Origin of the sequence: Luteibacter sp. RCC_6_2 (assembly GCF_041360655.1) — a bacterium.
Lineage (GTDB): Bacteria > Pseudomonadota > Gammaproteobacteria > Xanthomonadales > Rhodanobacteraceae > Luteibacter.
This window is the reverse complement of the sequence record NZ_JBFUPQ010000002.1, coordinates 1-115,343: the sequence shown is the minus strand read 5'-3', so window position 1 is coordinate 115,343 and position 115,343 is coordinate 1. Positions and strand designations below refer to the sequence as shown.

General features: G+C 65.4%; 97 protein-coding genes, 3 tRNA genes and 1 pseudogene (1 of these 101 running past the window's edge). 38 read left to right on the top strand and 63 right to left on the bottom strand.

Going from position 1 to position 115,343, the window contains the following annotated elements:
- The 3 genes from lspA to AB6730_RS02345 all read left to right on the top strand — a co-directional run.
- On the top strand, positions 1-163 hold the 3' end of the coding sequence (gene lspA, locus AB6730_RS02355; RefSeq protein ID WP_371022059.1) for a signal peptidase II. The gene continues 344 nt to the left of window position 1, outside the view; only the last 163 of its 507 coding nucleotides appear in the window; its start codon lies off the left edge, out of view; its stop codon occupies positions 161-163.
- 230 nt (positions 164-393) lie between these two features.
- Positions 394-1,335, top strand: coding sequence for a 4-hydroxy-3-methylbut-2-enyl diphosphate reductase (gene ispH, locus AB6730_RS02350; RefSeq protein WP_371022058.1), 942 nt, complete (start codon positions 394-396; stop codon positions 1,333-1,335).
- 42 nt (positions 1,336-1,377) lie between these two features.
- Positions 1,378-1,453 (top strand) — tRNA-Thr (locus AB6730_RS02345).
- A gap of 150 nt (positions 1,454-1,603) precedes the next feature.
- On the opposite strand, the gene AB6730_RS02340 is transcribed toward AB6730_RS02345, so the two are convergent.
- The gene (locus AB6730_RS02340; RefSeq protein ID WP_371022057.1) at positions 1,604-2,368 is read right to left on the bottom strand and encodes an SDR family oxidoreductase; all 765 of its coding nucleotides are present in this window, start codon (positions 2,366-2,368) and stop codon (positions 1,604-1,606) included.
- Positions 2,369-2,479: 111 nt separating this feature from the next.
- Between AB6730_RS02340 and AB6730_RS02335 the strand changes: the two genes are divergently transcribed.
- From AB6730_RS02335 to AB6730_RS02325, 3 genes are read left to right on the top strand one after another with little or no spacing between them, the layout of a single operon-like run.
- On the top strand, positions 2,480-2,902 hold the full coding sequence (locus AB6730_RS02335) for a winged helix-turn-helix transcriptional regulator (protein WP_371022056.1): 423 nt from the start codon (positions 2,480-2,482) through the stop codon (positions 2,900-2,902).
- 34 nt (positions 2,903-2,936) lie between these two features.
- Positions 2,937-3,497: a GNAT family N-acetyltransferase gene (locus tag AB6730_RS02330; RefSeq protein WP_371022055.1), complete on the top strand. Its 561-nt coding sequence runs from the start codon at positions 2,937-2,939 to the stop codon at positions 3,495-3,497.
- A gap of 16 nt (positions 3,498-3,513) precedes the next feature.
- The gene (locus AB6730_RS02325; protein WP_371022054.1) at positions 3,514-3,726 is read left to right on the top strand and encodes a hypothetical protein; all 213 of its coding nucleotides are present in this window, start codon (positions 3,514-3,516) and stop codon (positions 3,724-3,726) included.
- A 3-nt stretch (positions 3,727-3,729) separates the two neighbouring features.
- Here AB6730_RS02325 and AB6730_RS02320 read toward each other — a convergent pair whose 3' ends face one another.
- Both AB6730_RS02320 and AB6730_RS02315 read right to left on the bottom strand, forming a co-directional pair.
- Positions 3,730-3,990, bottom strand: a complete 261-nt coding sequence (locus AB6730_RS02320) for a hypothetical protein (protein WP_371022053.1) — start codon at positions 3,988-3,990, stop codon at positions 3,730-3,732.
- 111 nt (positions 3,991-4,101) lie between these two features.
- On the bottom strand, positions 4,102-4,284 hold the full coding sequence (locus AB6730_RS02315; protein ID WP_371022052.1) for a hypothetical protein: 183 nt from the start codon (positions 4,282-4,284) through the stop codon (positions 4,102-4,104).
- Between the two features lie 177 nt (positions 4,285-4,461).
- Here AB6730_RS02315 and pilV point away from each other — a divergent pair, with 177 nt between their 5' ends.
- The 8 genes from pilV (at position 4,462) to AB6730_RS02275 (ending at position 12,290) form a co-directional block, all read left to right on the top strand.
- Positions 4,462-5,001 (top strand): type IV pilus modification protein PilV, encoded by a 540-nt coding sequence (gene pilV, locus AB6730_RS02310; protein WP_371022051.1) that lies wholly within the window; start codon positions 4,462-4,464, stop codon positions 4,999-5,001.
- Positions 4,998-6,326, top strand: a complete 1,329-nt coding sequence (locus tag AB6730_RS02305) for a PilW family protein (protein WP_371022050.1) — start codon at positions 4,998-5,000, stop codon at positions 6,324-6,326. The genes pilV and AB6730_RS02305 overlap by 4 nt, the downstream gene beginning before the upstream one ends.
- 17 nt (positions 6,327-6,343) lie before the next feature.
- Positions 6,344-6,973 carry a PilX N-terminal domain-containing pilus assembly protein gene (locus tag AB6730_RS02300; protein ID WP_371022049.1) on the top strand — a complete coding sequence of 210 codons (630 nt, stop codon included), beginning with the start codon at positions 6,344-6,346 and terminating at the stop codon, positions 6,971-6,973.
- Between the two features lie 4 nt (positions 6,974-6,977).
- Positions 6,978-10,685, top strand: a complete 3,708-nt coding sequence (locus AB6730_RS02295; protein WP_371022048.1) for a pilus assembly protein — start codon at positions 6,978-6,980, stop codon at positions 10,683-10,685.
- A 16-nt stretch (positions 10,686-10,701) separates the two neighbouring features.
- Entirely contained in the window at positions 10,702-11,130 is a 429-nt protein-coding gene (locus tag AB6730_RS02290) for a type IV pilin protein (RefSeq protein ID WP_371022047.1), read from the top strand.
- 4 nt (positions 11,131-11,134) lie between these two features.
- Positions 11,135-11,731: a GspH/FimT family pseudopilin gene (locus AB6730_RS02285; protein WP_371022046.1), complete on the top strand. Its 597-nt coding sequence runs from the start codon at positions 11,135-11,137 to the stop codon at positions 11,729-11,731.
- A gap of 54 nt (positions 11,732-11,785) precedes the next feature.
- Positions 11,786-11,860: transfer RNA gene (locus AB6730_RS02280), tRNA-Val, on the top strand.
- A gap of 97 nt (positions 11,861-11,957) precedes the next feature.
- A complete protein-coding gene (locus AB6730_RS02275) occupies positions 11,958-12,290 on the top strand; it encodes a lipid-A-disaccharide synthase N-terminal domain-containing protein (protein ID WP_371022045.1) in 333 nt (110 codons plus the stop codon).
- 182 nt (positions 12,291-12,472) lie between these two features.
- Here the strand turns inward: AB6730_RS02275 and metH are convergent, their stop codons facing one another.
- Genes metH through AB6730_RS02260 form a run of 3 tightly spaced genes read right to left on the bottom strand, consistent with a single transcriptional unit; the run spans position 12,473 to position 17,192 of the window.
- Positions 12,473-15,172 carry a methionine synthase gene (gene metH / locus AB6730_RS02270; protein ID WP_371022044.1) on the bottom strand — a complete coding sequence of 900 codons (2,700 nt, stop codon included), beginning with the start codon at positions 15,170-15,172 and terminating at the stop codon, positions 12,473-12,475.
- Positions 15,169-16,251 carry a homocysteine S-methyltransferase family protein gene (locus AB6730_RS02265; RefSeq protein WP_371022043.1) on the bottom strand — a complete coding sequence of 361 codons (1,083 nt, stop codon included), beginning with the start codon at positions 16,249-16,251 and terminating at the stop codon, positions 15,169-15,171. The genes metH and AB6730_RS02265 overlap by 4 nt, the downstream gene beginning before the upstream one ends.
- A gap of 14 nt (positions 16,252-16,265) precedes the next feature.
- On the bottom strand, positions 16,266-17,192 hold the full coding sequence (locus tag AB6730_RS02260; protein WP_371022042.1) for an ArsR/SmtB family transcription factor: 927 nt from the start codon (positions 17,190-17,192) through the stop codon (positions 16,266-16,268).
- 168 nt (positions 17,193-17,360) lie between these two features.
- Between AB6730_RS02260 and AB6730_RS02255 the strand changes: the two genes are divergently transcribed.
- Complete coding sequence (locus AB6730_RS02255; protein ID WP_371022041.1) at positions 17,361-18,521, top strand: acyl-CoA dehydrogenase family protein; 1,161 nt, start codon at positions 17,361-17,363, stop codon at positions 18,519-18,521.
- 33 nt (positions 18,522-18,554) lie between these two features.
- Here AB6730_RS02255 and AB6730_RS02250 read toward each other — a convergent pair whose 3' ends face one another.
- The 6 genes from AB6730_RS02250 to AB6730_RS02225 form a co-directional block, all read right to left on the bottom strand.
- Positions 18,555-18,938 carry a VOC family protein gene (locus AB6730_RS02250; protein WP_371022040.1) on the bottom strand — a complete coding sequence of 128 codons (384 nt, stop codon included), beginning with the start codon at positions 18,936-18,938 and terminating at the stop codon, positions 18,555-18,557.
- A gap of 55 nt (positions 18,939-18,993) precedes the next feature.
- Positions 18,994-19,302, bottom strand: a complete 309-nt coding sequence (locus AB6730_RS02245; RefSeq protein ID WP_371022039.1) for a BrnA antitoxin family protein — start codon at positions 19,300-19,302, stop codon at positions 18,994-18,996.
- Positions 19,259-19,546: a BrnT family toxin gene (locus tag AB6730_RS02240; protein ID WP_371022038.1), complete on the bottom strand. Its 288-nt coding sequence runs from the start codon at positions 19,544-19,546 to the stop codon at positions 19,259-19,261. The genes AB6730_RS02245 and AB6730_RS02240 overlap by 44 nt, the downstream gene beginning before the upstream one ends.
- Positions 19,547-19,894: 348 nt before the next feature.
- On the bottom strand, positions 19,895-23,200 hold the full coding sequence (locus AB6730_RS02235; protein WP_371022037.1) for a multidrug efflux RND transporter permease subunit: 3,306 nt from the start codon (positions 23,198-23,200) through the stop codon (positions 19,895-19,897).
- A 12-nt stretch (positions 23,201-23,212) separates the two neighbouring features.
- Complete coding sequence (locus AB6730_RS02230; RefSeq protein ID WP_371022036.1) at positions 23,213-24,439, bottom strand: efflux RND transporter periplasmic adaptor subunit; 1,227 nt, start codon at positions 24,437-24,439, stop codon at positions 23,213-23,215.
- Positions 24,436-25,092 (bottom strand): TetR/AcrR family transcriptional regulator, encoded by a 657-nt coding sequence (locus AB6730_RS02225; RefSeq protein ID WP_371022035.1) that lies wholly within the window; start codon positions 25,090-25,092, stop codon positions 24,436-24,438. The genes AB6730_RS02230 and AB6730_RS02225 overlap by 4 nt, the downstream gene beginning before the upstream one ends.
- A 267-nt stretch (positions 25,093-25,359) precedes the next feature.
- On the opposite strand from AB6730_RS02225, the gene AB6730_RS02220 reads away from it, so the two are divergent.
- The 3 genes from AB6730_RS02220 (at position 25,360) to AB6730_RS02210 (ending at position 32,311) form a co-directional block, all read left to right on the top strand.
- A complete protein-coding gene (locus tag AB6730_RS02220; protein WP_371022034.1) occupies positions 25,360-30,279 on the top strand; it encodes an NAD-glutamate dehydrogenase in 4,920 nt (1,639 codons plus the stop codon).
- 282 nt (positions 30,280-30,561) lie between these two features.
- Positions 30,562-31,320 (top strand): NAD kinase, encoded by a 759-nt coding sequence (locus tag AB6730_RS02215; protein ID WP_371022033.1) that lies wholly within the window; start codon positions 30,562-30,564, stop codon positions 31,318-31,320.
- A 55-nt stretch (positions 31,321-31,375) separates the two neighbouring features.
- The gene (locus AB6730_RS02210; protein WP_371022261.1) at positions 31,376-32,311 is read left to right on the top strand and encodes a 5'-nucleotidase; all 936 of its coding nucleotides are present in this window, start codon (positions 31,376-31,378) and stop codon (positions 32,309-32,311) included.
- A 97-nt stretch (positions 32,312-32,408) separates the two neighbouring features.
- On the opposite strand, the gene AB6730_RS02205 is transcribed toward AB6730_RS02210, so the two are convergent.
- A complete protein-coding gene (locus tag AB6730_RS02205; RefSeq protein ID WP_371022032.1) occupies positions 32,409-33,284 on the bottom strand; it encodes a DMT family transporter in 876 nt (291 codons plus the stop codon).
- A 157-nt stretch (positions 33,285-33,441) separates the two neighbouring features.
- Here AB6730_RS02205 and AB6730_RS02200 point away from each other — a divergent pair, with 157 nt between their 5' ends.
- From AB6730_RS02200 to AB6730_RS02185, 4 genes are read left to right on the top strand one after another with little or no spacing between them, the layout of a single operon-like run.
- Positions 33,442-34,611, top strand: a complete 1,170-nt coding sequence (locus tag AB6730_RS02200) for an acyl-CoA dehydrogenase family protein (protein WP_371022031.1) — start codon at positions 33,442-33,444, stop codon at positions 34,609-34,611.
- A 7-nt stretch (positions 34,612-34,618) separates the two neighbouring features.
- The gene (locus AB6730_RS02195; protein ID WP_371022030.1) at positions 34,619-35,155 is read left to right on the top strand and encodes a GNAT family N-acetyltransferase; all 537 of its coding nucleotides are present in this window, start codon (positions 34,619-34,621) and stop codon (positions 35,153-35,155) included.
- A 46-nt stretch (positions 35,156-35,201) separates the two neighbouring features.
- Complete coding sequence (locus AB6730_RS02190; RefSeq protein WP_371022260.1) at positions 35,202-35,804, top strand: glutathione S-transferase family protein; 603 nt, start codon at positions 35,202-35,204, stop codon at positions 35,802-35,804.
- Between the two features lie 24 nt (positions 35,805-35,828).
- Positions 35,829-38,093: a thiamine pyrophosphate-dependent enzyme gene (locus AB6730_RS02185; protein ID WP_371022029.1), complete on the top strand. Its 2,265-nt coding sequence runs from the start codon at positions 35,829-35,831 to the stop codon at positions 38,091-38,093.
- Positions 38,094-38,138: 45 nt separating this feature from the next.
- Here AB6730_RS02185 and AB6730_RS02180 read toward each other — a convergent pair whose 3' ends face one another.
- The 6 genes from AB6730_RS02180 to AB6730_RS02155 all read right to left on the bottom strand — a co-directional run bounded on the left by AB6730_RS02180 (position 38,139) and on the right by AB6730_RS02155 (position 46,757).
- Positions 38,139-39,866 carry a diguanylate cyclase gene (locus AB6730_RS02180; protein WP_371022028.1) on the bottom strand — a complete coding sequence of 576 codons (1,728 nt, stop codon included), beginning with the start codon at positions 39,864-39,866 and terminating at the stop codon, positions 38,139-38,141.
- A gap of 239 nt (positions 39,867-40,105) precedes the next feature.
- Positions 40,106-42,265 carry a polyphosphate kinase 1 gene (gene ppk1, locus AB6730_RS02175; protein ID WP_371022027.1) on the bottom strand — a complete coding sequence of 720 codons (2,160 nt, stop codon included), beginning with the start codon at positions 42,263-42,265 and terminating at the stop codon, positions 40,106-40,108.
- Positions 42,266-42,372: 107 nt separating this feature from the next.
- Positions 42,373-43,392 carry a UDP-N-acetylmuramate dehydrogenase gene (gene murB, locus AB6730_RS02170; protein ID WP_371022259.1) on the bottom strand — a complete coding sequence of 340 codons (1,020 nt, stop codon included), beginning with the start codon at positions 43,390-43,392 and terminating at the stop codon, positions 42,373-42,375.
- A 17-nt stretch (positions 43,393-43,409) separates the two neighbouring features.
- A complete protein-coding gene (locus AB6730_RS02165) occupies positions 43,410-44,438 on the bottom strand; it encodes a quinone-dependent dihydroorotate dehydrogenase (protein WP_371022026.1) in 1,029 nt (342 codons plus the stop codon).
- On the bottom strand, positions 44,438-45,205 hold the full coding sequence (locus AB6730_RS02160; protein ID WP_371022025.1) for a class I SAM-dependent methyltransferase: 768 nt from the start codon (positions 45,203-45,205) through the stop codon (positions 44,438-44,440). The genes AB6730_RS02165 and AB6730_RS02160 overlap by 1 nt, the downstream gene beginning before the upstream one ends.
- Before the next feature lie 16 nt (positions 45,206-45,221).
- Positions 45,222-46,757: an aldehyde dehydrogenase family protein gene (locus AB6730_RS02155; RefSeq protein ID WP_371022024.1), complete on the bottom strand. Its 1,536-nt coding sequence runs from the start codon at positions 46,755-46,757 to the stop codon at positions 45,222-45,224.
- Positions 46,758-46,938: 181 nt separating this feature from the next.
- Between AB6730_RS02155 and AB6730_RS02150 the strand changes: the two genes are divergently transcribed.
- Complete coding sequence (locus AB6730_RS02150) at positions 46,939-47,199, top strand: hypothetical protein (protein WP_371022023.1); 261 nt, start codon at positions 46,939-46,941, stop codon at positions 47,197-47,199.
- On the opposite strand, the gene AB6730_RS02145 is transcribed toward AB6730_RS02150, so the two are convergent.
- Positions 47,200-48,339 carry an RHS repeat-associated core domain-containing protein gene (locus AB6730_RS02145; protein ID WP_371022022.1) on the bottom strand — a complete coding sequence of 380 codons (1,140 nt, stop codon included), beginning with the start codon at positions 48,337-48,339 and terminating at the stop codon, positions 47,200-47,202.
- A 7-nt stretch (positions 48,340-48,346) separates the two neighbouring features.
- Positions 48,347-49,495 (bottom strand): RHS repeat-associated core domain-containing protein, encoded by a 1,149-nt coding sequence (locus AB6730_RS02140; protein WP_371022021.1) that lies wholly within the window; start codon positions 49,493-49,495, stop codon positions 48,347-48,349.
- Between the two features lie 183 nt (positions 49,496-49,678).
- Here AB6730_RS02140 and AB6730_RS02135 point away from each other — a divergent pair.
- Positions 49,679-49,755 (top strand) — tRNA-Arg (locus AB6730_RS02135).
- A 16-nt stretch (positions 49,756-49,771) separates the two neighbouring features.
- A complete protein-coding gene (locus tag AB6730_RS02130; RefSeq protein ID WP_371022020.1) occupies positions 49,772-51,148 on the top strand; it encodes an FAD-containing oxidoreductase in 1,377 nt (458 codons plus the stop codon).
- Between the two features lie 11 nt (positions 51,149-51,159).
- Here AB6730_RS02130 and AB6730_RS02125 read toward each other — a convergent pair whose 3' ends face one another.
- From AB6730_RS02125 to AB6730_RS02115, 3 genes are read right to left on the bottom strand one after another with little or no spacing between them, the layout of a single operon-like run.
- Positions 51,160-52,287 carry an RHS repeat-associated core domain-containing protein gene (locus AB6730_RS02125; RefSeq protein ID WP_371022019.1) on the bottom strand — a complete coding sequence of 376 codons (1,128 nt, stop codon included), beginning with the start codon at positions 52,285-52,287 and terminating at the stop codon, positions 51,160-51,162.
- A gap of 45 nt (positions 52,288-52,332) precedes the next feature.
- The gene (locus tag AB6730_RS02120) at positions 52,333-53,463 is read right to left on the bottom strand and encodes an RHS repeat-associated core domain-containing protein (RefSeq protein ID WP_371022018.1); all 1,131 of its coding nucleotides are present in this window, start codon (positions 53,461-53,463) and stop codon (positions 52,333-52,335) included.
- The gene (locus AB6730_RS02115) at positions 53,463-53,783 is read right to left on the bottom strand and encodes a hypothetical protein (RefSeq protein ID WP_371022269.1); all 321 of its coding nucleotides are present in this window, start codon (positions 53,781-53,783) and stop codon (positions 53,463-53,465) included. Before AB6730_RS02115 ends, AB6730_RS02120 begins: the two co-directional genes overlap by 1 nt.
- Between AB6730_RS02115 and AB6730_RS02110 the strand changes: the two genes are divergently transcribed.
- Positions 53,782-54,435, top strand: a complete 654-nt coding sequence (locus AB6730_RS02110; protein ID WP_371022268.1) for a hypothetical protein — start codon at positions 53,782-53,784, stop codon at positions 54,433-54,435. The two genes, AB6730_RS02115 and AB6730_RS02110, sit on opposite strands and share 2 nt — an antisense overlap.
- Positions 54,436-54,452: 17 nt before the next feature.
- On the opposite strand, the pseudogene AB6730_RS02105 reads toward AB6730_RS02110, so the two are convergent.
- The 10 genes and pseudogenes from AB6730_RS02105 to AB6730_RS02060 form a co-directional block, all read right to left on the bottom strand.
- Positions 54,453-54,641, bottom strand: a pseudogene (locus AB6730_RS02105) (RHS repeat-associated core domain-containing protein); the annotation flags it as partial.
- On the bottom strand, positions 54,638-58,696 hold the full coding sequence (locus tag AB6730_RS02100; RefSeq protein WP_371022017.1) for an RHS repeat domain-containing protein: 4,059 nt from the start codon (positions 58,694-58,696) through the stop codon (positions 54,638-54,640). The gene AB6730_RS02100 and the pseudogene AB6730_RS02105, both read right to left, overlap by 4 nt.
- A gap of 28 nt (positions 58,697-58,724) precedes the next feature.
- On the bottom strand, positions 58,725-59,723 hold the full coding sequence (locus AB6730_RS02095; protein ID WP_371022016.1) for a hypothetical protein: 999 nt from the start codon (positions 59,721-59,723) through the stop codon (positions 58,725-58,727).
- Between the two features lie 27 nt (positions 59,724-59,750).
- A complete protein-coding gene (locus tag AB6730_RS02090; protein WP_371022015.1) occupies positions 59,751-60,908 on the bottom strand; it encodes a hypothetical protein in 1,158 nt (385 codons plus the stop codon).
- A gap of 199 nt (positions 60,909-61,107) precedes the next feature.
- A complete protein-coding gene (locus tag AB6730_RS02085) occupies positions 61,108-62,538 on the bottom strand; it encodes an aldehyde dehydrogenase family protein (RefSeq protein ID WP_371022258.1) in 1,431 nt (476 codons plus the stop codon).
- An 83-nt stretch (positions 62,539-62,621) separates the two neighbouring features.
- Positions 62,622-63,143 (bottom strand): hypothetical protein, encoded by a 522-nt coding sequence (locus tag AB6730_RS02080; RefSeq protein ID WP_371022014.1) that lies wholly within the window; start codon positions 63,141-63,143, stop codon positions 62,622-62,624.
- Between the two features lie 152 nt (positions 63,144-63,295).
- Positions 63,296-64,639, bottom strand: coding sequence for an exodeoxyribonuclease VII large subunit (gene xseA, locus AB6730_RS02075; RefSeq protein WP_371022013.1), 1,344 nt, complete (start codon positions 64,637-64,639; stop codon positions 63,296-63,298).
- A 164-nt stretch (positions 64,640-64,803) separates the two neighbouring features.
- On the bottom strand, positions 64,804-66,411 hold the full coding sequence (locus AB6730_RS02070; RefSeq protein WP_371022012.1) for a carboxyl transferase domain-containing protein: 1,608 nt from the start codon (positions 66,409-66,411) through the stop codon (positions 64,804-64,806).
- A 614-nt stretch (positions 66,412-67,025) separates the two neighbouring features.
- Positions 67,026-67,409: a hypothetical protein gene (locus tag AB6730_RS02065; RefSeq protein ID WP_371022011.1), complete on the bottom strand. Its 384-nt coding sequence runs from the start codon at positions 67,407-67,409 to the stop codon at positions 67,026-67,028.
- A gap of 161 nt (positions 67,410-67,570) precedes the next feature.
- Positions 67,571-68,746 carry an acetyl-CoA C-acyltransferase gene (locus AB6730_RS02060; RefSeq protein ID WP_371022010.1) on the bottom strand — a complete coding sequence of 392 codons (1,176 nt, stop codon included), beginning with the start codon at positions 68,744-68,746 and terminating at the stop codon, positions 67,571-67,573.
- Between the two features lie 280 nt (positions 68,747-69,026).
- Between AB6730_RS02060 and AB6730_RS02055 the strand changes: the two genes are divergently transcribed.
- Entirely contained in the window at positions 69,027-71,870 is a 2,844-nt protein-coding gene (locus AB6730_RS02055) for a S8 family serine peptidase (protein ID WP_371022009.1), read from the top strand.
- Between the two features lie 252 nt (positions 71,871-72,122).
- Here the strand turns inward: AB6730_RS02055 and AB6730_RS02050 are convergent, their stop codons facing one another.
- The 18 genes from AB6730_RS02050 to AB6730_RS01965 all read right to left on the bottom strand — a co-directional run bounded on the left by AB6730_RS02050 (position 72,123) and on the right by AB6730_RS01965 (position 89,624).
- Entirely contained in the window at positions 72,123-73,280 is a 1,158-nt protein-coding gene (locus tag AB6730_RS02050; RefSeq protein ID WP_371022008.1) for an isovaleryl-CoA dehydrogenase, read from the bottom strand.
- Positions 73,281-73,359: 79 nt separating this feature from the next.
- Entirely contained in the window at positions 73,360-75,474 is a 2,115-nt protein-coding gene (gene yccS / locus AB6730_RS02045; RefSeq protein ID WP_371022007.1) for a YccS family putative transporter, read from the bottom strand.
- 205 nt (positions 75,475-75,679) lie between these two features.
- A complete protein-coding gene (gene fabG / locus AB6730_RS02040; RefSeq protein WP_371022006.1) occupies positions 75,680-76,408 on the bottom strand; it encodes a 3-oxoacyl-ACP reductase FabG in 729 nt (242 codons plus the stop codon).
- Positions 76,405-76,878 carry a 3-hydroxylacyl-ACP dehydratase gene (locus AB6730_RS02035; protein WP_371022005.1) on the bottom strand — a complete coding sequence of 158 codons (474 nt, stop codon included), beginning with the start codon at positions 76,876-76,878 and terminating at the stop codon, positions 76,405-76,407. The genes fabG and AB6730_RS02035 overlap by 4 nt, the downstream gene beginning before the upstream one ends.
- On the bottom strand, positions 76,875-78,056 hold the full coding sequence (locus AB6730_RS02030; protein WP_371022004.1) for a beta-ketoacyl-[acyl-carrier-protein] synthase family protein: 1,182 nt from the start codon (positions 78,054-78,056) through the stop codon (positions 76,875-76,877). The genes AB6730_RS02035 and AB6730_RS02030 overlap by 4 nt, the downstream gene beginning before the upstream one ends.
- Positions 78,053-78,775 (bottom strand): class I SAM-dependent methyltransferase, encoded by a 723-nt coding sequence (locus AB6730_RS02025; protein ID WP_371022003.1) that lies wholly within the window; start codon positions 78,773-78,775, stop codon positions 78,053-78,055. Before AB6730_RS02025 ends, AB6730_RS02030 begins: the two co-directional genes overlap by 4 nt.
- Complete coding sequence (locus AB6730_RS02020) at positions 78,772-79,233, bottom strand: acyl-CoA thioesterase (RefSeq protein ID WP_371022002.1); 462 nt, start codon at positions 79,231-79,233, stop codon at positions 78,772-78,774. Before AB6730_RS02020 ends, AB6730_RS02025 begins: the two co-directional genes overlap by 4 nt.
- Complete coding sequence (locus tag AB6730_RS02015; protein WP_371022001.1) at positions 79,223-80,179, bottom strand: glycosyl transferase; 957 nt, start codon at positions 80,177-80,179, stop codon at positions 79,223-79,225. Before AB6730_RS02015 ends, AB6730_RS02020 begins: the two co-directional genes overlap by 11 nt.
- Positions 80,172-81,344 (bottom strand): hypothetical protein, encoded by a 1,173-nt coding sequence (locus AB6730_RS02010; protein WP_371022000.1) that lies wholly within the window; start codon positions 81,342-81,344, stop codon positions 80,172-80,174. The genes AB6730_RS02015 and AB6730_RS02010 overlap by 8 nt, the downstream gene beginning before the upstream one ends.
- Positions 81,332-81,601: a phosphopantetheine-binding protein gene (locus tag AB6730_RS02005; protein ID WP_371021999.1), complete on the bottom strand. Its 270-nt coding sequence runs from the start codon at positions 81,599-81,601 to the stop codon at positions 81,332-81,334. Before AB6730_RS02005 ends, AB6730_RS02010 begins: the two co-directional genes overlap by 13 nt.
- A complete protein-coding gene (locus AB6730_RS02000; protein ID WP_371021998.1) occupies positions 81,598-82,386 on the bottom strand; it encodes a lysophospholipid acyltransferase family protein in 789 nt (262 codons plus the stop codon). Before AB6730_RS02000 ends, AB6730_RS02005 begins: the two co-directional genes overlap by 4 nt.
- Complete coding sequence (locus tag AB6730_RS01995; protein WP_371021997.1) at positions 82,362-83,087, bottom strand: beta-ketoacyl synthase chain length factor; 726 nt, start codon at positions 83,085-83,087, stop codon at positions 82,362-82,364. Before AB6730_RS01995 ends, AB6730_RS02000 begins: the two co-directional genes overlap by 25 nt.
- A complete protein-coding gene (locus AB6730_RS01990; RefSeq protein ID WP_371021996.1) occupies positions 83,084-84,310 on the bottom strand; it encodes a beta-ketoacyl synthase in 1,227 nt (408 codons plus the stop codon). Before AB6730_RS01990 ends, AB6730_RS01995 begins: the two co-directional genes overlap by 4 nt.
- Complete coding sequence (locus AB6730_RS01985; protein WP_371022257.1) at positions 84,310-85,536, bottom strand: beta-ketoacyl-ACP synthase; 1,227 nt, start codon at positions 85,534-85,536, stop codon at positions 84,310-84,312. The genes AB6730_RS01990 and AB6730_RS01985 overlap by 1 nt, the downstream gene beginning before the upstream one ends.
- A 32-nt stretch (positions 85,537-85,568) precedes the next feature.
- Complete coding sequence (locus AB6730_RS01980) at positions 85,569-87,956, bottom strand: MMPL family transporter (protein ID WP_371021995.1); 2,388 nt, start codon at positions 87,954-87,956, stop codon at positions 85,569-85,571.
- The gene (locus tag AB6730_RS01975; RefSeq protein ID WP_371021994.1) at positions 87,953-88,561 is read right to left on the bottom strand and encodes an outer membrane lipoprotein carrier protein LolA; all 609 of its coding nucleotides are present in this window, start codon (positions 88,559-88,561) and stop codon (positions 87,953-87,955) included. Before AB6730_RS01975 ends, AB6730_RS01980 begins: the two co-directional genes overlap by 4 nt.
- Entirely contained in the window at positions 88,549-89,346 is a 798-nt protein-coding gene (locus AB6730_RS01970) for a glycosyltransferase family 2 protein (RefSeq protein ID WP_371021993.1), read from the bottom strand. The genes AB6730_RS01975 and AB6730_RS01970 overlap by 13 nt, the downstream gene beginning before the upstream one ends.
- An 8-nt stretch (positions 89,347-89,354) precedes the next feature.
- The gene (locus AB6730_RS01965) at positions 89,355-89,624 is read right to left on the bottom strand and encodes an acyl carrier protein (RefSeq protein ID WP_306851401.1); all 270 of its coding nucleotides are present in this window, start codon (positions 89,622-89,624) and stop codon (positions 89,355-89,357) included.
- Between the two features lie 527 nt (positions 89,625-90,151).
- On the opposite strand from AB6730_RS01965, the gene AB6730_RS01960 reads away from it, so the two are divergent.
- The gene (locus AB6730_RS01960; protein WP_371021992.1) at positions 90,152-90,286 is read left to right on the top strand and encodes a hypothetical protein; all 135 of its coding nucleotides are present in this window, start codon (positions 90,152-90,154) and stop codon (positions 90,284-90,286) included.
- Positions 90,287-90,304: 18 nt separating this feature from the next.
- Here the strand turns inward: AB6730_RS01960 and AB6730_RS01955 are convergent, their stop codons facing one another.
- From AB6730_RS01955 to AB6730_RS01940, 4 genes are all read right to left on the bottom strand, one after another.
- Positions 90,305-91,645: a hypothetical protein gene (locus AB6730_RS01955; protein WP_371021991.1), complete on the bottom strand. Its 1,341-nt coding sequence runs from the start codon at positions 91,643-91,645 to the stop codon at positions 90,305-90,307.
- Positions 91,645-91,863 (bottom strand): cold-shock protein, encoded by a 219-nt coding sequence (locus AB6730_RS01950; RefSeq protein ID WP_371021990.1) that lies wholly within the window; start codon positions 91,861-91,863, stop codon positions 91,645-91,647. Before AB6730_RS01950 ends, AB6730_RS01955 begins: the two co-directional genes overlap by 1 nt.
- A 176-nt stretch (positions 91,864-92,039) precedes the next feature.
- A complete protein-coding gene (locus AB6730_RS01945) occupies positions 92,040-93,143 on the bottom strand; it encodes a Glu/Leu/Phe/Val dehydrogenase dimerization domain-containing protein (RefSeq protein ID WP_306851397.1) in 1,104 nt (367 codons plus the stop codon).
- A gap of 191 nt (positions 93,144-93,334) precedes the next feature.
- On the bottom strand, positions 93,335-93,676 hold the full coding sequence (locus tag AB6730_RS01940; RefSeq protein WP_371021989.1) for a hypothetical protein: 342 nt from the start codon (positions 93,674-93,676) through the stop codon (positions 93,335-93,337).
- A gap of 155 nt (positions 93,677-93,831) precedes the next feature.
- On the opposite strand from AB6730_RS01940, the gene AB6730_RS01935 reads away from it, so the two are divergent.
- From AB6730_RS01935 to AB6730_RS01925, 3 genes are all read left to right on the top strand, one after another.
- Positions 93,832-94,698 carry an alpha/beta hydrolase gene (locus AB6730_RS01935; RefSeq protein WP_371021988.1) on the top strand — a complete coding sequence of 289 codons (867 nt, stop codon included), beginning with the start codon at positions 93,832-93,834 and terminating at the stop codon, positions 94,696-94,698.
- 101 nt (positions 94,699-94,799) lie between these two features.
- Positions 94,800-98,252 carry a methylmalonyl-CoA mutase family protein gene (locus tag AB6730_RS01930; RefSeq protein ID WP_371021987.1) on the top strand — a complete coding sequence of 1,151 codons (3,453 nt, stop codon included), beginning with the start codon at positions 94,800-94,802 and terminating at the stop codon, positions 98,250-98,252.
- A 246-nt stretch (positions 98,253-98,498) separates the two neighbouring features.
- Entirely contained in the window at positions 98,499-99,353 is an 855-nt protein-coding gene (locus tag AB6730_RS01925) for a DUF3014 domain-containing protein (protein ID WP_371021986.1), read from the top strand.
- A gap of 131 nt (positions 99,354-99,484) precedes the next feature.
- Here the strand turns inward: AB6730_RS01925 and AB6730_RS01920 are convergent, their stop codons facing one another.
- On the bottom strand, positions 99,485-100,399 hold the full coding sequence (locus AB6730_RS01920; RefSeq protein ID WP_371021985.1) for a peptidylprolyl isomerase: 915 nt from the start codon (positions 100,397-100,399) through the stop codon (positions 99,485-99,487).
- 62 nt (positions 100,400-100,461) lie between these two features.
- Positions 100,462-101,880, bottom strand: a complete 1,419-nt coding sequence (locus AB6730_RS01915) for an aldehyde dehydrogenase family protein (RefSeq protein WP_371021984.1) — start codon at positions 101,878-101,880, stop codon at positions 100,462-100,464.
- Positions 101,881-101,992: 112 nt separating this feature from the next.
- On the opposite strand from AB6730_RS01915, the gene AB6730_RS01910 reads away from it, so the two are divergent.
- The 3 genes from AB6730_RS01910 (at position 101,993) to AB6730_RS01900 (ending at position 107,075) form a co-directional block, all read left to right on the top strand.
- Positions 101,993-102,880 (top strand): LysR family transcriptional regulator, encoded by an 888-nt coding sequence (locus AB6730_RS01910; RefSeq protein WP_371021983.1) that lies wholly within the window; start codon positions 101,993-101,995, stop codon positions 102,878-102,880.
- A gap of 80 nt (positions 102,881-102,960) precedes the next feature.
- Entirely contained in the window at positions 102,961-105,186 is a 2,226-nt protein-coding gene (locus tag AB6730_RS01905; RefSeq protein ID WP_371021982.1) for a DUF5916 domain-containing protein, read from the top strand.
- A 59-nt stretch (positions 105,187-105,245) separates the two neighbouring features.
- Positions 105,246-107,075, top strand: a complete 1,830-nt coding sequence (locus AB6730_RS01900; RefSeq protein ID WP_371021981.1) for a glycoside hydrolase family 15 protein — start codon at positions 105,246-105,248, stop codon at positions 107,073-107,075.
- Here AB6730_RS01900 and AB6730_RS01895 read toward each other — a convergent pair.
- The 3 genes from AB6730_RS01895 to AB6730_RS01885 all read right to left on the bottom strand — a co-directional run bounded on the left by AB6730_RS01895 (position 107,072) and on the right by AB6730_RS01885 (position 110,168).
- Positions 107,072-108,262, bottom strand: a complete 1,191-nt coding sequence (locus tag AB6730_RS01895) for a DUF1501 domain-containing protein (RefSeq protein WP_371021980.1) — start codon at positions 108,260-108,262, stop codon at positions 107,072-107,074. The two genes, AB6730_RS01900 and AB6730_RS01895, sit on opposite strands and share 4 nt — an antisense overlap.
- An 8-nt stretch (positions 108,263-108,270) precedes the next feature.
- The gene (locus AB6730_RS01890) at positions 108,271-109,779 is read right to left on the bottom strand and encodes a DUF1800 domain-containing protein (RefSeq protein ID WP_371021979.1); all 1,509 of its coding nucleotides are present in this window, start codon (positions 109,777-109,779) and stop codon (positions 108,271-108,273) included.
- 89 nt (positions 109,780-109,868) lie between these two features.
- Entirely contained in the window at positions 109,869-110,168 is a 300-nt protein-coding gene (locus AB6730_RS01885; RefSeq protein ID WP_371021978.1) for a hypothetical protein, read from the bottom strand.
- 96 nt (positions 110,169-110,264) lie between these two features.
- On the opposite strand from AB6730_RS01885, the gene AB6730_RS01880 reads away from it, so the two are divergent.
- The gene (locus AB6730_RS01880; RefSeq protein ID WP_371021977.1) at positions 110,265-110,861 is read left to right on the top strand and encodes a class I SAM-dependent methyltransferase; all 597 of its coding nucleotides are present in this window, start codon (positions 110,265-110,267) and stop codon (positions 110,859-110,861) included.
- On the opposite strand, the gene AB6730_RS01875 is transcribed toward AB6730_RS01880, so the two are convergent.
- Positions 110,858-111,625, bottom strand: a complete 768-nt coding sequence (locus AB6730_RS01875; protein ID WP_371021976.1) for a lysostaphin resistance A-like protein — start codon at positions 111,623-111,625, stop codon at positions 110,858-110,860. The two genes, AB6730_RS01880 and AB6730_RS01875, sit on opposite strands and share 4 nt — an antisense overlap.
- A 121-nt stretch (positions 111,626-111,746) precedes the next feature.
- On the opposite strand from AB6730_RS01875, the gene AB6730_RS01870 reads away from it, so the two are divergent.
- Positions 111,747-113,333: a TerC family protein gene (locus AB6730_RS01870; RefSeq protein WP_371021975.1), complete on the top strand. Its 1,587-nt coding sequence runs from the start codon at positions 111,747-111,749 to the stop codon at positions 113,331-113,333.
- A gap of 18 nt (positions 113,334-113,351) precedes the next feature.
- Here the strand turns inward: AB6730_RS01870 and AB6730_RS01865 are convergent, their stop codons facing one another.
- Positions 113,352-113,780, bottom strand: coding sequence for an MAPEG family protein (locus tag AB6730_RS01865; protein WP_371021974.1), 429 nt, complete (start codon positions 113,778-113,780; stop codon positions 113,352-113,354).
- A 105-nt stretch (positions 113,781-113,885) separates the two neighbouring features.
- Here AB6730_RS01865 and AB6730_RS01860 point away from each other — a divergent pair, with 105 nt between their 5' ends.
- Both AB6730_RS01860 and AB6730_RS01855 read left to right on the top strand, forming a co-directional pair.
- The gene (locus AB6730_RS01860; protein WP_371021973.1) at positions 113,886-114,758 is read left to right on the top strand and encodes a neutral zinc metallopeptidase; all 873 of its coding nucleotides are present in this window, start codon (positions 113,886-113,888) and stop codon (positions 114,756-114,758) included.
- Positions 114,759-114,761: 3 nt separating this feature from the next.
- Positions 114,762-115,106 (top strand): YkgJ family cysteine cluster protein, encoded by a 345-nt coding sequence (locus tag AB6730_RS01855; protein WP_371021972.1) that lies wholly within the window; start codon positions 114,762-114,764, stop codon positions 115,104-115,106.
- The last annotated feature ends 237 nt before the right edge of the window (positions 115,107-115,343 follow it).

The following is a 115,343-nucleotide window of genomic DNA, read 5'->3' as shown; positions in this document are numbered from 1 at the left end:
CGACCGGGTGCATGCGGCCAAGGTCACCGACTTCATCCAGGTCTACCTGGGCAGCTACCCGTTTCCGGTCTTCAACGTGGCCGATTCCGCCATCAGCGTGGGGGCCGCGGCCCTGATCGTGTTCAGCCTGTTCAGCGGCTCGCCCAAGCCCACCCCCCGTTAAGGGCGGGAAGCGCGCTGGCGCGCGAATGGGTCCGCCGCAAGTTCGTTCGCGCGCCAGCGCGCTTCCCACCCCCTTGCCCACCCGGCTTCCCACCCGGCTTCCGCCGGGAGATGGTTGGATTTCAGCACGACTTAAGGGACGCGGAGGGCGCCCGTGCGATAATGCGGGGGTTCCGGCGCCCCAGGGCGCCCAAAAGCCCATAACCACGGCCCCACGGCCACGAGGTCCCCTTGGATATCCTCCTCGCCAATCCCCGCGGTTTCTGTGCCGGCGTCGATCGCGCCATCGCCATCGTCGAGCGGGCGCTCGAGTCCTACGGCGCGCCCATCTACGTGCGTCACGAGGTGGTGCACAACCGTTACGTCGTGGAGCGCCTGCGTGCCGATGGCGCGGTCTTCGTCGACGAACTCGACGAGGTGCCCGATGGCGCCACCGTGATCTTCAGCGCCCATGGCGTGCCGAAGGCCGTGCGCGAAGAGGCCGACCGCCGTCACCTCAACGTATTCGACGCCACCTGCCCGCTGGTGACCAAGGTGCACATGGAAGTCGCGCGCCTGGGCCGCGCGGGCCATGACGTCGTCCTCATCGGCCACGCCGGCCATCCGGAGGTCCAGGGCACGATGGGCCAGTGGAACCGCGCCAACGCCGGGCATATCTATCTCGTCGAATCGGTGGAGGACGTCGCCGAACTGGTGCCCTCGCAGCCGGACAAGCTCGCCTTCGTCACCCAGACGACCCTGTCGGTGGACGACACCATCGCCATCATCGGCGCCTTGCGCGCGAAATTCCCGAGCATCGAGGGCCCGCGCAAGGACGATATCTGCTACGCCACGCAGAACCGCCAGGACGCCGTGCGCCGCCTCGCCGACGCCGTGGACCTCGTCCTCGTGGTGGGCTCGGTCAACAGCTCGAATTCGAACCGCCTGAAGGAACTGGCCGAGAAACAGGGCGTCACCTCATACCTGATCGACGGCGCCGAACACATCCAGCGTGGCTGGCTGGAAGGCAAGACCCGCGTCGGCGTCACCGCGGGCGCCTCCGCACCGGAAAAGCTCGTCCAGGAAGTGATCGCCCGCCTGCAATCCTGGGGCTCGGGCAGCGTGCGTGAACTGGATGGCGAGGCGGAAAACATCACCTTCGCCCTGCCCAAGGAGCTGCGCATGGCCGGCTGAGGCTTGCGCCAAGTGCCAAGCTTCCCTAGAATTCCGCTTCTCGCCGGAATAGCTCAGTTGGTAGAGCGCGTCATTCGTAATGATGAGGTCGTAGGTTCGATTCCTATTTCCGGCACCAGCGCCTTTCTCCCGGACTGCCGACGAGCGGTCCCGGAGGACACAAAAAAACCCGCGCCAGCGGGTTTTTTTGTGTCTGTTGGAAAAGCATCGCCGACCTTGTCGGCGATAGCGGCCCCGGTGGGAGCCGACTTCGTCGGCGATTCGGCGGCTACGGAGCGTGATCCGCCGCATTGTCGTTGAACTGCTTGAAGAAGCCCGCGTAGCTCCCGTTCGCCTCGGCGAAACGCAGCGGCTTCACACGCTCCACGAGGATCTCCGTCGCATCCGGCGTGCTCTCGATAAGCCGCATCGTTTCCTCGATGAACGCATCCAGCGGCATCGCGTTCGGATCGTTCTTCTGCCGCTCCCCCATCAGTTCCGTCTGCACATACGGCGGTACCAGTTCCAGCACCTGCACCGACGTGTCCTTCAGCTGGTAGCGCAGTGTTTCCGAATACGAATGGATCGCCGCCTTGGTTGCGCAGTAGGTCGGTGCGACGGCGAAAGGAAGGAAGGCAAGGCCGGAAGACACCGTGACGATGCTCGCCTTCGGTTGCGCCAGCAGATGATCGATCAGTGCCGCGTTGAGCCGGATCGGGCCGAGCAGGTTGGTGGTGATGGTGGCTTCGGCGGTGTCCGTGCTGCCATCGGTCAGCCGCTCCGGACGCATGATGCCGGCGTTGTGGATCACAACGTTGAGGGCCGGAAAGTCCTTGCGCAGTTGGGCGGCGAAACGCTGGATAGCCGCAGGGTCCTCGATGTCCAGCACCGCTGACTTCATACCGGGGTTCGCGGCGGTGGCCGCGTCGAGCACGCCTTGCCGGCGGCCTGCGATGACGACCTGGTTGCCGCGCGCGTGGAAGGCTTCCGCCAGGGCCCGGCCGATGCCCGAGCCGCCGCCGGTGATGAGGATCGTGTTGCCTGTGATGTTCATGGGGAACCTCGTCGGATAAGGGGTGGGTGTAGGCTAGGCTGGACACGATCCAATGGAAAGTAGGCGCCAGAAAGTTCCATACTTACCCTTCGGAAACCATGGAGCACCGATATGCCAGCCAAGGCCAGGAAAATCTATGACGAGCCTTGCCGCGTGCTGGGCGAGACCCATACCGACCCCGAACTCGACACGCTGGTGCGGGGAGTCATCGAGCGCGTCGCCGACCGCTGGACGATGCTCACGCTGGAAGTGCTGGCGGAACACGGCCGCCTGCGTTTTGGCCGTCTCGCCGACCTTATCGGCGGGGTCAGCCAGAAAATGCTTACCAAGACCTTGCGCCAGATGGAGGCCGACGGCTTGGTCACGCGCACGGTTTATCCGGTGGTGCCGCCGCGCGTGGAATACGAACTCACCGAGATCGGCCTGAGCCTCGGTGCCGCCTTCTGCAGCGTGTGGTTGTGGGCGGAAAAGCATCGCGCGGAGATCGAGGCGGCGCGTGCCGCCTATGAAAAACGCGAGACCGGCGAGGACTAGTTGCGGCGGCGGCCGGATCGGCCGAGGATGCCGCATGGACCATCCCGTTCACCCCGTCTTCCTCACCGCGCGGCTGCGCCTGGACCGCCTCGTTCCGGCGGACGCAGCGCTTCTGCATGCTTACCGTGGCGACGATGCCGTGGCCCGCTACCAGGGCTGGAAACCGGTGGACGTCGGCGATGCGGAAGCGTTCATCGCGAGGCAGACCGTGCAGTCGTTCGCCGCGCCCGATAGCTGGTTCCAACTCGCGATCCGGGAAAAGGACTCCGCCGAACTCGCCGGCGATCTCGGCATCCATTTCCCCTCCGCCCCGGGCGAGGCGATCGAGTTCGGCGTGTCGCTCCGGCCCGAGCGGCAAGGCCGTGGCTACGCCCGTGAAGCCATGGCCATGGCCCTCGGCCTCGCCTTTGGCGATTGGGGCTACCGGCGTGCCGTGGCCTCCGTGGACCCACGCAACGTCGCCAGCATCGCGCTGTTGCGTTCGCTCGGCTTTCGCCAGGAGGCCCATCACGTCGAGAGCTATTTCTTCCGCGGTGAATGGGTCGATGACGTCGTCTTCGCCCTGCTGGCGCGTGAATGGCCTCGTCAGGGCTGAGGAAAGGCTACGAGCGATGCGCTATGTCCGGGTCTACGTCATGCAGCCACCGCAGCCCGGCACCGAATGGGCGGTGCGGGTGGATGCGGAAAAACCGGTGCGTTTCGAACAGGAGCGCGACGCGTTGTCTTATGCGCTGCGCCAGGCGCGCGCGCATCACGCGAGCGGCGCATCCGTGGAGCTGCGGATCGAGGACGACCATGGCCACTGGCGCAGCATGGCCCTTTGACGTTTAACCCGCGGCGAGACGTGCCATGGCGGCCGCGCTGGGCGGTGCCAGGTGGAGCAGGGGAGCATCCGGCAGGTAGCGCCAGTCGCTCAGGCGCCGGGGCAGGCGGGCATCGGGATGACCGGCACGAAGGGCATGGATCGCCTCTTCGGCGCTGTCGTAGCGACCGACTTCGCGGTCACCATGGAGCGCACGCCAGCGGTGGCCGTGGCGAACGACGCGGAACGGAATATCCGCCGAGGTGAAGACATACTGCGCGAGCACGGAAGAACTCCTTTCGTAGCCCGCCTATTCTCACCGCGATTTCGTGACCGCTGCGTTATACCGATGCGACGCCGGCGTGTCGGCGACACGCGCGGCGTCGTGTGGCGGGTTTTACTTGGGCGCTTTCGCCGGCACGAAGGGCGAGACCGGATCGCTGGCCGGGAAGGTTTCTTCCAGGGCGTGGTCCTGGTTTTCGTCGGCGTGTTCCTTTCGGGCCTTCTTTTCGTGTTCGGATTCCGGATGCTTCGGCTGGCTGTGGTCGGGGTGTTTGACGTCCTGGCGGTCGTGGTTCATGGCTGGGCCTCCCGTTGTGGGTGAGGTCGCCATGGAGCACCGTACGGTGTGAACGTCCAGTGGTGGGTGAGTGGACGCCGCTCGTCGGAATAATCTGACCGAATGTCGGCTGGCGCTGGCGTTCTGTTCAGCATTGGTTACTGTCACGCCGTCGGAATGGTTTTTGGGGGAGCCAGCGTGATTCACGTCCCGTCGCCGCGCGTCCAGCGCGGTGTATCGATGATCGAAGTCCTGGTCGCGGTGCTGATCTTCACGATCGGCCTGATCGGCCTCGGTGGCTTGTTGATCACGGCCACGAAGTCGAACGTTTCAGCATATGTGCGCACCCAGGTCACCTTCCTTGCCGGCAACATGGCCGATCGCATGCGGGCGAATCCGGTGGGGATATGGCAGGCGAATTACGACGCCACGACCTATCCCATCGATGACGATCCGCCCGTTTGTGACGCAACCGCGGGCTGCACGCCCGCACAGGTCGCCCTGCGTGACAAGGTCGTCTGGAGCCAGCAGTTGAAGGAAACGCTACCGGCGGTCGGCGCCACGAGCATCCAGTGCACCAAGGGCTCCGTCGATCCGACCAGCCAATACCCGATGCGACCGCCGTACGGGGGCACGTGCACCATGACGATCACCTGGGCCGAACGCGGCCTGACCGGTGGTGACGACAAGGTCGCCGCAGGCAACCTGCAATCCTTCACCTGGGTGTTCCAGCCATGAGTGTGTTCCGTCCCTTCCAGCGCAGCCGCGGCGTCACCCTGGTCGAACTGATGGTGGCCATGGTGCTCGGCCTGATCGTCGCTGGTGGCATCGTCACCGTGTTCATGTCCACCTCATCGAGTAACCGCGCCCAGACCCAGTTGGCTCGATTGCAGGAAGCAGGCCGCTTCGCGGTCAACCGCATCGCCGATGACCTGAAGATGGCCGGTGCGCAGTACTGCAGCAGCACCGGAGGAATAGCGAATGTCGCCAGTGGCAGCAATATCGCGCTGGATGCCTTGCGCGCCCCCCGTGTCCTGGCCAAGAACCTGACGTTCCCGCAGAACACCACACCGTGGGGAGCTCCCTATCCTGACCAACCGACGGCGCCTTACAGCCTCCCTTCGTTTTTCTACATGCGTGGTTTCGAGTGCACCAAGACCGACTGCACGCCTGCCAGTCCTCCCACGGTGGACGATGGCGTACCGGCAATGGGCGACCAGGTCGGCGATCGCGTCAAAGGTGCCGCCGTGCTGCAGCTTCGCTACGTGGACTCAGGGCGAGGCTGGAGCATTGGGGGAGCGAGCACGATCGTCGCCAACAACGGGCTGATCAGTTCTGTTCACATCGAGCCGAAAACGGCGGCCGGTGAACCGTCGCTTACGGGTGTCGCCGACGGAGAACTGATGATGCTGGCCGATTGCTCGACGGCGCAGATCTTCCAGACGAACGGCAATCCCGACTTCGTGCCCGTCGATACCGCCGGAAACTTCACTGCACCGCGCGCACTCGTGCCGCAGTCGGCGCCGCGCTTCTTCCGGCTGAAAACCGACTTCCGCACGATTACCTATTTCCTCCAGGTGGTCAGCGACGACGGTACCGCTAGTGGTGCAAAGACAGGTGCGCTGATGCGCTGCGACAGCGGCGGACAGACTCCCGCCTGTCAGGAGCTCGTCCGTGGAGCGGAACGGCTCGATTTCACTTATGGCATCGAAGACGCGAACGGACTGCTCCACTACCTGACGGCAGCCGAGGTGGATTCTCGGGCCGCGAAAACGATCGCGTGCCCCTCCGGTCCACCGGATTCCACGTCAGCCGACCAGGGGTGTTTGTGGCGCGCGCTGAAGACGGTCGAAGTCAACGTGCTCATGGATGGCCAGCAGCCGCTTTATACCTTGCAGGCTCCCGACATCGCTTACGCCTATTCGCCCGAAGGCATCACGACACCGAAGGCGCCTGATGATCGCGGCGATGACGGTATCGCGCCATCAGACCAGGGATTCGCCAACCAGATGCTACGCCGCCAGTTCAACACGGTGGTCATGCTGCGCAATTACAACCCTTGACCGTCGGAGACGACGCCATGAACCGACCTTTTTTCATCATTCGTTTCAATCCACCTCATCGGCAGCGGGGCGTCGTGCTCGTCGTCGCGCTGATCTTCCTGCTGCTGGTCACCATGCTTGCGATCAGCGCGTCGGGCACGTCGATGTTGCAGCAAAAACTCGCTGGCGGTCAGCGCAACGCGCAGTTGGCCGAATGGAGCGCGGAAAGCGCGATCCGTGCGGCGGAATGGCGGTTGTGGCGCGCAAGCTCCGATTCCTCGACGCGCATGCAGTGCGGCAGCGGCGTATTGTCCAATTGCTACGACTACGATCCCAATCCCCCGACCACGTCGAAAGCCTTCATCTTCCGGACCTCGTCCGGTTGGGTGACTGAAGGCGCCACGGAATATGCGACCGCCACGTTGACCAACGCCAGCGCGGACGGCACGTTCGACCTCGGAAGTAACCCGTACTACATCATCGAAGACCTTGGTCTGGAACTGCCGCCTAACTCCGGCTTGCAGCATGAGTCCGGTTCGACCGGGTCGACCGGCACCGGCTATACCAGTACCAACCGGCATCTTTATCGCATCACCGCGCGTGGCATGGGCAACAACCAGAACGCCATACGCGTCATCGAAACTACCTTTGCCGCGAAGGCCGACTGACGCCATGAACGTTTCCAAGCGAGTTCATCATTTCGGATCATGCCTGGCATTGCTTTCGCTTTGCGCATTGGCTGCACCGATGGCCACGTCTGAAGCGCAAACAACCGCGACGTACTACACCACCGACCTAAGTACGGCACCACCCGACCTGACGGTAGCGGTATCGCCGAATATCGCGGTGACATTCGATGACTCTGGGTCCATGGGGTCGTCCAATTTGCCGGACACGCTGGATAATTCAACAGATAAAAAATACTACTATTCATCGACCTCGAATTCGCAATACTACAACCCGAGCATCAAATACATCCCGCCGCTACAGTCCGATGGAAAGACACGTTTTCCCGACTCTGCGGATTTCACCAAGGTGCCCCGCGATGGAATATGCGCCACCTTGAAAACCTGCACCCCAACGATCGTGAATTTGGAAGGAGGGCTTGGGTATGATAAAAAAGGCAACCTTCTTCCCGGCCAGTTCGTGTATGGCTTTTATACGAAGACATCGGCCAGTGCATCGGCAAATGCTTACGGTTCGAGCATCGTAAACGCGGTCGCACAAAATCAGACCGGAGCGTTTTATTACACTTGTCCCACGCTCAACAGTGAAACTGGCTGCACAATTCAATTGCTCTCGGGTAAGAATGCGACGGCGGCGGAAAAGCTGAATTTTGCCAATTGGTATTCCTACTATCGCACTCGAAACTTGATGACCCGTTCTGCGATTTCCAACGTCTTCTCGGGTTTGGGTAGCAGTATCCGCGTGGTCTATCAAAACATGAATTCCCAGACTTATCGGCTCGCTGCGGGCACGACGACCTTCGATAAGTTTGCTGGTACACCCCGCGACAATTTCTTTAAATGGCTATATCAAGTCAGCTCGAGTGGAGGAACTCCCACACGAGTTGCGATTGAGCGTGTCGGCCAGATATTCATGTCGGGAGCCGGTGTTAAGGGGAACATGAACCCTTATTGGGAGCCGAACGTGGGGCCGGACTCTTCAGGCATGGAGCTGACCTGTCGTCTCAATTACAGTCTCCTGGTCACGGATGGCTATTGGAACGGCGAAGACCCCGGTGTCAAATCGCCTACGACGCGCAAGTCCATTACGTTGCCAGATGGCATCGAGTACGACAACAGCGCGGCCGAATCGAAGATCTTCTGGAATGTCCCATCGACAACGTATTCCACGTTGTCGGACCTTGCCTTTTACTATTGGGCTACCAACCTTCGCCCAGACTTCACTAGCGGAAGCAAATTCAAGCTTGATGTGCCGCCGTCGTTTGTCGACTACACGGATCAGAATGGAAAACCCGTGGATTGGGATGGCACAGGGGTTCCGCCAGCGTCCCTGTACTTCAATCCTAAGAATGATCCTGCGACATGGCCCCACGTCGTTCAGTACATGATCGCACTTGGTATCAATGGTTCGCTGCAGTTCGATGGTGACTACGCAGCGCTTCGTGCGGGAAAAAAAGCGTGGCCGACGCCAACCGGGTCAGGTTCCGGCGACCTTACCGACATCGACGATACCTGGCATGCCGCTATCAATAGCCGTGGCCAGTACTTCAGTGCGCGTGATCCGGATAGCCTCGCCAACTCGCTGTCTCAACTATTGACGCGCATTATCTCGCGCAGTAGCTCGGCTGTCGCGGGCGCGCTAAGCAGTTCTGTGCTTACTGGCAATGGCGTTACCTATTTGACTGGCTTCGATAGTTCAAATTGGAGCGGTTCTCTGATTGCCGCGCTTATCGATTCCAATGGTGCAATTGGCAAGACGTACTGGAGTGCGGGGGATATTCTGACGGCACGATCGAAGGCAGGCGATTCCCGTGTCATCTTGACCAGTACAGCTGCTGGTAAGGGTGCGGGTGCCGCATTTACGTGGACGTCAGCGTCGGCTGCCCTGAAGGCGGCTGATCCAGTCAACTTCACGGATACCAATGGCGCGGATAAGGTTGCCTATCTACGTGGCGATACGAGCAAAGAAGGTACAACTTATCGCCGTCGTACATCCATTCTCGGGGCAATCATCAATTCCCAGTCGGTGTATGTCGCTTACCCTGCCAGCGGATACACAGATACTTTCTCGACGGGGGCGCCCGAAGCGGAGCGCGACGCGCAGGGTAATTTGCTTTATAGCTACGAAAAATTTGTTTCCGATCACGCCAAGCGGGCGCCAACCGTGTACGTCGGCGCTAACGATGGAATGTTGCACGCGTTCGACGCGACTACGGATGCCACGCCGGCGGATTCTGTCGACGTAACGCCGTCGCCAGGCAAAGAACGCTGGGCGTACGTACCTTTCTCCATTTATAACAAACTGAATTACCTGACTCCCAATACAGACTTCACCATGATACCTACGGTAGATGCCACGCCAGTGACGCGTGATGTCTTCTTCAGTGCCGGTACGAAGGGATGGCATACGATTCTTGTAGGGGGATTGCGCCTCGGTGGTCGTGGTGTTTATGCACTGGACATCACCGACGCGTCTGCCAGCGAAAGCAATGCCAATAGCAAGGTGCTTTGGGAGTTCAACAATACGACCGTAAGCGGTGGTACGAACGTCGGCGCCAACCTCGGGTACACCTACGGGAAGCCCAATATCGGCCGTTTGGCGAACGGAAAGTGGGTGGTTCTGGTTCCATCAGGATATTTTCCGTCGAGCACGCTCGCCGCCACCCAGCCGTACAAGACGGAGTCGGCAAACGATCCCGCCTCATCGCGAACGCAGAGTTCGCTGTTCGTCCTCGACGCGCAGACGGGAGCAGTTATTCGCGAGTTGGTGACGCCGACCAGTGCGTCCGGCGTCACGGGTAACATCACCAGTTATGGATTAACGTCGCCAGTCCTTGGCGATTACAACAATGATCAAATCGATGATGTGGCATTTGCGGGCGACCTCAATGGCAATCTCTGGCGTTTCGACCTATCAGATGCCGACCCGGCCAAATGGGCGGTCTCTCTTGCCTTCTATTCGGCAGACCAGGGTTCGCGTCCTATCACGGTCATGCCTCGCTTGTTCTCCGACCCAACCTCATCCTATTTCATGGTCGTGTTCGGTACAGGCAAGTACCTGGGAGGCGGCGACAACACGGTCGATGGTTCGGTAGCCACTCAATATGTCTACGGTATCCGCGACGGAGGAACGGCGAGCGCGGCACCCGTGATCGAGGGCAAGACGAAGATGGTCGAACAGGTGATGACCGAGGTAGGTGACATTCGCGGGCTGACCCAGAAGCCGTTGCCGGCGACAGATGCCGATGGTAATTCGTATGGCGGATGGTTCATCAAGCTGTATACGGGATCCAGCAGTGCGCAAACCGATAAGGGCGAGCGGGTTGTCGTCGACGCGACTGCGCTTTTCGATAGCGGTCGCGCCATTATCACTACTCTTTTGCCGGGCAATACCGACCCCTGTGCCCCGGTTCGAAAAGGCGCCATTCTCGTGATCGACGCTGCGACCGGTGGTGCCGCAAGCGGTGTCAACGTCGGTACAGCTGCGCTCGGTGCCGGCTTCGCCCAGGCAGGAGTTCGGGTTAGCAACGTGCCGATCTCAGGTTCATTGCCCGCGGCGACTGGTGTTGGTGGAGGTAAGATCGCGCTACCTGGGCTCACGATCCAGAATGCAGACGGCACGACAGGGACATTCAACATTGGTGACGCCGTATGGCGCCGCCGCTCGTGGCGGGAACTGAACAGTGGCCAGTAACGGGAGGGAGGCACTCATGCGTCGATTCGGAAGAACCGGGCGGGGGTTCACGCTGATCGAGTTGATGATCGTGGTGGCAGTGATCGCGGTGCTGATGCTGATCGCCCTGCCGTCCTATACGCGCTACACGTTTCGCGCGCGGCGTGGCGAGGGGCAGGAACTACTCCTGCGTCTCGCCAATGCTCAGGAGCGTTACTACGCCACGTACAACAAATACGCGCAGGACCCGGTGAATGATCTGAAGTTCGCGACCAACTTGAGTGCGGGCGGTTACTACAAGATCACCATCACTCAACTCACCGGTACGACCTTCGACACGGGCTACGTCGCCAAGGCCGCTCCCCAGCAAACGCAGGCAAGCGATTCCTGCGGCACGCTGTCGATCGACTCGCGCGGCACCAAGTCGCAGAGCGGATCGACGACGGCCAACGGCCGGTGCTGGTGACGCCATGACGATCCGGTCGAGCAGGGGGTTCTCGATCCTCGAACTGATGGCCACCGTGGCCGTGCTGGCGATTCTCATGGCCATCGCGGTGCCGGCATTCCGCGGGACGATGCGTCGCGCCCATCTCAGCAATATCGTGAATACGATGGTAGGCGACCTGCAGTTCGCTCGCTCCGAGGCTGCGACCCGCCATCAGTTCGTCTCGATGTGCCGAAGCAGCGATGGAAGTACCTGCGCCGATGACGATTCCAACTACGATGTGGGCTATCTCATTTATGCGTATGACGCATCGTCTGCCGGACCGAACCAGGCCTACGATGCGACGAAGCATTCCTTGTTGAGGACCACGCCCATCACACCCGATGTCTCGATCCAGGCCACCGATGGCAACGTCTTCACCTTCGGCCAGACCGGCCTACCGGTCGCCAACGATACGCGGACGGCGATCGAATTCGTGTTCTGCGCCCGTCAGGCGGGGAAAACGTCCGGTGCGGGAGAAAACAACAACGAATCGCCCGGATCCCGGGTGACGGTCGGGGTGTCCGGTTCCCTGATCAATACCAAGCTGGCCAACTCGGCTAATTGCCTGCCGACGGAGTGATCCGGGGGGTGATTGACCCACCCCCCGGCCAGACCTTAGAATGCCCCGCTCGATGGGCGGTTAGCTCAGCGGTAGAGCACTGCCTTCACACGGCAGGTGTCACAAGTTCGATCCTTGTACCGCCCACCATCGAATCCTGAAGACCCGGCCACGCGCCGGGTTTTCTTTTGGGTCATACCATGGTTCCCGGGGCTAAAATGCGCCGGCTCACCCAGCGGACACCGCCATGCACGAAGCCCTTGCCGACCTCCACCTGTTGACCCTCACGCCCTGGAAGATCATCGGTCTCCTGGGCACGCTGCTCTTCACCGCGCGCTGGTTCGTCCAGTTCTATGCCACGCGGAAGAACAAGAAGGTCACCGTGCCGATGTCCTTCTGGTACCTGTCGGTCAGCGGCAGCGTGCTGACCCTGGCTTACTTCATCTGGGGCAAGAACGATTCCGTCGGCATCATTCAGACGGCTTTTCCGATGATTGTGTCGTTTTACAACGTGTTCGCGCATTTGAAGCATCGTGAGCGCGGGGAGACGGTGAAGCCGGGTGGGCCTGAGGAGACTTGAGTCCCCGGGGTTCGGGTGATGGTTTGGCGAGCACCCGATCGCCGCTTAAGCGGCTTCCCACCCGAGGCCAAGCGGCTTCCCGGGGATTAGCGGCTTCCCACCCGAGGGTAAGCGGCTTACTAGCCGAGGGTAGGTTAAGCGGCTTCCCGGCAGTGGCTTCCCACCCGAAGGTGGGGCCGTCTTCAGTCGGGGTCGTAGTCGAGGTAGGGGGCTAGCCAGCGTTCGGCTTCGCGGCGTTCCCAGCCCTTGCGACGGGCGTAGTCCTCGACCTGTTCGCGACTGACCCGGCCGACGACGAAATACTGGCTGTCGGGGTGGGAGAAATACCAGCCGGACACGGCGGCCGTGGGGTACATGGCGAAGCTGTCGGTGAGCTGGATCGTCGTGTGTTCGGTGGCCTGCAGCAGGTCGAACAACGTCCGCTTCTCCGAATGCTCCGGACAGGCGGGATAGCCCGGGGCCGGGCGGATGCCGCGGTACCGCTCCGCGACGAGTGCATCGTTATCCAATGCCTCGTCGGGCTGGTAACCCCAGAACTCCTTGCGCACGCGCTCATGCATGCGTTCGGCGAAGGCTTCCGCGAGACGGTCGGCCAGGGCCTTGAGCAGGATCGACGAGTAGTCGTCGTGCACCGCCTCGAAGCGCGCCACATGCTCGTCGATGCCGATGCCCGCGGTCACGGCGAAGCCACCGATCCAGTCCTGTACGCCGCTGTCCTTCGGCGCGACGAAGTCCGACAGACAGAAGTCTGGACGATCCGCGGGCTTGTCCACCTGCTGGCGCAAGTGGTGCAGGGTGGTCATCGCCTTGCGCTTGCCGGTGCCCGCGTCGGCGTAGACCTCGATGTCGTCGCCCGACTGCGCGGCGGGCCAGAAGCCGATCACGCCCTTGGCCGTGAGCCACTTCCCGGCGATGAGCTTGTCGAGCATCGCTTGCGCATCGTTGTAGAGCTCGGTGGCCTGCGGCCCGACGATCTCGTCGTCGAGGATGGCCGGGAACTTGCCGGCAAGCTCCCACGCGTTGAAGAACGGCGACCAGTCGATATAGCCGCGCAATTCGGCGAGGTCGTAGTCGTCGAACACGGTGACGCCCGGCACGCGTGGCGTGGGCGGCGTGTATGCCTGCCAGTCGCCCGTGTAGCGCTGGGCGCGGGCCTTCGACAGGGGCACCAGTTGCTTGCCCGCGCCGCGGCTCTTGTGGCGGTCGCGCACTTCCGCGTACTCGGCGCGCACCTTGGTCATGAACTCGTCGACGAGGTCCTTGCTGACCAGCGACTGCGCGACGCCGACGGCTCGCGAGGCGTCCTTCACCCATACGGTGGGCGACTTGTAATGTGGCTCGATGCGCAGCGCGGTATGCGCGCGCGAGGTCGTCGCGCCGCCGATCATCAGCGGCACGCGGAAGTCCTGGCGCTCCATCTCGCGGGCGACCTGACTCATTTCTTCCAGCGAAGGCGTGATCAGGCCGGAGAGCCCGATGATGTCGGCGTTCTCGGCACGCGCGATGTCCAGGATCTTCTGGGTCGGCACCATCACGCCGAGATCGATCACCTCGAAGTTGTTGCACTGGAGCACCACGCCGACGATGTTCTTGCCGATGTCGTGGACGTCGCCCTTGACCGTGGCGAGCACGATCTTGCCGTTGTTCTTGCCGGCGTCGCCGGAACGCAGCTTCTCTTCCTCGATGTACGGAATCAGGTGCGCCACGGCCTTCTTCATCACGCGCGCCGACTTGACCACCTGGGGCAGGAACATCTTGCCGGCGCCGAACAGGTCGCCGACCACGTTCATGCCGGTCATCAGCGGGCCTTCGATCACGTCGAGCGGGCGCCGGGCGACGAGGCGCGCTTCTTCCGTGTCTTCCACCACGAACTGGTCGATGCCGTGCACGAGCGCATGGGTCAACCGCTCGACGACGGGCTTGTCGCGCCAGGCGGCGGTTTCCACCGCCACCTCGCCCTTGCCACCCTTGTAGCGGTCGGCGATCTCGAGCAGGCGTTCCGTGCCGTCCGGACGACGATTCAGTACCACGTCTTCGACGCGCTCGCGCAGTTCCTCCGGCAGGTCGTCGTAGATCGCCAGCGCACCGGCGTTGACGATGCCCATGTCCATGCCCGCGGCGATCGCGTGGTAGAGGAACACCGAGTGGATGGCCTCGCGCACCGGGTTGTTGCCGCGGAACGAGAACGACACGTTGGAGACGCCGCCGGATACATGCGACGAGGGGAAGCGCTTCTTCAGCTCGCGCGTCGCCTCGATGAAATCCACCGCGTAGTTGTTGTGTTCCTCGATGCCGGTGGCGATGGCGAAGATGTTGGGATCGAAGATGATGTCTTCCGGCGGGAAGTCCAGCTCGTTCACCAGCAGTTCGTGGGCCCGCGAGCAGATCTCGATCTTGCGTTGCTTCGTGTCGGCCTGGCCGGCCTCGTCGAAGGCCATCACGACCACGGCGGCGCCGTACTGGCGGACCTTGCGCGCGTGGTCGAGGAAGGCGGCTTCACCTTCCTTCATCGAGATGGAATTGACGATGCCCTTGCCCTGCATGCAACGCAGGCCAGCCTCGATCACGCTCCACTTCGAGGAGTCCACCATGATCGGCACGCGGGCGATGTCGGGCTCGGACGAGATCAGGTTGATGAAGCGGGTCATCGCCGCCTCGGAATCGATCAAGCCCTCGTCCATGTTCACGTCGAGGATCTGGGCACCGTTCTCCACCTGCTGGCGGGCCACGTCCACGGCTTCCTCGTAGCGGCCCTCCTTGATCAGCTTGCGAAACTGGGCCGAGCCGGTGACGTTGGTACGTTCGCCGACGTTGATGAAGTTCAGGTCCGGCGTGAGGACCAGCGGCTCGAGGCCGGAAAGGCGCGTGTATCGAATGCTCATGCGGCTTGTGCGGTGTCCTTGGGAACGCGCGGCGGGTAGGGCGCCACGGCGGCGGCGATCGCCGCGATGTGCGCGGGCGTGGTGCCACAACAGCCGCCCACGATGTTGATGAGTCCGTCGGCGGCGAAGCCACGGATGGTCGCGGCCATGCTTTCCGGTGTCTCGTCGTACTCACCGAAGGCGTTCGGCAGTCCCGCGTTCGGGTGCGTGCTGACGGCGCTGCCGGCGATGCGCGCGAGCATCTGCACGTGCGGGCGCAGGTCGTCGGCGCCGAGCGCGCAGTTCAGACCTACCGAGAGCGGCTGGATGTGTTCCACGGAATAGAAGAACGCCTCCGCGGTCTGGCCGGAAAGCGTGCGCCCGGAGCGGTCGGTGATCGTGCCCGAGATCATCACGGGCACGCGCGCACCGAGTTCGTTGAACAGCTCGCTCAGCGCGAACAGCGCGGCCTTGGCGTTGAGCGTGTCGAAGATCGTCTCGACCATGATCGTGTCCGCGCCGCCTTCGATCAGGGCACGCGCGGCTTCGACGTAGTTCGCGGTCAGTTCCTCGAAGGACACGTTGCGGAAACCCGGATCGTTCACGTCGGGTGAGATCGAGGCGGTGCGGCTCGTGGGCCCGAGGACGCCGATGACGAAGCGCGGCTTGTCCGGCGTGCGCCGGGTCATCTCGTCGCAGGCTTCGCGGGCGATGCGCGCGCCTTCGCGATTCAACTCGGGTACGAGGTGTTCGAGGTGGTAGTCGGCCTGGCTGACGCGCGTGGCGTTGAACGTATTCGTCTCGACGAAATCCGCACCGGCTTCGAGATACGCCATGTGCACGCCGCGAATGATGTCGGGCTGGGTCAGCAGGAGCAGGTCGTTGTTGCCCTTCAGGTCGCACTCGCCGGGATGATCGTGGCCGTGTTCGTGCGTGCTGTCGTTGCCGCCCGCGAAACGCTCACCGCGATAGCCGGACTCGTCCAGCTGGTGCCCCTGGAGCATGGTGCCCATGCCGCCGTCGAGGATCATGATGCGTTCGGCGAGGCCCTTCTGGATCAGGGCGACGCGATCGGGATGGAGCCAGGGAAGGTTTTTCATGGGTGTGTCTCCGCTCAGGGCTTGCGCGCGAGAAGACTGATGACTTCGAAATGCGGGGCGCGACGCTCGCGGCTCAGGCGCTCGCAGCTGACCACGTCCAGTCCGGCTTTCCGCGCCATGGCCGTGAGGCCGTCGCAGGTGAAACCGAGGTTGCGATGATCGAAGGGCTCGACGACGGCGCGGTGGTCGTGTTCGCCGAGCGTGGAAACGAGCAGGCGTCCGCCCGGCTTCAACACCCGGGTCACCTCGGCGAAGACCTTTTGTGGCTGCTCGGAGTAGGTGAGGGCGTGCAGTAGCAGGACAAGATCGAACTGCCGGCCGCCCAGATCCAGCGCATGCATGTCGCCGGTGCGCACGTCCACGTTGGTGAAGCTCGACAGGCGTTGGCGTGCCGCTTCGACGACGCGCTCCGAGCTGTCGATGCAGACGATGGAATGGGCATGCGGGGCCAGCAACTCGGCGGTGACGCCATCGCCCGAGGCGATGTCGAGCACGTCGCCCGTGGCGAGCAACTGCAACAGCGACCGGGCCAGTGTCTCCCACGTGCGTCCGGGTGAGTAATGCCGTTCCATGTCGCCGGCGACCGTGTCCGCCCAGCCTTCGGCGCGGGCGCGCTGGGCCAGTACCGCGGGCAGGCGTTCCGCGTCTTCACGCAGGAGGGCGTCGCTCAAGGTGTCGCGCAGGGAAGCCACCAGGGCGGCAAGGGTGGGGTCCGCCTCGGCGTTGGCGCGATAATAGGCGGACACGCCTGCCCGCCGGTCGCGTACCAGTTCCGCCTCTTTCAGCTTCGCCAGGTGCGTCGACACACGAGGCTGGGCCAGGTGCAGCACGGCCGCCAGTTCGGCGACCGTCAGCTCCTCGCGATCCAGCAGGGCGAGCAGGCGGACGCGGGTGGGATCGGCCAGGAGCCGAAGCACCGTGGAGGCCGTCGACAGGTCCATCCAACATCCTTATATCGCGATACAGAGATACCTAGGATGCGGCCAGTGTGCCCGGGCGTCAAGGCCATGTTGCAGTGCACGGAGGCACCGACTCGAACGACCGTTACAATGGTGGGCTTGTCTCCACCCCAAGACTTTGCCGCCCGCCAGGCCGGCGCGAGGAACACCATGGATTTCCGTTTTACCGACGACCAGCTGTCGATCCAGTCCATCGCCCGCGATTTCGCACAGAAGCGGATCGCTCCCGTGGCCGCCGAATTCGACGCCAAGGGCGAGTTTCCGCTCGAGAACATCCAGGAAATGGGCCAGCTGGGCCTGATGGGCATCGAGGTGCCGGAAGCCTATGGTGGCGCGGGCATGGACCCGGTCTCCTACGTGCTGGCCATGGTCGAGATCGCCGCGGCCGACGCGGCCACCTCCACGATCATGTCGGTGAACAATTCCCTGTTCTGCAACGGCATCCTGAAGAACGGTACCGAAGAGCAGAAGCAGAAGTACGTGCGCGCCATCGCCTCGGGCGAAGCCATCGGTGCCTATGCGCTCACCGAGCCGCAGTCCGGTTCGGACGCCTCGAACATGCATACCCGCGCGGTGAAGAACGCCGACGGCGACTGGGTCATCAACGGCAAGAAGAGCTGGATCACCTCCGGCCCCGTCGCGCGCTACATTGTCTTGTTCGCCGTGACCACGCCCGGGATCGGTGCGCGCGGCGTCTCCGCCTTCATCATCGACACCGCGCGGGAAGGCTTCCTCGCCGGCAAGACCGAGCCGAAGCTCGGCATCCGCGCGTCGGCCACCTGCGAGATCGAGTTCCACGACTACGTGTGCCCGAAGGAAGACATGTTGGGCGAAGAAGGCAAGGGCTTCGCGATCGCCATGGGCGTGCTCGACGCCGGCCGCATCGGTATCGCCTCGCAGGCCGTGGGCATCGCGCGTGCCGCTTATGAGGCCACCTTGCAGTGGTCGCGCGATCGCAAGGCCTTCGGCCACCCGATCGGCACGTTCCAGATGACCCAGGCCAAGATCGCCGACATGAAGTGCAAGCTCGACGCGGCCCTGCTGCTGACGCTGCGCGCTGCGTGGACCAAGGCGCAGACCGACAAGAACGGCGGTCGCTTCGGCACCGAGGCGTCGATGGCCAAGCTGGTCGCCTCCGAGGCCGCGATGTGGATCACCCACCAGGCCGTGCAGATCCACGGTGGGATGGGTTATTCAAAGGAAATGCCGCTGGAGCGCTACTTCCGCGATGCGAAGATCACCGAGATCTACGAAGGCACCAGCGAGATCCAGCGCCTGGTGATCGCGCGCGCCGAAACCGGGTTGCGCTGACGCCCGGTCTTCCGTCGTCCAGGGATGGACGGCTCAGGCGGAGTGAAAGACCGCCTCGATGTTATGGCTGTCCGGGTCGAGCACGAAACCGCCGTAATACCCCGCGTGGTAGTGCGAGCGCGGCCCCGGCGGACCATTGTCCCGGCCACCGGCGGCGAGCGCGGCCTCGTGGAAAGCACGCACCAGCTGCGTCGATGCGACGCGGAAAGCGACATGCACGGGCGGCTGGTTCGGCTCACCCTTGTAGATCCAGAAGTCGGGCTTGCCGCCCTCGCCGAAGCCGGCCACGTCGGTGCGGCCGGTGACGGACGCCGGGAAGATCGCCAGCAACTCGTAGCCGATCGCACCCAATGCCTCCTGGTAAAACGCCTTGCTGCGCTCGAAGTCGCTGACGGTGACGCCGGTGTGATCGATCATCGGTAACTCCTGATAGGGCGGGGCCTGCCGTTCGCGCAGCTTATCCGCATTCCCGCTATGACTTCACGTGCGCCTTCATGTATTCGCGGAGCACGCTGTTGATCCTCGTCTGGTAACGCTGGCCGGAGTTCTTGAAGAACTCGAGCACGTCGCTATCGATGCGGAGCGTGATCTGTTGCTTATTGCGCAGGGTGGCGAGGGGGCTCGCCGTGATCCAGCTCTCGTCAGGGTGCTGTGGCGGGATGTCGCTGAAGTCGATGGGACGATCGGTCAGTGCCTCCAGTTCGGCGGCAAGTTCCGGCGACAGCGGCTCATCCGGATCAAGTACATGCCTGACGGTTTTGCCAGTAGCGGAAGATTTCATAACGTGAAGCCTCGCGAGCCGAGATGATCCGAACCGACTCGCCGCGCAGTGCATACACCACGACGAGTTCCTTTCCTGAAACCATGCCGAGGCCGATATATCGGTCTTCGCTGTCCACGCGGTCGTCGAGGCGGGTCATGAAGAACAGATCGAGGAATATCCGTCCGGCGTTCTCGAACGAGATGCCGTGCTTCGTGCGGTTCCGAAGAGCTTTCGCCTCGTCCCACTCGAATGTCACGACCATGGTTGGTCTCGGAGAGAGATGTAACTACAAATGGAGTTACATAGCAAGGAATGAATGCACGCTGGTCGCTCCATGGCGGCCCTCTTGGGGAACGGCCGTCAAGCTTCGGTCGGCGTACTCCTGGGTTCTGTCGGGCACGGGCGTCACCCTCTGCGCGACAAGCCCTGTTGTGGGAGCCGGCTTTGTCGGCGATCCCGCGGCAGCGGGTCAGTTCGAGGCGAGCACCCAATCGCCGACAAGGTCGGCTCCCACAGGGCGGTCGGTTCTCACCAGGGCGGTTGGCTCCACCTGCTTGCCGGCGGTGCGATTCCACAAAGAAAAAGCCCGGCTTTCGCCGGGCTTCTCTTGTTACGGTCGGTCGGTTCCGCGTCGCGGGTCCGAATCGAAGGCGGTGACGTCGCCTACGTTCGGGGCGTGTGGCCCGACGTTGGGCGAGGGGCTTCCGCCGTGGGGACCATGTCCGCCCGGATCTCCGCCGTGGTGGGGCATCTTGCCGGACACCTCGTCCAGCTTGTCGCCCAGCATGCGGCGGACGCTGACGTAGAACACCGGGATCAGCAGCAGGCCGAGGAAGGTGGCGAACAGCATGCCGCCGATGACGCCCGTGCCGATCGCGTGGCGGGAGTTGGCACCCGCGCCGGTGGAGATCGCGAGCGGGAACACGCCGAGGATGAAGGCCAGCGAGGTCATCAGGATGGGGCGCAGTCGCAGTCGTGCGGCTTCGATCACGCCTTCGCGCAACGTCTTGCCCTCCTGTTGCTGCTCCACCGCGAATTCCACGATCAGGATCGCGTTCTTCGCCGCCAGGCCGATGACGGTGATCATGCCGATCTTGAAGTAGATGTCGTTCGGCAGGCCACGCAGCATCGAGAAGACCACGGTGCCGAGGATGCCCAACGGCACCACCAGCAGCACGGAGACCGGGATCGACCAGCTCTCGTACAGCGCGGCGAGGCAGAGGAACACGATCACGACCGACAGCGCCAGCAGCATCGTGGACGAGTTGCCCGAGAGGATTTCCTGGTACGACTGGCCCGTCCAGTCGTAGCCGAAGCCCTTGGGCAGCTTGTCGTTGACGATGCCTTCGACGATGGCCATGGCCTGGCCGGTCGAGTACCCCGGCGCCTGGTTACCGACGATTTCCACCGCGGAATAGCCGTTGTAGCGATTGAGCGTCGGCGCGGCCATCGTCCACTTCGAACTGACCACGCTGGACAGCGGGATCATGGCGTTGTCCAGCGCCGTCGAGGCACTGGCGACCGTCGACGAGGTGCTCGTGCCGGTCGAGGACGTGGCCAGGGTGCTCGGCGTGAAGATGTGCTGGAAGGCGTCGGTGCCCATGCGGTAGGGCGCATCCGCCTGCAGCATCACGCGCTTCACGCGTCCACCGTAGGAGAAGTCGTTGACGTATACCGGGGCCAGCGTGAGCTGGATCGCCGTATAGATGTCGCTGACCGAGAGGCCCATCGTCTGCGCCTGCGTGCGGTCCACCTGCAACTGCAGCAGCGGCGCGTCCTCGAGCGTATTCGGGCGCACGCCCACCAGGGCGGTGTTCTGCGCGGCCGCGCCGAGCAGCATGTTACGGGCCTGGGTCAGTTCATCGCGGGACTGGCCGGCACGCGCCTGCAGGTACATGTCGATACCGCCGAACTGCGAGAGACCGCGGATCGTCGGCAGGTTGACGACGAAGATCGTGGCGTCGCGCACGGCCTGCATCTTGCCGTTGGTCTGCTGGATGAACTCGGTGGCCGTGAGGTCACGCTTGTCCCAGTCCTTCAGGCGGATGAAGACCATGCCGACGTTTTCGCCCTGGCCCACGAAGCTGAAGCCCGAGATCTGGAAGATACCGTCGACGGAGACATCCTTGAGCAGGATGCCGCGCATGTCGGTCATCACCTTTTCGGTGCGCGCCAGGCTGGAGCCCGGCGGCAGCTGCACGATGGCCAGCGCGTAGCCCTGGTCCTCGTCCGGCACGAAGCTGGTCGGCAGGCGGGTGAACAGGAAACCGCACAGGACGGCGATCAGCACGAACACCATCATCCAGCGGGGAGCATGGCGAACCGCACCGCCGATATGGCCGGAGTAGGTGTGCTGCACCCAGTCGAACACCTGGTTGAACTTGCGATAGACGACGTTCTTCTTCGTCTCGCCGTGTTCGTGCCGGAGGATGGTGGCGCACAGCGCCGGCGTGAACGACAGGGCGAGGAAGGCCGAGAAGCCCATCGACACCGCGATGGTCAGCGCGAACTGCTTGTAGATGATGCCCGATGCACCCGGCTGCAGGGCCGAAGGCACGAACACGGCCGCCAGCACCACGGTGATCGCGACGACGGCGCCGGTGATCTGGCCCATCGCCTTGCGAGTGGCTTCCTTCGGTGGCAAGCCTTCCTCGGACATGATGCGTTCGACGTTCTCGATCACGACGATCGCGTCGTCCACCACGATACCGATCGCCAGCACCATGCCGAACAGGGTCAGCTGGTTCACCGTGAAGCCGAGCGGCGACAGGCCCAGGAAGGTGCCGAGCAGGGCCACCGGGATGACCAGGGTCGGGATGATCGTGGCGCGGAAGTTCTGCAGGAACAGCAGCATCACGAGGAAGACCAGGATCACCGCCTCGACGAGGGTGTGCACCACTTCCTCGATCGAGATCGTCACGAATTTGGTCGTGTCGTACGGAGCGAACCAGGTCACGCCTTCGGGGAAGCTGCGGGACAATTCGTCCATCTTGGCGCGCACGGCGTTGGCCACGTCCAGCGCGTTGGCGCCGGGCAGCAGCTGCACGCCGAACGAACCGGTGGACGTGCCGTTCCACTGCGCGTTGAAGCCGTAGGTCTGCGGCCCCAGCTCCACGCGGGCCACGTCCTTCAGGCGCACGACGGTACCGTCGTTGTTGGCGCGCAGGATGATGTCGGCGAACTGTTCGGGCGTGGTGAAGCGCCCCTCCGCCGAGACCGTGGCACTGAAGCCCTGGCCGTTCACGGCCGGGTCGGTGCCGATCGAGCCGGCGGCGAACTGCACGTTCTGCGTGCTGAGCGCGTTACGCAGGTCGCTGGCCGAAAGGCCGTAGCCACGCAGCTTGTCCGGATTCAGCCAGACGCGCATGCCGTACTCGGCGCCCAACTGGCGCGTGTTGCCCACGCCGGGGATACGGGCGATCTGGTCGAGCACCTGCGAGGAGACGATGTCGGTCAGGCGGTTGCCGTCGATGGCCGGGTTGGTCGAGGTCAGCGCGATGAACATCAGGAAGTCGGGGTTGGACTTCGCCACCACGACGCCCTGCTGGGTCACTTCCGAAGGCAGGCGAGGCGTCGCGAGCGACACCTTGTTCTGCACCTGCACCTGGGCGATATCGGGATCGGTGCCGGTCTCGAAGGTCAGCGTCACGGTGGCCGTGCCGCTGGAGCTCGAGGCGGAACTGAAGTAGAGCAGGTGGTCGATACCCGTCAGCTGCTGCTCGATCACCTGGGTCACGGTCTTTTCGGTCGTGTCCGCGCTCGCACCCGGATAGGTCGCCGTGACGACGACCTGCGGCGGGGCGATGTTCGGATACGACTCGATACCCATGTTCAGCAGGGAGATCGTGCCGCAAAGGCTGATCAGGATCGCCACGACCCACGCGAAGATGGGGCGGTCGATGAAGAAACTCGGCATGAGAGAACTCCCTTACTGCTTGCCGGCGGGGGCGGCCGCGGCGGGACCGCCCTCGGCCGGAGCCGGGGTTGCCTGCGCGGGCGATGCCTTCACCGGAGCGTTGTCCCGCGCCTTCGGCAGGCCCTGGACAATGATCTGGTCGCCGGGCTTGAGACCGCCGGTGACCACCCAGTTGGTGCCGCTGAGACGGTCGGTTTTGACCGGACGGCGCACGGCGGCCGAGGGCACGGTGATGTCCTTGCCGGACTGCGGGTCCTTCGCATGGCCTTCGCCGACGACCATGACATAGGCGTCGTTGGCGTCGCGCAGCACGGCGGCCTGCGGCACCAGGAACACGTTGTGCAGGTCACCGAGGGTGGCTTTCACCGTCACGAACTGGCCCGGTAGCAGGCGCAGGTCGGTATTGGCGAGTTGCGCGCGCAGGTTCACCGTCCCGGTCTGCGGATTCACCGTGGCCGACGAGAAGTCGAGCACGCCCTGCTCACCGAAGTCGGAGCCGTCGGGCAGCTGGATGCGCACGGTGGCCTTGTCGGTGGGCGAGAGCGTGGCGGCGCCGTTGGCGGCGGCGCGGCGCATGGCGTCGAGGTCGGCCACCGACACGCTGAAGTTCACGTACACCTTGTCGATCTCGTCCACCTGGGTGAGCAGGGTGGTATCGCTCTGGCCGACGAGGGCGCCTTCGGTCACCTGCTGCTGGCCGGCGCGGCCGTCGATCGGCGAGACCACGTCGGTGAAGCCGAGGTTGATCCGGGCGGTCTGGACGTTGGCCTCGGCCTGCTTCACCGAGGCGAGCGCCGTGCGCTCGTTGGCTTCCGCGGTATCGAGGTCCTGGCGGGACACGTAGTTCTTGCCGATCAGGCCGCGGGCGCGATCGGCCTGGGCCTTGGCGTTGACCGCCGTGGCGCGGGCGGAGGCGAGCACGGCGAGCTGCGAGTCCAGTTCGGCCTTGAGCGGCTGCGGATCGATCTGGAACAGCTTCTGTCCCGCCTTCACGTCCGTACCTTCCTCGTAGAGGCGGTGCAGGAGGATGCCGGGCACGCGTGCGCGCACATCGGCGGTGCGGAACGCCGAGACGCGGCCGACCTGGTCCTGGACCAGCGGAGTGTCCTGGGGCTGGGCCGTGATGACGCCGACTTCCGGCGGAGGCGGCTGCTGGGGAGCTTCCTGCTTGTGGCAGGCGGCAAGCGCCGCGGCGAGGCCGAGGGCCAGCAGGGACGAGCGCAGGGGCAGGGGATTCATGAGAACTCCGTTCCTTTTCCAGGTTTCTTGTTCGTTCGCGCCGGCTCATCCGGCAGGATGTCGTACGCGTGCATAAATACTGTTACCGCGTGCCTGGCCCAGTCGTCCTGTGCCTTTCGGCCTCTTGCGCGGACCCCGAAGAGGCGGCGATCCCCTTCGAGCCCGTGCAACATGGACAGGAACAGCTCCGCGGCGACGTCCGGGTCCTCGCGGCGCATGTGGCCGTGGTCCATCGCCTCGGCCATGCAGCGCGCGAGCCGTACCGCGACCGTGTCGATCGCGGTACGGAAGAACGTCCTCGCCGCTGCCGGAAAGCGCGGCGCCTCCGCGATCAACATGCGGCCCAGGGCCACGTGCGCATGGTCCATCACGTAGGTCTGGTGCGCCTCGGCCAGCGCATGGAGCATGTAGGCCAGGCCGCGGCTTTCAGGGGCAAGGCTCGCGTGGAGGGGCAAGACGAGTTGTTCGACGGCGGCGTGGAACAGGTTGTCCTTATTATCGAAGTGCGCATACACGGTTTGCTTGGACACGCCCGCCTCGCGTGCCACGGCTCCCATGCTGACGCGGTAACCATCGCGCAGGAACAACGAACACGCCGCCTGGAGCACCCGCTGCTGATGGTCCGACGGCGGGCGGGTCTCCAGGTGCGACATTAGCTATACCTGCTGGACTATACCGTCCAGTTTAGAATTACCTTTCCCCAGCGTCAACGGGCATCCCGCACATTCGCGCCCGAATTGTTGCAATGCACGGAACAGCCGGGGGTGCCCGGCAAGCCCGCTTTCTCGAAATGGGGCGACGAGGATGCCGCAACGCGGTGAAAAAACGGCAACGGTCGATGTCATCCGGTGTGGCTACATGACATCGGTGGGAGCTATGCTTTCACGGATTTTCCGACTCCCCACATCGACAATCCGCCCATGAATGCGATTCGCGCTGCCGAAAACGGCCCGTTCCATGCCGTTGTCTTCGATGAACTGAAAAAGCTCGACCACCCCGCGGAGCGCCTCGATGAGGCGCGCTTTTTTATCGAGGCCTTCTTCGACCGGATCGCCCCCGCCGACCATGGCCTGCACGCGCCGGCCCGCTGGGCCGCGCTGATCGCCGATCTGCTGGCCTTCGCCCGCGAGCGGACGCCCGGCAAGGCGAAGGTCAGGGTGTACAACCCCGGCGTCTCCGGCAGCCGCGCCGTGGTCGAGGTGGTCACCGACGACATGCCTTTCCTGGTCGACACCGTGTCCATGGTGGCTGCCGCTCACGCCGACATCCACGCGATCATCCACCCGGTGGTGCCCGTGGTGCGCTCGGCGGCCGGCGTGCTCCAGTCGATGGGAACGGGGGAGAAGACCGAATCGATCATGCGATTCGAGATCGACCGCATCGACGATACCGAACTCGACACCCTCAGGGCGAACGTCGAAACCGCCTTGTCCGACGTCCGCGAGGCCGTGGACGACTGGCGCGCGATGCGCGGGAAGATGGTCCAGATCGCCGACGAGCTCGGCCAGCGGGCCCTGCCGTACACCGCCGAGGAAATCCGCGAGGCTAGCGAGTTCCTGCGCTGGGTGGCGGACGAGCATTTCACCTTCATGGGCTATCGCGAGTACGAGGTGTCGGCCGATGCGGGCGACGAAGTGCTCAAGACCGTCGAAGGGTCGGGGCTCGGCATCCTGCGTGCCGCCGAGCGTTCGCTCGCGCCGCGTTCGCTGCGCACCCTGGTCGCCAGCGAGCTGCCGCGTTCGGGTTCGACGGACGCGATCATCCTGACCAAGACCAATGCGCGGTCGCCCATGCATCGCGCCGGCTACATGGATTACATCGGCGTCCTCAAGTTCGACGACAAGGGCCGTCCGGTCGCCGAGCAACGTTTCCTGGGCCTGTTCTCGTCCAACGCGTACATGGCGCATCCGCAGCACGTGCCGCTGGTGCGCGAGAAGTGCGAAGCGGTGATGAACCGCTCGGGGCTCAAGCGCGATTCGCACTCGGGCAAGGCCTTGCGCCACATCCTCGACACGCTGCCGCGCGAAGAATTGTTCCAGTGCAGCACCGACGAGCTCTACGCCCTCTCGATGGGTTTGCTCGAACTGGCCCAGCGTACGCGCACGCGCCTGTTCATCCGCCGTGACAGCTACGGCAGGTTCTTCTCCTGCCTGGTCTACATCCCGCGCGACCGTTTCAACACGTCCGTGCGCGAGCGCGTCGAGAACGTGTTGCGCGACGCGTTCCATGGCGAGCACGTCGATTCCGCGGTGCTGATGGGCGAAGCCGCCCTGGTACGCCTGCATGTCGTGGTGCGTCCGCGCATCGGCGACCACCCGGTCTACGACGCTACGGGTATCGAGGCGCAGATCGTCTCGATCGCGCGCAACTGGTACGACGAACTGCGCGACCGTCTGATCGAGACGGCCGGTGAACAGCAAGGCATCATCCTGGCCAATCGCTACGGAAAGAGCCTGCCCGCCGGCTATGTCGACGAGGTGTCGCCGCAAGTCGCCGCCGCCGACGTGCGCGCCTTGGCGGGTCTCGATGGTCCAGACGCCATCAGCATGTCGTTCTACCACCCGTCGCACCGGCCGGAGGAACTGCGCTTCAAGGTCTACCGTTCCGGCTCCGACATCGCCCTTTCCGAAGTGCTGCCGCAGTTGGAGAACCTCGGCCTGCGCGTGCTCACCGAGCATATGTATGAAGTGAAGCAGGCGGACGGCTCGCTCTACATCCAGGACTTCGAGGTGCAGCCGGTCGGCCGCCTCGCCTTCGAGGTGGAGCAGGTCGGCACGATCTTCGAGGACGCCTTCGAGCAGATCTGGCGTGGCAACGCGGAGAACGACGGCTTCAACCGCCTCGTCCTCGGTGCCAAGCTCGGCTGGCGCCAGGTGGCCGTGCTGCGCAGCTACTGCAAGTACCTGCTGCAGACGGGCGTGGCGTTTTCGCAGGCGTACATGGAGGACGCGCTCAATCGTTATCCGGCCATCGCGGGCCTCATCGTCGAACTGTTCAACGCACGCTTCGATCCTCGCCGCGAAAGCCTCGGCGGTGCCGAGCGCGAGCGTGCCGAGAGCCTGCTCTCGCACGAGATGCATGCGCTGATGGACCCGGAAACGCTCGCCGCGCAACCTGGACTCATCGGTAACCTGGTGGCTTCGCTCAGCCGACCGCGCGCCGAGCAGGCGACGGCGGTGGAAGAGGCGATCAACGCGCTGCTCGACAACGTGTCCAGCCTCGACGAAGACCGCATCCTGCGCAGCTTCATCTCGCTGGTCCATGCGACGCTGCGCACGAATTTCTTCCAGGCCTGGGACGGCGCGTTCCGTCCGTACATCAGCTTCAAGTTCGATTCGCACAAGGTGCCCGACCTGGCCAAGCCGGTGCCGTTCCGCGAGATCTTCGTCTATGCGCCGCGCGTGGAGGGTATCCACCTGCGCTTCGGTTCCGTCGCCCGCGGCGGCCTGCGCTGGTCCGATCGCCGCGAGGATTTCCGCACCGAGGTACTCGGCCTGGTCAAGGCGCAGATGGTGAAGAACACCGTCATCGTGCCCGTGGGCTCGAAGGGTGGCTTCTTCGTGAAGCGCCCGCCGGTGGGTGCCGATCGCGACGCACAGCTGGCCGAGGGCATCGCCTGCTACCGCATGTTCATCAACGGCCTGCTCGACATCACCGACAACCTCGTCGAGGGCAAGGTGGTGCCGCCGCACGACGTCGTGCGTCATGACGACGACGATCCGTACCTGGTGGTCGCCGCTGACAAGGGCACCGCGACGTTCTCGGACATCGCCAACGCGATCTCCAGCGAACATGGTTTCTGGCTCGACGACGCCTTCGCCTCGGGCGGATCGAACGGTTACGACCACAAGGGCATGGGTATCACCGCCAAGGGTGCATGGGAGTCGGTGAAGCGCCATTTCCGCGCGCTGGGCCGCGATTGCCAGACCGGGGAATTCAGCGTGGTCGGCGTGGGCGACATGTCCGGCGACGTCTTCGGCAACGGCATGCTCCTGTCGGAGAAGATCCGTCTGCTCGCCGCGTTCGATCACCGCCACGTCTTCCTCGACCCGAATCCGGATGCGGCCAAGTCGTTCGCCGAGCGCCAGCGCATGTTCGCGTTGCCGCGATCCTCGTGGGACGACTACGACAAGTCGCTGATCTCGGCAGGTGGCGGCGTCTACCCGCGCAGCGCCAAGTCGATCCCGGTGTCGCCCGAAGTGCGTGCCGCGCTGGGCATCCGTTCCGATGCCACGCACATGGCGCCGTCCGACCTGCTTTCGGCGATCCTCAAGGCACCTGTCGACCTGCTCTGGAACGGCGGCATCGGCACCTATGTGAAAGCCACCAGCGAAACGCATGCCGATGTCGGCGATCGTGCCAACAACGCGCTGCGCGTCAACGGCAGCGAACTGCGCTGCAAGATCGTGGGCGAGGGCGGCAACCTGGGCATGACCCAGAAGGGCCGCATCGAAGCGGCGCAATCCGGCGTGCTGCTGAACACCGACTTCATCGACAATTCGGCCGGCGTGGACACCTCCGATCACGAGGTGAACATCAAGATCCTGCTGAACGACGCCGTGCAGCGTGGCGAGCTGAGCTTCGAGGGCCGCAACAAGCAGCTGGCCGAGATGACCGACGAGGTCGCCCGCCTCGTCCTGTGGGACAACTACCGGCAGAACCAGGCGATCACCGTGATGGAACACCAGTCGGTGCGCCGCCTCGGCTCGATGGCCCACTTCATCAGCACGCTGGAAGCCGAAGGCATGCTCGACCGCCAGGTCGAATCGCTGCCGACGGCCGCCGAACTGGCGGAGCGCAAGCAGCGTGGCCAGGGCCTCACCCGCCCGGAACTGTCGGTGTTGCTCTCGTACGACAAGATCCGCCTGTTTCAGCAGTTGCTGGATTCGGACGTGCCGGAAGACCCGTACCTCTCGCGTGAGCTGGTCCGCTACTTCCCCGTGCCGCTGCACGAGAAGTACGCCGAGCACATGCAGCGTCATCGCCTGAAGCGCGAGATCATCGCCACGGCGGTCACCAACTCGACGATCAACCGCATGGGCGCCACGTTCATGATGCGCATGCAGGAGGACACCGGACACGGTCCGGCCTCCATCGCCAAGGCGTACACGGCGGCGCGGGAAATCCTCGACGCACGCGACCTGTGGGCGGAGATCGAATCGCTGGACGGCACGGTGGCGGAAGACACGCAGATCGACGCCATCCTGCAGATATGGTCGTTGCTGCGCCACCTCACCCGCTGGCTGCTCAACCGGCCGGGCGGTTCGCTAGATATCGCGGCGAACGTCGACCGCTATGCGAGCGAGGTCACCACCTTGCGCAAGGCGCTGCCGGATGCTCTCACCGATACCGGGCGTGGCGATTTCGCCGCCAGCCAGGAGAAGTGGGAAGGACTCGGCGTGCCGAACGAGCTGTCCATTCGTCTCGCCCGGGTGCCGGTGTTGCGTGCCGCCCTGGACATGGTCGAGGTGTCGAAGCAGAGCGGCAAGGACATCGCGACGGTGGCCAAGGTGTTCTACGAACTGGCCGAAGCGCTCGACCTGGAATGGTTGCGTGGCCAGATCGAGGCCTTGCCGGTGGAAGGCGCATGGCATGCGCAGGCGCGTGGATCGCTGCTGGACGAACTCAATGCCCAGCACCGCGCGTTGGCCTTGCAGGTCCTGGGTGTCGCGGGCGATCGTACGGATGTCAGCCCGGTCAAGGCCTGGCTGGAGCGTGACGACGCTACGCTCAAGTACACCCGCGCGATGCTGGCGGAGATCCTCACCCAGAACGCGGATTACCCGATCGCTTCGGTCGCCGTCCGTCGCCTGGCACAGCTGGCGCAGATCCCGGTCTGAGGCCGGGACATCGCCGACAGGGTCGGCTCCCACCAAGGCCACGAAGTCTTGGTGGAAGCCGGCCCTGTCGGCGATACCAGAGCATCGGCAGCGTTCGGGATGGCCCTGGTGGGAGCCGACCCTGTCGGCGATTCCGCCCGTAGAGGTCGGTATACAGCTTTTGTGGGAGCCGACTATGTCGGCGATACCCGTCTGGCCAAAACCTCCCTCTCATCAACCGGCCTATCCGATCGCCCGCCTTAAGGACTAAGCTCCCGGCTGGATTCATCAAGCCATCCTTATATGCGCCTAGCCTTCGTCGCCAGCGAAACCGAAGTCGCCCAACGCGCCCGCGCGGCGCTTGTCGCTCGTTACAAGGGCGTGGAGCCCGGGGACGCCGATATCATCGTGTCGCTGGGCGGCGACGGCTTCATGTTGCGCACCCTGCATGCGCACCGCACGCTCGGCGTGCCGTTCTATGGCATGAAGCTGGGCCGGCTGGGGTTCCTGATGAACCAGCACGAAATCGATAACCTGCCCGAGCGGATCGAAAAGGCCCACCCGGCCGTGCTGCATCCCCTGGAGATGCACAGCATCTGCTGCGATGGGGTAGAGCACCGCGCCCTGGCCTTCAACGAAGTGGCCCTGCTGCGGCAGACCAACCAGGCGGCGCACCTGCAAGTCAGCCTCAATGGCGAGGTGAAGCTGGAGGAACTGGTCTGCGACGGCATCCTCGTGTGTACGCCCGCCGGCTCCACCGCCTATAACCTCTCCGCGCACGGCCCCATCCTGCCGCTGGACGCCAACGTGCTGGCGCTCACCCCGATCAGCCCGTTCCGGCCACGCCGTTGGCGGGGTGCGATCCTGCCCCATGCCACCCGGGTGGGCTTCGCCACGCGCGACCCGAACAAGCGCCCGATCAGCGCCACGGCGGACTTCCACGAGGTGCGCGACGTGCGCAGCGTGGAGATCAAGCAATCGCGGCGAAACGCGGTGCGGCTGTTGTTCGACCCGGAACACAACCTGCAGCAGCGCATCCTCGACGAACAGTTCGCGCCGTAGGCCTGGCGCGCCGGGTGCACTAGGATGGGAGCCGGAACGCCGGACACTCATGCTCATGACGACCCACGACGACACGCAGAACGCCCACGACGCATCCTCCGTGCGCGACAACCGCCTGGTCGTCGCGATTTCCTCGCGGGCGCTGTTCGACATGGAGGACAGCCACGACCTGTTCGAGCGGGAGGGCCTGGATGCCTATCGCGCCTTCCAGATCGAGCACGAGGACGATCTGCTCAAGCCCGGCGTCGCGTTTCCACTGGTGCAGAAGCTCCTGGGCCTCAACGCGCTGTCCGGCGACGTGCCGCCGGTCGAGGTGATCCTGCTCTCGCGCAATTCCGGCGACACCGGCCTGCGCATCTTCAACGCGATCCAGCACTACAAGCTGGGCATATCGCGGGCGGCGTTCACCAGCGGCGCGCCGACCTCGGACTACATCGCGCCGTTTCGCGCGGACCTGTTCCTTTCCGCCAACGCCGAGGACGTGGGCCGCGCGCTGCGCGCCGGCGTGGCGGCGGCCACGATCCTTCCCTCGACCGCGCCGCAACGATCCAGCGAGCAACTGCGCATCGCGTTCGATGGCGATGCGGTGATCTTCGGTGACGAGGGCGAGCGCGTGTCGAAGGAGCAGGGACTGGAGGCTTTCCATCTCAACGAATCCGAACGCTGGGCGGAGCCGCTCTCAGGGGGGCCCTTCCGCGGGTTTCTCGCGGCGCTGCATCGGTTGCAGGCGGCGTTTCCGGCGGAAACCTCGCCCATCCGCACGGCTCTCGTCACCGCTCGCTCCGCGCCCGCGCATAAACGGGTGATCCTCACGCTGCGCCGCTGGGGCGTGCGTATCGACGAAGCCTTGTTCCTCGGCGGCCGCGACAAGGGGCCGTTCCTCGAGGCTTTCGGTGCGGACATCTTCTTCGACGATTCCCCCGCGAACGTGGAATCGGCCAGGCGTCATGTGGCGACCGGGCACGTACCGCACGGAGTCAGCAACACCTAGCATTGTGGGAGCCGCTTCAGTTGTGGGAGCCGCTTCAGCGGCGATGGGTGCTCGCCGGCCCGGTGGGAGCCGACCCTGTCGGCGATTCCAGGTCGCCTCAGACGATATTCGTCCAGCGCCACCAGTCGGTCTTCTTCTCCTCTCGCACGAAGGTGAACAGGCCGGCGCCAAGGATCATCACGATGCCGACCAGCATCGGCCAGTCCAGGTGATCGTGGAACAGCAGGTATCCGAAGAGGATGGCCCACAGCATCTGGCTGTACTGCGTCGGCGCCACGCGATTGGCCGGCGCGTTCTGCGTGGCGAGCATCAACAGCACCGCGCCCGCCGCCGCCAGCAGGCCATACCCCAGCACGAGGAACCACTGGTGCGCGTCCGGCCAGACGAAGTGCGGCAGCATCATGATGAAGCCGGCGATCATCGGCCCGATCACGCCGGCGCCGTACAGCGTGATGCGCTTCTCGGTCGCGCCGGCCATGCGCAGCGCGATGATCGACAGCGCGCCGGTGATCCCGCAGATGATCGCCGCGACGTGTCCCGTACCGAGGTGACGGAATCCGGGTCGCAACACCACCAGCACCCCGAGGAAGCCCACGATCACCGCCGACCAGCGCCGCCAGCCCACGTGCTCGCGCAGGAAGACCACCGAGAGGATGGTCACGAAGATGGGCAGCAGGAAGATCAGCGAGAAGGCCTCGGCCATCGGCAGGGCGGTGAAAGCCATCACCGCGGTCACGTTGCCGATGGCGCCCGCCATGGCGCGGAGCAGCCACAGGCCGGGCATCTTCGAGATGACGATCTCGCTCCAGCGGTCGCCAGGCTTCTTCAGGAACGGGAAGGCGGCCATGGCCAGCACCGCGCCGAAGAACACCGCCTCGTACGCGGGAAGGCTGCCTTCCAGCGACTTGACGAAGGCGTCGCTCCACGCATAGGCGGCGTAACAGGCGAAACCGAGCAGCACACCTTTGAACATGGCGGTCCGTCAGGGAGCGGGCAGGAAGGTCATTATGGCGCCTCCGGCGTCGAGATTCCGGCAACCGGTCCCATGTTTGCTGCGGCCCGCCATGACCCCGCCATCGGCCATGGCTACAATCGTGGGCTTTCCGGCTGCCCAGGCAAGAGTCCCACGTATGGCCCACCGTCTCGATCCGCTCGACCTCTACGATGTCCGCTCGCTGCTCACCGACGAAGAGCGCATGGTCCAGGACACCGTCGGACGCTTCGTCGACGAAAAGGTCCTTCCCATCATCGGCGACTGCTTCGACCAGGGCCGGTTTCCCGCCGAACTGGTTCCTGAGATCGCCTCGCTGGGCCTTCTCGGCGCCACGCTGCCGGAGGAATACGGCTGCGCGGGCATGAACGGGGTCAGCTACGGCCTGATCTGCCAGGAACTGGAGCGGGGCGACTCGGGGCTGCGCAGCTTCGCCTCGGTGCAAAGTTCGCTGTGCATGTATCCCATTTTCGCCTACGGGTCCGAAGAGCAGAAGCGCGAGTACCTGCCGCGGATGGCCGCGGGCGAAATCATCGGTTGCTTCGGCCTGACCGAACCGCACGGCGGTTCCGATCCCGCCAACATGAAGACGGTTGCACGTAAGGACGGCGGCGACTGGGTGATCAACGGCGCCAAGATGTGGATCACCAATGGCAACCTCGCCCATATCGCGATCGTCTGGGCGCAGACCGACGAAGGCATCCAGGGCTTCATCGTGCCGACGGATACCAAGGGCTTCGCCGCGCAGGAAGTGCACAAGAAGATGAGCCTGCGCGCCTCGGTCACGTCCGGCCTGTTCTTCGACGACGTGCGCGTGCCGGACAGCGCGCGGCTGCCCAACGTGAAGGGCCTGAAGGGACCACTGGGCTGCCTCAACCAGGCTCGCTATGGCATCACCTGGGGCCCGATCGGCGCCGCGCAGGCCTGCCTGAAGGAAGTGCTCGACTACACCGCGCAGCGCGTGCTGTTCAACCGCCCGCTGGCGGCGAACCAGGCCGTGCAGATCCGGGTGGCCGACATGGCCCGGCGCATCACGACCGCGCAATTGCTTTCGCTGCAATTGGGCCGCCTGAAGGACGCCGGCCGCCTGCAGCCCACCCAGGTGTCGCTGGCGAAATGGAACAACGTCCGCATGGCCCTGGACATCGCGCGCGACTGCCGGGACATCCTCGGCGGGGCGGGCATCACCACGGAACACTCGGCGATCCGCCACGCGCTGAACCTGGAATCGGTCATCACCTACGAGGGCACCGAAACCGTCCACCAGTTGGTGGTCGGTCGCGAACTCACGGGCATCAACGCGTTCTGACGCCGGCATGCACGGGCCCGTCATCGAAACCGACCGGTTGATCCTCCGGCCCACGGCGGCGGAGGATTTCGACGCCTGGGCCGAATGCATGGCCGATCCGGAAGTCAACCGGTTTCTCGGTGGACCGCAGCCGCGTGCCATCGCCTGGCGCAACTTCATGACCATGGCCGGTTGCTGGAGCATCGCCGGTTTCGGCATGTTCTCGGTGATCGAACGCGCCAGTGGCCGCTGGATGGGCCGCCTCGGCCCATGGCAGCCGGAAGGCTGGCCTGGGCACGAGATCGGCTGGGCATTGCTGCGGGAAACCTGGGGCAAGGGCTATGCGACGGAAGGCGCGGCCGCCTCGATGGACTGGGCCTTCGCCAACCTCGGCTGGAGCCAGGTGATCCATTCGATCAACCCGCAGAACCTCGCCTCGATCGGTGTCGCGAAGAAGCTCGGTTCCACCTGGCAAGGACCCGGTGCCTTGCCGCCACCGTTCGAGGACGACATCGTCGATCTATGGGGGCAGACCCGCGAACAGTGGATCGCCCGCCGTCGTTGATTCCTTCCTGGCCAAAGGATGTCCCTTGAACCGTTCCGACTCTTCCGTGCCCACCATCTACGGCCTCCGTTCATCGGGCAATTGCTACAAGCTGCAACACCTGCTGGACGCGCTCGGCCGGCCGTACCGCTGGATCGAGACCGACAGCACCGCCGGCGCCACGCGCACGGCGGAGTTCCTTGCCTTGAACCCCAACGGCAAGGTGCCCCTGCTCGTGCTGGAAGACGGCCGCCGCCTCGCCGAGTCCAACGCCATCCTGTGCTATCTCGCCGAGGGCACGCCCTTCCTGCCGTCGGACCCATGGGAGCGTGCGCGCACGCTGCAATGGATGTTCTTCGAGCAGTACAGCCATGAACCCTACGTGGCCGTGGCGCGCTTCGTCTGCAAGTGGCTGCCGGAGGACCACCCGCGCCGCGCGGAGTTGCCGCAGTTGCTCGAGCGCGGTGCGCGGGCGCTGGACGTGATGGAAGACCATCTCGCCAATGAATCGTTTTTCAGCGGAGGCGGCTTCGGCGTCGCCGACATCGCGCTGTTCGCTTATACGCACTGTGCCGCCGATGGCGGCTTCGATCTTTCTCGTTGGCCTAACGTCACCGGTTGGCTGGCGCGCGTTCGCACGCAGCCCGGCTTCTCGCCGATGCACGCCTGATCCCCACTTTCCCGAGTCTTCCCCATGTCCGTCCCGCAAGCCATCGCCGCCCGTCACAAGGGTTTCAACCGTGCCGAGATCGTCGACAAGAATTTCGTCGAGTTCGTGCAGTCGTGGCAGGGCGACGCCGCCCGCTCGCCGCATGACGACGAGCCGGTGTTGCCCGGCAGCGCATTGGATGCGCGTGGGTTTCGCGAGCTGTTCGAATCGCAGTTGATCAGCCGTCACCTCGACCTGATGGCGCGCGTGCTGCGTGTGCAGAACAAGGTGTTCTATACGATCGGCTCGTCCGGGCACGAAGGCAACGCGATGGTCGCGCGAGCCACCCGGCACACCGACCCCGCGTTCCTGCACTATCGCAGTGGCGGCTTCATGGCCGAGCGTTTCCGCAAGCTTCCCGGCATGGACCCGGTGATGGATTCCGCCTTGTCCTTCGCCGCGAGCAGCGAAGACCCCGCGTCTGGCGGTCGTCACAAGGTGTGGGGAAGCAAGCCGTTGTGGGTGTTGCCGCAGACCTCGACCATCGCGTCGCATCTGCCCAAGGCACTCGGTACGGCCGTCGCGATCGAGCAGGCGAAGCGTATCGGCCATGCCTTGCCGGTTCCGGACGATTCGATCGCGATCTGTTCGTTCGGCGATGCCTCGTCCAACCACGCCACGGCGCAGACGGCGTTCAACGCCGCGGCGTGGACGGCCTACCAGAAGCTCCCCGCGCCCGTGCTCTTCGTGTGCGAGGACAACGGCATCGGCATCTCGGTGAAGACGCCGAACGACTGGGTCGCCAACAACTTCCGCCATCGTGCGGACCTCGACTACTTCTACGCGGATGGCCTCGACCTCGCCGGTGGTTACGCCGACGTCGAGCGTGCCGTTGCCCACTGCCGCGCTACGCGCCGTCCGACCTTCCTGCACCTGGGCACCACCCGCATCATGGGGCACGCGGGTACCGATTTCGAGATCGAATGGCGTTCGGTGGAAGAACTGGTGGCGCTGGAAGCGACCGACCCGCTGCTACGTAGCGCCAGCATCGCGCTCGCTTCGGGCCTGTATGACCGCGACAGCCTGCTCGGACTCTACGAGGGCATCCGCAAGCGCTGCTTCGAAGCGGCGGACGCCGCCGATCGCACGCCCAAGATCGAAAGCCTCGCGCATGTGATGGCGCCTCTCGCTCCTTACACCCCCGAAGCCGTTCGTGCCGAGGCCGCGCGCATGGCGGAGACGGCGGAGCGCGAGCGTGTGTTCGGCGGCGCCGACAAGCTTCCGGAAAAACAGCCGCCCCGCCATCTGGCCATCCAGATCGGCCAGGCCTTGCACGACCTCATGGCGAAGTATCCGGAAAGCCTGTTGTTCGGCGAGGACGTGGCGCAGAAGGGTGGCGTGTATACGGTGACCAAGGGCCTGCACAAGACGTTCCGCAACGCCCGCGTGTTCAACACCTTGCTCGACGAGACGATGATCCTCGGCCTCGCGCAGGGCTACGCCAACATGGGCATGTTGCCCTTTCCCGAGATCCAGTACCTCGCGTACTTCCACAACGCCTGCGACCAGATCCGTGGCGAAGCGGCCTCGTTGCAGTTCTTCTCCAACGGCCAGTACCGCAATCCCATGCTGATGCGGGTGGCCTCGCTGGGCTACCAGCGCGGCTTCGGCGGCCATTTCCACAACGACAACTCGATCGCCGCCTTGCGCGACATCCCCGGATTCGTGGTGGGTTGCCCGAGCCGCGGCGACGACGCCGCGACGATGCTGCGTACGCTCGCCGCGCTGGCGAAAGTCGACGGCAGGGTCACCGCGTTCCTCGAACCGATCGCGCTGTACATGACCAAGGATCTCTACGAAGCGGGCGATGGCCAGTGGCAGTTCGCCTACCCGGCACCGGGCGAGGCGATGCCGCTGGGCGAGGGGCGGGTCTACGAGGAAACCGCGAACGACCTCGTCGTCTTCACCTTCGGCAATGGCGTGCCGATGAGCCTTCGCGCTGCACGACGGATCGAAGCGGCGCACGGATGGAAGGTGCGTGTGGTGGACCTGCGCTGGCTGGTTCCGCTCAACGACGGCTTCATCGCGGCGCAGGCGAAGGATGCGAGACGCATCCTGGTGGTGGACGAAGGGCGCAAGAGCGCGGGTGTCGGCGAGGGCGTGATCACCGCCATCGTCGAGGCGGGGCTGGGGCATGTGCCGTTGCGCCGTGTCGTTGGCGCGGATACGTTCACGCCGCTGGCGGGCGCGGCGTTCCTGGTGTTGCCGGGTGACGACGATATCGTGGCCGCGGCCGCCGGGTTGGTCTGAGGCGAACCCGATCGCCGCTGAAGCGGCTTCCCACCAGGAACGGCCTCAGTTCGCGGCCTTGCCGATGTCGTTGCGGCGTACAAGCACCGGTCCGGCGTGCCCGGCGCATATCGCCTGGTTGCGCCCCGCGAGCTTCGCCGCGTACATCGCCGTATCCGCCCGCTCGACCAGTGACTGCACGGTATCCGCGGGTGTGCGCATGGCTACGCCGATCGAGACCGTCAACAGTGCGCCTGGCGCGCCCACGTGCACGTCGAGCCGGTGCACGCGCCGGCACAGACGCGTGGCGACCTGCATGGCGTTTTCCTTCTCCACGCCTTGCAGCAAGGCCACGAACTCTTCGCCACCGTAGCGGCCGAGCAGGTCGGAAGGCCTGAGCTCGTGGCGCAGGGCGCCCGCCACCGCCACCAGCGCACGATCGCCGGCGGCGTGGCCGTGGCGGTCGTTGAGTTCCTTGAAGTGATCCAGGTCGAAGAACAGAACGGCGATGGGACGCGACGAACCCTGTTCCAGCACACCCATCGCGGCATCGGTCCAGGCTCGACGGTTGAGCAGTCCCGTCAGGGGATCGCTGTCGGCGAGCTGGCGGGCGCGGTCGCGATCATGGCGGATGGTGAGCGCACGGTCGGACAAGCCGATCGACAGCACGATGGCTTCGAAGGCGCCTACCGCGATCGCGGCATCCGGTAGCCATGGCGCTCCCGCGAACATGCCCTGCTGCTGGGCGCCGCATAGCGCGGTGAGGATGAGCAGCGGCGTCCAGCCGGCCAGGAAGAACCAGGCGTGCCGCGAACCGCGCACGGCGGCGATCGCGCCGGCCACGAGCAGGAGCAACGCGCCGAGCAGCACCAAGGGTTGCAACAGCAGCTGGGCCATGCCCACCAGCACACCCACGCCGGTGGCGCGAAGCACAATCAGCAGGGGCATCACCACCGCGAAGGCCAGCACGGGCGTGCGCAGCAAGGGCACGTATTCGTCGACCTTGGCGAAGCGCAGCATGAACAGGGCGGCGAAGGTCACCGACAAGGCCGTTACCGCCGCGCCGAGGGTGTCGGCCATGCCGGCCAGTGACTGCAACTCAAGCGGGTGAAAGACGAAGCCCGAGCGCAAGCCCTGGATCAAGGCATAACAAATCAGGTACGCGGCGTACCAGCCGAAGGTCATGTCGCGCAGGATCAGCGTGAAGCACAGCGCCATCAGCGCCATGGTCAGCATGACGGCGAAACAACCGGTGGCGAAGACCATCCAGCTGCCGTCGTCCCGGAGGTAGTCCGGCCACGAATCGATCGATATCGTCACCGCACCCGGCGGCTGTGCCGTGGGCTCGAATTTCAGCAGGAGTGGCCGTGAGGCCGGAATCGACGCGGGTACGTTGAAGATCAGCCGGCCGTGACCGTGCAGGGGCGGTCCGAAGTCATCCAGCGAGGTGGTCGCCACCAGCGTGTCGCCGTCGTAGAGCGACACCGCGCCCATGCCGGGGTGGCCGATGCTGAGCACGCGTTCGCCTGTCGCCCAGGGGGGCAGGCTGTGCACGATCACCCAGGTGCCGGTGGGCGCGTTGGGGAGGATCTGCATGCGCGCCGGGTCGAAAGCGGGCAGGGGCCGCTGGGCCGCCTCTCGGAGGATGTCGGCGGGAGTGTCGCCAGGACGCACCTCGCGCCAGTTGGCCGTCAGCGTGGTCGCGGCGGCGGTCCCGCCCAGAAGCAGGCCGCACAGCACCATCGCCTGGAAGAGACGGTAGACCCACCCGAGCTGGCGGTTGCCGGTGCGCATATACGGCACCATTCTGCCGTGGTCCCGGGCCGCTGTCGCGCTGGCCGTTGGGCGTATCCGTTGTGGAAGCCGCTGTCGTGGGAGCCGACAGTTGTGGGAGCCGGCTTGCCGGCGATCCCGCGGCGGCGGGCCAGGGTGAGGCAAGCCCCCATCGCCGCTGAAGCGGCTCCCACAGGTGAAGCGGCTCCCACGGGTGTAGTGACTCCCAGCCCAGCTGAGGCGGCTCCGGGGGAGCTGCTTCAGCTGGGCTGGGGTGCCGCCATGCCGCCGAAGCGTTCCAGCAACTGGGTCTGCGCGTCGCGGACCGGTTGGCCGGGGGACGGCTGGAGGAGGGCATAGGTCCCATCGGGCTGCTGGACCCATGCCGAGTGGTTGTCGGTCAGGTAGAACTCCAGTTCCCGCCGCACCCGCTGGCGCAGCTTCTTGCCCTCGATGGGGAAGCAGGTCTCGACGCGGCGGTCGAGATTGCGCTCCATCAAGTCGGCGCTCGCCAGGTAGAGATCCGGTTCGCCGTCGTTGTGGAACCAGTAGACGCGGCTATGTTCGAGGAACCGGCCCACCACCGAGCGCACGCGGATGTTCTGCGATACGCCCGGGATGCCCGCGCGCAGGCAGCACATGCCGCGAACGATCAATTCGATCTTCACGCCGGCCTGGCTCGCCCGGTAGAGGGCGCGGATCAGCTTGGGATCGGTGATCGCGTTGATCTTGCAGACGATCTCAGCCTTCTTGCCCGCGGCGGCATGCGTGGCTTCACGCGCGATCAGGTCGAGCAGGCCCTTCTTCAGCGTGAAGGGCGCGTAGAGCATCCGCTTCATCTTCAGCGCCTTGCCCATGCCCGTGAGCAGGCGGAACAGGCGATGCACGTCGTCGCACAGGGCTTCGTCGGACGTGAGCAGGCTGTAGTCGGTGTACAGCCGCGCGTTGCCCGAATGGTAGTTGCCGGTGCCCAGGTGGGCGTAGCTCACCAGCTTGCCGTTCTCGCGGCGCTGCACGAGCATCAGTTTCGCGTGCGTCTTCACGCCCACCACGCCGTAGGTCACCACGGCGCCGGCCTGCTGCAGGCGTGAGGCCAGGGTGAGGTTGGACTCTTCGTCGAAACGCGCGCGTAGTTCGACCACGGCGGTGACTTCCTTGCCCGATCGCGCCGCTTCCACCAGGGCGTCGACGATTTCCGAGTTGGCGCCGCTGCGGTAGAGCGTCTGCTTGATCGTCAGCACCTGTGGGTCCTTGGCCGCCTGGCGCAGGAAGTCGACCACGGGCGAGAACGATTCGAAGGGATGGTGGAGCAGGATGTCCTGCTTTCCGATCACCGAGAACATGTCTTCCGCGTCGGCCAGCGCCTTCGGCAAGGCCGGCACGAAAACGGGAAACTGCAGGCGCGCGTAAGTCGGCTGCAAGGTCATCTCGAACAGGCGCGCGAGGTTCACCGGGCCGTTCACCTCGTAGAGCGAATCCGCTTCCAGCGAGTACTGCTTGAGCAGATAGTCCACGAGGGGCTTGGGACAGTTGTCGGCCACTTCCAGGCGCACGGCGTCACCGTAGCGGCGCGAGAAGAGTTCGCCACGCAACGTGCGCGCAAGATCCTCGACATCTTCCGGGTCGATGGTCAGGTCGGCGTTTCGGGTGAGGCGGAACTGGTAGGAACCCAGCACGCGCATGCCGGGGAAGAGGTCGTCGGCATGGGCGTGGATGATCGACGAGAGCAGCACGTAATTGTCGCCGCCCTCGCAGACTTCGCCGGGCAGGCGGATGAGGCGCGGCAGGATGCGCGGCGCCGGTACGATCGCGAGGCCCGAATCACGGCCGAAGGCATCGGTACCTTCGAGCTGGACGATGAAGTTCAGGCTCTTGTTCACCAGGCGCGGGAAGGGATGCGTCGGATCGAGGCCGATCGGCGTGACCAGCGGCGCCACTTCGTGGCGGAAGTAGCGGCGCACCCAGAGCTTCTGCTTATGCGTCCACTGGTTGCGGCGGACGATGCGGATGCCTTCGTCCGCCAGCGCGGGAAGGATCTTCTCGTTGAGGATCGCGTACTGCCGCTCGATCTGGCGGTGCGCCAGTTCCGAGATCTCGGCCAGCACGCGGCGCGGCGGAATGCCGTCGGCGCCGATCATTTCGTGGTCGAACGCGATCTGCTGCTTCAGGCCGGCCACGCGGATCTCGAAGAATTCATCCATGTTCGACGAGAAGATCAGCAGGAACTTGAGCCGCTCGATGAGGGGCTTGGACTCATCCAGCGCCTGGTCGAGCACGCGGATGTTGAACTGCAACTGCGACAGTTCGCGGTGGACGTAGAGGCTGGAATCGTTGAGGTCGATCTCCGCGACATCCGGTGGCGGCGCCATCCTGGCGGTGGCGCTCTTCGCGGGGGCGATCGACTCGTTGGGCGGGGTCATCGTATCCAGGGTGGCGTCCTCGTCGCGGATCGCGACGCCCTCATGGTACGCCGCCTGCGCGAGGGTATGACGGAGCTCTTACACCCGCATGACAGGCGCCACGGGGCTCAGACCACCAGCGGTTCGGGTTCCAGTGTCACGCCGAACATGGTCTCGACCCCGGCGATCACCTTCTGGGCGAAGGCCCAGAGCTGCGGGCCGGTCGCCTTGCCGTGGTTCACCAGCACGAGGGCATGCCGGTTCGACATGCCCGCGTCGCCATCGCGCTGGCCCTTGAATCCGGCGGCTTCGATCAGCCAGCCGGCGGAGATCTTCGCCGTGCCTCCGGCGTGTGGCCACACAGGCAGGCCCGGATGGGCGAGTGCGAGTGCTTCGGCCTTCGCCGCGCCGACGACCGGGTTCTTGAAGAAGCTGCCGGCGTTGCCGATGACGGCGGGGTCGGGCAGCTTGCGCGAACGCAGGCGCACGACGGCTTCGGCCACGTGGTAAGGCGTGGCGCGCTCGATGCCCATTTTCTCCACTTCCTCGCGGATGCCCGCGTAGTCGAGCGAGAGCGGGCGTTCGCGGGGAAGGGAGAACGTCACCGCCACGACGATCCAGCGTCCCGGTTGTTGCTTGAAGCTGGAGTCGCGGTACGAAAAGGCGCAAGCCGCCTTGTCGAGCACGACGAACTCGCCCGCATGCGTATCCCAGGCTTCCACGGTATCGATGAATTCCGCCACCTCGACACCGTAGGCGCCGATGTTCTGGATCGGCGAGGCGCCGACGGTGCCGGGAATGAGGATGAGGTTTTCCAGACCCGCATAACCCTGGCCCAGGGACCAACGCACGAAATCGTCCCAGCGCTCTCCCGCGGCCACGCGGATCAGCACGCGGTCGTCGCGCTGGAAGGTCTCGACGCCGCGCGTGGCCATCGCCAGGACGGTCCCGTCGAAATCGCCCTTGATGAGCAGGTTGCTGCCTTCGCCGAGCACGAGGACCTTGCCCGCCTTCACGGCGGGATACGCCAGCAACTCGGGAATCTTCGCCGGATCGCGTACCTCCGCGAGCAGCTTCGCGCGTGCATCCACGCGCAGTGTGTTGCGGCCGCCGAGCGGCGCATCGCTGGCGAGGCTGAACCCGCCCATGTCCACTGGCGCGTTGTTCATGCCGCGAGCCCCTGGCGCCTGATCTCGGCCACGGCCTCGGCGATCAGTCCGGGGCCGCGATAGACGAGGCCGGAGTAAAGCTGCACCAGCGTCGCGCCGGCCTCGATCTTCCCGGCGGCGCCGTCGCCGTCGAGGATGCCGCCCACGCCCACGAGGGGAAGCTTGCCTCCGAGGCGCGCATGCATGCCGCGCAGCACGTCGGTGGATCGGGTGAACAGCGGCCGGCCGGACAATCCACCGGTTTCATGTGCGTTGGGATCGCCCGTGACCTCCGCGCGTTCGATCGTCGTGTTGGTGCAGATCACGCCGTCGATGCCGGAGGCGAGCAGCACCTCCGCCATGGCATCCAGTTCGTTGTCCGTCAGGTCCGGTGCGATCTTGAGTAGCATCGGCTTGCGCTTGCCGTGCTGGCTCGCCAATCGCTCCTGTGCCTCGCGTAGCGTCCCGATGAAGCGGCGCAGGGTTTCCTCTTCCTGGAGATCGCGCAGCCCTTGCGTGTTCGGCGAGGAGATGTTCACGGTGATGTAGCTGGCTAAGGGATACGCACGTTCCAGGCAGACGAGGTAATCGTCGATGGCACGCTCGTTCGGCGTGTCCTTGTTCTTGCCGATGTTGATGCCGAGCACGCCGCGGAACGACGCCTTGTGCACGTTGCGCACCAGCGCGTCGATACCTTCGTTGTTGAAGCCGAGCCGATTGATGATCGCCTCGTGCCGTGGCAGGCGGAACATGCGTGGCTTGTCGTTACCCGCCTGCGGACGCGGCGTGACCGTGCCGATCTCCACGAAGCCGAAGCCCAGTGCGGCGAGGCCGTCGAGGTGCGCGCCATTCTTGTCCAGACCCGCGGCGAGCCCTACCGGATTGGGGAAATCGATACCGAAGGCGCGTACCGGCAGGTCCGACGGGGGCTTCGCGATCCACCCCGAGATGCCGCTGCGCTGCGCGACGTCGGCGGCGTACAAGGTCAGGCCGTGCGCGGTCTCGGCATCCAGCGCGAAGAGCAGGGGGCGGATCAGTTCGTACATCAGGCGTCCGGATGGCCCGCGAAGACGCGGGTGTCGTAATCGTAGTCGACCGTGCCATCGGCCTGGGTCGCGTCGAACAGCGAGCGCAGTGCGAACAGCATCGGTTCGTGGTTGGGGTGCCCGGGCTTGGGTGCGTACGACGACGACATCAGGCGGCCCTGGAGTCCGTCGTAGTCGAGCTTCTGGCCGTGCGGGAACGACGCCATGCCGCGATAGCCATGACCGAACCAGCGCGCCATGCTTTCATCGTCGGCGTAGCGCTCCGCGATGCTGATGTAATCGACGCCATATTCGTGCAGCAGCCGCTCGTAGCCTTCCAGGAAAGGCGTGCCCGATAGCCGGCGGCTGTTCCAGAACACGGCGACCAGGCCGCGCGACGGCAGGATGCGCGCGAATTCCTCGCGCACCCTTTCCTTGTCGAACCAGTGGAACGCCTGCGCTGCGATGACGAGGTCCACCGAGCCATCGGGCAAGCCCGTGGCCTCGGCGGTGCCATCCACGGCACGGAAGCGATCTTCGCCACCGAGCCAGCGTTCGGCGGCCGCACGCATTGCCGCGTTCGGTTCGACGGCGATCACGCGATGCCCGGCGTCGAGGAACAACTTGCTCGAGATACCCGTGCCGGCGCCGATGTCGGCGACGGCCCAGTCGGTGTGGACGCCGAGGCCATGCAACCACTCGACCAGCGCCGGGGGGTAGTCCGGGCGATAGCGGACGTAGTCCTCGACGCGATCGGAAAAACGTTCCGTGGAGCGAAGGTCGGTCATGGCCTCATCCGTTCGGTCAGAACTCGAACTTGATACCCTGGGCCAGCGGCAGCGCGTCCGAATAGTTGATGGTGTTGGTCTGGCGGCGCATGTACACCTTCCAGGCATCCGAGCCCGACTCGCGGCCGCCACCGGTTTCCTTCTCGCCACCGAAGGCACCGCCGATCTCCGCGCCCGAGGTGCCGATATTGACATTGGCGATGCCGCAATCCGAGCCCGACGCCGAAAGATACTGCTCGGCCGCCTTCAGGTCTTGCGTGAAGATCGCCGAGGACAGGCCTTGCGGCACGGCGTTCTGTTCGGCGATGGCTTCATCGAGGGTGTCGAAGGACATCACGTAGAGGATCGGCGCGAAGGTTTCCGTCTGCACGACCTCGTCGGAGTTCTTCAGGCCCGTGACGATCGTTGGCAGCACGAAGTTGCCCTTGCGGTCGGTGAGCGCCTTGCCGCCCGTGCGCACCGTGCCGCCAGCGGCCTTGGCCTGCTCGATGGCGGCGAGATACGCCTTCACGGCTTCAGGGCTGTTCAGCGGCCCCATCAGCGTGGCGGGCAGCGTGGGGTCGCCGATCTTCTGCTCGACCTGCCCGTACGCCTTGACCAGCGTGTCGACCACGGTGTCGTGGATCGACGAATGCACCAGCACGCGGCGGGTGCTGGTGCAGCGCTGGCCGGCCGTACCGACAGCGCCGAACACGATGGCCGGGATGGCGAGCTTCAGGTCGGCCGACTTGTCGAGGATGATCGCGTTGTTACCGCCGAGTTCGAGCAGGCTGCGGCCCATGCGCTTGGCCACGCGTTCGCCGACGATGCGGCCGACCTTGGTCGAGCCGGTGAAGCTGATCAGCGGAATGCGCTTGTCATCGATGAACGCTTGCGCGAGGTCGGTGCCGGCGTCGTTGAAGAGGAAGAAGATGTCCGGGAAACCGGCTTCCTTCAGGGCTTCGTTGCAGATCTTCATCGTGGCGATGGCCGAGAGCGGCGTCCTCGGCGACGGCTTCCAGATGCAGATGTCGCCGCAGATCGCGGCCAGGAAGGCGTTCCACGCCCAGACGGCGACCGGGAAGTTGAACGCGCTGACGATGCCCACGAGGCCGACCGGATGCCACTGCTCGTACATGCGATGGCCGGGGCGCTCGGAATGCATGGTGTTGCCGTAAAGCATGCGGCTCTGGCCGACCGCGAAATCCGCGATGTCGATCATCTCCTGCACCTCGCCATCGCCCTCGGGCTTGATCTTGCCCATTTCCAGCGCGACCAGCGAACCGAGGGCGTCCTTGTGCTTGCGCAGCGCCTCGCCACATAGGCGGACGGCTTCGCCGCGACGCGGCGCGGGGGTGGTGCGCCAGACGGCGAAGGCTTCCTGGGCGCGCCGCACGATCGTTTCGTAGTCGGCGGCGCTGGTGGCCTGCACCGTCGCGATCACCTCGCCCGTAGCCGGATTGGTCGGCGACAGCGTGCCTGCGCCCGTGGTGGCGGCCCATTCGCCGCGGCCGAGGTAGGTGCCGGATTCGTTGGCGGCGAGGCCGAGCGCTGCGAGGATCTTGCCGGACATGAGGCTCTCCATGGAAGACGGGTAAAACGGGGATTCTAGCAAACGCGCCCTTCACCTCCCGTTGTGCAGCGCGGGAAGGATGTCTGCGGGGCGTCGTCGCCAGGGGATGTCGTGAAGACCCTGCGGTCACCGGCGCAAGTCCATGCTGGCCTTGAGTTTCTTCGTAAGGTGGGTGGCGCCTATGTCCCGGATCTACGAGATTCCCTACCATCCCGATGAAAGCCACTCCTGGCCGGTACGCCTCGACGGCAAGGTACTGTCCCGTTTCGACAGCCGTTTCGACGCGCTGCTTTCGGCCGTGAACCGGGCGGCCGCCGAAGGAGGCGACGCCAGCATAGGGATCGAGGGTGCCGACGGTGTCTGGCGGCCTTTCGGAAGCGATGCGAAACGGCCGGCGCGCGTCCCGCCCATGCCGGGCCGGACGTTGAGGGCGGTGCGTTAATCACAGCCGGTAAGTGGTTGCCCATCGAACATTGTGTTCGAACATCAGTTCCCGGTCGGCGACGCCGTAACAATAGATATGCACGACGATGGCGTTGCTGTTCGACACGCGAATGAAGTCGATGTTCGACATGTCGCCGAGATTCCGGACTTCAACGTCTTCATCGCGCCTCCGGGCGTCGGCGGCGTAGATGGGTTGGATCGTGTCCGCCGTCTCGTAGATGTGGCGGTCGGGATGGAGCCGGCGTCCGTTCGCCCAGTTGATGCCATCGTTCGACCCGTGGGCGCCGGCGAGCAGGATGATCCGCCGGGTGTCGGCGCTTTCTCCGATCGACCGCACCAATGGGAACACTTCTTCAAGGGAGGTCTCGGAGTCCGCGACGTAGTTGCTCCCTCCCTTGGCATTCGGGATCGACCACCAGTGCGCGAGGAAATCGGAAGGCGCCGCGGCCAGCCTCGTTGGCACCTGTTCGAGAAGTGCCGCACGACCTTCATAGTTGTAGATCTGGTGATCGCCGTTCGAGAACGTGTGGGTGGTCCTGCGATAGTCCTGCCGCTGTTCGACAGCGACCCCTCCCAGGGGGATGTTGTCCAATGACGTGAGGCCACCTGGAGCGTGGCCCGACCCGAGCGATGTCCAGCCGAAGACGCCACCGGCTTTTGGAGCTCGCGTCGTCCTCGATGCGATCGAGCCAGGGGTGACCAGGGGCGCGATGGTATCCGCGACGACACTTACGGCGGAGGCGAGGACGACCGGCGAGGCGATGGCGTCCGCCGTGGTGTCCCCCGCGGGTGGGTGTGGCAAGCCGCTGCTTCCGCTGGCGGTGCGGACGGGTGGTGCGGACACTCCGAGGATCGAAGTCAGCCACGTGCGCCACGTATTGCCGTTGGGATCGGTCCGGTCGACCGGATCGCCGCCGCAGTAGGCGTAGCGATTCAAACCGCCACGTTCGAAGGGACTGACCGGATCGGGGTTGAGAAAGCGTCGCAGTATCGGGGAATACAGGCGACGGCCGAGTGCATAGGCGCCGGTGCCTGGCTCCATGCATGCTCCCGTGTAAGCGCTGTTCGCATGCTGTCCGATCGCCGCGCCGTCGCCGAAAGCGCCATAGATGCGGCTCGTGAGTGGCGTGCGGGCCATGACGCGATCAGTTCCGGAGATAAACGGGAACGGGGCTGGCATCGAGGACGGCGAGCATCAGGCTGTCGACCGCCCCGAAACAATAGGCATGTACGTGCACGCCGGGCCGGGACATCTTTTCGATCATCTCGTCGGTACCGATGCCCGCGATGTTCTCGACCGAAAGTTTTCTCCCCGGGAGATGAGCCGCCAGACGGCGCCGATCCCGGCGGTCGCGCCAGTAGAACCCATATGCGCCGCCCTGTCGGCTGCCATTCTCCCAATTGTCGCCGTATCTGCTGCCATGAACGCCGCTGTAGAGGTAGACGCTGTCGTTTCCGTCGGCGATCGGCATGCGCCCGATTCTTTTCAACGGGTGAGCGAGCTTTCGACTGGAGATCGTCGTGTCCGGGCCCCAATGGGATACGCGCGCGTCGAGTGGGTCCGTCCGCCGGACCCACCGCGTATTCAGCGTGAGCGCGCCCCTGCGCCTGGAATACCGGAATTTTTCGCCTGGGATCTGATCACTCGGAACGACGTCGATCTTGTAGCGCGGCGCATCGATGTCGGCGGTGCCCCATTGCTGGCCGATAAACCCCGCAGTGCGAGCGCGTGCCTTCGATGACAGGGAGGACCCGGTGGAAGGGAACCCGGAATCCATCGCCATCCAACCGAAGATGCCCCCCGCCTTCTTGTCACCTGTCGTCGATCCCACCGAAGACATCGACGAGGTGACGATGACCGCGTCGAGGACGGCCACCGCCGTTACCGTGACCGTGATGGGGGTGACGACGGCCGCCGCCTGCCTTGTCGGCGTCGCGCCGCCTCCCGGAGCACTCAAGGCGCCCGCGTTGCCCACCGTGCCGATACCGACCTGGTTCGGTCCCATGCCAGCGAACAGCCAGTTCCACCAGGCGTTGCCGCTCGGATCGATCCGGTTGACCGGATCGCCGCCGCAATAGGCGTAGCGATTCAAGCCGCCGTCGTCGAAGGGGCTGACCGGATCGGGGTCGAGAAAGCGTCGCAGGACCGGCGAAAACCGGCGATTGCCGAGCACGTAGTAGCCCGTGTCTCGCTCGGCGAGTGCTCCCGCGTAGGCGCTGCGCGCGATCTGCCCCGCGGTTACGATGTCACCGTAGGCGCCATAGATACGGGTGGCAGGCGCGACCTTTTGCACCGGCGCTCCTTCCTGTGCGAGTGCCCCGATTTAACGCATGGGACGGACATCAAGCCCATAGCGCCAACGGTGTAGGCACGATCTCGAATCTGGCGATCCGTCATGACCTTAGGCACCGGGATGCCGGACTTGCCCCGACCTTGTCTTTTGTCTCCTGGGCGCCTCCGGTATCCTCACACCCTTGGCCCCGTAGCTCAGCTGGATAGAGCGTCCCCCTCCTAAGGGGAAGGTCGCCCGTTCGAATCGGGCCGGGGTCACCATTCGAGGCCGGAGCCCATGACCCATACCTTCGACGCCATCATCGTGGGTGCCGGACAAGCCGGGCCGGCGCTGGCCAACCGCCTCACGGGCGCAGGCAAGACCGTCGCCATCGTCGAGCGGCACCTGGTGGGCGGCACCTGCGTCAACACCGGCTGCAAGCCGACCAAGACCCTCGTCGCCAGCGCCTATGCGGCTCGTCTTGCCCAGCGAGGCGCGGAATACGGCGTCCGCACCGGCCCAATGTCCATCGACATGCCAACCGTCGCCGCCCGGGCCCGAAAGGTGATCCTCGACTCGCGCAAGGGCAACGAGGACTGGTTGGCATCCATGCCGGGGCTCACGCTCATTCGTGGGCATGCGCGATTCACCGGTCCGCGACGGATCGAGGTGAATGGCGAAACGCTCGAAGCGCCGCAGATCTTCCTCAATGTCGGCGGCCGCGCCAACGTGCCGGACTTCCCGGGCGTCGATGAGGTCGATTACCTCACCAATAGCACCATCATTCCACTGCAAGCCGTCCCCGAGCATCTGGTGGTGGTCGGCGGCAGCTATATCGGTCTCGAGTTCGCCCAGATGTTCCGGCGCTTCGGTGCCGAGGTGACCATCGTGGAGAAGGGTCCCCGGTTGATCGGCCACGAAGACGAAGATGTCTCGGCCGAGATCCGTGCGTTCCTCGAAGCCGAAGGTATCGTCGTGCGCACGGACGCTTGCTGCATCACGTTGGCCAAGCACGAGCGCGGCGTGAAGATCGGTGTGGATTGCACCGAGGGTGCCCCCGAGGTCGTCGGTACGCATGTGCTGCTTGCGGTGGGTCGTCGTCCCAACACGGACGACCTGGGCCTGGACAAGGCAGGCATCGAGACGGACGACAAGGGATACATCAAGGTCGACGATCATCTCAGGACGAGTGCCGAAGGCGTCTGGGCGATGGGTGACTGCAACGGCAAGGGCGCGTTCACGCACACTGCGTGGAACGACTACGAGATCGTCGCCGCCAACCTGCTCGATGGCGAGGAACGCAAGGTCAGCGACCGCATCCTCGGCTACGCGCTTTACGTGGACCCGCCGCTGGGGCGTGTCGGCATGACCGAATCGCAGGCACGGAAGTCCGGTCGGCCGTTGCTGGTATCGAAGCGTCCGATGGCACGCGTCGGGCGCGCGGTGGAGAAGGGCGAAACCTGGGGCTTCATGAAGATCGTCGCCGATGCGGAGACGAAGAAGATCCTCGGCGCCGCCATCCTGGGTACCGGCGGCGACGAAGCGATCCACGGCATCCTGGATATGATGAACGCGGATGCGTCCATCGAGACACTGCAATGGGCGGTGCCGATTCATCCGACGGTGTCGGAGCTCATTCCGACCCTCGTCGGAGACCTGGCGCCAGTTCGCTGATTCCCGCCCTCTCAGACCAGCAGGTACACAGTCGCCTGTTGGATGTTCAGCGCCTCCATGACGACTTCGTCGGACAATCCGAAGCAACTGCCGATGAGGTGGACACCGTCCTGCAACAAGTGATGTTGCATGTCCTGCTTGTTCAACACCGCCATATTGACGACGTTGATCGTCATCCCGTAACGCTTGGCGGCCTTTTTCGTGTGCACGAGGTCTGAGATGTAGAATTGGGGTACCGGGTCCAATCGCTCTCCGGTGCGCAGGTGCCAGTTCTCGCCCCAAGGATCGCCGTGAGCTCCGGTATAGACGTTGACTCGTGTCACGCCGGATGTGTTCAGTCGCCGGAAGACCCCCCTGAAGTCCGCGTTGGCGACCTCCGAGTCCGTTGCCCAGATGACGCTGTCCGGATTTTGGTTGTGAGGGCGAACTGTCCACTCCCTCGCAACAGCGGGCTCTCCAGAACGATCGGTCGTCATCCGGTGTGCAGGGATATGTGGGGCGGTCACGACGTCAACGGTCCTTTTCGGCTTTACCCCCACGGGATGACGTCGCGTGATGGCCCGCTGCTGACCCATAAAACGTTCGCTCGACGCGCCGTTTCTCGCCGCTGGGAGGGGGCCACCTGCCCCTGTTTTCGACGCCATCCCGGTCCATCCGAAGATGCCCCTGCTGTTCGGGCGGTCAGCCGTCATCAGGGCCACGGAGTCGATGGCCGATGTGATGGAGACGGCATCCACTACGGCGGCCGCGGTCGTGGTCACGGTTACGGGCGTGGTGGCTGTCTCCTGCATCCGGGGAGCGGGCGACACGCTGCGCGCGGCACCCGCAGGGGCCGAGATTCCCAGGGAGGCGCCCGCCCAACCCAGCCAGGTGTGGCCGCTCGGGTCGATCCGGTTGACGGGATCACCGCCGCAGTACGCATGGCGATTGACGCCACCGCCGTCGAACGGACTCGACGCGTCGGGTGCGATGAATCGGCGCAACGCCGGACTGTAGGCACGCTCGCCCAGCATGTACCAACCGGTGTCGGCTTCGAGCACTTCGCCGGCAAACGCGCTGTGCGACCGGCTTGACGAGCCGCTGCGCTCGCCGTAGGCGCCGTAGACCGGTGTCGTGGTGGTAGTGATGGTCACGTTCATTCGACGCGCCTCGGGTCAGGTCGTTGGGAGCCGTTCGTCATGAGGTCAAGGCCCCGGCGGCGGTCGCAGGTAGTACAAGCTCACGTTCGTCAGATTCAGCGCCTCCATGACGACCTCGTTCGCTATCCCGTAGCAGGTAGCGATGACATGGTCGCCGTCCCGTTCCAATCGATCTCGCATGCGGGTTATCAGCAAGTCGCCCATATTCTCGACATCGATGTCGAGACCCGCCGACGCGGCCGCTGGCTTCGTGAGCTGGAGTTCCTGCTCGTACAGGAACCGGTCCGGTGATTTATGAAACCAGTCCGCTCCCCAATTGCGGCCATCAGGATGGCCGTGAACTCCCGCATAGAAGGTCGCCTTGGTGATCCCGCGGCCTGTCATGTGGGGAAACAGGTTCGGAAAGTCGGCGTAGTTGATCGCCGTATCCGCTGCCCAGATCCTACTTTTCGGATTCCTGACGTGCGTGCCATATATCCAGTTTCTTGTTGCAGCCTTTTCCCCGCCGCGATTGAGTGTCGATCGGTGCGCAGGAATGTCGCCGTCGATGAATACCGCGATGTTCCGCTCCGGCTTTGTGTCCATGTCCGGGTCCCATTCGATGAGACTGTTCCCTCCTACGAAGCGCCGCGTCGGCGATCCGTTTTTCGCAGGGGCAAGATCGGCTCCGCCCACGGCTGCCTTGGACAGGTTCCCGATCCATCCGAAGAGGCCGCCGGCCTTCGGCTCATTCGATGTCGTCAAGGCGACCGAGTCGACCGCCGCCGTGATGGTGATCGCATCGGCCACGACCGCGGCGTTCGAGGCCACGATGCCGGGCGTCGTGGCAATGCTGTTCGTGCCCCCGGAAATCGGCGACACGGAACTCGCCGCCCCGGTGCTCTTTTTGGCCAGCCCGGAGGAAACCCCCATCCAACCCAGCCATGAGCGACCGTTCGGATCGATCCGGTTGACCGGGTCGCCGCCGCAATAGGCATAACGATTGATGCCGCCACGTCCGAACGGGCTGGCCCCATCCGGAGAGAGAAACCGGCGCAGCGTGGTGCTGTAGAGACGTGCACCCAGCAGATAGAAGCCGGTGTCGGCCTCGCTCACCTCGCCAGCGAAAGCGGTACGCGCCGCCGCCGATGGGGCGCGCGCTCCGTAGGCGCCGTACGTCGACGTCAGCGTGCGCATCACCGACTCGCCATCACGGGAAACAAGTGATCGGACACCGCAGGCGACATGTTCAGCGATCTCATGACAGGCTCGTCGACGAGGCCATGCCCGATGGCGGCGGCATGGATGCCGTCCTCCGACAGGCGTCGGCGAATCTGTTCCGTTGTCTCCCTCGTCATGTCCACGGCTTCGATGTTCAATCCTGCCGAAGCGCCAGCTTGCCGGACTCGTTCCATATCCGGCCGGCGAAGTTGTTCGCCTGCTTTCCGCTTTTCTCCATGAGCATTTCGGAACGCCTGCCGTGCGCTCCGCGGCCCGACGAAGAAATGGGCTTGCATGACACCATTCCCCCTGAGTTCCGCGGATGCCCGCCTCACTTGCGGAAGGCTGCCGCTCGCATCGCTTGCCACCAGGCTGCGAGTCGATCCCCGTCCATCGCTTCGGGCGGATGCGCTGGACGTCAACGTGGGCGTCGCCGCCCTCACGGCGCTCACCGTTGCGTGCGTGGTGATCGTCTTGCTTGCATGCCTTCCGGCCGGCGCGCCACGGGTGGCAAACGACGCCCTGAGGGACGCCGTGGATATCTGTCTGGAGGCTACGATCGTGGCGACGCCCGAGGCGATTCCCGTGCCCATCGATATCCAGCCCAGGATGGCATTGGCTTTCTGGTTGCGAGTCGCCATCGTGGCGATCGAACCGATAGCGGCCATGGTCGATAACACATCCATCGTGACCGCCGTGGTGGCGGCCACGATGCCGGGGGTCGCGGCTGCGACGGCCATGGCGGCGGATGCGGCTCCCGCCACTCCGGCCCCGGCCACGGCGGCGGTCGCTACAGCGGTCGAAGCGGCCGCGAGGGGAGCGGCCAGGGCCCCGGCGCTGATGACCGTGCCCACGACGGACATGGCGACCATCATTCCGGCCATGAGCCAGTCCGTCCACGCGTTGCCGCTCGGATCGATCCGGTTCACCGGGTCGCCGCTGCAATAGGCATAGCGGTTGAATCCACCGTCATGGAAAGGGCTTTCCGGATCTGGCACGAGGAAGCGTCGCAGTACCGGGTTGTAGGGACGACCGCCGAGCAGGTACCACCCCGTCAGCGTTTCCGGGATCTCGCCGGCGTGGGCCAGTCGCGCGGCGCCCGTCGAGCCGGCGTTTTCCCCGTAGGCGGTATAGATGCGGGCTGCGACGCTCATGCCACGACATCCGGCACGGACTCCGTCACCACGGACCCCTGCGGATCGGTGCCCAGCAGGAAGGTCTCCCGGATCGCCCCGGCGAGCCGGGTCTCGGCAACGATGCCCCCTTCCGCCCGGATGAACCGCCGTCCCTCGGACGCATCGACCTCGAAGGCGATGGCGCCGTCTTCGCGATAGCGGTACCTGGACACGTCGTCGATCGTGACACTGCTCACGCGCCCGTCCGGGCCGTGGATGTAGATGATCTGCCTGCTGTCGGCCAGCGTCACGCTCGCCAATCGGCCTGCGCCGTCCCACTGCAATGTCCTGCCCTGGCCATCGTCGATCAAGTTGCCGTTCGCGTCGTAAAGGAGTTTCAGCGGTGTGCCATAGCCGGGATAGCCATCCAGGCTGTTGCTCACGCTGACCAGCCGGTCGAAGTCCACCGCGTCGTAACCGTAGCGGGTGAGGTTCACCCGTCCGTCGAGCAAGGTCGTCGTCACGGCCAGCAGGTTGTCGAGGCAGTCGTGCTCGAACTCCTGTTTTACGTAAGGCTGCCCGGTTTCGTCGAGTGGGTGTTCGCCAGCGACCGCATCGATGCCATGGAGGATCAGCCGGCCGCGGTCGTCATAGTCCATCGTCTCCGTGCGCAGGAGCGTGGCGTCGTCACCGTACCAGCGGCGCTCCGATACCTTGTCGTCGGCCCGCCAGCCGAAGGCCAGGCTGCGTATCTGCGTGGTCAATGCCTCGGTGTGTTCCCAGGTCTGCTCGTGCACGCGTCCCAGTGCGTCGTAAGCGATCCGCTGCGTGACGGAACGGCCATCGGCGGAGCGGGTGATGCGATGATCCAGGCGCGACAGCTCGTCGTAGACCAGCTCGATCGTCGCATCCTCATCGGTCACGCTCTTCAGGCGTCCCTTGTCATCGTAGTCGTAGATTTGCTCGACACCGTCCGTGCCCGTCTTCTCCAGTGCGAGGCCTCCAGGCGTGATGGAAACATGGCATCCGCGTGGCAGGTCACCGGTGAGAGCGATTTCCTGATCGGTCATCCGGCCGAGATAGTCAGGGCTTATCGTCATCGAACCACCTTCGGCGACGATCCCGGTGGGCAGGCCCATGACATGGTCATAGGTCGCCTGGGTCAGTACGGCCTCCACCGCTCCGCCCGGGCTCAGCAGCGTCGAGCCGAGCAGCACCTCGCGAAGGCGAAGGTCGTAGACCATCTGGAGCGTGTTGCCGCTCGGCATGGTCTTCGTGTCGGAACTCATCTGGTTCGGTATGTAGGCATGGCTGGTTGTCAGGCTGCCCGCCTGTTCCTTCTTCAGCCTTCCGAGTCCGTCCCAGGTCCGGGTCCCCAGTTCCAGCTCGCCGGCTTTCCCGGCGAGCTCACGCAGTGCCCTGTCACGTTCGGGTGGGACAATGGCGAGCCGGGCGACGAACTCGTCCTCGTGACCGGGTGCGTAGTCCCTCAGCACGGCGGTGCCGTCGGGAAGGTCACTGCGAATCAAGCGGTCGTAGCCATCCCATGCCTGACGGGTCACCTTGCCAAGGGGGTCTTCCATCCTTACGCACCTGCCTAGCCCGTCGTATTCCCACGTGGTGGTCGAGGCGACCACGGGCACATCCGCTTCGGACCACGTGCCGGCTTGGGCGCGCCGTTGCCGGTCCGCCGCGTCGAGGTAGGTCGCCCGCCAGCCGGTCTTTTCGCCGGTGCCGTAGCTCTGCCACTGCATCGTCCGCGCGATCACTTCGTCGCCGAACGAAAGCGGTTCCTGGACGAGGGCCGTCTCGCTCAGCGTCGTGCTCCCGTCCGGCGAGGTCATCCGCGAGCAACGGCCCCAATCGTCGTATGCGTACGTCGTCTTCAGTCGCAGCGAGGTATCCCCACGCATCCGGTCGATCTGCGTCTCGCTGACGAGTTGCCCGAAGCCGTCATATTCCAGCTCGTGCACGGTCATCAGCGTTCCATCGGGCAGGGGCTCCTCACGGCGGATGGTGCGGCCTTGCTCGTCCATCCATACGCGATGCGGCAGGCCCGTGATGCCGATGCGTTCCACCCAGCGTTCGCTCATCGACAGTTGGTAGTTCCAGCGCGTTTCGACGCGATAGTCGGCATGATCGGGTGACAGCACTTCGCTGGTGCGGCGGCCGAGGGCGTCGTAGGTGAACTCGGCCTTGTTGCCTAGCGCATCCACCGTCGATTGCACCAGGCCGCTTATGAGGTGAAGGGTTTCGCTTGTCGTGTTCACGACGCCATCGTGCGTGGTGTGCGTGGTGTACGTGGTGACCGTGCCTGCGACGTCGTCGGTTTCGTAGGTGAACGTGCGGGTTTCGGTCAGGCCATCCTGTTCGCGTGTCTCCTGCCGCAGGCTGCCGTGCTGGTCGCCCTGGTCCGTGACGAACGACTGCTCACTGCGGACGAGGGTCGTTTCGATGCCGTCGGTGGACTCCGTCGACGTCTCCCCCGATGCCTGGATGTAATACGTACGGTCCCGCGGCCAGTTCTTTGCCGTGTCCCTCACAGGCACTTCGAGGTAGCGGTACTGCGTCGTGCGAATCGGGCCGCCGTTCTTGCCGGGCGACGTGGTGCGGCTCCTGAGGCGCCGCACTTTTCCGAGTGGATCGGGCGGGCACAGTCCCGTCTCGCCTTCCTTCGGGTAATAAGTGGATGTTTCAGTCGTATCGGTGGCACTGTCGTAACGTGCCAGGACATTTCCGTAGTCGTCGTACGAACTGTCGGTGAATGTGATCTGCCTGATGTCGGCAAGCCGCAGGTCGTAGCAGGTGGTCGTCACCCTGTGGGGAAGCTGGAAGCTCGCCTTCTGGTTCTCGAAGGACGTGCTCTCTTCGATGCCGTACCTGGTGACGACGTCCTGCACGACATTGCCGCGAGTGGTCTTCTCGTTGGTGATGAGGTGGAAGTGGTTGTAGTTGCGCTCGACCGTGCACAGCAGGGAGCCATCCTGATACTGCGACTCCGTCGAGCCGTAGGTGTAGGCGTCAGCGCCGGGCATGTGAAGGAGCTGGTCGTTCCGGTCCACCCAGGACTGCACTGTCGGATACCCGTAGAAATTATGGTCGAGATCGCCGTTTCTATAGGTGTATCGACTCTCCCGAACCACGTTCGTCGCGTCGCTCACGAGCGATCGTGTCCGCATGGCCACCGCGGGCATGTGGGAAAGGGGGCCGCCGGGGGGAAGCGTAAGTGCTTCTGTATCGTATTCCACCAAATCACGCAGGCCATCGGGGGAGGTCACCGATGCGAGCAGCATCATGATGTCGACGACGCGATACTCGAATTTCCACACCGCTTCATCGCCAGCAGCCGTCGCGCTTTCATTGAGATCGGTGACGAGGGGAATGGCGACGTGCTGGAGCTGGCCTCCCAGGATACGGAAATGCATCTCCAGCGGAACGGTAGCCTCGCGGTGGGCAGCGCCGACGAGGTGGAGGGTGAGCTTGACGTTGTTCAAGTCGGCGTAGTCGACCTGCATCAGTACTTCGCCATCGCCATCCACGACGCGTGTCAAACGCGAAATGCCGAGGGCATCCCACTCCCATACGAGTTGGAGCGAATCGCCACCGGGGTTGACGATGCGGACCGGGCGCAGAAGGTTGGTGGGGTACGACATCGCCTCGAGGTGCTCGACGACGCCCGTCACGTGTTCGACCACGGCAGTCCGATGTTCCGGGTCCATCACCATCAATGAACAGCTGTCGAGCTTGCGATCGGGAAAGTGTGCAGGCTCGTGATACAGGAGCCTCTCCACCTTGTGGCTATCGCCGCTGGACAAGGTCAGCAGGCCCGTATCGAGATCGAGTTCGGTGAGGCCGAGGCGCCAACCCGTGCCGAATCCATCATCGATCCTGTCGGCTGCGCTGTAGCTCAGGCGGAACGGCAGGTGGGGGCCTCGCAAGTGGTTGCCTTCACCCGTGGCCAGGTCGACGCTCGCCGAGTACATGCCGGTGCGGGGATCCACGTCCGCATTGATATGGCTGTAGAACTGGAACGCGGTGGAGTACATGTCCCCCGATGCCAGGAGGCCCGGAGCAAGGGTTTCATCGGTCGTCATGGTGTCGCCATCCCTGGTCAAGTGTCGGTCATGTCACGATCAGTTCGTCCCGCTCCCCCTTGACGAAGCCGATATGGCAGCTTTGCACGCTGCCGTGGGCGTCCGTCATGGTCACTTTCACCGGTGCCTCCGGTGCGCCGGCCCAGGACGGAATGTCTACCCTTCCGCACAGCACGATGACGCCTGATTCGTCCTCGGGACTGGCGAGCCGCTTCGGTGGCGCTATCGAACCGAAGTGGTCGTTCATCGCGTCGTTCCAGTGAATCGTCGTTTCGCCGGGCTCGACGTACCCCGTGAAGCATGGCTGCCTGATGTTCGACACCTTGTCCTTCCAATGAATCAGGCCGGCGGGATCGCAGGTCATGCTGCGGATGCCGAGGGTGGTCTGGTCCACCAACAGGATCGATACCGTCACGATGTCGTCGAAGATGCCTTCTGAGTTCTCTCTGTCGGGATGCCCAGCTGGATCGAGGGCACGTCGATCCAGCATGAAGGAACTGGCGGGATATCTTTCGGGAGGCACAGGCGTCATCGTGATGCCTACGTTCTTGTCCATCGAGGTCATGGATTGCTCAACGCCTTTGATGGTGCACTTTCCGTTGGTGCGCCAGACGGAGAGATCGTCGCCATGGATCGCGAAGGCGACGTCCAGGGTCTCCGTGGCCTCGGCATGGGCGGACAGGTACAAGAAATAGGACTGGAGGGCTCGTGGCTCGCCCGCCCTGGTGGTCTGGGATACATAGCCACGGTAATCGCGTTGGGCTGACCACCCCTTGTAAGTGGTGGAACCGTCGTTCGAGAACGGTATCGCTCCGGAGTTCTGGTTGTGGTAATCGAAGAGTCGAATGCTCGCGATTTCGTTTAGGCTCAAGTCCGATGGTTGACCGCCGTGTTTGGACACCAGGTCGAGCCTGATCCTGGCCTGCTGAAGCCCGTTGCGGTACACCTTCGTCTGTTCGAGGATGACTTCGACCTCGGTCAAGTCGAGCGGAGGCTGGGGGCCTTTCTCGAGAGCTTTCCTTGTCATTGCGTTGTCCTTGAATGGAGAGCGACTTCAACCGATCGTCAATTCATTCGCCTCGGCGTTGTACGACAGGGATAACGTGTGGTTATTGCCGTACGCGTCCAGGATATGCATGGTCGTGCTGCTCACGTCCGCGATATTTTCGCCTGATGAGTTCCTGAAATGCCTCTCGATATTTCCTTTCAGGATGCCTACGACGATGCGGTTCTTGTTCGGTGTCGTGATCTTGCCCACGCAAGTCATGTACATCGAATAGGGGTAATCCGCGTTCGGCGATGCACCGTGAGACGCCGAGACCGCAACGAGAGAGTGGAGCGGCGGCATCGGAAGACCGCCCGGTTCGGCATCGGCGCTACCCGGTTGGCTGTAGTAACTGATGCCCCACTGCACGGGAGAGAAATAGCGGCCATGCGTATAGAAGCCGAAGGCACCTTCCGGTGGATTGCCACCAATGGATGCGCTCGATCCAACGGAATCCAGGGGCAGCGAGCTCCCGTTCAATTTCGGGTTGAGGGAGTACTCGGTTGCCCAGTAGAAATAGGCCGAGTTGCCTACGTTTATCCCCGTGACGATACCGCTGGAGGTGGCGCCGAAATCCGTGGGCGACAGGAAGGGAGGCTCCGCCAGCAGTACTTCGACGGAAGAGTCGAATTCGCCATCCCGTCCGCGGCCGTCGGAGTCACGCACGGATGGGCTGGTCGTGAAGAACAGCTCAGGGGTTACCTGGAAGCGCGCCGCGAGCACTCGCCCTGGCGCCCCGCTAGTCGCGGAGACGTAGAGCGTGACCACCTGGATGGCCGCTGGAAGTTCGGCACGAGTAGCCCGGGAGACCTTCGCTTTACTGCTCCGCTCGGGCGGGTCCTCATGCGAATGCCCCACCGGAATGGCGGATTCGGTCCATGTGAACCTGTCCTTCACGAATGAAGCCGTATAGCCGCCATCCAACGCGTTACCGTCGTCATAGAAGACGAGCGTGACGGCTTCCTCCAACTCTTTCGCGGTAAGAGTGATGGGATTTTCGTCGGCATCGGCGGCGACCAGTCCGACCCTGATCGGACACTGCTGGTTGCCGTTGCTGAACAGCTTGATCGTCCCATGCTCTTCGCTGGGATGGGTCTTGTAGATCTGGAAGTAGGTGAGTTGCTTGACGTCGGCAAGTGATGCGGTGGAGCGGGAGCGGGTATTCATGAGGACCGTCCATGTCGCGTTCGGGATCGCCGGTTTCCACCGGCATGCGACGACCTTACGTCGCTTTCCCGACGCATGTCGCCCCTTCTCGCTGCGCGTATCCGGTAGACGTCGTGTGAACACGGTCACGCGGAAACTAACCGATTGATCGCATGGGGAATGTTTCCCGCGGCATCCTTGCTCGGGTCGACGACTGCCTTCAGCTGTCCCGAATGACCATCAGGCGCATGTCCGTCATGTCCTCGATGGCGTAACGCACGCCTTCGCGCCCCAGTCCGGATGATTTCACGCCGCCGTAGGGCATGTTGTCGACGCGGAAGCTGGGTACGTCATTGACGATCACGCCACCCTGTTCCAGTTCATCCCATGCACGCATGGCATGACGCAGGTTGTCCGTGAAGACACCGGCCTGCAGGCCGAAGTCCGAATCGTTGACCATGCCGAGGGCTTCGTCGAAGCTGCTGAATCGTTGGAGTATGGCAACGGGGCCGAAAGCCTCCATGCGCTGTAGCTTTTCGTCGGGGGCCACGTCTTCAAGCAGGGTCGCCTCGAGCATGGCACCCTTGCGTCCGCCCCCGCACAGGACCTTCGCACCCGCCTTCTTCGCCTCGTCGATCCATCCTTGCAGCCGTATGGCGGCGTTCTCGTCGATCATCGGGCCGAGGAAGGTACTCTTCTTCTTCGGATCGCCTGCCTTGAGCGTCCGGATTTTCGCTACGAGCCCACGACGTAGTTCGTCGTAGATGTCGTCGTGCACAAGGATTCGCTGCACGCTGATGCAACTCTGCCCCGACTGGTAGAACGCGCCGAACACCAGTCGATCCACGATAGCGTCGAGCCGCTGGCCCTGGTCGCCGTCGACGATGCAGGCGGCATTGCCGCCGAGTTCAAGGGTGACCTTCTTGTGACCCGCCTTGGCCTTGAGGTCCCAGCCGATGAGGCCGCCGGTGAACGAAAGCATCTTCAGGCGCGGATCGGTCACCAGTGCCTCGGCATCATGGCCAGGCACGGGCAAGATGGAGAATGCGCCACGGGGCAGGTCGGTCTCGGCGAGAACCTCTCCGATGATCAGCGCACCCAGGGGCGTCCGTTCGGCGGGCTTGAGCACGAAGGGACAGCCCGCGGCGATGGCCGGGGCCACCTTGTGCGCCACGAGATTGAGCGGAAAATTGAATGGCGTGATGAAAGCCACGGGCCCGAGCGGGACACGGCGTGTATAGCCGTGGTAGCCGGCGCTGCGCCCGGAGATCTCGAGGTTGAGTGTTTCGCCATTGATTCGCACCGCTTCTTCGGCGGCGATCTTGAAGGTCTCGATGAGCCGGGTGACCTCGCCCGCCGAGTCGCCGATCGGCTTGCCGGCCTCGACGCAGAGCGCATAGGCCAGCTCGTCCCGACGCTCGCGGAACCGTGTGACGCAGTGTTCCAGCACGGCCTGCCGCTGGTACGGCTTGAAATGCTTCATATTGCCGGCTGCGTCATGCGCCGCTGCGATGGCCTGTTCCAGGGTCGCGGCGTCGGGCAGGGCGACGCGCGTGGCGACCTCGCCGGTGTACTTGTCGATGACGTCGAGTTTCCTCTTGCCCTTTACGGCGGAATTGGCGAGGTAATACGGGTAGCTCTTCCGAAGCATGTGCGAGGCCTCGTGGATGACGAAGCCACGAATCATCCGACCTGAGGTGTTCACGAGCCGTGACGCACTTCCATGCCGAAGAGCTACTTCTCCGGCGGTTCATCAACTTTGGTGCGGGCGGGATGCGGCCCCGGGATATCCACTATCGCGCAGGACACTTTTCCCGCGATCCCGTTGACGTACTTGGTCCGCATTGTCCAAGCCTCTTGGTTTATCACCCCGTGGGTGAAGTCGCCCACTACGATTTCGGGCACGGACTTCAGCACCGTGATGACCGAGTAGTCGTCATCGTCGCCGCGGCTCTTGCTGTCGTAAACCGCGATCGTGCTACCGGCGGGAATGTTCTGCAGCTTTAACGACTTTGCCTCGTCGTTCGAGCAGTCCCAGAAGCCCTTGTAGGAATAAGGGATCGAGAAGATGCTCGTCGTGCAGAAGTTGCTTTGTGTTGCCCAGAGACCCTCATAAAATCGTATGTTGGCAACGGCTTTGGTCTCGGTCGGGCTGTGATTTCTTGGCTGCAATGTGCCGCAGGATGACAGCGCGGCGGTCATCACGAGCACGAGCACGAGCAAGAGCGAGGCGAGCGTGTGACGTCGTGTGTCCATACATCGATCTCCATTCAGACCACCGGTGGCCGGGCTATCTGACAGGTGCCGGAGCGCTCCATCCATAGGCCATACGATGTAGATGACCCTCATCCGGCATGAAGTCATGGGGAGGTTCGCGGCTTGCCGATTCGACCCCACGTCGCCTTCGACTATTCGCGCCGCAACTTCATCTCGCCATCGCCCAACATCACGCGCACGCGCTCGCCGACAGCGACATCGGCGGCACGACGCACGATGGCCTCGCGTTCGTCGAAGACGATCGCATAGCCACGTTCGAGTGTTGCCAGTGGGCTCACGGCGTGCAGGGTGCGACCTTGCTGGAGGACCCGCGCACGGTCGCGTTCGAGCTTGCGCGAGATGGCGCGGTCGAGCCGTTGCCGTAGTTCCGCGCTGCGTAGGCGAGCCGGTTCGAGGCGCAGGCGGGGATGTCGCGCCGTCAGCCGGGCGTCGATGCGTTCGAGGCGTGCGCGGCGCAGGGCATTCGCCTGGCCGATCGCGAAGCGGAGCCGTCGGTGCAGGGCGTCGAGGCGCTGCGCATCGCGCGCAAGCCGCGCCTGCGGACGTTGGCTGTTGAGACGCGCCTGCCAATGATCGGCGCGCTGTGCCGCGGCTTGCAGGCGACGCGTCGTCAGCGTCGCCATGCGCTGGCGAAGGCGGTCGAGCTGGCGCGCGAGATCGGCACCATCGGGCACCAGGAGTTCGGCGGCGGCCGACGGTGTCGCCGCGCGCAGGTCGGCCACGAAATCGGCGATCGTGAAATCCACCTCGTGGCCCACGGCCGAGACGACCGGCACGGCGCTGGCATGGATCGCCCGTGCGACGGCTTCGTCGTTGAAGGCCCAGAGATCTTCCAGCGAGCCGCCGCCGCGGGTGACGAGGATCACATCGTAACGACCGCTGGCCGACGCACGCCGCAACATGGCGACGATCGCTGGTGGCGCCTCGCGACCCTGTACCGGCACGGGCAACACGTCCACCTCGGCAAGGCCGAGGCGGCGTGCCAGCACGCTCAGCACATCACGGATGGCCGCGCCGGATGGCGAGGTGATGACACCGATGCGACGTGGAAAGGCGGGCAGGGTGCGCTTCCGCTCGGGAGCGAACAGTCCCTCGGCACCGAGCCGCGCCTTCAACTGCTCGAATTCGCGCTGCAAGGCGCCTTCACCGGCGGGCTCCATGTGGTCGGCGACGAGCTGGAACTCACCACGCGCTTCGTAGAGCCCGACCTTTGCCCGCATCAATACATACATGCCATCCACGGGACGAAAACGCAGCCGCGAAGCGGCCGTGCGGAACATGGCGCAGCGGACCTGGGCGTTGGCGTCCTTCAGGGTGAAGTAGACGTGCCCTGAAGCAGGCCGGGCCACGTTCGACAATTCGCCCTCGATCCACACGCCCATGGGCAGGGCATCTTCCAGCAGGTCGCGCACCAACCGGTTGAGGCCGGAGGGCGTCAGGATCTCGGGGGCCGGGCGTTCGTCGAAGTCGGACATGGACCGGTGAGGTTATCACGGCACAAGCGTATGTCGATGGGGCAGGGACTTAGCGGACATTCATGAGAATGCGCCTCACGCGTGGGGGCTTGCCGTGACCTGGCCCGCTGCCGCGGGATCGCCGACAAGGTCGGCTCCCACCAGGTCTGGACGCCTGGTGGGGCCTACATGCGGAACACGCCGAAGCGGCCTTGTTCGATCGGGGCGTTGAGCGACGCGGAGATCGCCAGGCCGAGCACCCGTCGCGTATCCGCCGGGTCGATGATGCCGTCGTCCCAGAGGCGCGCGCTGGCGTAGTAGGGATGGCCCTGTCGCTCGTACTGGTCGCGTACGGGGGCCTTGAAGGCTTCCTCGTCCTCGGCGCTCCAGCTTCCGCCGTCGGCTTCGATGCCGTCGCGGCGCACCGTGGCCAGCACCGAAGCGGCCTGTTCACCGCCCATGACGCTGATGCGCGCGTTCGGCCACATCCACAGGAAACGGGCGCCGTAGGCGCGGCCACACATCGCGTAGTTGCCGGCGCCGAAGCTGCCACCGATCACCACGGTTAACTTGGGCACGTGCGAGCAGGCCACCGCGGTGACCATCTTCGCGCCATCCTTCGCGATGCCCGCATTCTCGTACTTGCGACCGACCATGAAACCCGTGATGTTCTGCAAGAACACCAGGGGCACGTTGCGCTGGTTGCATAGTTCAATGAAGTGCGCACCCTTCTGCGCGGACTCGCCGAACAGGATGCCGTTGTTCGCCACGATGCCGACGGGATAGCCGTGGATGTGCGCAAAGCCGGTGACCAGCGTCTTGCCGTAGCGCGCCTTGAACTCGTGGAATTCCGAATCGTCGACGATGCGCGCGATGACTTCGCGGATATCGAAAGGACGGCGGGTGTCTTCGGGGATGACGCCGTAGAGTTCCTCGGCGGAGAAGCGCGGCTCCAGCGGAGCGCGTACGGCCAGGGGCATTTTCTTGATGCGATTGAGCGAGCCGACGATGTCGCGGGCGATGGCCAGCGCATGCGCGTCGTTTTCGGCGAAGTGATCGGCCACGCCGGATACCGAGGTATGCACGTCGGCACCGCCCAGCGCTTCGGCATCGACGATTTCGCCGGTGGCGGCTTTCACCAGGGGCGGACCACCGAGGAAGATCGTCCCCTGTTCGCGGACGATGATCGTCTCGTCGCTCATCGCGGGCACATAGGCGCCGCCGGCGGTGCAAGAGCCCATCACCACGGCGATCTGCGGAATGCCTTGGGCACTCATCCGCGCCTGGTTGTAGAAGATGCGGCCGAAGTGCTCGCGGTCCGGGAAGACCTCGTCCTGCAACGGCAGGAACGCACCGCCGGAATCCACGAGGTAGATGCAGGGCAGGCGGTTTTCCATCGCCACTTCCTGCGCGCGAAGGTGTTTCTTCACGGTCATCGGGAAATACGTGCCGCCCTTGACCGTGGCATCGTTCGCGAGCACCACCACTTCCTGGCCCATCACCCTGCCAATGCCGGCGATCACGCCCGCGGCCGGAGCGGCGTCGTCGTACATGCCATGCGCGGCGAGCGGCGCGATCTCCAGGAAGGGCGAGCCGGGATCGAGCAAGGCGCGGATACGTTCGCGAGGCAGCAACTTGCCGCGTGCGACATGCTTCTCGCGCGCCTTCGCGCCACCGCCTTCAGCCGTGCGCCGCAGCGTTTCGCGCAGATCGTCCGTCAGCGCGCGCAGGCGCTGGCTGGCTGCCTGGAATTCCGGGGAGCGGGTATCGAGCTGCGATTCGAGGATGGGCATGAGGGCTTCGCGCTGGGACGAAACGAGCATCATAGCCGGGCCGGCCGGAACGCAAACGCTGCATCGCGCCAATGGTCGTCGAGGCAGGGGAGCCGTCGGCTGCCGTTCTCGTTCGCTAAGTCCTCGTCCGGCCTACGCCTCCCTGCGGAATCGCTCTGAGAACGGCAGCCGACGGCTCCCCTCCGAGCGATGAGGATGGGTTGTTTGACGAGCGGGTCGAGGGTGTTTTGGCGCATGGTTTTTTTCCACGGACGCCAGAGGACAACCCGTAGCGACTTGGCAACGTAAGGTGGGAGCCGATCGAGACAGTCACCTACGGTCGTCCGCGACGTCTTCGAAAAGCGCCGAGGCAATAGGTCCGACGCTTTTCACAACATCCGCGTCACGAGTCCGGGAGGGGAGTCGTCGGGCGTCATCCTGGGAGCGATTCCGCAGGGAGGCGTAGGCCGGACGAGGACTTAGCGACCAGGGTGACGCCCGATGGCTCCCTTGCCTCGAGGCAAGCAAAACACGATGGCGAAGCCGAGCCTGTCACCGACGCAGTTCCTGAAATACGCAAAAGAAACGGCCACCCGGAGGTGGCCGTTTCGTTTCTACCAAAGAAAGCGAAATGCTTACTTCTTGGTATCGTCCGTCGCGCTCTTGGCGTTGTCGGCGGCATCCTTCGCCTGGTCAGCCGACTTGTCGGCCTGATTGGCTGCGTTGGAAGCGGCGTCCTTGGCGGCGTCGCTCGCACCACCAGCGGTCGAAGACGAAGCGGCGGACTGAGCCTGGGCGGCGGCATCCTTGGCCTGGTCGGCGGACTGCTGAGCCTGATCGGCGGCCTGGGAGGTTGCGGCATTCTGCGACTGGTCGGCGGCCTGCTGGGCCTTGTCCGCCTGCTGCTGGGCATCGGCGGCCGACTTCTGGGCGTCCTGCGCGGAATCCTGCGCGCCGTTGCTGCAAGCTGCCAGAAGCGCGACGAGCGCAGAGGCGAGAAGGGTACGCGTCAAATTCATTGTGTTTCTCCTTAACCGTGGAATGCCGTTAGGCGGGCGTATTAATAGCTCAGTTATGGGTACTTAGCTACCGATCGCGCCTTCTCGCTTCAGGGCGCATTAAAGCCCATGGATATCGCGTGATCGTTTTGAAACGACCGCCTCACGTGTCGACGTCGGGTTCACACCAGTTCGATGGCGATCGCCGTTGCCTCGCCGCCACCGATGCACAGCGCGGCGACACCTCTTTTTGCCCCACGTGCCGTCAACGCATTGAGAAGGGTCACGACGATGCGCGCGCCGCTGGCACCGATGGGATGGCCGAGGGCGCAAGCACCGCCGTTGACGTTGATCTTCTCGCGCGACACGCCGAGTTCGCGCATCACCGCCATCGGTACCACCGCGAAGGCCTCGTTGATCTCGAACAGGTCGACATCGCCGGTGGTCCAGCCAGCCTTCGCCAACACCTTGGAAATGGCACCCACCGGCGCGGTGGTGAACCATTCCGGTTCCTGCGAATGCGTGGCGTGAGCGACGATGCGTGCCAGCGCGGTGACCCCGCGGGCCTTCGCATCGTCGGCTGAAAGCAAGACGAGCGCGGCGGCGCCATCCGAGATGCTCGACGAGCTGGCGGCGGTGATCGTGCCGTTTTCCTTGCGGAACGCCGCACGCAGCGTGGGGATCTTGGTCACGTCCGAACGGCCGGGCTGTTCGTCCTCGGCGAAATCCTGCGCACCCTTGCGGCCCTGCACGGTCACCGGGACGATCTCGTTGGCGAAGGCGCCGGATTTCTGCGCGGCCTGCGCACGCTCGACCGAACCGATCGCATAGGCGTCCTGTTCCTCGCGCGTGAAGTGGTACTTGTCGGCGCACTGTTCGCCGAAAACGCCCATGGCCTTGCCGTCGTAGGGATTGGTCAACCCGTCCCAGGCCATGTGGTCGACGAGCTGGCCGTCGCCATAGCGGATACCCGTGCGCGCGTTGACCATGTGCGGCGCATTGGTCATCGACTCCATGCCGCCGGCGACGACGATCGATGCCGAACCGGCCTTGATCAGGTCATGGCCAAGCATCAGGGCCTTCATGCCCGAGCCGCACACCTTGTTGATGGTGGTGCAGCCGGTGGACGTCGGCAGCCCGGCCTCGAGGGACGCCTGGCGCGCCGGCGCCTGGCCCAGGTTGGCTGGCAGCACGCAGCCCATGATGACTTCGCTGACGTCGGCCGGGGCGACACCCGCATGCTCCAGGGCCGCCTTGATGGCGATGGAGCCGAGTTTCGGCGTGGGCACGCCGGTGAACTGGCCGAGGAAGGAACCGATGGCGGTGCGCTTGGCGCCTGCGATGACGATGTCGGACATGGGGACTCCGTGGTACTCGGATGGCCGCCCTTTCCGGGCGGAAAACCCACTGAGTATCGCAGTGGGGCCGGGGTAGGGGCAATCTGCGCCGCGGCAGGCGGTTTCACGCGACGGGTGGCGGGATCCCGTGCCGTGCCAGAAAGCCGTCTTCACAACCGCGCCAACTTTTTGCATGGTCGATGAGGTTTTTCGCAAAGTCTTATGGCAACATCCGCTTAACGCTCCCACGGACCGCGGGCGCGAGACATTGATGTCAACCCAGGGGGACAACGTGAATCCGATGAATTTCTTGCGTCAGCGCGAGCTAGCGCTGGCTGTGTGCGTGAGTCTCGGCTTGACCGCATGCGGTGGCGGCGGCGGGGGTGGTACCAGGGCGACGGGGACCAATTACAACGTACCTCCCGTCACGGTTAATCCGACACTGCCGGGCACGCCTCCACCTCCATCGGTGACATTCCCGTACGACGTCCAGATCAGCGCGACCAATACCGCGGTCGCACAGGCGGCCGGTGCCAAGGGCGCCAATGTCACCATTGCCATCGTCGATTCCGGTGTCGCCACTCAAAACCCGGCACTGACCGGACGGGTGACCAAGAGCTTCACCTACGTGGATCCCACGGTGAACAACACTGCCGTGGACGACGTGGTCGGCCACGGCACGGCGGTCGCCCAGATCGCCGCCGGCACGCCGGTCAAGGCCTTCGCGGGTGGTGTCGCACCTGCCGCCAGCATCGTGTCCGCGCGCATTATCGCCGACAAGGCGCCGACCGATGACGGCTCGGGCTCGGGCAATCTCGTGACCGGTGCCGGGCCACTTGGCCAGGTCAATGCAGATGTCATCGCCGCCGGCGCCCGGGTCGTCAACAATTCATGGGGCGGCCTCTATTGGAACGCCAGCGCCACCTCGACCACCGAGAGCTTCGCGACCGCCTATTCGTCGGCGAGCCAGGGCACATTGCAGGTGTTTGCCGCCGGTAACGACGGCAAGGCGAACCCTTCCGACGTCGCCATGCTGCCGACGCGCCTGCGTGCGATCGACAACACGCGCGGCGCGCTGATGGAATCCGGCTGGCTGACAGTGGTCGCCCTCGACAGCGGCCATCCTGACACGATCGCGACGTACTCCAATCGTTGTGGCGCCGCGCAGAACTATTGCCTCGCCGCGCCGGGTTCCGTCGTCGCCCTGACGACCAACTCATCGGCCACCTTGCCGACGTACAACGTTTGGGAAGGCACCTCGCTGGCGGCACCGCAGGTGACCGGCGGTGCCGCCGTCGTCGCGGGCGTATTCCCGTCGCTTTCGATGCAGTCGATTCGCCAGATCCTGCTGGGTACCGCCGATGATCTCGGCACGCCGGGACCGGATGCCATCTACGGCTACGGTCGGCTCAATGTCGGCCGCGCGATCGGGGGTCCCGGCAAGCTCGATTGGAACGAGTTCACCGTCGACCTTGGGGATGTCACCGCCACTCCCGCCGTGCAGGGTTCGATCACGTTTTCCAATGCCATCTCAGGCAGCGGCAGCATCAAGACGCAAGGCTATGGCGTGCTCACGCTGGCCAGCCAGAACAACACCTACAGTGGAGGCACCCTTGTCGGCGCCGGCACGGGCATCGACGCGCTGGGCACCCTGCCGGGTAACGTGACGGTCGAACAGGGCGCGGCCTTGCTGGCGCGCAAGGACATCGACGGCTCCCTGAAGAGCGGCGGGCGCTTGCAGACCACGTCGACCAGCACGCACATCAATGGCAACCTCACGCTGTACTCGACCTCGACCGTGTCGCAGGTGCTCGGTGCGCCGCTGATCGTCAGCGGCACGGCGAACCTCGATGGCGAGTTCTACATCGCCGGCGTGACCGGTGGCTACGTGAAATCCGCTCACCAGCAGGTGCTTTCGGCTGGCCTGGTCGTCAACCAGTTCGCGTCGACGACGCTCGCCCCGGGCATCTTCCTGGCGACGAACCTGCAGTACACGCCCACGGAAGTCTGGGTCGACACCTCGCAGATCAGTGTCATCCAGGTTGCCTCCACCAGCATGGCGTCGTCGCTGGCCGCGACGTCGTCCGCGCAGCGTCTCGACGGCGCGTTCAACCAGCTCAACCAGAACGTGTCCTCGGCGGGAGCCGTCGCCAACGGCACGCTGATGGCCGCCGGTGGTATCCAGCAGTCGAAGACCACGCAGCAGGCGCAGGCTTCGCTCGAGTCGCTCTCGGGCCAGTTGTACGCTGCTGGCACCGCGGTGACCCTTGCCGGGATCGATGCCAGTAACGACGCGCTCATCGCTCACCTCGACCAGCAGCGTACCGGTGGCTGGACACAGTCGTTGAACAACCAGGGCGGTCTGAGCCGCGGCGGCTTCGGCAGCGTCGGCTTCAACCTCAACGGTGGTCTGGCCGGGCATGACATTCGCTTGGGCCTCAATGGATTCGCCGGCGTCGCCGTGGCGCAGATGGCGAGCAACGGCCAGCTCAACGGAAGCTTCGACCGTCAGCGGAGTCGTTCGACAGCCGGCATGTTTTACGCGGGTTCGCGTGGCGCCAACTGGTACGGTGTCGGCCAGGTCGGTTTCGGCAGCTTCCGTGGCGATATGCGCCGCATGCTGCAGTTCGGCGACCAGGTGGCGTTCGCGGGTAGCGACCAGAACGGCAGCTACAATTCTGCTTATGGCGAAGTTGGCTATCGCAGCCAGGCCGGTGCGTTCACGCTGACGCCGTTTGCCAACGTCCAGTACGCCAGCATCCATCGAGACGGTTTTTCCGAGAATGGCGGTGAAGGCTTTGGACTGGCTGCCGACGGCCATACCACGTCGCGATGGCAGGCGGGCTTCGGCCTGCGTGCAGGGAGCACGTGGCTGACTTCGCACGGTACGGTGCACCTGGATGCGAAGCTTGGTTGGCAGAACGCGTTTGCCACCAAGGGCGAGGTGTTTGCTGCGCGCTATACGGGCTTTGCCCAGTGGGCGCCAGTCGACGGCATCGGCCTCTCGCGCCGTGCCGGCACCGCCGGCGTCTCCTTGGGTTGGGACATGAGTGCGCACACGCAGCTCGGCTTCAACGTGGACCAGCGCTTTGCCGATCGCGACCATTCACGCTCGGCCAACGCCACGTTCCGCATGGCTTGGTAAGTCATGGCACGGTAGGTGAAGCAAGGAAATGGCGGGAGCCGCTTAATGGGGGAGCCGACTTTGTCGGCGATGGGTGCTTGCCGTAACCTGGCCCGCTGCCGCGGGATCGCCGCTGAAGCGGCTCCCACAATGAATCAGGGCCCCACAATGAATCAGGGGCCACAGTGAATCAGGGGCCACAGTGAATCAGGGGCGACAGTGAATCAGGGGCCACAGTGAATCAGGGCCCCGCAGCCTCGCGGTGGCTTTGCCTTACGACTTGCCGTGGAAGAGTTCGCGGCCGATCAGCATGCGGCGGATCTCGTTGGTGCCCGCGCCGATCTCGTACAGCTTCGCGTCGCGGAGCAGGCGGCCGGCGGGGAACTCGTTGATATAGCCGTTGCCGCCCAGCGCCTGGATCGCCTCCAGCGCCACCTTCACCGCGTTGGTCGATGCATTGAGCAGGCAAGCCGCCGGATCGATGCGCGATTTCACGCCGTTGTCGAACTGCTGGGCCACCATGTACGCGAAACCGCGCGACGATTGCAGCGCCGTGTACATGTCGGCGACCTTGGCCTGCATCATGCCGAACGTGCCGATCGGTGCGTTGAACTGCTTGCGCTCGCGCACGTACGGCAGCACGAGGTCCATGGCCGATTGCATGATGCCGATCGGGCCGCCGGACAGCACGAGGCGCTCCGTGTCCAGGCCGCCCATCAGCACGCGCACGCCTTCGTTCACTTCGCCGACGATGTTTTCCGCGGGGATCTCGCAGTTGTCGAACACCAGCTCGCAGGTGTTCGATCCGCGCATGCCGAGCTTGTCGAGCTTCTGCGCGGTGGAGAATCCCTTCATGCCTTTCTCGACGATGAAGGCGGTCATGCACCGGCTGCCGGCCGGGCGCGGCGCCGTCCGCATGTACACGAGCAGCACGTCGGCGTCCGGACCATTGGTGATCCACATCTTCGTGCCGTTGGCGACCCATGTGTCGCCGACCAGTTCCGCATGGCAGCTCATCGAGCCGACCACGTCCGAGCCCGCGCCGGGTTCGCTCATGGCCAGTGCGCCGACCCATTCGCCGCTGGCGAGCTTGGGCAGGTACTTGCGTCGTTGGGCCCCGTTACCGTTGTGGTAGATGTTCTGCACGCACAGGTTGGAGTGCGCGCCGTACGACAGGCCGACCGAGGCCGAGGCACGCGAAATCTCTTCCATCGCGATCATGTGGGCGAGGAAGCCCAGCCCCGAGCCACCGTATTCCTCGGGAACCGTGACGCCGAGCAGGCCCATGTCGCCGAACTTGCGCCACAGGTCGTCGGGGAACACGTTTTCCCGGTCGATCCGGTCCGCACGCGGCGCGATCTCCTTTTCAGCGAAGGCGTGCACGCTTTCGCGCAGGAGGTCGAGGTCTTCACCGAGGGAAAACGGGCGCATGCGTGGAACTCCGGAGGAAGCGGTAAAAGCGGCCCATCGTAGCGCGCGGGCAGGTCCAAGCCACGGCGCGACGCAGCAATCAGATCGGTGGAAGGCCGGCGATACGATCGTGCACGCGCACCAGGAGCAGGCATTGGCGGTCCACCAGGCGCACCGTCTCGACCGGCCCGGTGGCCTGTGTGGCGGCATCGACGACCAGGTCCGGCGTGCCGAGCAACGGTGCCGTGGTTCCGTTTCTGACGTGTTCGGCGAGCGCGGCGAAGCCGTTGGCGACGCGGTGGGCCAGCCTTTCCACGGTGTTCGCATCGTCCACGGCGAGGGCCTGGCGATGGGCGCCGAGGGTGGACAGGTGCGACAAACCGGCCTGGAGGGCCGCAAGCAGGCGTAACGCGCGCTCACCCCGTTCGCGGGAGTGGCCGGGCTCGCCGAGCAATTCGGCCACGTTGCCCGCCACCGCCGCCTGCGTGGCGTGGGCATCGCGGCGGGCGATGCGGTAGGCCAGGTCGTCCACCTTGCCGCTGGCGTACTGGCTCACGATGGCTTCCAGGTAGCGTGCATACGCATGCAGGGCGTCCGCGGCGATGTCTTCCAGACGGCGTACCCGCCAGTCCGGCAGCACGAAGCGGATGACGACGGTGGCGACGAAGGCGCCCAGCAAGGTATCGAGCAAGCGGGGGCCGATGGCGTCGTACCCCGCGCCCGCCAGGTCGAAACAGAGCAGGACGAAGATGGTGATGACGGCCGTCGCCAACGCGTAGCGCCGCAGGCGAAAGGCGAAGAACGCCACGCCCGTGGCGACCAGCACCGGCAGTCGCCAATCGCCACCGGGGAGCAGGCGAAGCATGGCCCATCCCGCGAACAGCCCCGCGATCGTGCCGGCGATGCGTTGCATGGTGCGGCGCTGGGTCGCCCCATAGCTGGGCTGGCAGACGAACAGCGTGGTGAGGAGTATCCAGTATCCGTGGGTCGGATGCAGGAGCAGCATGAGGCCGTAGCCGGCGAGCATGCCCGTCGCCAGCCTTATGGCGTGACGGAAATGCATGGAGCGGCGATTGAGGCGGACGCGAATGCGCGCGAAGGCATCGACGGGTGTATCGGGTTCGCTGTCCTGCAAGGCGATGTCGGTGCCCTCGCGCAGGCTGCCTTCGTCCTCGATGCCGGCCAGCAGATGTTCCATGTTGGTCAGCAGCGCGGACAGCGCGTCGTCCAGGGCCTGATCGGGCGGATCGCTGCGGCGCCGATAGGCGATGGCCTCGCGCACGTCGTCGAGCGCGGCACGGGGCAGGGTCATCGGTCCCAGCGGTGCCACGCGGCGGATGGCATCGGCACGTTCGCGGCAAGCGCTGGCCTGCAAGCGCAGGAGGCGGCCGAAACGGAACATCAGGTCGCTGTGATAGAGCGCCGCCGCCAGTTCGTCGTACGGGTAGTGTGACGAACTGACGCGTTCGTGGATGTCCTGGGCGGCGAAGAACATGGCCAGCCGCGCGGCGGACCGGCCGCGCGGTTGACGCCGCCCGATGCGGTCGAGCAGCGCGGCGCGTGTCGCCGCCAGCGCTTCAACCGTTTGCAGGTTGCGCCGGGAAAACTCCACGGCCAGCTTTTCACGGTCGAGACCCTGCACCGGTTCGAACAGCGCCGCCTTCGCTTCCATCAGCGCCGCCAGCGATTCGAACAGCCCGGCCAGCGCGTGGCGTACCGCACGCTGCGGCGCCATGGCGCTCCATAGCAAGGAAAGAAGGCCATACCACGTCGCGCCGGCGAGGATCGCGGCGGTGCCACGCCAGTCGCCGGGGGCGGCGGTCGAGGCGTCGGACGCGATCATCGTGTAGACCGAAAGGATTAGCGTGGCCGTCGCGATCGTCGCGTAGCGTCCGCTGGCCGCGCCCAGCATCACCAGGACGAAGGTGCCGGCGGCGAGCAGCACGGCGAACACGGGCGGATGGCCGATCGACACCTTCACCACGCTTGCGGCGCCGGCGAAGCAGACGAGGGTGACCAGGAGTCCACGCAGCCGTCCGCGCCAGGCGTCGTCCGTCTCGGCCAGGGCGCAGGCGATGGCGCCGAGCAGGGCGGGCACGAGCAACTCGACGGGGCCGGCGAGGGTGCACCATGCGGCGATGCCGGTCAGTGCGAGGAAGACGCGCACGACATCGGCGAAGCGATCGGATTCGGCTAACTGGCGTAGGGAGCGCATGGGGCCCTAGCTTAGCGGCACGAGACTGCCGTTATCGCCCATCGCCGACAGGGTCGGCTCCCACCGGGAGGCAGTCAGTCATCTGCGACGCGATATCGCCGCTGAAGCGGCTCCCACAAGGGCTTGCGGCGCCTTGTGTGGGAGCCGCTTCAGCGGCGATGCTCTCCCATCATCCCGGCAAGACCTTCAACTCCCGGCAAGACCTTCAACAAAGCCCGCCATTCACCGCGAGCACCTGCCGGGTGATGTACCCAGCCTCCGCGCTCACCAGGAAACGTACCGCCGCGGCCACTTCTTCCGGCGTGCCGGTCCGCTCCATCGGGATCGCCTTGAGGATCTGCTCCACCGGCACTTCCGGTTCGAGCATGTCGGTGTCGATCAAGCCCGGCGCGACGCAGTTGACGGTGATCCTGCGCTTGGCCAGTTCCACGGCCAATGCCTTCGCGGCGCCGATCACGCCGGCCTTGGAGGCGCTGTAGTTCACCTGGCCGCGGTTGCCGATCAGGCCCGACACCGAGGTGATGCACACGATGCGCCCGGGCGCGCGACGGCGGATCATCGGCATCACCAGCGGATGCAGCACGTTGTAGAAACCGTCCAGGTTGGTGCGCAGCACCTGGTCCCAGTCCTCGGACGTGAGCCCCGGGAAGGCGCCGTCACGGGTGAGGCCCGCGTTGCAGACGACGCCGTAATAGGCGCCGTGTGCGGCGACATCGGCCTCGAGCGCGGTGGCCGATGCGGCGCGGTCCGAGATATCGAACTGCAGTATCCGCGCGGCACGGCCTTTTCCCGTGATGTCCGCCTGCACGGCTTCGGCTTCTTCGCGCCGCGAACGGCAGTGCAGGACGAGGTCGTAGCCGGCATCGGCGAGGTTCATCGCGATGGCGCGGCCGATGCCGCGGCTCGATCCGGTGACGAGGATGGTGTCGGTCATGGCGGGGTTCCCCTTGAATCGAGGCTGTTGCGTGGATCGAGAAAGGGCGCGGGATCGTGAGGGCTGAATACGGTCAGCCGAGCCTCCGCATGCATGCCCGGCGCGTCGATGCGACAGGTGAAGGCTCCCATCCCTTCGTCGTCGTGGAAGTTGCGCACGGCTTCGACAAGCAACCGCGTGCCCGGCGGAAAGGCATCGACATCCGCGCGATAGGCGCGCGTGCCGAGCAGGAAGCCAGGCCTCACCGTGCCACCGGCAGCCAATACCTGGCAGCCGTTCCATGCCGCGATGGCCTGCGCCATGAGTTCCACGCCGGTCCACGCGGGCAGGCCCGTCGCCTGGACGAAGGCATCGCCAGGACGTACGACCCGTTCGCACAGGATGCGTTCGGCGTCCCACTCCATGACGCGATCGAGCAGGATCATCTTTCCTGCGTGTGGAAGCAGCTGATCGATGGGCCGGAGGATCATGTCGCGTCCGCCAGGATCAGGCTCGCGTTGTTGCCGCCGAACGCGAATGAGTTGCTCATGAGATAACGGCGGCCCGCCGGCAGCGTGTCGCCGATACGCGTGAAGGCGAGGGACGGCAGCGCCGGATCGGGCTCGCCGTCCCACGCATGCGGTGGCAGGCGCCGCTGCGGGTCGGTGAGTGCGAGCCAGCAGAACGCGGCTTCCAGGGCCCCGGCGGCACCCAACGTGTGCCCGGTCAGCGCCTTGGTCGACGAGCAACGCACGGGACGCGCGAAGGTGGTGGCCACCGCGTGGCTTTCCATCGCGTCGTTATGCTCGGTGGCGGTGCCGTGCAGGTTCACGTAGTCGACGGTATCCGCAATGATGCCCGCCGTCGACAAGGCGCGGCGCATCGCTTCGCTGGCACCGCGCCCGTCGGGCTCGGGCGACGACATGTGATAGGCATCCGAGCTGGCGCCGCCGCCCAGCATGACGACAGGCGCGGCCTCGCGAGTCATCAGGAACAACGCCGCGGCCTCGCCGATGTTGATGCCGCGGCGCGAACGGGAGAACGGCAGGCAGCGTTCGGGCGCCATGGCTTCCAGTGCATGGAAGCCATTCGTGGCGAGACGGCAAAGGGTATCGGCGCCACCGCAGATCACCGCATCGCACAGGCCGAGCCGAAGGAGCCGCTGCGCGCTGAGCAGTGCGCGTGCGCCCGAGGTGCACGCGGTGGAAATGCCGTAGCACGGGCCGGCGACTCCCAGCCACTCGGCGAGGAAGGCGGCTGGTGCCCCGAGTTCCTGGTCGCTGTAGCGGTAATCGTCGGGCCATGCGCCGTCCACGCCACGCGCGGCGATGCCGCGGGTCGCTTCCTCGATGCCAGTGGTGCTCGTGCCGATGACCACGCCCACGCGAGCGGCGCCGAAGCGGGCGATCGCGGCACGGATCTCCGTTTCGATTTCACTGGCCGCGAGCAACAGCAAGCGATTGTTGCGCGTGTCGTGCCGTTCCATGCCGGCGGGCACGGGCGGTAGCTCCGCCGTCACGTCGCCCAGCGGCAAGCTGCGCGCAGGTACCCAGCCATCGAGTGGCCGGAGGCCGTGTGTGGACGCGGCGAACAACGCATCGGCCACCGCGGCCTTGCCCGCGCCCAGCGAGCAGGCCACGCCGAGCGCATTGAGGTACGTCGTTCTCATGCCTCGGCGAACGGTTTGCGCGCGGCCACGTTCACGAGGGTTTCCTCGCGTTCGCCGGGCGGGGGCGGCGCCTTGATGCCCCAGCGTTCGAGCAGGCCGAAATCCTTCGAACGGCTCCACCAGAGGTAGGGCAGGGAAACGTTGCTTTCGTCGAAGACGAAACCCCGGGCACGCAGCATCGCCATGTATTCATCGGCGCTCTTCTGCACGTGCATCGGATGGCGGAAGAACCAGCGGATCACCCAGGTGTCGATATAGGCGCGCGTGGACTCGGCGAAGAGCAGCAGTCCGCCCGGCTTCAACACGCGCCAGAATTCGTCGAGGGCACGTTCCTGTTCCACCAGGTGGTGGAAGGTCTGGTGGCAGAACAGCACGTCCACGCTGGCATCGGGCAGGTCGATGCTGGCGCAGTCGCCCAGCATCAGCTTCGCCTCGATACCTTCGCGTTCCGCTTCCCGGGCGGACAACGCGACGCTGTGCGGGTCGGCGTCCAGGCCCACGATGCGGGCGGGTGCGAAGGCATCGCGCAGCAGCCGGAACGAGCGGCCCTGGCCGCAGCCGACGTCGAGCAGGGTGCCCCCTCGTGGCAGCGGCTCGCCGACCAGTCGTTTCAGGTCGTTGATGGCGACCCGCAGCACATGGTGCTGCCAGGTATGCGTGCGCAGGAAAACGAAACCGATCCGGGTTTCCTCGACATAGGTGGCGCTGGCGTACTTCATGGCGTGCTTCCTGCGGAACGGTCCTGCGAGCGGCGCGCAAGACGACGGTCGACATCGTCGGTGAACACGGTGGGCGAGACCAGTTGCATCTCTCCATCGACGAGGCTCACCGCGACCTGGATGGTGCTGGCCCGGGTGAGGCGCTCGCCGCTGGCGGCGTCGCTCAACGTGTAGTGGATCTTCAAGCGGTTCTGCCACTCGATCAGTTCGGCGCGCACGCGCAGGGTCTGCCCGAATCGTGCGGCGCGGGCATAACGCAGTTGCAGGTCGATGATGGGCCAGACATAGCCTGTCTCCTTCATCCGCCGGTAGTTGTGGCCGAGGTCGTCGAGCAGCGCGCAACGCGCGATCTCGAGGTATTTCACGTAATGGCCGTGCCAGACGACGTCCATGGAGTCGACGTCGAAGAAGGGGACGGTCACTTCGATCTCGGCGGCGAGGACGCCGCTAGCGCGCATGGGCTGCTCCGTTCGTACCGTGCCAGTACGCGTGGAAATTGAACCATTGCAAGGGTGCGTCGAGGCAACGTTCGGCGAGCCACGCGGCATAGTCCGTTACCGACCGGGCGATGGCCGCATCGCGCGACCCGCGCTCCCACCCGGCGGCATCGGCGAAGCGGCGAAGGTGGATGCGATAACGGCCCTGGTGTTTCAGGCAGCAAACGAGGTTCACCGGGCAACGCAGCATCGCGGCCATCAGCCATGGGCCTTGCGGAAAGGCCGCGGGCGCACCGAGGAAATCCGCGTCGACGACGCGTCCGCTGTGTTCCGGCACGCGGTCGCCTGCGATGGCGATCCACTCGCCCCGCTCCAGGCGCTGCGACAGTTCCAGCATCGCGGAGGTATCGAGGTCGCCCACGTGCATCAGACGCAGCCGTTTGTCGCCCGATTCGCCGAGCAGCCGGTTGAAGTGCGCGGCGTTGGGCAGATGCATCAGGACGTTCAGCGCCACGCCCTCGCCGACCTCGGCCATCGCACGGCACACATCGAGGTTGCCCAGGTGGGTGCAGACCAGCAGCTGCCCGCGCCCACCGGCCAGCAGCGCGTCACGCACGCCATCGGGATCGTCCATGTCGATCGAGGCGAGGCGCAGCTTGCCGCGCCAGACATCGAAACGGTCGAGCATGCATTCCCCGAAGGCGAGGTACTGGGCGAACACGGCGCGCGAACGTGGGAAGAGGTCGCCGCGCCCGCTCCATGCGGCGAGGCGCCGCTGGTAGTCGCGCACGTTGTGTCGCGCCGCGCGTCCGGTGACGAAGAAATACAGCACGATCAGCTGGATCACGGGCGTCACCGCGCGCCGGCCGAGCAGCCGCACGGCGATGGCGGTGAGCTTGATGCCGAGGAAGCTGCCGCGCTCCTTTTGCGCCGCCCAATGCTGCACGTTCGCCGTCGCCTCAGGCATGGGTGCCATCCAGGCGAAGATGGGCCGAGGAGACGGGCGCATCGTCCATGCGATAGGCGAAGTGAAGGCGTCGGGTATCGGGGTCGTGGCGTAGTACGAGTCGGACACGATCGCCGGGGCGCAGCAGCCGCTGGAACTTCAGGCCATCCATGGCATGGCAGGTACGTGGCGTGCCGAGCCGCGGCGCGGCCAGGTCGAGCGCCCAGCCCACCTGCAATACGCCAGGCAGCACCGGCGCATCGGGGAAATGATCCGCGAAGCAGGCGAGGTCGAGCGGCAGTTCGAGGTCGATCGTGCAGGTATCGCCTTCGCGGTGCTCGCCGAGCACGATGGCGGTCTCGGGCAAGGCGGCGCGTAGCAGCGCATCCACGCTGGACGGTTCCGGCAGCACATCGACGAACCGCCAGACCAGTGGCGTGGAGAGGGCATCGTCACCGGCCGCGTGCTGGCCCAACTCGTTGACCAGGCCCGCGCGGCCGTGACGGAGCAAGGCCAGCCGTCCGGCGGTGCCCAGCGCGACGACCATGCCCGGGCCCAGTTTTCCGGCATACCCGCCCGCCGCCGCGTCCACCCAGGGATGCGAGGCGAGGCGCTGCGCGGCACCGTCCATCGGTGCCTTGTTGATCCGCCGGCGAAGGCGCTGGCGGAGGACCCACTCGCCCAGGAACAGAGCGCCCATGACGGAATAGGCGAGGATGCCGTTGTAGAAGGTCCACCATGAAAGCGGTCCCCACTCGGCGAGCACGCCCGAAGCGGTGCCGTTGAGCGCGAAGAACGCCACCCATACCCAGGTCACCCGGCGCGTATAGCGAACGGCGACCGGAGGCAGGTCCGGTTCGCTCACCCGCGCGATGCGCTCGATCATCGGCGGTCCGTATTTCAGGCTCAGGCCGAAGGCCGCCAGCAGCAGGGCACAGATCAGGCTGGGGTACCAGCGCAGCAGGTGTTCTTCGCCGCCGAAGGCGAGCACGGCGCAATAGACCAGGGTGATGCCGAGCATCCAGCGCCCCCCGGGCTGGCGCAGGAGCGCGGGCGCGCGGACGAGCCAGAGGCCGCCGAGGATCAGGCCGAAGACCGGCGTCGACACGTGGTCCATGCCGAAGTACACGATGAACGGGTACAGCACGCCGACGATCAGCAGGACGAGGTCGCTCAGCTTGCGCATGCGGACCCACTCGCCTGGACGTAGAGGGCCAGGCTGCGCACGGTTTCGAAATGGCGCCGCGCATCTCGCGAATCCGATGCGATCTTCAGGCCATAGCGGTTTTGCAACGCGAGCGCGAGTTCCAGCGCATCGACCGAATCCAGCCCGAGTCCCTGGCCGAAAAGCGGCTGGTCCGGGGCGATGTCGTCGACACCCAGGTGTTCGAGGGCGAGCGTGTCGATGATGAGGCGGGCGATATCCCGCTCGAGGTCGTTCATGCCTTGAGTTCCCTGGCGTAGAGGGCGTGCAGGTGTTCGTTGAGACGTCGGGAGGCTATCGGCGCGGGAGTGCCTTCGCTGAAGCCCTGCACGGGAATATCGTCACCTACGCGCAGATGCATGCGCACGCGCCGGTGCGGGACGCGATACCACGGCTCGGCCTTGGTCAGCGTGGTGGGCCGGACGCTGATGAACACGGGCGTGACCACCCGCGCCCCGCGGACGGCGATCGCCGCCGCGCCACGGTGGAACACCGGGAACTCTCCCGGCGTGGTGCGCGTGCCTTCGGGGAAGACGATCAGCGTCTGTCCTTCGCGCAGCACGTCGGCCGCGCGCTCCAGCATGTCCGCGCTGCCGTCGTTGCTGATGTACTGCGCGACGCTCACGGGACCACGCATGCAGGGGTTCTTCCAGAGACTGTGCTTCACGATGCAGTTGGCATCGGGCACGTGGCCGATGAGGTAGACCACGTCGATCAGCGAAGGGTGGTTGGCGACGATCATCTGGCCGGGGCGGCCCAGCTTCTCCAGGCCTTCGAAGGAATAGCTCACCACGCCGGTCCGGTACATGAACTGGGCATGCAGCCAGAAGGCGTGGCCGACCGTGCGCCGGGCGCGCCGCCGGCGCACGGCGGGCGGGCCTGGCCAGTGCAGGACCACGGGCAGGATGAGCACCCGCAGCAGCACGCCGCCGACGCCGAACAGCGCGAAGCTGAGCGCGGTGAAGACGAAGCGCCACGCCCATGCGTCGCGGCGGCGGCTCACGCTATCGGCTGCCAGGTCCATCGTCGTGTCTTCCACGGGTGGTCGAGGGTCGCACCATGGTGCAAGGCGCGGACGAAACGCAAGGCGTGCGGCTCACCGGCCGCCGGCGTGGCGCCGGTATTTTCACCGAGCGACAGGCGCCAGCGCGGGCCACCGCCCGCCAGCGATACTCGCAGTGCGAGCGTATACGAGAAGGGTACGTCGTCGATCCATCCGTCGTAGGCCTCGGCGGGAAGCTCTTCGGCGACGACCACGATGGCGGCGGAAGCACCCTCGCCGAGCAGGGCGGCGGCCTCGACGATCGCATGTTCGAAGGTATCGGCCTCGCCGGCGATGGCCACCGATTCGCCGCGCTGGCCGCGCAGGATGGACCATTGCCCGGCGATGGCGTTATGCACGGACAGGCCGAACCGCGTCGGCGACAGCGGGGCTTCGCGGCCGATCTCGTCGAGCATGGCGAAGGTGTGGGTGGTCTCGCCGTGGCGTGAGGCGAACACGAAAGGCAGTTGCTCGTCGCCGCCGCACAAGGGCCACGCGGCATGCATCACGATGCGCGCCAGCCTGCTGAGCCGGCGACGCTGCATTGCCGGAACGAAATCGCAGGCGGGCTGTTCGCCGCGATCGACGATGGGATGCGGATCGGCGGCCCAAGCCGCCCAGTCGGCGGGGGCGTCCACGCCCGGCGCCCAGGCACGCCACGCGTCGATGTGCAGGTCGATCATGCGTTGTCCCCGTCGAAACGGCGGATCATCAGCGCGGCGCAACTGCCGCCGAAACCGAAGGTGTTCGAAAGCAGGCTATCGATGCGTTTCGTGAGTTCACCTTCGATGAGCGGCGCGTCCGCGAAGGCGGGATCGCGCTCACGTGGCATGGCACCGCCAAGCAGGACCTCCTGTTCCATCATCGCGATCGCGGCGATGGCGTCGAGCGCACCCGCGGCGGCGGGCGCGTGGCCGATGAGGCCCTTGATCGACGACATGGGCGGCACCGGGTGACCACGATCGCCGAACACACGGCGCAGCGCTTCCCATTCGGCCAGATCGCCGGCGACGGTGGCGCAGGCATGCGTATTCACGTAGTCGGGCAGGGTGCCGGCGAGATCGATGGCCTGGTGCATGGCCTCGGCCATGCCGTCCGCGGCGGGGCTGATCATGCCGTCCGGGTCGGAAGCGGCACCATAGCCCGCCATCTCGGCGAGGATCGTCGCGCCCCGTGCCAACGCGTGTTCAAGCGATTCCAGTACCAGCACGCCGGCGCCGCCGCCGAGCAGGATGCCATCGCGGTCGTCGGCGTAAGGCGTCGATACGCGTTCACCGGCCACGCTGGTGGAGGAAAGCGCGTTCATCACGTCGAAACACATGGCGGCCTTGTCATGCAGTTCCTCGGCGCCACCGCACACCACGATCTCCTGGCGGCCGAGCTGGATCAATTCCATGCCCTGGCCGATCGCGTGCGTGGCGCTCGTGCAGGCGGAGCCGACGGTGAATCCCCGGCCGCCGAATCCGAACGCGTGGGTGAGCGTGGCCGATACCGCGCTGCCCATGCTGCGAGGCACGATGAACGGCGACAGCCGGGATATCCCCTTGGCATGGAAGACATCGAGGCCGGCCTCGTATTCGCTCAGCGCCGCGGCACCGCCCATGACGATGCCGACATCGCGCTCGCGCACCCGTGCTTCGTCCAGGTTCGCCTCGGCCAATGCTTCACGCGTGGCATGCCAGGCGAATTCAGCGGCCTGGGGCAGGTAGCGGCGCAGCTTGCGCGGCGGCGGTTCCAGTGCTGAGAGGTCGACGGGCGCGGCGACCCGGCAGCGCATGCCGAGCGCCTCGAAATCGTCCCTGTGGCGAAAGCCCGCGCGGCCCGCGCGCAGTCCTTCGAACAGCGCGTGCCGGCCGGCGCCGAGGCAGGACACGGCGCCCATGCCGGTGACGACGACACGCCGCATCAGCGATGCGCCTTGAAGATGAGTGAGGTGTTGATTCCGCCGAAGGCGAAGTTGTTGTTCATCACATGGTCGGTCTGGATGTCCCTGCCTTCGCCCGTGAGGTAATCCAATGCCGCACACTCCGGATCGGGAGTGTCGAGGTTGATCGTCGGCGCGAACCAGCCGCCGCGCATCATCTCGATCGCCCACCAGGCTTCCAGTGCGCCGCAGGCGCCGAGCGTATGGCCGACGTAGCTCTTCATCGAACTGATCGGTACGCCGGCGCCCAGCACGTCGGCGGTGGCGTGGCTCTCGGCCACGTCGCCGCGATCGGTGGCGGTGCCGTGCGCGCTGACGTAGCCGATGGCGGAAGCCGGCAGGCCGGCATCTGCCAGTGCCAGGCGCATGGCGCCCGCCATCGTTTCGCGCGTGGGCTGGGTGATGTGCGCGCCGTCGGAATTGGTGCCGAAGCCGACGACTTCCGCATAGATGCGCGCGCCGCGTGCCACCGCGTGTTCGTATTCCTCGAGGATCAGCGTGGTCGCGCCTTCGCCGACCACCAGGCCGTCGCGTCCGGCGTCGAACGGGCGGGGCGTGAGCTCCGGCGTCTCGTTGCGGGTGCTGGTGGCGAACAAGGTATCGAACACGGCCGCGCCCGGCCCGGAGAGTTCCTCGGCACCGCCGCACAGCATCAGCGTCTGCTTGCCTTGCTGGATCGCTTCGTAACCGTAGCCGATGGCCTGGCTTCCCGAGGTGCATGCGCTCGAGGTGGTGATGACCCGGCCCTTGAGGCCGAAGAACACGCCCACGTTCACCGCCGTGGTGTGCGCCATCATCTGGATGTAGCTCGTGGCGGTCACGCCCTGCATCGAGCCGGTCTCGAGCATGTGCCCCACGGTACGGGCTGGCTCGATGCTGCCGCCGGACGAACCGTAGGCCACGCCCATGCGGCCATCGGCGATCCGTTCGTCGTCGAGCAGGCCGGCGTCCGCGAGTGCGCGTTCGCTGGCGGCGACGGCCAGTTGCGCCACGCGCCCCATCGAACGCACGTGTTTGCGCGACCAGTGCGTGGGCAGGCTGAAATCGTCCACCGGCGCGCCCAGGCGGCCGTTGAGCTTGTCGAAGTAGTCCCACTCGCCCATGCGGCGCACGGCGTTGTGGAACTGGCGCAGGCGCGCCTCGATGCGGGTCCAGTCGTGGCCGAGCGGCGTGATGCCGCCGATACCGGTGACGACGACGCGTTTCATCGTGTGATTCCCCGTGGAATATGCGGTGGTGTTCATGCGTTGGATTTCTTTGGTGCGGGAACGCTCACCGGCGCCAGCAGCGCGGTGAAACCGATCCCGAGGAGCAGGGTGAGACCGAAATGCCGGAGGGCGGGCATCGTGCTGAGCGCGAGCAGCCCGAAAGAGAGCAGGGCCGTGGCGGCCGACAGCAGCACGCCCGCGTAAGCGGCCCCGGGAACATGGGCAGCATGAGGCTCGCCTTCGCGAAGGAAGACGGCATAGTTCGCGCCGACACCCAGCACCAGCATCAGGGCCATGATGTGGAACAGGGTGAGCGGTTGGTCGAGATAGCCGAGCGCGGCGACGCTGAAGACGATGCCGGCCGCGGGCGGCAGCAGCACGCGCCAGGCAGCGCGTGGACCGTAGCGCCAGGCGAAGGCGAGGCCGACCAGCGCCAGTGCCGCGCCCAGCCAGATGTTCGCGTAGCCACGATAGCGGCCGAACAACATGGAGATGCCGGCGGGCTTGTCGATCAGCGAGACGCCGGGCAGGCCTTCGGCGGCGGTGCGCAGCAGGTTCACGTCGTCCTGGCCTTGCGGCAGCACGATACTGCCGGTGCCATGATTCCCGCTCATCCACAGGTACTGGAAGGGAGTGTATGCGGGCGTCTCGAGCCAGTCGTCGAGGGTGAACGCCCGGCCCGGGAAAGTCGCCTCGTAGGCGTCGGCCGCCTCGGCCTTGAAGCCGGCGGCCAGCATGGCGGAGCGGACCTTGCCATGGCATGTGTCCGCGGTGAGCTGCGGGGGGCTGGCTTTACCGCAGAAAACCATGGCCGCGGCGGCGAGGTTGTCGTGTTGCCGTTTCATCGAGGGCAGCATCGTGCTCACACCGGTCCAGCCGGTGAGCTTGCCGTCGTCCCGCCATGTGCGCAGGCGATCGGTGAGCGCTTCCTCGCGTTGCAGCACCTGCTCGGTGTCCTTGCCTTCCACCAGCCAGAACTGGCTGCCGCCCCCGAAACCGGCGATGTCGCGGATGGCGGCCGTCTGTGCCTCCAGCGACTTCGGCGGGGAGATGAGCAGATGGATGTCGTCGTCGTGTCCGAGGCGCGACCAGCCGGGAAGGGCGAGCAGCGCCAGCACGGCGATGGCCGCGAGAGCGCGGCGACCCGAGGCGATGCGCTGCCAGCCGAGTGCCAGCCGCACCAGGGACGGGGCGAGCGGTGCATGGGCCGGCTTCGCCGCCAACACCGGCAACAGCCAGAACACGCTGGCGCAGGCGATGGCCATGCCGGCGATGGCGAAACAGGCCATCTGCCGCAAGGCGGGAAAGGGAACGAGCGCGAGCAGCGCGTAACCCAGCAGGGACGTGGCCAGCGCCAGCAGCAGCGCCGGACGGACCTGGCGCACGCCACGCGCGGCGTTCCACGCCTGGCCTGCGTTGGCACGCGCGCAGAGGTACTGGATCGAATAATCCACCGCTTCGCCCAGCAGCGCCGCGCCGAAGACCAGGGTCAGCAGGTGCAACTGGCCGAACACCAGCACCGTGGCGACGATGGCGCCGACCACGCCGAGCGCGGTCGAAACGAAGGCGATCAGCAGCGGCCGGACCGAACGGAATACGAACAGCAACAGCGCGGCGATGCCGAGTGACGAGGCGATGCCGACCACGTGCGTATCCCGTTCGGCACCGGCACGCGCGGCGGCGGCGTAGAAGATCGCTCCGGTGCGCAGCAGTCGCGCATCCGGATGCTTCGCCGCCATGGCCTTTTCCGCCTTGGCCAGCGCCGCCAGCGCCTGGCGCTGCACGGTATCGTCGTATGACGAACCGGCGAGCGTGGCGATCACCAGGACGTGGGTCTCGTCGCCGCGACGCGCGACGAGCAGGTCGTCTTCGGGCACGAGGGTGGCATGGTTCCACGGCTGGCGGTCGAGCCAGTGTTGCAGCCAGCCGAACGGATCGTCGGTGAGTTTCGCGCCCACGTTCGCACCGAAGGGTTCATTCAACCGCCGCCTGAGCATGGCGACGGGATCGAAGCCCGGTGCCACGATGGCGGCGCGATCTTCCGCCGTCAGCAGATGGAAACGGAACGGCAGGAACGGCGTGACGAGCTGGTCGAGGTCGAAGGGCGGCAGTTCGGCGATGACCGAGGCAAAGACGGGATCGCCACTCAGCGCGGCGCCCAGCTCGCGCGCGGCGTCCTTGGCGCTGCCGTCATCGGCACTGCCCACCAGCAGCACCATGCGGTCCCCGCTGGACTTCGCCAGCCGTTCCACCGCGTCTTCCGCCAAGGAGTGGCGCTCGGTGGCCGGCAGCATGGTCAGCAGGTCGGTCTGTAGTGGCGAGACGCCGCGGCCGAAGAGCAACCATGCACACGACACGCAGGCCACCAGCGCCGCGAACGCGAACAAGCCGGCACGCACCGCGGTCGGTACCTGTCTCATGGAACGCCGAGCACCTTGGCTTCGAGCAGGGTGAGGGGCCCGGCGTCGCGCGTGTCGGAGAAGGCGATGCGGGTGCGTTCGCCATTGGCCAGCTCGACCTCGATCGATTGCAGGAAGGCATCGCCCTTCAGCGTGATGCCGGCCAGTACGCGGGCCATGCGCGCCTGGCGTGGCACGAAGCGCAAGGTCCAGCGTTCGGGCGAGCCTTCCGCGGTGACGCTGAACTGGCGCATGGCCTCGGTGGATTGCCCGGCGAGCAGCGACTGCAGCATCGCCGAGACCTGGCTGACGCCGCGGTTGCCGTCGCGAACGCGTTCGAGCCTGCCCTGCGCATCCAGCCGCGAAGTGCCGTCCGTGGTGAGCACGAGGTTGTCGTCGAAGGGATCGCGCGTGTGCCAGAGCATGCCGTGGCCGACGACGAACAGAAGGTCGCCATGGCTGACCTGGGGCTCCGCCAGCGCGGGGTTCTCGCGGCTCTGGGTGAACGTGGCGCGCACCTGGGCGTGCCGGGCGAGTTGCGCCAGGATGTCGTCCACGAGGGTCGGCGCCTGGGCCTGGACGGCAAACGCGCAGAACAGCGCGGCGAGGGCGATCAGGCGGCGCATCGTGCGTTCCTTCGGTTGAACTTGCGAAGGAGCAAGCGAGGCATGCGTGGCAGCATGCCGAGCAACAGGCGGGTGTGCATGGCGGTGATGCGGACGTTGTCGTGCCACATGCGAAAGTGCGACAGGCCGTCTTCCGGATAGATCACGCGCGTCGGCACGTTTCGCACCGGCACGCCGCGCCAGTACAGGCGCACCGCGATCTCGGTGTCGAAGTCCATGCGTGCCGGAAGCGGCTTGCGCGCTATCTCGGCGCAGGTGTCGGTGAGTGGATAAAGGCGGTACCCGCACATGGAATCGTGGATGTCGAACGAGAGCGTTTCGACCCAGACGCAGGCATGGGTGAGGTAGCGGCCGTACAGGCGGGTGCGCGGCACCGTGTCGTCGTAGATCGGCTTGCCGCAGATCATCGCTTCCGGAGTGGCGCGTGCCTCGGCGAGGAAGCGCGGCACATCGGCGATGTCGTGCTGCCCGTCGGCGTCGATCTGCAGCACGTGGCTGTAACCCGCAGCGTGCGCGGCGAGGAAGCCGGCGGTGAGAGCGGCGCCCTTGCCTGCGTTCTCGGGCAGGCGGATCAGGCGAAGCTCGTCGCGCCCGGCGACCAGGGCGTCGAGGATGTCGCGCGTCTCGTCGTTCGAGCCGTCGTCGACGATCAGCACGGGCAAGCCGTGTGCAGCCAGGGCGTTCGCCGTGGCGGCGATGGTTCGTCCGTGGTTGTAGATCGGTACGACGGCGCAGGGCGCGAAGGAACGCGCCGCGGCATCGCGCGGTCCGGGCCTGCCCGCCATCGGTCCGCTCAGCGGGTGAGCAGTGACTGCACGGTGGCGACCACGTCGCCGACCGTACGCACGCTCTTGAAGTCCTCGGGCTTGATCCGGGTGCCGGTCATGTCCTGGACCTGGATCGCAAGATCGATCGCGTCGATGCTGTCCAGTTCGAGGTCGGTGAAGAGGTTGGCTTCCGGGGTCACCTTGCTCGGGTCGATCTCGAAGGTCTCGTGCAGGACCGAGCGGAGACGAGCGAGGACGTCGTCGGAGGTGAAGGTTTCAGCTGGGATCGCGCTCATAGCTCGGTAAGTCCATTTCATCCCCGGGGTCGCGCAGGCCCGCGCCCGCGAGGGCAAACGGAAACGGGCGCCACCATCGAGGCGACGAAGGTGATCGGAATGCTCTGGTTGTCGCCGCCGTCCGGCGGCATTCCCCTGAACCCAAAAGCACCGTGTAGGCAAAGCCTTACAAGAGTACCCGGGTGCGGAAAGTGTAGCAGATCGAAGCCCGGAACATGGGGTCCACTTGCTGTGACGTCTCGAGTGCGGAGAGCCGCTGTGGGAGCCGCTCCAGCGGCGATCCCGCGGCAGCGGGCCCGCTGTCGACAAGCACCCATCGCCGCTGAAGCGGCTCCCACGGGTCACCGGGGTTGGCGTCCGGACACGGCGACCGTCCGGACGCCGTACCGTCCGCGGACACGTACCGGTATCACGGACGCCCCGCGCCAACCCCCGTGGAATGCGCCTGCCAGCCCGTTCCGCCGGTTGGCACGGCCCTTGCGATACCTCTCTCGAAACCCCTTCATCCACCGTCCTGGAGAACGACCATGAAATTCGAGACCGCCATGCTGAAGACCTTCTTCGTCGCCGCCGTCCTGACCTGCCTGTTGACCCTTGGTGCGATGGTGACCGCACCGGCGCCCGCCGTGACCGTGACGAACCTGGCCGTCGCGGCGTCTTGACCCGGCACGGTGGCGACTTCAGGCGAGCGGTACACGAAAGACGACCGCGTCGCTTACGTTGCTGGTTGCGTTTATGACCTGACCTGACAGCAGGATTCCACGGGTGCCCTGGACGGTGAATCCTCGCGCGATTTCATTGAAATACGCAGGCTCGCCAAAAACGACATACATGAAGCCGCGGTCGCCGAACGATTCATCCGGCACGCCCGAGGAGGAGTACCGGCCCACCAGCCACCCTTTGGCGTACGTGCCACCGAGGGTGCCGGCGACGACGAGTTTCCCGGACCGGTCGAACATGCCACCGTGCAGCCTCGCTGTTCCAAGGTGCGCGGGGGTCAGGATGGGATGCCCTCCGCCGAAATCCTGGTTCGCTCGACCGTCCGCATCGATGCCGACGACGAATCCATAATCGCGAGAGGTAGCGGTGCCGGGAACCGGGTCTGTTCCCAGGCCGATGAATCCCCCGTCCGCAGTCGGCAGAACGTGCACGAAATACGGTGGCCCCGTGTCGGGATCTTCTGTTTCGGGCAGATAGTATGTTCCCTGGCTTCCGAACGTCGTGTCGATTTCCCCGTTCGGAAGGAACCGGCGCGCAAGTGCCTGCAACGAGTTCATGCCCGCGAGAATGAACTTCTCGCCCTGGATGACGGCGCACTGGACATTTTCGTCCACGCCGCCGGGAAAGGCCGCCGGAAGGATGCCCGCTTCGCCGAACGAGGGGTCGGCGCTTCCATCCTCGAGCAACCGGATGATTACGCCGTCGATCTTTCCGTCATTCCTGCGATAACGTCGACCCGCCAGGACAATCAGCTCGCCGTCCAGGGAAATGACGTTTGCGTCGAGCAGAATGTGTTCTTCGAACACGAAGATCCGCGTGCCTTCGTTGCCGAATGACATGTCGAGCGAACCGTTTGCCTGAAACCTTGCGAGAAATGGCTCGGCTATGTCGTACGGTCGACCCGACGTGCAGCGCAAGAGGATCTTTCCATCGGGCAGGACGAACGGCTGGATGCCTTTTGCGACGACGCCGAACTCCTCCGCGACCTGCGATAGCGCGTACGGTGGGGAGTTGCGTGTGCCGCGCGTCCGGGAATTCCCATTTCCGTGTGTTTCGCCGGGGGCGGGATGAACCGAGTAGCCCTCGGCACCGAATGTCTGATCGATCCGGCCATCGGGGTGAAGCTTGGCAAGCCCGAATAGAGCACCGACCGCCACATCGTCGATGCATGACAATGCAACGAAAATACTGTCGTCGTCACCCGTCGCCATGTCGTACGCGAACGTACGCCGGTGGCTCGAAGTCAAGATGAGCCTGCCATTGTCGCCGAACGAGGGGTCGAGCTCTGCTGCTTGATGCATCAGAGGGGATGTACGTCGTCGGCCTGCAAGCCTTTCAGGCCTTGTACCACGATGAACGACACCCTCTGTCCTTCCTTCAGGGTCTTGAAACCCGTTGTCTGGATGGACCGGAAGTGCACGAAAACGTCGGCACCCGTTTCCGGGGCGATGAAGCCGAATCCCTTCGCGTCGTTGAACCATTTGACCGTGCCGTTCTGCCTTTCCACGCCGTTGTTCATGATGCATCCACTCCATGGTTTGCCGATGGCGGCTCGGATGGAACCGCCGTGTCCAGCTTATGCCCGGCGTTGCCGCGCCGGGGGATGACGGTGCTCGTCCAGATGGCGTAATCCCGAAACGAAAAAAGCCGCCGGATCGCGCCGGCGGCTTCTTCGTTGCCCAATATGCGTAGCGCTTACTGCCCGCGCATGCGGCCCTGGAAGCGCGGTGCGCCGTTGCCCATGTGGGGCAGGCGGATCTTGCCGATGGCGCTGATGCGCTCTTCCGCCATGCGGTCCGCGGCCTTGTAGGTCGGGATGTTGTCGCGGGCGGAGATCTCGAAGATGCGGCCGACGTTGTAGTAGATCGTGCGCATCATGCGCATGGCGCGCTCGCGGTTGTAGCCGTCGATCTCCAGCGACACGTTCATCACGCCGCCTGCGTTCACCGCGTAATCCGGGGCGTAGACGATGCCACGACGCGCGACTTCGTCACCGATGGCGTCGGTCGCGAGCTGGTTGTTGGCCGCGCCGCAGATGATCTTCGCCTTGATGCGGTCGATCGTCTGCTCGTTGATCGTGCCGCCGAGGGCGCACGGGCTGTAGACATCGGCGTCGACGTCGTAGATCTCGTCCAGGCCCACGGCCTCGCAGCCGAGTTCGTCGACGCAGCGCTGCACCGCATCCTTGTTGATGTCGGTGACGAACACCTTCGCGCCCTGCTCGCGCAGCAGCTTGATGAATTCGCTGCCGACGTGGCCGCAGCCCTGCACGGCGTAGCTGTACTTGCCGACGTCTTCGTTGCCGTGCTTGCTCTGCAGCGCGGCCATCAGGCCTTGCAGCGTGCCGAAGGCGGTGAACGGCGAGGGATCGCCCGAACCGCCGTGCACCTGGTGCACGCCGGTGACGTATTCGGTCTCGCGGTAGACGTATTCCATGTCGTTGACGTCGATGCCGACGTCCTCGGCCGTGATGTAGCGGCCGTTGAGCGAGTTGACGAAACGGCCGAAGGCGCGGAACAGCGCCTCGGACTTGTCCTTGGAGGGATCGCCGATGATCACGGCCTTGCCGCCGCCGAGGTTCAGGCCGGCCACCGCGTTCTTGTAGGTCATGCCACGCGACAGGCGGAGCACGTCGTTGACGGCATCCTGCTCGGTCTTGTACGGCCACATGCGCAGGCCGCCCAGGGACGGGCCAAGCACGGTGTTGTGGATCGCGATGATGGCCTTCAGGCCCGCGTCCTTGTTATGGCAGAAGACGACTTCTTCGTGGCCCGTGTTGGCGATGGTTTCGAAAATCATCGAACGCTAACTCCAGTCTCAAGCGGCAGCAGCACCGCCCTCTAGGTGAAAACCGGCGGTGGGGACCACCGGTGGATGATTGTGACCGTCCAAAAAAATCGCCCCGGCCTGCGAGGCGGGGGCGATATGTCGTGTCAGCTGCCTAGTTTAAACCGTTGTGGCGCTCAGTGTAGGTGCGGCGCAGCACGGGCTCAGCGGTGCCAGTGCGGATCGCGGTACCAGGTCTCCCGCTCGATCCGCCAGCCACGGCCGTACGGGCGCCACACGGGCGGCCGGTAGACATAGCCGGGGCGGCCCGCGTACCAGTGGCCGCCGACCCAGACATAGCGGCTGCCGGCCCAGTTCCAGTAGCCGGGTGCCCAGACATAGCCTGCCCGTGGCGGCGGAACGCGCTCGAAGCGCGGCGGCGGCGGCCGGTTGCTCACGGTGACCGACACATATTCCCTTGCGGCGGCGGGCGGGGTGTAGCTCGCGGCGCCGACGGCCAGGCCCAGGGCGGCGACGGCGGCGAGGGTGCGGGTCAGGGTGGTCATGGCGTGCTGTTCCTCCGGGACGTCCGCGGATGCGGATTCGTGCGCCAGAACGCGGGCTCCAGGGGCGAGGTTGACCAGTAGCCGGTGTGAGCGTTCAGGTTCGTGAAAAGCCCGGATGCGGGATAATCCCGGGGGCTTACCCCACCGGTCCTTCCATGAAACCACCTCGCCGCTTCGGCGCCCGCACCATCGCGACCCTTCTGGGCATCCGTGTCGCCTATCGGCTCGGCGGCCGCCTTTTTCCCAAGCGGACCGTCGTCCATGCGGCACGGGTCTTCCAGACGCCGCTACCGAGCAGCCGTGAACGCGCGACAAGCGCCTTGGCGGCGATGTCGGCCCGCCGGGAAACCGTGGAGGTCGACGGCATCCCGATCGCCACGTACGTCTGGGGCGATCCGGCGGCACAGCCTTACGTCTTGCTGGTGCACGGCTGGTCGAGCATGGGCTTGCGCTGGGAGAACTGGGCGGCCCGCCTTCTCGCCCGTGGCTGGGCTGCCGTGGCGTTCGACCAGCCAGGCCACGGGCATAGTGGAGGCATGCTGTGCACGTTGCCCGATTTCGCTCGCACCGTGGGCGCGATAGGGCGCCACTACGGTGGCGCGGAAGGTGTGGTCGCCCATTCCCTGGGCGGTGCGGCGGTCACGCTCGCGCTGGACGATGGATGGACGGCGAAGCGCGTCGTCTTGATCGCGCCCGCCGCCGATCCGCAGGCGGCGACGCGACGGTTCGCGCGTTTCGTGCGGTTGGGCGAACACCTCAGGCCGGCATTGCACGATGCGCTCGCGGAGCGCACCGGCGTCCTTATCGACGACCTGCATATCCGCCACCACGCGCCGAAGCGGACCCAGCCCTTGCTGGTCGTGCACGACGTGTCGGATCGTGACGTGCCGGTGGGCGAGGGCGAACTGTATGCCAGCCTCTGGCCGGGGGCGAAGTTGCTCAGGACGGGGCGCCTGGGCCATCGGCGGGTGGTGGACGATGAAACGGTGGTGGCGGCCTCGTTGGCGTTCTTGTCGGACTGACTTCATCGCGGCGCCTGCGCTGCACCGCACCAAAGGCCATCGGCGCCTCCGCAGTAGAATCGGCCGGTTCCCCACCGTTGTCGGTCTTCCCCGGAGTTTCCATGAGTTCGCAGCCCAAGCACATCCCCGCCAGCAGCACGGACGCGGAGGCGACACCGCTGCGTTTCGTCACGGCGGCGAGCCTGTTCGATGGCCACGACGCGGCCATCAACATCATGCGCCGGATCATCCAGAGCCAGGGCGCCGAGGTCATCCACCTGGGCCATAACCGCTCAGTGGAGGACGTGGTCCGCGCGGCGCTGCAGGAAGACGCCGACGCGATCGCGTTGTCGTCGTACCAGGGCGGCCACGTCGAGTACTTCAAGTACATGGTCGACATGCTGCGCGAGCGCGGTGCCGCCCATGTCCGTGTGTTCGGCGGTGGCGGCGGCACGATCACGCCGGAAGAGATCAAGGAACTCCAGGCCTATGGCGTGGAGCGCATCTACCATCCCAACGATGGCATGAAGCTCGGCCTCACCGAGATGATCGAGGACGTGATGTCGCGGACGCGCGCCGCGGTGAAACAGCGCGTGGAAGCAGCGCCGGCGGCCGCCTCCGTCGAGGACGAGATCTCCATCGGCGCCATGCTCTCGGCGATCGAGGAAGACCGGTTCACCGAGGAAGAGCTCGCACGCCTGCGCAAGGCGTGGAAGCTCGCCGGCGGCAAGACGCCGGTGCTCGGCCTCACCGGCACGGGTGGTGCGGGCAAGTCCTCGGTGGTGGACGAATTGCTGTTGCGCTTCCTCCACGCCTTCCCGGACAAGCGTATCGCCGTGCTCGCCGTGGACCCCACCCGCCGACGCAGCGGTGGCGCGTTGCTGGGCGATCGCATCCGCATGAACTCGCTGCGCAGCCCGCGCGTCTACATGCGTTCGATGGCCACGCGACGCCAGCATGCCGCGACCTCCATCGTGTTGCACGATTGCATCGATTTCCTCAAGGCCCAGGCGTACGACCTGGTGATCGTCGAGACCGCCGGCATCGGCCAGAGCGATTCGGAAATCGTCGATCTCGTCGACTTCCCGGTCTACGTCATGACCAGCGAATACGGCGCGGCGAGCCAGCTCGAGAAGATCGACATGCTCGACTTCGCCGAGCTGGTGGTGCTCAACAAATTCGACAAGCGGGGCGCCGAAGACGCGTTGCGTGACGTGCGCAAGCAGTGGAAGCGCAACCGCATCGCCTTCCAGCTGGCCGACGAGAACGTGCCGGTGTATCCGACGATCGCCAGCCAGTTCAACGATCCGGGCGTGACCTGGATGTTCGCCAACCTGTGCCGCCTGCTTCGCGAGAAGCTCGCGCTGCCGGCGGGCGAGTGGACTCCCGAGGTGGACACCAGCCTGCGCGAGCCGCGCGCGACGGTACTGATCCCGGGCAACCGCGTCCGCTACCTGGCCGAAATCGCCGAGCAGGGCCGCGGCGTCAACGGGACGATCGCCAGGCAGGCCGAGGCGGCAAGCAAGGCACAGCATTATTACGAGTCGCTCAAGGACATCGGCGACGACGCCTTGCCCCGCGCCTTCGACCTCTACGACCACGACCTGCTCGTCGTCGACGGCGACCGTTCGCTGGCCACGCTGCGCCAGCGCTACAACGAGGCGGTGCGCGAACTTTCCAGCGAAGCCATCAACCTGCTCCGTGAGTGGCCATCGCGATTCGAATCGGTCACCGCCGAGTTCAACGAATACCAGGTGCGCGACAAGGTCATTCGCGTCGAGAACTATCGTGAATCCCTGAGCCACCAGAAAATCCCGAAAGTGTCTCCGCCGAAGACGAAGGACTGGGGCGACCTCCTGTCCTTCCTCATGCGCGAGAACCTGCCCGGGCATTATCCGTACACGGGTGGCGTATTCCCGTACCGCCGCGCGGGAGAGGACCCCACCCGCATGTTCGCCGGCGAGGGTACGCCGGAACGCACCAATCGCCGCTTCCATTACCTTTCGCTGGGAGGCGCGGCCGCGCGCCTGTCGACGGCGTTCGACTCGGTCACGCTGTACGGCGAAGATCCGGCGCCGCGTCCCGATATCTACGGCAAGATCGGTAATTCAGGCGTGTCCATCGCGACGCTGGACGACATGAAGAAGCTCTATTCGGGCTTCGACCTGTCGGCTCCCTCGACGTCGGTGTCGATGACGATCAACGGGCCCGCGCCGATCATCCTCGCCATGTTCATGAACACGGCGATCGACCAGAACGTGGAGAAGTACCTCAACGAGGACGCCTCCCGCTGGGAGATGGCCAACGCGCGCATCGCCGAGTTGTATCCCGATGGCAACCGCCCTCGTTACAACGGCGACCTGCCGAAGGGCAACGACGGCCTCGGGCTCGGCCTGCTGGGTGTGTCGGGCGAGGAAGTGGTCGATCCGGAGACCTACGCCCGGATCAAGGCATACACGCTGGCGACCGTGCGCGGGACCGTCCAGGCCGACATCCTGAAGGAAGACCAGGCGCAGAACACCTGCATCTTCAGCACGGAGTTCGCCCTGCGCATGATGGGCGACATCCAGCAGTATTTCGTCGACCACAAGGTACGCAATTTCTACTCGGTATCGATCTCGGGATATCACATCGCCGAAGCGGGCGCCAACCCGATCAGCCAGCTGGCCTTCACGCTGTCGAACGGATTCACCATCGTCGAGTATTACCTCGCGCGTGGCATGAAGATCGACGATTTCGCGCCGAACCTGTCGTTCTTCTTCTCCAACGGCATGGACCCGGAATACACGGTGATCGGCCGCGTCGCGCGCCGCATCTGGGCCCGTGCCATGCGCGAGCGCTACGGTGCCAGCGCACGCAGCCAGATGCTGAAGTACCACATCCAGACCTCCGGCCGTTCGCTGCACGCGCAGGAGATCCAGTTCAACGACATCCGTACCACGTTGCAGGCCCTGTACGCGCTGTTCGACAACTGCAACAGCCTGCACACCAACGCCTATGACGAGGCGATCACCACGCCGACCGAAGAGAGCGTGCGTCGTGCCGTGGCGATCCAGCTGATCATCAATCGCGAACTGGGGCTCAACTTCAACGAGAACCCCTGGCAGGGCAGCTACGTCGTGGACGAGCTGACCGACCTGGTCGAGGAAGCCGTATACAAGGAGTTCGAGGCGATCAGCGAGCGCGGCGGCGTGCTCGGCGCGATGGACACGATGTACCAGCGCGGAAAGATCCAGGAAGAATCGATGTACTACGAGCACAAGAAGCACGACGGCTCGCTTCCGCTCATCGGCGTCAATACCTTCCTGCCCAAGGATCACGGCGGCGAGATCGCCACCGAGATCGAACTGATCCGCTCCACGGAAGAAGAAAAAGGCCAGCAGATCGACAACGTGCTGCTTTATGGCAAGGCCCGCAACCGGCTTGCACCGGAGAGCCTCAAGGTCTTGCAGAAGACCGCCCGCGAGCGCCGCAACGTGTTCGAGCAGCTGATGGAAGCGGTGAAGAACAACTCGCTGGGCCAGATCAGCCACGCGCTGTACGACGTAGGCGGCGAATACCGCCGCAATATGTGAACCGGTGGGAGCCGACCCTGTCGGCGATGGGGCGCGTCGTGTGGGAGCCGCTTCAGCGGCGACGGATGCCACGGCGTCACCGCTCCGTTGGCTTTTCGCCGATGAATCGGCTCCCACAAGTCGGCACCTGAATCGCCGACAGGGTCGGCTCCCACTGGGCAGTCGCGACACAAGGCCACCGCCGGATTTGAACTCGACACGCGGTTCGTAGTCCCATGGGGGCTTGGTTTTCGCGGGAGCAGCAGGTTGAGCAGACAGTCATCGGGTTCGAAATGGGTCGCGGCGTTGCTGGTCGTGACGATCGCCGTGATCATCGGCGTGTTCGTTTATCGCGAGAAGCAGGCGCGGGAAGCGGCCTCCGCACCGCCGTTCGCCGTTGCCGGATCGTCGTCGTCGGCAGCGTCGACAGCCGTGCACGATGCGACGTTGCCGCAGCATCCCATCGGCGGTCCGGCGACCGCTTCCACGGCATCGTTGCCGCCGCTCGACCAGAGCGATGACGAGATCCTTTCCGGCTTGCTGGCGCTGGCCAGCGATGGTGCGCTGAAGTCGGTCTTACGCACCGACGCCATCGTCTCGCGCATGGTGGCGACGATCGACGCGCTGCCGAAGCAGAGCGTCGGCATGAATGTCGTGCCCCTGCGCACGCCCACGGGGCGCTTCCAGGTCGTGTCGGACGACGGCAATTTCGTCGCCTCGAAGAAGAATGCCGAACGCTATGCGACCTATATGTACGTCGCGGAGCGGATCGATCCCAATGCGGCGGCCGCCTGGTACAAGCGTAACTATCCGCTGTTCCAGCAGGCCTACCGCGACCTGGGAACCAACGGGTATTTCAACGACCGCCTGGTCGAGGTCATCGACCACTTGCTCGCCGCGCCCGAACCGAAGGGAAACCAGCAGCTGATTCCCGCGAAGGAGGGGTACGTCTATGCGAATCCCGCGCTGGAACAGCTGTCGGTCGGGCAGAAGTTCATGATGCGCGTGGGGCCGGAGAACGAAGGGAAGCTCAAGACGAAGCTGAGGGCCTTGCGCGAAGCGGTGGTTGCGCAGCCGACGGCATCAGGTTCGGTGGGTGATGCGGGGGCTGGTCCGCGGTAGTGCGGGAGGAAAGCATCGCCGACAAGTCGGCTCCCACAAGGGCCTAGGGGCATCGCCGACAGGGTCGGCTCCCACCATGGCCCGCGGACCTGCTAACCCGGTGGGAGCCGACCCTGTCGGCGATGCGCCCGTCAGGGCGCCTTCTTCGACGGATCGCGCACCGGCACGTTGATATTGCAGAGATCGATCTTGCCAGCCGGTCGTGTATAGAATGCATCCTGACGATTGCGCTTGGCCTCGACCACGGCGGCGAACGTCTTGCTGTCGGTACGCAGCACCTGTATCGGCGTGCGCTCGGCTTCCGGAACATCCGCGGCGAGGCGCACGTTCTTGATCGTCACGCGTTGCTCCGGCTTGTCGTAGAAGCCCATCGGTTCGCCGCCGCGCGGATAGGCGGAGAGGATCTCCATGCCCTTGATGACCTTGCCTGCGACGGCGAGGTTGCGATCGAGGTTGCGCGGCGCCTGGCCGATGATCGCGTAGAGCGAACTGCCGTTGCCGCTCTCGGCACCGGTATCGCGCGCGACACCGACCGTGCCGTAGCAATGGGTGATCCAGGCCTCGCCCTTGCCATCGCGGGCGACCGGGAAGCCGTCGGAAAAGCCGACCTCGGGTGCGTAGACGTCGCCGTCCTGAAGCCTGGTGAATGGATAAGCCTTGCCACCCTTGCGGGTGAACTCCGGTGCCAGGGTTTCCTTCGCCGTGCCGAGGCTCTTCGCCTTTTTCTTGTCGTCACCGTCCGGGTCGCCCCACTGCGTGACGAAGTTGTCCTGGACGCGGATCACCTGGGTACCGTCGAAGTAATGCTCGCGGATCAGCGTGCGGATGTTCGCCGCGTGCAGCGGCGACCAGTCCTGGGCGAGCTCGATGATCACCCGGCCCTGCGGCAGGTCCATGTAGACCAGGTTCTGCGGATCGGGCGTGCGCCATTCCGCGGGTGTCGACTTCGCCAGGAGCTCCTTGGGCGTGGGCGTCTTCTTGGCTTCTTCCGCCACGGCGGGCAGGGCGAGGGCGAGCGCGAGCGCAAGGCAGGTACGAGCGAGCATGGGATCCCCAAGGTGTGGTTGGCCAGGCGACGTTAGCAGAGCCCGGCTCGCTCCCGCCATGGCTAGAGACCGAGAATGGCCTTCGGTTCCAGATAGGCCTCCAGTCCGAAGCGGCCGTACTCGCGTCCGATGCCAGACTGCTTGAAACCACCGAACGGCGCCTTCGGGTCATGGGCCAGCGTGTTCACCATGACACGGCCCGCATCGATGCGGGAGGCCATGCGGAGTGCACGGCTGGTGTCGCTGGAGAAGACATAGGCTTGCAATCCATACGGCGTGTCGTTGGCGATCGCGATCGCGTCTTCCTCGTCGTCGTAAGCGATGATCGAAAGCACCGGCCCGAAGATCTCCTCGCGCGCGATGGCCATGTCATTGCGCACGTCGGTGAACAAGGTAGGGCGAACGAGCCATCCGCGCGCGTAACCATCAGGCCGGCCCTCACCGCCGGCGAGCAGTCGCGCGCCTTCCTCGACACCCTTGCGGATATAGCCCTGCACGCGCTGCCATTGTCTTGCACTGACCATGGGACCGACGGTGGTGGCGGGATCGTTGGGATCGCCCGAGACGACCGCATCGACGGCGTCCTTCGCCATGGCTTCGAACTCGGCCACCCGCGAACGCGGCACGAGGATGCGCGAGCCGGCGATGCATGCCTGCCCGCTGTTGTTGAAGCCCGCCATGATCGTCAGCGGCACCACCCGCGCGAAGTCGGCGTCGTCGAGGATCACGCTGGGCGACTTGCCGCCCAGTTCGAGCGTGATGCGCTTGATCGTATCGGCACCCGCCCGAAGGATGCCCTTGCCGACCGCCGTCGATCCAGTGAAGGAGATCTTCGAGACATCGGGGCTGCCCACGATCTCGGCGCCGACGACATCGCCGCGGCCGGTCACGATGTTGAACACGCCGGCGGGTGCCCCGGCTTCGTGCAAGGCCTCGGTGACGATACGCGTCTGCAACGCGCTCATCTCGCTCGGTTTGATGACGGTCGTACATCCTGCCGCGATCGCGGCGGCGAGCTTGCCGCAGATGAAGCCGGCGTTGCTGTTCCACGGCGTGATGAGCCCGGCGACACCGACGGGTTGCATGACCACGGTGGACGACCCCATGCGACGCTCGAAATCGAACTCGCGCAGCATGGCGATGGCGTCGAGGAACACGCTGGACGCGTGCCCGGTCATCCAGCTGCCGCGCGATACCGGCGCCCCGTATTCCTCGCGAATCGCGGTGAAGAGGTTGTCCTCGCGTGCGACGACCGCGTCGTGCATGCGCTGGAGCAGGGCGATGCGTTCGTCGATCGTGGTCCTGGAGAACGTGGAGAAGGCGCGCTTGGCCGCCGCGATCGCGCGTCGGGCGTCCTCGGCATCGGCCAGCCGGACCGTTCCGATGACTTCTTCTGTAGCGGGGTTGAAGAGTTCGAAACGCTCGTCGCCGTGCGGGGTGACGAAGGCTCCGTCGATGTAGATGTGTTCGATCGCATGCATGGGAAGTCCTCGAAAGCCGCTCCGAAGCGGGCGGCGCCTTCCAAGGGTGCGGTCGCCGCATTAATCTGATAAGACGGATAAATTCAAATGGCTTGTTAAGCGGAGACGGATAATGCGCCCGGGACTCACCGAACTCGAAGCCGTGCTCGCCGTGGCCCGGCAGGGAAGCTTCCGCGCCGCCGCCGCGTCGCTGGAGATGTCCACCTCCGCGCTCAGCCAGTCCGTGGCCTCGTTGGAATCCCGCCTGGGCACGCGGCTCTTCCACCGGACCACCCGCAGCGTCCGGCTCACCGAGGCGGGGGAGCGGTTCGTGGCCGAGGTGGGTCCGGCCCTCGCCGACATCCGTGGCGCGATCGAACGGATCAGCGACCACGGCGAGACCCCGACCGGCAGCTTGCGCATCAACACTTCGGTCGGCGCGGCGCGGCGCGTCATGGGTCCGTACCTGATTCCCTATCTTCGGCGATATCCGAAGGTGCGGCTGGACCTCGTCACCGAGGACCGCCTGATCGACATCGTGCGCGAAGGCTTCGATGCCGGATTCCGCACCATGGACACGGTGCCTGGCGACATGATCGCCGTGCCGTTGGGGCCCCCGGTGCGTTTCGCCGTCGTGGGATCGCCGGACTACTTCGCCCGGCATGGCCGGCCGGCGACCCCGGCGGATCTTGCCCGGCATACGGGCATCCGCGCGCGCATGCCCGCCGGCCACATCTATCACTGGGAGTTCGAGCGGCACGGTGAAGCATCGACGGTGGACGTCGACGGCACGCTGACCCTCGACGAGCCGCAACTGATGCTCGACGCGGCGCGGGCCGGCCTCGGCCTGGCCTATCTGGCCGAGTTCAACGTGGCGGAAGACCTCGCCACGGGCCATCTCGAACGGGTGCTGGAGGACTGGACGCCACCCTTCGACCGCCTGTGCCTGTACTACCCGGGGCGGCGCCACGTGCCAGCCGCCCTGCGCGCCCTGGTCGACCTCATCAGGGAGACGGGCTGAGCGCATGGGCCAAGGGTCATGGCAAACCTTTGCGACGCCGGAGGCATCCTTTCCGTAAGTTTCCACGACCCGGATCGTCCATGCGCCGCCTTGTCCTGTTCACCTTCCTTTGTGTCGCCAGCGCCGCCGCGCATGCGGAGGTGACGATCGATGGCCACATCGATCCCGCCGAATGGGCGGGTGCGAAACGCATCGTCGACTTCCGCGACACCCAACCCAAGACAGGCAAGCCCGGCAGCCAACCCACGGAGGCCTGGGTACTGTCGACGCCGAAAGGCCTGGCCGTGGCGATCCGCGTGACGCAGTCGGCCGACATCCCCCGCTCGCGCCAACAGGCCCGGCGCGACGAGAACGCCCTGGTCGACCGCATCAACGTGATGGTCGACTTCGATGCCGATGGCCGCGTCGGCTACGACTTCGAGGTGAAGTCGCAAGGCGGCGTCGCGGACGAGGTGATCACCAACGAATCCGACTTCAGCTACGACTGGGACGGGCGCTGGGACCACGCGGTCAGCGAAGACGCCGAAGGCTACTCGGTGGAAGTGCTGATCCCCTGGTACATCGCTCCGATGCGCAAGGCCAACGGCGATACGCGCACCATCGGCCTGTACATCGACCGGGTGATCGGCAGCACGGGCGAGCGCATGGCATGGCCGGCGGTGAGCTTCGATAACGGCCGCTTCCTCTCCAACTTCCAGCGCGTGGAACTGCCGGCGTATTCCCAGGCGCTGTTCGCCGTCACCCCATACGTCGTGGGAAAGGTGGATCGCGCGCATGGCGGGACTTCCTTCGAGCAAGGCGCCGACATCATCTGGAAGCCGAACGGGCAGACCCAGCTCACGGCGACGGTCAATCCCGACTTCGGCCAGGTGGAAAGCGACGACCTCGTCGTGAACTTCTCGCCGGAGGAAACCTTCTTCACCGACAAGCGCCCCTTCTTCACCGAGAACCAGGGCATCTTCGATTTCAGCCTGCTCGATGACGATTCGCAGCTGGTGTACACGCGGCGTGTCGGTGGCGCCTCGGACGATGGCCACGGCGCGGCCGACATCTCGGCCGCGGTGAAGGTGAACGGCAGCGTCGGTTCGACCAGCTACGGCATCCTCACCGCGCAGGAAAAGGGCGATGCCGGGCGCACGTTCGGCGCGTTCCGGCTCAGCCAGAACGTGGGCACGCAAACCTTCGGCATGCTCGCCACGCGGGTGAACCACCCCTACCTCGACCGCGACGCGAACGTGCTCGGCTTCGACCACCGCTGGCAACCGAACGCGGCCTTTTCCATCACCAGCAACGTGGTCGGCAGCAAGATCGACCAGCCGAAGGCGGACAGTTCCGGCCTCGGTGCCACCAGCATCGCCTTCTGGGAAATGAACGATGTCTGGAGCCAGCAATGGCTGGGCATGTACTTCGGCCGCCGCCTGGACATCGACGACTTCGGTTACCTGCCGCGCAACGACATGGAATACCTGCATTGGGAGGTTCGCCAACGCGTGACCGGATTGCCGGAGGATTCCGCGTACACCTCGCACATGTGGCACTACCGCATTTCGGCGCTCGATAACACGGAAGGCCGCGTCGTGCACCGCCGCTTCCGCATCCTGCGTGACAGCCAGCGCCGCGACGGTGGCGAGGAGGTATGGCGGCTGGACGCGTTCACATCCGCCTACGACGACCTGCTCACCCGCGGCGGCAACGCGCTTCACACGCCGCCCACGGCCAAGCTCACCTATGAACGCGAGCGGCCACGCATCGGGCGGTGGGCATGGGAAGCGGAAGGTTTCATCAATGGCAACCAACTCACCGGTTACCACCGCCTCGGCTATTACTTCAAGTTCACGCCCACCTATTTCATCACCGACGCCTTCAGCGTGTTCGCCGGCGCCAGTTACGAGTGGGACCCCAACTGGCTCATCTGGCAACACGACAACCTGGTGGGTGCGTTCGATGGACGCACCATCGGCATCGACAGCGGCGTGAACTGGAACCTGGGCAACAAGCAGGAATTGCGCGTCAAGCTGCAGACCCTGGCGGTCGGCGCGAAACTGCGCCAAGGCCTGGAGATCACGCCGACGGGCGGCGCGGTGCCCAGCAACGAGCCGGTGGACGACCTGGGTGTCGCCAACCTCGGCTTCCAGATTCGCTATCGTTACGAGATCGCGCCCTTGTCGAACCTGTACATCGTCTACAACCGCGGCGGCTACATGGACGATACCAACGACGATGTCGACACGCAGTTCCGCCGTGGCTTCAGCCTGAAGGACGTGAACGAGGGACTGGTGAAGGTGGCCTACCGCCTGGAGTTCTAGAGGGCGCTTAGAGGCCCGCTTCACATCCGCTGTGGCATTCCTCCAGCCAGGGACGGCTCATGGAGATCGTTGTGCCACATCGCGCGAACCCCAGGCCAGGGCGGACCATCGGTGAACACGGCGTCATCGGCAACCTTGACACCGCGGCGCTGGTCGCCATCGATGGCAGCATCGACTTCATGTGCTGGCCGCACCTGGACAGCCCGACGATCTTCGCGGCGCTGCTCGATCCGGAGAAGGGCGGCGCATTCTCGGTGACGCCGGACCTCGATGGCGCGCACCGCATGCAGCTCTATATTCCCGAGACCAACGTGCTCAGCACACGCTGGATGTCCATGCACGGCAGCGTCGAGTTGACCGACTTCATGCCCCATCCGGAGACAGGGACACGTGTTCCGCGCTGCGTGGTCCGCCGCGTCCGCGTATCGCGCGGCGGCGTGCGCATCCGTGCATGCTGCCGGCCGCGTCTGGACTACGCGAAGCGCGTGCCCGACGTCGCGACGTATGGCGACACCGTGGTCTTCCACGACGGCCCCCATTCGCTGCGCCTGGGTGCGAGCGTACCGCTGCTGCCCGGTGACGGAGAGGCGGGTGCGGAGTTCGAACTGGAACGGGGCGGGGAAGCCTGGTTCGTGCTGTGCGACGAGTCGTGCGATCCGCTCGATGCCGCGGAATGCCTTGCGGCCCTCGAAGCCACGGCCGATGCATGGCGACGCTGGACACGCCGGTCGAACTACCGCGGACGTTGGCGCGAAAGGGTGGATCGTTCGGCGCTCGTGTTGAAGCTGCTTACGTCGCACGCGCACGGTTCCATCGCCGCGGCCGCCACGTTCGGCCTGCCCGAAGCCACGGGCGCCGAGCGTAACTGGGATTACCGCGCCACCTGGGTCCGTGATGCCTCGTTCACGGTCTACGCCTTCATGCGCCTTGGCTATGTGGACGAGGCGGAACAGTTCCGCCGATGGACCGAGGACCGGATCATGGCGCTGGACGCAGACGCGGCCTTGCGTGTCATGTATGCGCTCGACGGCGAGGAAGCGATGGAGGAGGGAACGCTCGACCACCTCGCCGGTTATGCCGGCTCGCGCCCCGTGCGCATCGGCAATGGCGCGCGCACGCAGACCCAGCTGGACATCTTCGGCGAACTCATGGACAGCATCTACCTGTCCAACAAGTACGGCTCGGCGATCAGCCACGCGGGTTGGGCGCACGTGCGGCGTCTGGTCGATCACGTGCGCGAACGCTGGGGTGATGCCGACGAGGGCATCTGGGAAATTCGCGACGAGCCGCGCCATTTCCTGCATTCGCGCCTGATGTGCTGGGTGGCGCTGGACCGTGCGGTACGCCTTGCGGGCAAGCGTTCCTTGCCCGGTCCGGTGGGGGAATGGGCGGCCGAGCGCGACCGCATCGCCGAGGATATCTGGGCGAATTTCCGTCATCCGGAACACGGTTATTTCGTGCAGGCCCGTGGCGGCGAGGACCTGGATGCCTCGTTGCTGATGATGCCGCTGGTTCGCTTCGTCTCGGCGACCGATCCGGTGTGGCTGAAGACGCTGGATGCGATCGGCGAGCAACTCACCGATGACGGACTGGTCTTCCGCTATCGCAACGCGGACGGGCTGGAAGGCGGCGAGGGCGCGTTCACCACGTGCACGTTCTGGTACGTGGAATGCCTGGCGCGCGCGGGACGCCTGCACGAGGCGCGCGAAGTGATGGCGCGTGGCGTCCTCTATGCGAACCACCTCGGTCTATTTTCAGAAGAGCTCAGCCTGCTCGGCGAGCCGTTGGGCAACTTCCCGCAGGCGCTCACCCACCTGGCCTTCATCAGTGCCGCGTACTACCTCGACCGGCAGCTCTCGCATCCGGAAGGGCAGGTCTGGCAGCCCTAGACCAGTTGCAGGTCGCGCGCTTTGGCGCGGGGAAAGACCCTGGCGAGATCGGCATCGGACAAGCCATACATCCGCCGCATCAACCCAGCGAGCATGTCGCGGTAATTGTTCAATACCGGATAGTCGCGGTTCTGCAGGAGGTTCGCCGCGTTCACCGCCACCTGCCGTCCGGCGATGCGGCCACCGGCCACTTTTCCACCCAGCACCCAATACGCCGTGCCATGGCCGTGATCGGTGCCCTTGTTGCCGTTCTCGCGGAAGGTGCGCCCGAATTCCGATACGACGACCACCACGGTGTCGTTCCACTCCGCTTCGCCAAGACCGTCGGCGAAGGCGGCCAGGCCCTTGCCGAGGTTGTCCAGGTTGTTCGCCAGCTGGCCGGTCGCGCCCCCCTGGTTGACGTGCGTGTCCCAGCCGCCCACGTCGACGAAACCCAGGCGGAAGCGATCGCGCATCAGCGTGGCCATGCGCTGCCCTTGCTGGGCGAAACCGCGCGCGTTCACCGCGCCCCGGCTGGCGGCGACCATTTCCGCCTGCAGGTCCTGGGCCACCTGCTGGCGCAGCTCGAGTCCATCGGTGGCGGCGGACTGCAAAGGGGTGCCCTGGTACATCCCGGCCAGGATCTTCGCCTGGCGGTCGTCGAACACCGCCTTGCCGCCTCCCTTCAGGGAGATGTTGGGGACATCGCCGGCGCCACGGAACGTCAGCGGCAACGCATCGGTGAACGCGATCGGCGGCACGCCCCGCAGCACGGTCGAGAGCCGGCCCATGAATCCGGAGCCATAGCTGCGTGCGTCGGAAGCCTCGCCCGCTTCGATATCGTCCTGGGTCTCGAAGTGGCTGCGCGAGAGGTCATCCGTGCCGGCGAAGGGAATGAAGGCGAGCTGGCGCTTGTCCCACAGCGGGCCCATCGAGTCGTTCAGTACCGGTGCCAGGCCCCAGTCCGCATCGAGGGCGCGCACGGCGAGGGGATCGCCTGCCGCAGGCCTTGCCAGCGCGATGGTCGGACGCGCCTCGTGGTAGAAGTCGCTCGAATACGGCACCAGCAGGTTGTTCGAGTCGTAGCCTCCGCGCAGGAATACCAGCAGGAAACGCGGCGAGGAGGGTGGCGTGGCGAACACCTTGCCACCCAGGGTGAGCGCGGGGACGCCAGCGGCGAGGGCAAGAAGGAACTGACGGCGATCCATGGCGGGCCTCAGCGGTAGTTGAACTCGGGGGACGCGAGCAGGAAGGTGTTCCATTCCTGCTGCGAGGTGGCTTGCGCCAGCGCATCGCGCGTCTTCGGGCCGAGCGTGGGTTCGATCGTCGCGTAATACGCCGGCGTGGTCAGTTGCGGGAATCCGCCGCGCGTGCGCTTGCCGTCCTCGTCCAGGTCGAACAGGTGGTTCGCCCCGCTGCCGATGGCGCGCGCGATCTCGAAGCGCTTCGCCACCTGCCCGGAACTCGACCATTCCGAATCCGCGATGGGCCATCCATCCGGCGTGATCCGGCCGAACGGCGCCTGGCCCAGCTGGCCGATCCAGTTCACCAGCGGGCGAGGGTTCGGCACCGGCTTGCCGTCGTAGGCGAGCCGCATCGCCGAGACGAGGAACTGGGTCGGGTCCTTGTATCGCTTGCCGAGTGACGCGGTGAAGGCCTTCGATTCCAGCATCGTCTTCACGACGGCGGCGATGTCCCCGCCCGTCCGCCGGAACGTCCTGGCCATCGCCTTCACCAGTTCCGGCGGCGGATCGTCGGCGACGAAGTACTTCGCGAGCCGGGTGGAGACGAAGCTGGCGCAGGCGGGCTGGCTGACGATGAGGTCGACGGCCTTTTCCACCTCGTCGAAACCGCCGCCGTGCAGGGTCGTCCCGAGCAGTTGCTTGTCGCCGAAATCGTGGCGGTTCGGATTGAACTCGAAGATGCCTTCATGCAGGTAGTACGGCTGCAGGGCGGGACGGACCTTGCGCGGCTGTCCGTCGAAGTCGACGCCCACGCCCGTAAGTACGCGGGCGAGGTTCTGCACGTCCGCCTGCGTGTAGCCGCCGTCGACGCCGAGCGTATGCAGTTCCATCAGTTCGCGGGCGTAGTTCTCGTTGATCTTGTCGCGCGCGTTCTGCGCATTGTCGAGGTATTCCAGCATCGCCGGGCTTTTCAGCGTGGCCAGGACGAGATCGCGGAACTTGCCCAGCGCATGGGGCCTGATCGTGTTCCGCGCGTAGTCGGCCACCAGCCAACGCACGCGTCCCTTGTCCTGGAAGACGCTGAAGTGGTTCAGCCAGAACCATACGAGTTGCTCGCGCAGCTGGTTCTCGTCATAGATCGCATGCAGCAGCTCGCTGGCCTGCGCTTCCTGCGCATAGCCGTTGCCCTGCTTCTGCAATGCCTTGCGGGCTTCCTGCTTCGCATCGCCATCAGGCATGTCGTTGATCTGGCGGTACTGGTCGCGCACCTGGGCGAGCAAGGTCGCCGATGGCGTCTTCATGACGTCGAAGCCGTCGATCTGCGCGTTTACCTCGGCGGGCAACGCGTCCTGCTTCGGATGCAATTGTTCGTCGAGGAAGCGCCGCTTGCCGAGTTCGCGGAAGCGCGCCAGCGTGGCTGAATCCGCGCCGAAAGTGACCCTGTCGAGCCAGGCGACATCCTCGTTCGACACGGCGTCGTCACGCGCGGCTGCCGGCAGCGCGACGAGGGCGAGCAGGAAGGCGACGGCAAAGGGGCGCATGGCATTTCCGTGTCCGGCGGGTGGTCCACCTTAAACGGAGTGGATGGCGGAAGGTTTACTCCTGCCTGAGCGCGGGAACTTGCGAACCGTCAGATCTCGCTCTCATCCGGCCCGATGAACTCGATCGCGGCCTCGCGCGAGCCGGCGGCTTCCTCGGCGACCTGGCGCACATGTTCGCCCACCTTGTCGTTGGGTACCTCTACCTCGAGGGTGTACGTACGCGAGCTCATGTCATCGGAGAGGTTCTGCGAACTGGAGTCGTCGCGGAAATCGCTCATGAAGTCGTCGATTTCCTCGACGCGCTCCACGCGGTCTACACCATGGATCGCATTGGCCACGTCGTCGAAGATGTCACGGTCGCCGGTGATGCGGAGCAGGATACGGGGCATGGGTTCCTCCTGGATCGGTACCTGGCGATGCTGCGGGGTGGCATGTATGCCGGAAGTGTACGCCCGGCTAACATGGATGTTTTGGACGGCCGTGCCATGCCAAAGACCTACGACCAGGCCTATTACGACAAGTGGTATCGCAGCGCGGGCCATGCCGTGCGCTCGCCTGCCGAGCTCCGGCGCAAGGTGGCGATGGTGCTGGGCCAGGCCGAGTTCTACCTGGGCCGTCCCGTGCGCAACGTGCTCGACATCGGTTGTGGCGAAGCTCCCTGGCGTGCCGCGCTGCGCCGGTTGCGGCCAGGCATCGAATACCGCGGGCTCGAAGCCAGCGAGTACGCCGTGGCCCGCTACGGCCGCTCGCGCCAGATCGGGTATGCACGCTTCGGCCAGCTGGCCGAGTTGCGCTTCGACACCCGCTTCGACCTGGTCGTCTGTACCGACGTGCTGCATTACCTCAAGCCCGCGGAAATCCGCGCCGGCCTCGTCGGCATCGGCGAGATGGTGGAGGGACTGGCCTTCCTGGAGGTCTACACGCGCGAGGACGATCCCGGTGGCGATCGTGAAGGGTTCTTCGGCCGGCCCGCACGCTGGTACCGCGAGGCCTTCCGCGAGGTGGGCCTGATTCCCGTCGGCTCGCAGTGCTACGCCAGCCCGAGGCTGGAGCGCCACGTGGCTTCGCTGGAGCGCCTCTAGGTCGCGGAGAACCAGGCGATCGTCGCCAGCGCGTTGTTCGCGGCATGCGCGATGAACGCCGGCCACAGCGAGCCGCTGCGTACACGGAGCCAGGCGCAGAACAGGCCGACCAGGACCAGGTTGGGCACCGCGTACCAGAGCCAGTCGAGGTCGGGCAGGTGGACCACGCCGAAAACCAGGGCCGACAGGAGGATCGCCCAACCGTCACCCAGGCGGGTGCGCAGGATCGACAACAGGGCGCCGCGAAACAGCAGTTCCTCCACCGCCGGCCCCGCCAGCACCGCCACCGGGAGCAGGGCCACGCGCATCCCCACGTGGGCCTTGTCGGCGATATCGCTCACCGCCTGGGTCACCTCGCGGTCGCCGGCCAGGAACTGGGTCAGCAAGCCACCCAGGATCGGCGCCGCGATGCCCAGGGCGGTGCCCATGGCGACGAAGCGTCCGTCCGGCGGGGTGAAGCCGAGTCCGGCCGGTCCCGCGTCCGTGGCGTAGCGGCCCCAGCGGCGAAGCAGCAGCCAGAAGATCAGCCCCGCCGAGCAGGCCAGGGTGAGGATCACCACGACGATCAGGCGGTCTGGCGCCTCGGGCACCCGATCCGGGAAATACCGCGCCAGTTGCATGGAGATGCCGCCGAACAGGCCGCCGAAGCCGATCTGCAGACCGAAGTAGGCGGCGATGCAGAGGATCGTCTCGACGACGCCGGGCGTGCGTGGCGGCGACCCGACGGACGCGGCGGAGGACAGGGGTAGGTAATCGTGAGCCATGGGGCACCCTAGCCGACGGCCTGCGGGCTCGCAACGACGCTTCCGGCACAGTCCGTCATCTCGCCCCTGTATAGTTGACCGTCCCTGAAGGAGGAAGACGGGCGCCCAAACGCGCCGACCCATGTTCGCATTCGAATGGCTAGCCGACCCTTCGGCCTGGGCGGGACTCCTCACGTTGATCGTGCTGGAGATCGTGCTCGGCATCGACAACCTGGTGTTTGTCGCGATCCTCGCCGACAAGCTCCACGCCCGCCAACGCGACCACGCCCGCTTGCTCGGCCTGGGCCTGGCGCTGGTGATGCGCCTGTGCCTGCTCGCCGCCATGTCCTGGCTGGTGACGCTCACCCGGCCCCTGTTCCAGTGGAACGGCTTCGGCCTTTCGTGGCGCGACCTCATCCTGCTGATCGGCGGCGCCTTCCTGCTGTTCAAGGCCACGCTCGAACTGCACGAGCGCCTGGAGGCCTCGGAGCACGACGAGGGCCGCAACGGACGCCGCGCCAGTTTCTGGCTGGTCGTGGCGCAGATCGTCGTCCTCGACGCGGTGTTCTCGCTCGATTCGGTGATCACCGCCGTGGGCATGGTCGATCACCTCTCCATCATGATGATCGGCGTGGTGGTCGCCATGGCTCTGATGATCACCGCGAGCAAGCCGCTCACGGTCTTCGTGAACGCGCGTCCGACGGTTGTGATCCTTTGCCTGTCGTTCCTGCTGATGATCGGTTTCAGCCTCATCGCGGAAGGCTTCGGTTTCCATATTCCGAAGGGCTACCTGTACGCCGCGATCGGCTTCTCGATCATGATCGAGGTGTTCAACCAGACGATGCGGCGTAACCGCCGGCGATCGCTGCTGGTCGGCGGCCGGATCATGCGCGACCGCACGGCGAAGGCCGTGCTGCGCCTGCTCGGCGGGGCGCCCGACGAGGAAGGCGAATCCAGCAAGAATGGCAAGGGCGACGGCGTCACCGAAGTCGCCGAGACCGCCGTGTTCGGCAAGGACGAACTGGAGATGGTGCAGGGCGTGCTGGATCTCTCCCAGCGGCCGGTGCGCTCGATCATGACGCCGCGCACGGAGATCGTCTGGGTCGATCCGGGCGAAGACCTGCCGACGCTGCTGAGCGAGGCGCGCGAATCGCCACATCACTGGATGCTGGTGGCCAATGGCGATCTCGACGAACTCGTCGGCGTGGTCTCGTCCCGCGACCTCCTGGCGAGCCTCGCGGACCACGGCCGGCTCGATACCGACACGGTGGTGCGCAAGCCGATCACGGTGCTGGAGTCACTGAGCGTGCTGCGCCTGATCGACGAGTTCCGCCGGGCTTCCCTGCAAGTGGCACTCGTGGTGGACGAGTACGGCAGCATCCTCGGCCTGGTCACGCCGGCCGACGTGCTGGAGGTGATCGCGGGTGAATTCCCGGACGAGAACCGCGAGGGCGATCCCTCGGCGGTGAGCGAGCCGGACGGCGCCTGGCTGCTGGACGCCAGCCTCGACGTGCGCCGTGTGGAACATCTGCTGGGTCATCGCCTGCCTGGCGCGGGTGACGGTAATTTCTCCACGCTCGCGGGCTTCGTCCTGCAGCGGCTGGGCCGCCTGCCCACGGCGGGCGACCGCTTCGAATCCGACGGACTCGAGTTCGAGGTCACCGCGATGGACGGCGCGCGCATCCAGCGCGTGCGCGTGCTGGCACTGGCGCGGGACGACGAGGACTAAGCTCGCCCATGCGGCGGGTCAGGCTCCCGCCGCGTCCTCCACGGGCGCGGCGTTGTTTTCCATGATCGCCATGCCGATTCCGCCGGCGGCCATCAGCACGAGCACGGCCCAGGCGATCATCGAGACCAGGTAGCCGGGACCGCGGCGCGACGGATCGCGCAGGTAGGCGAGCGCATACCAGATCCGGCCCGCGAGCCAGACCAGGCCGGCGATGCCGGCCCAGAGCGGGTCCACGTACTGGGCGGCCAGCCACAGGGCCGGAATGAACATCACCGCGTTCTCGAGGGTATTCATCTGCACCCGCCAGGCCCGCTCGAAGGCGGGGTCACCCGAGATCGACGGCGCCTTGATGCCATAACGTTCACGCGCGCGGCCTACCATCCACACGGTGGCGAACATCAAGAGCAAGGTGAGCAAGGTGACGACGGCGGGGAGCTGACTGGTCATGAAATGGTCCGGGGGGCGACATCAGCCGCGAAGTGTACCGGCAACGGTCCGTGCGATCATGCCGACCGTGTCTCGCTTGGGACGCATTCATGGGAGGGTGATGCCATGCTCTGGCAAAAAGGCCGTAGAAGCGACAACGTGGAAGACGCCGGGCAAGGCGGCGGTGGTGGCGGTCCGTCTTTCGGCGGCAAGGGGATGGGCATCGGCGGCATCGTCATCCTCGCCATCCTGGGGCTGGTCTTCTTCAAGGACCCCACGGCCCTGCTCGGCCAGGGCGAGCCAGGCACGGCGCCCACGCCGCAGACCCAGCAGGCCCCGCATCAGGCGGCCGCGAACGACCCACAGGTGGATTTCGTGCGCGCCATCCTGGGCGAGACCGAAGACACCTGGGGCGAGATCTTCGCCGCCAACGGCCAGCAGTACGAACAACCCAAGCTGGTGTTGTTCCGCGGTGGCGTGCGTACCGCCTGCGGTTCGGCGTCCTCCGCGGTGGGCCCGTTCTATTGCCCTGGCGACCACCGCGTCTATCTCGATCTCGGCTTCTTCCAGGACATGCAGGCGCGCTTTCACGAAGCGGGTGATTTCGCTCGCGCCTATGTCATCGCGCATGAGGTCGGCCACCACGTGCAGAACCTGGTCGGGGTATTCGACAAGGTCGGCGATGCGCGCCGCCGTGGTGCCCGGCTCGAAGGAGCGTCGGGTCTGTCCGTGCGCCAGGAATTGCAGGCGGATTGCTTCGCGGGCGTATGGGCCAATCATTCGCAGCAACGCCAGCACTGGCTGCAGCCCGGCGACGTCGAATCGGCGATCAACGCGGCCACGGCGATCGGTGACGACGCCTTGCAGGAACAGTCGCAGGGCAGGGTCGTCCCCGATTCGTTCACTCACGGCACGTCCGCCCAGCGCGTGCGTTGGTTCCGCACGGGGCTGGATAGTGGCGACATCGGCAAGTGCAACACGTTCTCCGGTTCGATCTGACCCATGACACATCCTTGCCTGCGCTGCGGCGCATGCTGCGCGACGTACCGCGTCGCCTTCCATTGGCTGGAAACCGACGTGGCCGGCGGCGTGACGCCGGCCACGCTGACGGAGCATCTCGACCCGCATCGCGTGGCGATGCACGGCACGAACGCGTACGAGCCCCGTTGCAAGTCGCTCGTGGGTGAGGTGGGAGTGGCCGCGCACTGCGGTGTCTACGCCGTGCGTCCCTCGCCATGCCATGAGCTGCAGCCGGCGTGGGAAAACGGCGAGCCAAGCCCCCAATGCGACAAGGCGCGCATCCGCCACGGCATGCCGCCCCTGACCCCAGCCGATTTCGCAACCTAGCTTCGCCCGGTGGGGAGAGCTTTGGTGGGAGCCGCTTCAGCGGCGATCCCGCGGCAGCGGGCCAGGCACCGAGGCAGAGCCGTCGGCCGCCACCCTCGTCGCTCCGGTTACACCGTCGCTCGGGAAGGGAAGCCGCTGCGCGGCCATGTCTGATGGCTGACGCCCCGTCGCGCCCGTCGCGCCGGGCGGGGTTTTCGATTCGGCTCCTGCCTCAGCGAAAACGGCCGGCCGTCCAGG

Coding starts and splice junctions, on each gene's coding strand:
- AB6730_RS02340 (WP_371022057.1), bottom strand. CDS start 2,368: ATGAACATCACAGGCAACACGATCCTCATCACCGGCGGCGGCTCGGGC.
- AB6730_RS02335 (WP_371022056.1), top strand. CDS start 2,480: ATGCCAGCCAAGGCCAGGAAAATCTATGACGAGCCTTGCCGCGTGCTG.
- AB6730_RS02330 (WP_371022055.1), top strand. CDS start 2,937: ATGGACCATCCCGTTCACCCCGTCTTCCTCACCGCGCGGCTGCGCCTG.
- AB6730_RS02325 (WP_371022054.1), top strand. CDS start 3,514: ATGCGCTATGTCCGGGTCTACGTCATGCAGCCACCGCAGCCCGGCACC.
- AB6730_RS02315 (WP_371022052.1), bottom strand. CDS start 4,284: ATGAACCACGACCGCCAGGACGTCAAACACCCCGACCACAGCCAGCCG.
- AB6730_RS02305 (WP_371022050.1), top strand. CDS start 4,998: ATGAGTGTGTTCCGTCCCTTCCAGCGCAGCCGCGGCGTCACCCTGGTC.
- AB6730_RS02300 (WP_371022049.1), top strand. CDS start 6,344: ATGAACCGACCTTTTTTCATCATTCGTTTCAATCCACCTCATCGGCAG.
- AB6730_RS02295 (WP_371022048.1), top strand. CDS start 6,978: ATGAACGTTTCCAAGCGAGTTCATCATTTCGGATCATGCCTGGCATTG.
- AB6730_RS02290 (WP_371022047.1), top strand. CDS start 10,702: ATGCGTCGATTCGGAAGAACCGGGCGGGGGTTCACGCTGATCGAGTTG.
- AB6730_RS02285 (WP_371022046.1), top strand. CDS start 11,135: ATGACGATCCGGTCGAGCAGGGGGTTCTCGATCCTCGAACTGATGGCC.
- AB6730_RS02275 (WP_371022045.1), top strand. CDS start 11,958: ATGCACGAAGCCCTTGCCGACCTCCACCTGTTGACCCTCACGCCCTGG.
- metH (WP_371022044.1), bottom strand. CDS start 15,172: ATGAGCATTCGATACACGCGCCTTTCCGGCCTCGAGCCGCTGGTCCTC.
- AB6730_RS02265 (WP_371022043.1), bottom strand. CDS start 16,251: ATGAAAAACCTTCCCTGGCTCCATCCCGATCGCGTCGCCCTGATCCAG.
- AB6730_RS02260 (WP_371022042.1), bottom strand. CDS start 17,192: ATGGACCTGTCGACGGCCTCCACGGTGCTTCGGCTCCTGGCCGATCCC.
- AB6730_RS02255 (WP_371022041.1), top strand. CDS start 17,361: ATGGATTTCCGTTTTACCGACGACCAGCTGTCGATCCAGTCCATCGCC.
- AB6730_RS02250 (WP_371022040.1), bottom strand. CDS start 18,938: ATGATCGATCACACCGGCGTCACCGTCAGCGACTTCGAGCGCAGCAAG.
- AB6730_RS02245 (WP_371022039.1), bottom strand. CDS start 19,302: ATGAAATCTTCCGCTACTGGCAAAACCGTCAGGCATGTACTTGATCCG.
- AB6730_RS02240 (WP_371022038.1), bottom strand. CDS start 19,546: ATGGTCGTGACATTCGAGTGGGACGAGGCGAAAGCTCTTCGGAACCGC.
- AB6730_RS02235 (WP_371022037.1), bottom strand. CDS start 23,200: ATGCCGAGTTTCTTCATCGACCGCCCCATCTTCGCGTGGGTCGTGGCG.
- AB6730_RS02230 (WP_371022036.1), bottom strand. CDS start 24,439: ATGAATCCCCTGCCCCTGCGCTCGTCCCTGCTGGCCCTCGGCCTCGCC.
- AB6730_RS02225 (WP_371022035.1), bottom strand. CDS start 25,092: ATGTCGCACCTGGAGACCCGCCCGCCGTCGGACCATCAGCAGCGGGTG.
- AB6730_RS02220 (WP_371022034.1), top strand. CDS start 25,360: ATGAATGCGATTCGCGCTGCCGAAAACGGCCCGTTCCATGCCGTTGTC.
- AB6730_RS02215 (WP_371022033.1), top strand. CDS start 30,562: ATGCGCCTAGCCTTCGTCGCCAGCGAAACCGAAGTCGCCCAACGCGCC.
- AB6730_RS02210 (WP_371022261.1), top strand. CDS start 31,376: ATGACGACCCACGACGACACGCAGAACGCCCACGACGCATCCTCCGTG.
- AB6730_RS02205 (WP_371022032.1), bottom strand. CDS start 33,284: ATGTTCAAAGGTGTGCTGCTCGGTTTCGCCTGTTACGCCGCCTATGCG.
- AB6730_RS02200 (WP_371022031.1), top strand. CDS start 33,442: ATGGCCCACCGTCTCGATCCGCTCGACCTCTACGATGTCCGCTCGCTG.
- AB6730_RS02195 (WP_371022030.1), top strand. CDS start 34,619: ATGCACGGGCCCGTCATCGAAACCGACCGGTTGATCCTCCGGCCCACG.
- AB6730_RS02185 (WP_371022029.1), top strand. CDS start 35,829: ATGTCCGTCCCGCAAGCCATCGCCGCCCGTCACAAGGGTTTCAACCGT.
- AB6730_RS02180 (WP_371022028.1), bottom strand. CDS start 39,866: ATGCGCACCGGCAACCGCCAGCTCGGGTGGGTCTACCGTCTCTTCCAG.
- ppk1 (WP_371022027.1), bottom strand. CDS start 42,265: ATGACCCCGCCCAACGAGTCGATCGCCCCCGCGAAGAGCGCCACCGCC.
- murB (WP_371022259.1), bottom strand. CDS start 43,392: ATGGGCGGGTTCAGCCTCGCCAGCGATGCGCCGCTCGGCGGCCGCAAC.
- AB6730_RS02165 (WP_371022026.1), bottom strand. CDS start 44,438: ATGTACGAACTGATCCGCCCCCTGCTCTTCGCGCTGGATGCCGAGACC.
- AB6730_RS02160 (WP_371022025.1), bottom strand. CDS start 45,205: ATGACCGACCTTCGCTCCACGGAACGTTTTTCCGATCGCGTCGAGGAC.
- AB6730_RS02155 (WP_371022024.1), bottom strand. CDS start 46,757: ATGTCCGGCAAGATCCTCGCAGCGCTCGGCCTCGCCGCCAACGAATCC.
- AB6730_RS02150 (WP_371022023.1), top strand. CDS start 46,939: ATGTCCCGGATCTACGAGATTCCCTACCATCCCGATGAAAGCCACTCC.
- AB6730_RS02145 (WP_371022022.1), bottom strand. CDS start 48,339: ATGGCCCGCACGCCACTCACGAGCCGCATCTATGGCGCTTTCGGCGAC.
- AB6730_RS02130 (WP_371022020.1), top strand. CDS start 49,772: ATGACCCATACCTTCGACGCCATCATCGTGGGTGCCGGACAAGCCGGG.
- AB6730_RS02125 (WP_371022019.1), bottom strand. CDS start 52,287: ATGAACGTGACCATCACTACCACCACGACACCGGTCTACGGCGCCTAC.
- AB6730_RS02120 (WP_371022018.1), bottom strand. CDS start 53,463: ATGCGCACGCTGACGTCGACGTACGGCGCCTACGGAGCGCGCGCCCCA.
- AB6730_RS02110 (WP_371022268.1), top strand. CDS start 53,782: ATGACACCATTCCCCCTGAGTTCCGCGGATGCCCGCCTCACTTGCGGA.
- AB6730_RS02115 (WP_371022269.1), bottom strand. CDS start 53,783: ATGCAAGCCCATTTCTTCGTCGGGCCGCGGAGCGCACGGCAGGCGTTC.
- AB6730_RS02100 (WP_371022017.1), bottom strand. CDS start 58,696: ATGACGACCGATGAAACCCTTGCTCCGGGCCTCCTGGCATCGGGGGAC.
- AB6730_RS02095 (WP_371022016.1), bottom strand. CDS start 59,723: ATGACAAGGAAAGCTCTCGAGAAAGGCCCCCAGCCTCCGCTCGACTTG.
- AB6730_RS02090 (WP_371022015.1), bottom strand. CDS start 60,908: ATGAATACCCGCTCCCGCTCCACCGCATCACTTGCCGACGTCAAGCAA.
- AB6730_RS02085 (WP_371022258.1), bottom strand. CDS start 62,538: ATGCTTCGGAAGAGCTACCCGTATTACCTCGCCAATTCCGCCGTAAAG.
- AB6730_RS02080 (WP_371022014.1), bottom strand. CDS start 63,143: ATGGACACACGACGTCACACGCTCGCCTCGCTCTTGCTCGTGCTCGTG.
- xseA (WP_371022013.1), bottom strand. CDS start 64,639: ATGTCCGACTTCGACGAACGCCCGGCCCCCGAGATCCTGACGCCCTCC.
- AB6730_RS02070 (WP_371022012.1), bottom strand. CDS start 66,411: ATGCCCATCCTCGAATCGCAGCTCGATACCCGCTCCCCGGAATTCCAG.
- AB6730_RS02065 (WP_371022011.1), bottom strand. CDS start 67,409: ATGAATTTGACGCGTACCCTTCTCGCCTCTGCGCTCGTCGCGCTTCTG.
- AB6730_RS02060 (WP_371022010.1), bottom strand. CDS start 68,746: ATGTCCGACATCGTCATCGCAGGCGCCAAGCGCACCGCCATCGGTTCC.
- AB6730_RS02055 (WP_371022009.1), top strand. CDS start 69,027: ATGAATTTCTTGCGTCAGCGCGAGCTAGCGCTGGCTGTGTGCGTGAGT.
- AB6730_RS02050 (WP_371022008.1), bottom strand. CDS start 73,280: ATGCGCCCGTTTTCCCTCGGTGAAGACCTCGACCTCCTGCGCGAAAGC.
- yccS (WP_371022007.1), bottom strand. CDS start 75,474: ATGCGCTCCCTACGCCAGTTAGCCGAATCCGATCGCTTCGCCGATGTC.
- fabG (WP_371022006.1), bottom strand. CDS start 76,408: ATGACCGACACCATCCTCGTCACCGGATCGAGCCGCGGCATCGGCCGC.
- AB6730_RS02035 (WP_371022005.1), bottom strand. CDS start 76,878: ATGATCCTCCGGCCCATCGATCAGCTGCTTCCACACGCAGGAAAGATG.
- AB6730_RS02030 (WP_371022004.1), bottom strand. CDS start 78,056: ATGAGAACGACGTACCTCAATGCGCTCGGCGTGGCCTGCTCGCTGGGC.
- AB6730_RS02025 (WP_371022003.1), bottom strand. CDS start 78,775: ATGAAGTACGCCAGCGCCACCTATGTCGAGGAAACCCGGATCGGTTTC.
- AB6730_RS02020 (WP_371022002.1), bottom strand. CDS start 79,233: ATGCGCGCTAGCGGCGTCCTCGCCGCCGAGATCGAAGTGACCGTCCCC.
- AB6730_RS02015 (WP_371022001.1), bottom strand. CDS start 80,179: ATGCCTGAGGCGACGGCGAACGTGCAGCATTGGGCGGCGCAAAAGGAG.
- AB6730_RS02010 (WP_371022000.1), bottom strand. CDS start 81,344: ATGCGCAAGCTGAGCGACCTCGTCCTGCTGATCGTCGGCGTGCTGTAC.
- AB6730_RS02005 (WP_371021999.1), bottom strand. CDS start 81,601: ATGAACGACCTCGAGCGGGATATCGCCCGCCTCATCATCGACACGCTC.
- AB6730_RS02000 (WP_371021998.1), bottom strand. CDS start 82,386: ATGGACCTGGCAGCCGATAGCGTGAGCCGCCGCCGCGACGCATGGGCG.
- AB6730_RS01995 (WP_371021997.1), bottom strand. CDS start 83,087: ATGATCGACCTGCACATCGACGCGTGGCGTGCCTGGGCGCCGGGCGTG.
- AB6730_RS01990 (WP_371021996.1), bottom strand. CDS start 84,310: ATGCGGCGTGTCGTCGTCACCGGCATGGGCGCCGTGTCCTGCCTCGGC.
- AB6730_RS01985 (WP_371022257.1), bottom strand. CDS start 85,536: ATGAAACGCGTCGTCGTCACCGGTATCGGCGGCATCACGCCGCTCGGC.
- AB6730_RS01980 (WP_371021995.1), bottom strand. CDS start 87,956: ATGAGACAGGTACCGACCGCGGTGCGTGCCGGCTTGTTCGCGTTCGCG.
- AB6730_RS01975 (WP_371021994.1), bottom strand. CDS start 88,561: ATGCGCCGCCTGATCGCCCTCGCCGCGCTGTTCTGCGCGTTTGCCGTC.
- AB6730_RS01970 (WP_371021993.1), bottom strand. CDS start 89,346: ATGGCGGGCAGGCCCGGACCGCGCGATGCCGCGGCGCGTTCCTTCGCG.
- AB6730_RS01965 (WP_306851401.1), bottom strand. CDS start 89,624: ATGAGCGCGATCCCAGCTGAAACCTTCACCTCCGACGACGTCCTCGCT.
- AB6730_RS01960 (WP_371021992.1), top strand. CDS start 90,152: ATGAAATTCGAGACCGCCATGCTGAAGACCTTCTTCGTCGCCGCCGTC.
- AB6730_RS01955 (WP_371021991.1), bottom strand. CDS start 91,645: ATGCATCAAGCAGCAGAGCTCGACCCCTCGTTCGGCGACAATGGCAGG.
- AB6730_RS01950 (WP_371021990.1), bottom strand. CDS start 91,863: ATGAACAACGGCGTGGAAAGGCAGAACGGCACGGTCAAATGGTTCAAC.
- AB6730_RS01945 (WP_306851397.1), bottom strand. CDS start 93,143: ATGATTTTCGAAACCATCGCCAACACGGGCCACGAAGAAGTCGTCTTC.
- AB6730_RS01940 (WP_371021989.1), bottom strand. CDS start 93,676: ATGACCACCCTGACCCGCACCCTCGCCGCCGTCGCCGCCCTGGGCCTG.
- AB6730_RS01935 (WP_371021988.1), top strand. CDS start 93,832: ATGAAACCACCTCGCCGCTTCGGCGCCCGCACCATCGCGACCCTTCTG.
- AB6730_RS01930 (WP_371021987.1), top strand. CDS start 94,800: ATGAGTTCGCAGCCCAAGCACATCCCCGCCAGCAGCACGGACGCGGAG.
- AB6730_RS01920 (WP_371021985.1), bottom strand. CDS start 100,399: ATGCTCGCTCGTACCTGCCTTGCGCTCGCGCTCGCCCTCGCCCTGCCC.
- AB6730_RS01915 (WP_371021984.1), bottom strand. CDS start 101,880: ATGCATGCGATCGAACACATCTACATCGACGGAGCCTTCGTCACCCCG.
- AB6730_RS01910 (WP_371021983.1), top strand. CDS start 101,993: ATGCGCCCGGGACTCACCGAACTCGAAGCCGTGCTCGCCGTGGCCCGG.
- AB6730_RS01905 (WP_371021982.1), top strand. CDS start 102,961: ATGCGCCGCCTTGTCCTGTTCACCTTCCTTTGTGTCGCCAGCGCCGCC.
- AB6730_RS01900 (WP_371021981.1), top strand. CDS start 105,246: ATGGAGATCGTTGTGCCACATCGCGCGAACCCCAGGCCAGGGCGGACC.
- AB6730_RS01895 (WP_371021980.1), bottom strand. CDS start 108,262: ATGGATCGCCGTCAGTTCCTTCTTGCCCTCGCCGCTGGCGTCCCCGCG.
- AB6730_RS01890 (WP_371021979.1), bottom strand. CDS start 109,779: ATGCGCCCCTTTGCCGTCGCCTTCCTGCTCGCCCTCGTCGCGCTGCCG.
- AB6730_RS01885 (WP_371021978.1), bottom strand. CDS start 110,168: ATGCCCCGTATCCTGCTCCGCATCACCGGCGACCGTGACATCTTCGAC.
- AB6730_RS01880 (WP_371021977.1), top strand. CDS start 110,265: ATGCCAAAGACCTACGACCAGGCCTATTACGACAAGTGGTATCGCAGC.
- AB6730_RS01875 (WP_371021976.1), bottom strand. CDS start 111,625: ATGGCTCACGATTACCTACCCCTGTCCTCCGCCGCGTCCGTCGGGTCG.
- AB6730_RS01870 (WP_371021975.1), top strand. CDS start 111,747: ATGTTCGCATTCGAATGGCTAGCCGACCCTTCGGCCTGGGCGGGACTC.
- AB6730_RS01865 (WP_371021974.1), bottom strand. CDS start 113,780: ATGACCAGTCAGCTCCCCGCCGTCGTCACCTTGCTCACCTTGCTCTTG.
- AB6730_RS01860 (WP_371021973.1), top strand. CDS start 113,886: ATGCTCTGGCAAAAAGGCCGTAGAAGCGACAACGTGGAAGACGCCGGG.
- AB6730_RS01855 (WP_371021972.1), top strand. CDS start 114,762: ATGACACATCCTTGCCTGCGCTGCGGCGCATGCTGCGCGACGTACCGC.